We start from the raw sequence: 82632 nt of genomic DNA, 5'->3' as shown, positions 1-82632 counted from the left end.
AACGATGAATCGTCATGCTATCACTTCCTTGCACTGCCTATGATAGAATCCTTTTATGTCTTTTTCTTGTCTTTTTAACACTTTTTTGGGCGTTTTTGAGTTTTCAGATACACCCTAAGCGTTATCTCCTTTCTGAAGCTCGTTCAGCTGTTGGCTATGGTCATCCAGATATTCCCGATGTACAGGCGTGGATATGATCGAAGCACCTGGGAGCTACGTCCACCCGCCAATCTCCATGGCAATGCCAACGTCCAAATCTTCGCTGGTCGTGGTCTTTCCTGCACCTCCCTTCTGGTTGACAATGGCAATTACAGTTGCTTTTGGGGTCACATCGTCCTTCTTCTTTTTCATCTCTCATTTATAATCATCATTTCGATTGATGTGATGATGGATGTATGTTACAATAATGGTGTTCATTTTGCTTCTGTGGAGGTTCCATGCATGAAAAGCAAACAGCCACCCTTTGAAATCACACACCAGATCATTGACAGCGTGGCGCAGATTGCCGAGCTGGTGGGCCGGCTAACTGCTGTCAGCTCACTGCCTGCAAACCCCACTTTGCGCCGCTCCAATCGGATTCGGACCATTCACGGCTCTCTGGCCATCGAGCAGAACACGCTTTCTCTTGAGCAGGTCACGGCTGTGCTGGGCGGCAAACACGTTCTCGCGCCGCCCAAAGACATTGCCGAGGTCAAAAATGCCTATGAGATTTATGAACACCTGGACGAGCTGGACCCGTACTCGGTAGATGACCTGCTGATGGCCCACAGCATCATGATGCGCGGTTTGATAGAAGAAGCCGGGGTATTCCGTTCCCGGCCAGTGGGCGTGGTAGACAGCCAGGGGCGGGTGGTTCATTTTGGGACGCTGCCTCAGTATGTCCCTGGCCTGATTGCAAACCTGCTGGACTGGATCCGGAATAGTGATCTGCATATGCTGATCCGTAGTTGTGTCTTTCATTATGAGTTTGAACTGATCCACCCCTTTGCCGACGGCAACGGACGGGTGGGCCGACTGTGGCATACCTTGTTGCTCTCTCGGTGGAATCCGGCTTTTGCCTGGCTTCCGGTGGAATCCGTCATCCATGACCGCCAACCGGAGTATTATGAAGCAATCAACGCCTCCAACAATGCGGGAGAATCCACTGCGTTCATTGAGTTCATGCTGTCGGCCATTCAGGCAGCCCTCACCGAGGCCATCACCGCGGGTGATGGTATGAGCGATGAAGCACCCGACAAGGAGACTGCCCGTTGGCGTCAAATCGAGACGTATCTCAAGAGCTACGACTGCATCCGAAACGCCGATGTGCGGACGCTGTGCGGTGTGTCGGCTGCGACGGCCAACCGCATCCTTGCCGGTCTGGTTGCCAACGGGCACCTGGTGAAAGTCCATGCTGGCAAGTATTGGGCCTACCGGCTGCCTTGACCAATGGAATAATGCATTGCCAATTGATTACATCTATGGCATAATTCACCACAAATTATATTTGTCATTGTAAGGGGGTCTTTATATGACAAACATTCCAGTTGATTGGGACTGCTTTGCGTTTAAGTTCTCTCAAAATCCCAGAGCCGCCTTTGAAAACCTCGCTACAACGCTGTTCTGTTATGAGATGCATCTGCCGGGAGGCGTTTTTCGATATTTCAACCAGCCATACATCGAAACACAGCCCGTACAAGCTCCCGACGGGCTGCAGACTGGTTTTCAGGCCAAATATTACGATGCGGCCACCCCTCTTTCATCCAAGGAAAACGACCTAAAAAAGGTCATCACAGACGCAAAGAAGAAATATCCCGATCTCCAGCGAATTCTTTTCTATCTCAACAAGGAGATGTCGGCCAGCACCCTTGATGGAACCCAAAAGCCTGCCTATCAGCAGGCCATTGAACAGTGCGGAGAAGCGGAAGGCGTCCTCGTTGAATGGCGGGTTCCCAGCCATATGGAGCAAATCCTTTTGCATCTGCCTCTTGTGCGCGATCTGTATTTCAATCCCAATCCCGGGATGGCCCAGTGGATGGATTGGATCCAAAGCAGAAGCCAATCCATTTTCCATAACATCCAGTCTTCCATTCCGTATCAGGGCAGCCAGATCAAGGTCCAGCATGATATACAGGCGCTCAGCACACTTTGGCAGTCAGAGCACGCAGCCTGTGTTGTTTATGGCGATGCTGGTACCGGCAAATCCGGAATCGTGAAAGATCTCGTCCAGCATCAGGAAGCGCAAGGAGATCAAAGCGTTTGCCTTTTCTTTTCCTCTACTGATCTCGATGTTGAAGAAGAAAATCTATTTCTGAATAAATATGGGCCTTACCAGCTGGAAGATCTTTTTTCTGCCTATTGCCAGGAAAACCGGAAAGTTTGCATCATCGAATCCGCAGAGAAATTTTCTGCATTATCCTACCCGAAAGTCTTTGATTCCATTATTCAGCAGTTTATCAACCATGGATGGAAAATGATTTTCACCATTCGTACAATCTATAAAGACAGTTTTTGTAGGAATGTTCTCAAAGACGTCACCTATGATTTATTTCAAGTAAAACCTATCACCCACACCGAATTGCAAAATCTCTCGGCCCAATACCAGTTTCCACTGCCTCAGAACCAGAAACTTTGCAGCCTTTTGCAGGATCTCTTTTATTTGCAGTTGTACTTAAAGCTGGATCTCTTCAGTCTGGATCAGATCTCTTCCGAAGAAATGTTTCTGCGGCAGGTCTGGGACGGCGTCATCTGCAACATCCGGCACCGCGCCGGCGGTCTTCCCGTCCGGCGGGAAGAAATGGCTGAGCACATTGTCCTCTCTATGCTCCAGCGGGAGGCCAGCATTTACAGGAGCAGCGCAAAAGACGACCAGGACGCCCTGGCAGCCCTGGAGGAAAGCGGGATTATTGCCGTTTATGACAACTCCCCGAACCTCTGGATGATGGGCCATGATGTCTATGAAGAACTGATCGTAAAACACATCCTAGATCAGCGATATCAGGAAGAGACAGATGTCAAGCAGGTTTTGAATGGATTCGGTCTATCCCTCCGGGCCAGGAAACTATATCGTATTTGGTTGGAATCCATAATTGCCAACGGCGCGGACCACTGTCCCAGTTTTTTAATCTCTGTATTTCAAAGCGATCTGGATCAGACATGGAAGGATGAAACCATGATCGCTCTGATGCAGACCGAAGAAAACCATTGCTTCCAGGCAATTGACCCCGTACTCAGTCAAAATAAATACCAGTTATTTACCCGAATGGTTTTTCTACTGAACACCGCCTGCCGGGATAGTGATCAGGAACTATTCAAAGTTTTTCCTGAACTTGCAAATCAAAAATATCGTTATACCTGTCCTGCTGGACAAGCTTGGCATACCGTTTTTCAGTATATTTACAACAATCGCTCTTTGATCCCATGGACCAATCAAAATCTGGGCATTGTTTCCGACGCCTTAAAAACATGGACTACCAAATATAAAACAGGAGAGACCACACGTCTCGCCGGACAGATTGCAATGTACCTGCGGCATGCCATGTGGGGCACCGAGTCCCGGTATTCTTTGGAGCAGAATGCTTCTTTTATTGCTTTTACGGATGTCATGCTGGCTGCCGCGATGGAACTCAAACAGGAATTGGGCAGCATTTTTGATTCCGCGAAAGAGCCGCCGCTGGAGCGCGGCAGCGAATACTATCTCCTGATCCAGAAAAGTCTCTCCAATGCGTTCAGCTGTGGCAACATTGCCCTGGCAATCCCGGAAAAGCTGCTTTCCCTGGCCGAGAGCCATTGGTGCTACCTGTCCCGGCAGGAACACGATTCCGGTTTTGCTTTCCGCATAGAGCATGCTTTCGGCTTGTCTCTTGACACCCACACCGCCTATAGTCCGGAAAGCGCTCTGCAGACCCCCCTGTACTTGCTGCTGAACGCCACGCCCATGCCGACGGTGAATATGATCCTTCGGGTTATGAGTTACACTTCCAGGTGCTACAAAGATTCACACCTGGCTGAAAAGTATTCTGAATGCTATCTGATCCAGCTTCATTTCCCTGATGGAACCATTCAAAGCCAGGTATGCAGCAATCGGTTGTGGAATATGTACCGGGGCACTTCCGTCACCCCGGACCTGCTGAAAAGCATTTTGATGGCTCTGGAAAAATGGCTGCTACAGTTTGTTGAAAGCTCCGATGAGGAAACCAGCTGTCAGATTTGTGAATATCTGCTTCGGCATTCCTGGACAGCAGCCATCACTGCCGTCGTACTCAGCGCAGTCATTGCATATCCGGAAAAACTTTTTCCTATTAGCTGTATTTTATTGAAGACAAAAGAGATTTTTCTTCTTGATATTTCTCGTTGGACAGAAGAGCATAGCGCTAACTTTTTCAAAGGAATATCCCCCTTTGGCCGACAGTTTGACGAAGAAAGAATTGAGTCCAATAACCTTCCTTTCCGCAAAAAACGATTTGAGGAAATTCTATTGGGCTACCAGCTTGAGAAGGGTGCCCTTTCTGAAGAACAGTGGGAACAGCAACAATCACAGTTATATGCTGCGTTTGACGAGGCCACAAAAGACATCGCCTCCTGGGAGGAATCTTATCAATTTGCATACTATCGAAGTGATCTCAGAAAATGTCAGGTTCAGTGCCAGTCCATCGCACAGGATCGCGTGACCCTCTCCATCGCACCGGTTATGCCGGATCATCTCAAAAAACGCAGCGCCCAAACGCAACAGAACCAGAAAGAATTTATGCGGCACATGCCGCTAATGCTTTGGTCTGATGCAAAACTCCAGCATGACCCCAGTGCCAATGAAAAATATCCTCAATTTGATGACATCCAGTTGGTGATGAATGAAGTCCATCAAATTCTGGAAGAGGAAAAGAAAGATTTCTTTTTCAATATTTCTGCAGCCATAAACGCTTGTGCTGTTCTTGTACAAAACAACAAGGCCGCCTTGGGCCAAGAGGATTTTATCTTTTGCAAGGTTGTGCTTTTGACGGCCTGTTTCGAATCCGTGGTGGAGGACACCGATGCAGCAGCCTATAACCCGGACAAAGTTTTCCCTGCCCTGGCCAGTTTGGTGCCCGGCAGCACCTTCACTGCAGACTGGTCTTCTCCCTTTTTCATGCTACTTGTGCTCACCATCGTCAACAGCAGCCAGCGCGGATTGCTGCACAGCATTGCTTCCACCCTCTGGCAGACCTCCCCTGACGCAGTCTTGAAATTGATGTATGCATACGCAGTGTGGAGGCCGCAGTATGCTTCCTCCATTCCGCTTCGCCGCCGCGACATCACCACCCAAGCGTTCTTTGAATCACACAGCCAGGAACTCCAAAGCCTGTTTCAAAAGGATGGTTTCCGCTTGGAAGACATTCCTTTGGAGGGTCTGGGGATGGATCAGCTCATTGCTTTGCAGCAGATGATGCCCCCTGAACCTGTGGAAGGATCTTTGGATTTTGTTTTGAAGATTGGCCGGCAGGTCTGGAGCACATTGTTTGGATCCCAGCCTGCAAGCGAAAAAATCCATCGGGATTTTGAAGGTGAGCAAGGCTATATCCAATGGCTTAGCGATTACCTTTTGAATCTTTCTGAAGAACAACAGAGTCTCTTTTTGGAACATTTGATGCGTCATGTTCGATACGACAGAGAGTTTGCTCATCTTTTACAGAACATCATTGTATTAGAAGACACCTCTCCCCGTTATAACGCTTTCTGGAAACTATGGAATCTTTTAAAAAGTTATATCTTCTCAGCTTTTGAACTCCTATACCCCACTAACCAAGTAATAGGTCGAGAGCCCTCAATTGACTACGGCATGGGCAACGTCCTGACAGAATTCCTTTTAGCTGGACCTTTTTGGAAGGAAAAAATCACCTCCTGGCACTCTCTCAGAGAAGATTGTATACTTTTCTATAAAGCATCCGTAATCAGAATGGGTGCACATCCTGCAGTTTTGTATTCCATTGGCCGCATATTGAATGGCATTGGAGCTAAAGTATTCTTTGAAAGCGGCGTCGAGTGGCTGAGTGATATAATTTCCAACAACCCTCAACTGCGACAAGCTTCTCTCCCAATAAACACCGTCTATTATATCGAAGAGTATATGTATCGCTATGTTTATCAGCATCTGTACTCTTTCAAATCAAATCCTTTGCGCAAACGCGAAGTTCTGAACGTCCTGAATTTCTTTGTAGATGTCGGATCTTCCTTTGGCTTTTTGTTGCGAGAAGATATCATTTAATTTATAAAGAAGTATCCTCATCTGTTGAATCTAAAAACAAAAACATCTACTCTTATGCAGATTCCAAAACAAAAAGAAGCGTTAACGTTCATCTCTCTAGCATTCATGCTGTAAAAGAGCGAAACCATTTATTTATACTGGTTCTTGATATGTTAATAAGCAGAATATGGAAGCTATTTTGCCCTAGATACATTGTCGGCCTAATAAAAATATAATCCTAAACGGGTAAAATGTGCTTACGTAAATCTAACCTGTGTAAAAGCATTCATATGCGTAGCTATTCCAAAAAGTTCTGTTCTGAGACGCAACGACGCAACACGAGTTTTTGATTGAAATAGGCTGACGCATTCAGGAAATCTAATAGAGTTTACACTATTTTGGATTTTCTGTACTTTCTTTTTAGCTGGTTATATCTATCATGGCTGTTTTTCAGGGGCAAATCATCACCCTCTTTTTGACCGGTAGACATCAATTATTTTGCATTCAAATTGTGCTGTACCCGGGCAGTGTAGGAATTGTGCATGATTGCGTTTTGACGATTCAAAGATAAAATTTTTCACACAAATCAGGCTGGGTCTTCCGAGTCCCCGGCGTTTCCGTTCGATCAGACCGCAGCCTTCCAATTCCTTCATGAGCTTGGTGGCCTTGTTGTCCGCACAGTAGAAGGCCTTCATAATTTCATCCGTTGTGAAGATGATATACACTCGCCCCTGCTTATCCAGCCAACCGCTCTTAATGGACAGACTCATTCGATCCAGCAGGAGGCCATACAGAATCTTGGACTCTGCCGAAATTCCACGGAATCTGGTGTCCGCAAAGAGTGCTTTGGGTAATCTGTAGAAGGAAAAAAGATCGGCTTGTCCGCCGTAAAAGTAATCCAGCATATAGTCTCCTTTCTCCGATTGGGCACAAAAAAAGAACACTTTGGTTCCGACATGAATCAAGATGCTCTTTTCGTAGAAAAATCTTCTTTTTACTTTTTCTTACAGCCTATCAGGTTAAAAATGATTTTAAAAGAAATAATATTATTCGTATTATCGTATTTATTGCATCTTCCAAGCATCAATCACGGGGGTGTGTACACATACCGCTTGGCAGAGCGCTTGAATGGCATTCAAGAGGTCAGCGGTTCGATCCCGCTTATCTCCACCAAACGCGGAAAGCCTTGAAAACACTACGTTTTCAAGGCTTTTCTTTTTTCACAGGCGGCGCAAAGCAACGGGCATTTTTTATCTGCGCCCGAGCCAGCTATACCCCTTGCGATACTGATTTTGGCCAAAAGACCTGTGTTTTCGACTTGTTTTTGCTAAATGTGAGCCCGCTTTGTGTATGCCATTCAGCCGCCTGTATTCGCACCCAAGATACCCCAACACCATAAAACACCCCATTCGCAGCACAAGTACTTTGACTTGTTTGTTGCCAATGGGGTGCCTCTTTATATTATTCCAAGTTCTTACGATTTGTTGCAATCATTTCCATAGCACGGACCAGCTTCACATCGTGGTTGGTCTGACAAGGATGCGGCTGGCGAAAATGCGCCATACGGTTTCGGTCCTTTTCGGTTATTCCAGTTTGGCTGCGTATTTGCCGCTGTTTTGTTCGCGGACAAAATAAATGAAAAATCCCACATTCAAAAGGATTCCAACTGCGGTGGAGATCGGGGCGGAAAGGCCGATCCGGGTCAGGCTTGCGTTGGGCTGAATGCTCATGAAATACGCCATGGGAAGGCGGACAAGAAGGGTTTGAACCAATCCCTGAATCATGACCCAAAGCGTTCTCTGGTTTCCATTGAAGTAGCCCACCATACTAAACAGGATCGCGGTGGCGATGGTTTCCGGGGCAAATCCCTTTAAGTATTCAAAGCCCTTTTGGACGACCACTGCATCGGAGGAGAAGATGCCAGCCAGCACATCGCCCTTCAGCATAACCAGGGCAAAAACCACACAGCCAAAACCAAGTCCCACACCGATTCCGGTAAACATGGCTTGTTTTGCGCGCTTCGGGTTGCCTGCTCCCACATTCTGCGACACAAAGGACGCCATCGACTGCATGACCGCACTGGGAACCAGCATGGCAAAGTTGACGATCTTGCTGGCTACGCCATATCCGGAAGAAGCCTCCAGGCCCAGGCGATTTACAAAAGCGCACAGTGCCAGGAAGGACAGCTGCGTCAAGCATTCCTGCAAAGCCAGAGGCAATCCAATGGCCAGGAATTTGCGGCACTGCAGATTCAGCCGGATTTCTTTCGGACTGAAAGAGAACGGAAGCTCCTTCTTGATCAGCAATATCACTGCACAAACCACACTGACCGCCTGTGCAAATACTGTAGCGAGAGCCGCTCCGGCGGCATCCATCTGGAGCCCCGCCACCAGCAGCAGATCTCCCAGGATGTTGACCACGCAGGCCACTAGAACAAACAAAAGCGGAGAACGGCTGTCTCCCATTCCACGAAAGATGGCGGAGAGCACATTATAGGCAACGATAAAGAAAATACCGCTTCCGCAGATGCGCACATAGCTTACGGTCAGATCCAGAGACTCTGCCGGCGCCTGCATCAGCACAGAGATGGGCCTGGCAAACCCCACCAATACAACACACAAGCCCACCGAGATCAGCGCAAAAACAAGAATGGCTCCTCCCAGGACAGACCCAACCTGCTGCGGTCTTTTTTCGCCCAGATATCGTGCGATCAAGACCGTGATGCCCATGGCAAGCTGCGTCACAACAAATGTGACCAGATTCAGGATTTGACTCCCCGTGGAGACAGCCGAAAGCCCCGATGTGGACCCGAACCGCCCTACAACCAGCAAATCCACTGCACCATAGGCGGCCTGTAAAATCAGGGCTCCAAGAATGGGAACCATGAACCAGAGCAGCTTCTGGAGTATACTGCCCTGGGTAAAATCTGCACTTTTCTTATTCAACAGAAACGCCTCCTTCCGACATAACGCGATAGAATTTTTGAATTGTTTGAATGGTGCAGTCGGCCTCTTCCTCCGAAATTCCGCTCAAAAGCGGCGCCAAACGGGCGAAATACTGTTCATTGTAGATCCGGGACAGGTTCTTCCCCGCCTCAGTGACCGAAATGTAGGTAATCCGTCCATCCCGTGGAGAGGCGCTCTTATAGAGATAGCCTTTGGCCTCCATTTCCTTCACCGTGCGGGTCACGCCCGGCCGAGGAAGATTCAGCGCATCGCTGATATCCGAGATTTTGATTTGCCTGCCCTGTTGCTGCAGCGTTTGGATCACATCCAGATATGTGATGTATGCCGGCGCCACGCCTTCCGGCAGCGCCGGAAGCAAATCCCGGCAGCGCTTGGCCAAATAACAGGCATCCAGCAGTGCTTTGATGGTTTTCGGTTCCATTTTTGTCCTCCTCATATAGTTACCATTGGTAATTATATAGAAAACACCGTTTTTGTCAAGCCCCTTTTCCCCTGTTTCCGTCGAAAAACCGTGCGGCTCCACTGGTATCAGCGGACGGAGGCGGTCATATACCGATGCAAAGCGTCAAAGGCCATCTTTTAAAGCGGAGTAACAGCCATCCGCCTCGCCATGGCGGAATATTTCTTCGGCATCCTGAAAAACGAGGATGGATTCCATCTCCCAAGCACTGCTCGAGCGAGCGCTCCGCTGGCATGCAAACGGTCAGCGGTTCGATCCTGATTATCTCCACCAAACGAAATCCATTCCCGAAGCGAAGCGGATTTTTTGTTGTGTCCGGGCAGTTGCTCGGTTTTATTGGAGCCGGAATATTTCATCCCAACATTGCAAAGAAAGACCCGGAACCCAACGGTTCCGGGTCTTTCTGTGTACGTCCAGCCGGCCAAAACGTGCCGGCAGGCAGCTTCTCTTTCCGATTACAGGTTATAGAGCTGGGTGTACTTGCGGGTCAGGTAGTCCACGTAATACTGGGGATCGAAGGGGCCGCCGCAGAGGCTTTCCACCAGCCAGGAAGTCTCTTTCAGGTTGCCGTAGTGCCACAGGCGCCGGGCGAGGGCCTCCCGCAGGGGGGCCAGGTCGCCGGAGGCGTACATCCCGTCAAAGTCGATGGACCGTTCCAGATCGGCCATGGCCTGGGCCGCATAGGCGCTGCCCAGGGCATAGCTGGGGAAGTAACCAAAGCTGCCGCCGGCCCAATGGATGTCCTGCAGTACGCCGTGGGCGTCGTCGGGCACATCCAGGCCCAGATATTCCTTGTACTTTGCATTCCAGGCGGCGGGCAGGTCAGCCACTGCCAGCTCCCCATGGATCAGGGCCTTTTCCAGCTCATAGCGGACCATGATGTGCAGGCAGTAGGTCAGCTCGTCCGCCTCGGTGCGGATGAGGCCGGGCTCGGCCCGGTTGGCGGCGCGGTACAGTTCTTCTTCGGTCACGGCGGCCAGCTGGCCGCCGAACTGCTCCTGCATGGCCGACCACAGCAGATGGATGCATCCCCTGCTGCGGCCCACCATGTTCTCAAACAGGCGGCTCTGGCTCTCATGCAGGCTCATGGAAGCGCCGCCGGCCAGCACGGTGTAATCCAGTTTGGGGTCCACGTGCAGCTCATAGAGGGCGTGGCCGCCCTCATGGGCCACCGAATACAGGTTGGACAGCAGATCCCGGGGCATATAGTGGGTGGTGATCCGCACATCCCGGGTATTGAAGCCATCGGTGAAGGGGTGTTCGCTCTCGGCCAAAACGCAGCGCTGCGGATCCAGGCCCCACAGTTCCATTACCTTTTGGGAGAGGACACGCTGGCCGCTGACCGGCCACTCCTGATCCAGAAAATCGGTGCGGATGGCACTGCCCCGGGTCTGGATGGCCTCCAGCAGAGGCACAATGGCTCCCCGGACGGTAGCAAAGAACTGGTCGCACTTCTCGATGGTCAAGCCTTTTTCGTACTGGTCCAGCAGGGTTTCATAGGGGTCTTTGTCCGGGGCGATCTGCTGGGCCTGGCGGCGGCGGCCCGCCACCAGTTTTTCCAGGTACGGGGCAAAAACCGAGAATTCGCTGGCCTTTTTGGCCTTGGCCCAGGCGGCCGTCGCCTCCTGAGTCAGACGCTCAAAGGCAGCGTACTCCTCCGCCGGAATGGGCCGGATCTGGCTCAGGGTCCGGCGCAGTTCCCGCACCTCTGCGTGAACCTGTTCCCCGTCGGGGGCGGCGTCTGCGGCGGCGTCCGCCTGATCCAGCAGCTGATCCACCGACGGAGCCGTCAGCAGCTCAAACTGGGCGCGGCTCAGCACCTCGATGGCCTCAGCTCGGCCGTCGGCGCTGTCCGCCGGGGCGACGGTTTCGCCGTCAAAGTTGATGACGCTCTGTGCATAGCGGTAGGCGTAGTTCTGATGTTCCAGAACACGCAGTGCGGAGATGGCATCTTTCATAGACAATCCCTCTTTTCTCATGGGTTGAATGTAAGGCTATTATAGCACGCCGGGTTTCACCCGTCCATCCGGGGCCTGCAAACTTTCCCGCTGCATCCCGCCTCCGCAGACCAAAGGGCCTGCCGCCTGCAAGCAGCAGACAGCAAGCCCTCTTGTTTCAGTGAGGAAAGCTTTTTTACACCGGCACAAACAGCACCTTCATACTGCCGCCGCAGACCATATCCAGGCCGCCGGCTGCGCCGCCGTGGAGGATGTAGGTCTGGACATCGTATCCCCCATGGGCCCGGGCGTGGCAGATGGCGCGGTACTCCCCTTCTCCGCCGCCGATGCTGCCCAGGGTCTGGTCCGGGGTCACCAGCATCATGCTGCCCACCCCGCGGGGAACCGAGCCGTGTTTTTCCACCACGATGCACAGCACCCCCTGTTCCCGGGTTTCCAGCAGGCTCCGGTCCGCCGAAGCCATGTGGTTTTTGTTTTTCTGCTGGACGATCTGCGCTAGGATGCTGAGGGCGATTTCCGCCGGGGTCACCGCCCCGATTTCCAGGCCGACGGGAGCAAAAATGGTGTCAATCCGCTCCCGGGAAAATCCCTTTTGACGCAGCTGCTCCACGGTGGACTCCACCTTTCGCCGGCTGCCCATCATCCCCAGATAGGCATAGTCGGTGGGCAGGATGGTTTCCACACACTGCAAATCCGCCTTGTGGTTGGGGGTGACCACCACATAGCAGGCCCCGGGGTCCAGATGACGGGCCAGGTTGTCATAGGAATCGCAGATCAGCTCCTCCGCTGTGGGGAACCGCTCTCTGGTCAGCAGTTCGGGCCGCTCGTCGATCACCCGGGTGGTGAAGTCCAGCCGGGCGGCCAGAGCCGCCACTTCCCGGGACACATGGCCGCCGCCGCAGATGATCAGCCTGGGCTGAGGGCAGAACCATTCTTTTTGCAGGACCGACACATCCTGTTCCTGCACCAGCAGGCTGGCCACCGCCCGCTGGTACAGCGAGCCATCCGTCCGGGGCATCAGGGTGACCTTTTTGTCCGGGAAAGCCGCCCGCAGGGGGCGCAGATATCCCTCGGTCACCAGCCGCTGCACATGGGCGGGGGTGATGACGGCATTCTCCGGAATCCCCAGGCAGGCGGTCACCCGTTCCAGCCGGTGGCACACCTCCCGGGCGGGGCGGCCCAGAGCGTTCAGGCCGCAGACCACCCGGATTTCCTCTGCATTGTCCGGGATCACCGGCTCCTGGTCCGAGGGATATTTCAGGGGCAGCCCCCGGGAGCCGTCCGCCTCCACCAGCACCTCATCGGACCGGGCGCAGACCGCCGCATAGGTGGCCGGGGAAAGAGCCCGGATTTTCTCCCCTTCCGGAATCCCGGCCATGGCATAGCCGGTCTGTTCCAGCGCCCGGAGAATGGGTTCCGGGTCGTCGGTCAGCAGGGTGTCCGGCTCGGCCCGCATATGGGTGGTGGTGGTCACAAACACCTTTTTCCCCTGGGCGCGGTATTCCTCCGCCAGCCGGTGGATCAGGGTGGTCTTTCCGCCGGAGCCTACTACTGCTTGAATCATTGTCCGCGCTCCCCTTTCAAACACATCACGGCCTCCACAACGCCCCCTGCAATGCAGCGGGCCTTATCCGAGATGGTAAAGCAATTCTGATATTCCTCCGCCCGGGGGTCAATGTCGGCGATTTTGAACCCCTCTGTCACCGGGTAGCTGTCCCGGATCAGGCCCCGAAGCAATCCATCCAGAGTGGCCTTCACCGGCACATCTCCCGCCGGGGTTTCCACCACGGCGATCACCTGATCCCGCTGGACGGTGTCGGTGATTTTGCAGACATTGCGGAGCACGCCCGCCGCTGGGCTGTGGATCACCCGCTCCCTGCCGTAGCCGGCAATGATGCCGGGGACGCCGGTGTTGGGGGCGGCAGCCCCCTGCCACAGCACCCGGCCCAGATTGTGGCCCCGCTGGGTTTCCACCACCGCGTCCACATCCACGCCGGCCGTAAAGCCGGGCCCCAGAGCCACCGTGATGGGGGCCATCCCCCGATGGGTGCCCAGATTCCGCTTGGCCAGAATGGCGTCCACCACCGCCAGGGGCTTCAGCTGCCGGATGGCGTCCCCTGCCGGGTCCACCAGCAACGCCAGCTGATTTTGTTCCACAAGCCGCCGGGCTTCCTCCACGGTGCCGGCCAGATAACAGGTCATATCCTCCACCTGCTGGCTGCCCTGGTACACCGCCTCGCAAAAGGCCACGTTCCGCCGGATGGCGGAGGGGGAAGCAATCTCCAGCACCAGCACCGGAAATCCGCATTTCCGCAGCTTATAAATCGTTCCGGTGGCCAGGTCTCCCCCGCCCCGTACAATCACCAAATCCTTCATCGTTCACTCCAACTTGATTGCGCTCTCCTGCATTTCGGTCACATAGCCGATCCGGGCCGCCTGGGGAATCTTCTCCTGCAGCCGGGCCAGGCATTCCTCTGCCGCCCGGGCCGGCAGGGCGATCAGCAGCCCGCCGCTGGTCTGGGGGTCATACAGAATATCCTGCACCGCCAGGGGAATTTCCCCGCACAGCTTCACCCCCGGCTGGGCGTACTCCCGGTTCCGGTAGGCTCCCGCCGGGATCAGGCCCATTTCGGCCATTTCCAGGGCCTCAGGGTGATAGGGCACCCGGCCCGCCTCGATATGCAGGGTACAGCCGCTGCCCTGGGCCATCTCATAGCTGTGGCCCAGCAGGCCAAAGCCGGTGATGTCGGTGCAGCTGTGGACCGGATACTCCACCATGATATCCCGGGCAGTTCTGTTCAGGGTGGCCATCTGCTGATAAATGCGGTCCATCACCTCGCCCGGCACCATATCGGCCTTGGCGGCGGTGGTCAGGATGCCCACCCCCAGGGGCTTGGTCAAAAGCAGCACATCTCCCGGCCGGGCTCCCGAATTGGTCAGCACCTTGTCGGGGCGGACAAACCCCGACACCGCCAGTCCATAGATGGGCTCGGCCCCCTTGATGGTATGGCCGCCGGTGATGATGGCCCCCGCCTCATAGGCGGCATCGTAGCCGCCCCGCAGAATCTCCCGGATGGTCTCATCCTTCATGCTCTCCGCCGCACACAGGATATTCAGGGCCAGTTTGGGCTCGCCGCCCATGGCGTAGACGTCGCTCAGGGCGTTGGTGGCGGCAATCCGGCCATAGAGGTAGGGATCGTCCACAATGGGCGGGAAAAAGTCGGTGGTCTGAATCAGGGCCTGTTCCTCGCTGAGGACATAGACGCTGGCGTCGTCGCTCTTGTCGTACCCCACGATCAGGCGGGGGTCGGCATGGGTTTTGAATCCGTCCAGCATTTTGGCCAGGGTCCCGGCCCCCATCTTGGCCCCGCAGCCGGCGCAGGCCGCCAGTTTGGTCAGTTTGACCTGTGTTTCCATGGTTTTATCTCTCCTTCCGCCCGGCCGCTCATCCTTCTCTGCTTCCGATCCAGTAGCAGCCCGCGCCGATCACGGCGGTCAGCACTTTCAGCGCTTCCAGGTACATATCGTAGCTGCGCCAGCGGATAAGGGCCCCGGACAAAACATATACGCCAACAAACACGACGCCCGAAACAACCGCGCGCTTTCTTTCATGGTTCATCTCTTTTTCCTCCGCCGGGCTTTCCATTCGGGGCGTGTCACGGTTTGACGATGTGGCCGGCGGATTCCATCCGCTCCACAATCTCGTACATATTGGTGACGCCGCCCACCGCCAGCTTGTCCCGGATGCCGTAGAAGTCCAGGCAGGTACCGCAGGTCAAGACGGTGACCCCCTCCGACTCCAGCAGCTTCAGATCTTCCAGCACCTCCGAACCCTCACAGCTCAGGTAGGCGCCGGTGTTGTAGCAGAGAACCGTCTCGGGCAGCTGGTCCTGTTTGGTCAGGGCAAACACAAAAGCCTTCATCAGGGCGGCGCCCAGTTTGGGGTCGCCGGTGCCCATGGTATTGCCCGACAGCACCACCAGCATCCCCTTTTGGCGGGTATCCCGATGGCAGTCCACCTCCTCCGGCTGCGGGGCCGCACCCTCGCCGGTGATGGTCATGACCACGGCGTATTCCTTGTCGCCTTTCTTCTCTCCGGTGGAGACGTATCCCTTGTGGGAGGAGAAGCGCTGCAGGTTCTGCACCGCCACCTCATTGTCCACCAGAACCGTCAGCCGGTCCCCGGCGGCAAGTTCCTCGGCGGCTTTTTTTGCGTTGACCACGGGCAGAGGGCAGGCCATGCCCCGGCAGTCGATGATTTTTTCCATGATTTATTCCTCCTGTGCCAGTTCCCGCAGGGCGGAAACAGCGGTTTCAATTTCTTCTTCGGTGTTGTAGTGGGAAAAGCTGAACCGGACGGCGCCCTGTTCCACGGTGCCCAGAGCCTGATGCATCCGGGGCGCGCAGTGGGCGCCGGGGCGGGTGGCGATGCCGTACTGCGACGAGAGGGCGTCGCTCACCTCACTGGAATCATAATCCCGGACGTTGAGGGCCACAATGGGGCAGCGCATCCGCCGGGAAAAGTCCCCGTACACCGTCACTCCCGGGATGGCCGATACCTGCCGGTAAAAACGTTCCATCAGGTCCAGTTCCCTCTCCCGGATGGCATCCAGGCCGGCGGCCTGGAGATACCGCACCGCGGCCAGCAGTCCGGCGATGCCGTGGGCGTTGAGGGTGCCGGCCTCCAGAGCGGTGGGCATCTGGGGCGGATGGCGGCGCAGATAGGTCTGTACCCCGCTGCCGCCGCTGAGCAATGGCCGGACCTCCACCCCTTCCCGCACATAGAGGCCGCCGGTCCCCTGGGGGCCCAACAGGCTCTTGTGACCGGTGAAGCAGAGGATGTCAATCTGCATCTTCTGAACATCGATGGGAAAGACCCCCGCCGTCTGGGAGGCATCCGCCACCAACAGCAGGCCATGGCGCCGGGCGATCTGTCCCACCCGGCCGATGTCCACCAGGTTTCCGGTGAGGTTGGAGCCATGGGTGCAGACGATGGCCCGGGTATTTGCCCGGATGGCGGCCTCAAAATCCGCCTCCTTCAGCCGGCCCTGCCGGTCCGCCGGCAGGATGGTCAGCTCCACCCCCTTGTCCTCCATCTCATACAGAGGCCGCAATACCGAATTGTGTTCCAGGGCGGTGGTGATGACATGGTCGCCGGGGTTCAGGATGCCCTTGATGGCGATGTTGAGGGCCTCGGTGGCGTTGGCGGTAAAGGCGATCCGGTCGGGGCTCTCGGCCCCGAACAGTTCCGCCAGGGCCAGCCGCGCCTCAAACACGGTGCGGGAGGCGCTCAGCGCCCCGTCATGGGCGCTGCGGCCGGGGTTTCCCATGCTGCACAGGGCCCGGGTCACCGCCTCCACCACGCATTTGGGTTTGCGCAGGGTGGTGGCTGCGTTGTCCAGATAAATCATGCCGCGCCTCCTTTACACCAGGCAGCGGTACACCCCCTGGAACCGGATGCCTTCCGCTTCCATCAGGGCCCGCAGCGGTTTTTCGCTCTCGGGGGCCGCGCACCAGGCCAGACCGCAGCCGGCGGTGATGCTGCGGGGCACCGGAATAATCCGCCCGTCCGCCTGCCGCTCTCTGCACAGATGTTCCATAGCCATGGCATCGGTGGTGGTGAAAAAGGTAATCACCAGCCGGTCCTGTTTTCGTATCAACCCATATCCCCCTCCCGGCGCGGCGGCCGGGCCGCACCGTTGTATTTTTAAAACTACATCGATATTATAGCACAAGGACTGTTTGGGTTCAATCGGGGCGGGTATTTGCTGGATCCGGGCTTCCCAACCGGCTCCTTTGTCCCGAAGGTGCAAAAAAGCGCCCCGGGCGGTCTGCGTCCGGGGCGCGCTGGATTTTCAGGACAGGTCAGGTTGATTGGGGTTATGCCAGAGAGCCCATGGGGTCCCAGGGAGCCAGCTCGATGGGCTCGGCCTCCAGGGCCTGGCGCTGGGCGTCGGTGAGGAACCGGCGGTTCACCACGGCCTGATAGACAAATGCGTCAAACCAGGCGTCGCTGGCCACAAAGTAGCCCTTCCGGCCGGCGTCCTCGCCCCAGCTGTTCTCAATCTTCCAGCGGTTGGGCTTGCCGTCGGCGTCCAGGTTGACGCCGCAGAGGATCATGGCGTGGTTCATGGCGCTGTCGCGGTAGTCCAGGCGCTCCTCCTTGGTCATGTCCAGATCCATGCCGCCCAGAACGTCGCCGTAGATGAAGCAGTTGGGGTCCCAGATGCCGCCGTCACGGTTGCCGAACTTGCTGCAGTCGCTGCCGAACCACACCGGCTCGCCGGCCTTCAGCTGGGCGATCACCAGCTCCTTCACTTCCTCCATGGGGAGGTTCAGGTGGCGGACCGAGCCCTCTACCACGTTGCCCAGATACTTGACGGTATAGGTCTTGCCGAAGGGCTTGTCCTGGGTGGGAGCGTGGATGACGCTGACGTAGTCCTCCAGAGCCAGGCCGATGTACTTTTCATAGAAGGAAACCGGGGTCAGGCCGCGGTCCACATGGTACACGCCGTTCTTGTCGGTGTACTCAAAGTCGAACCGATCCACCGGGCGGCCAAAGCAGATGCACAGTGCCTTGAACAGCTCGGCCAGCATCTCATCCTTGCGGGCGGCGGTGTCGCCGCCGGCAGCGGCCAGGGCCCGCAGTTCCACGGCGTCCTTGCGCAGTTTGGTGTTCAGCAGCCGCATCAGCTCCATAGTGCCGCAGGACTGCTCGGTCTCGGGCATGACCGAAGCCGGCACGATGCCGTATTTCTTGATGATGCTGACCATCATATCCCACTGGCCGCCATCGTTGATGCCGTTCAGCACCCAGTCCAGGGTCCGGTCTGCCACCGGCAGGTCGGTGCAGTCCAGCACACTCTCCAGGAAGAAATTGATCTTCTCAAACTTGTCCCAGAAGCCCAGCCAGTTGCCGGACAGCTCGAACTTTTCCAGATTGCACTTTTCCGCCACGATTTCACGCATCACGTTCATGGATGCAAACAGCCAGCAGCGGCCGCTCTTTTTCTGTGCGGTGATGCCGCGGGTCTTTACCTCGATGGAGAAGCTGTTGTCCATCTTGGCGGCGGCCATCGGGTCGAGGGCCACCTTGCTCAGCGGATTGTGGGAAACCGCCGCAGTCAGCACACGGGCCGACTTGTCGGCGTCATAGCTCGCCTTAAAGGCGGCGATCATCTCCGATGTGATGGGTCTTGCATTTTTCATGTCCTGTTACCTCCTGGATCTTTTACTTCCTCTGCCCGGGCAAAAGCCGGGTCCTTCTCTCCCCTTCGGGAACAATGAGGTCAACCAACCGTAATACTACTCTTGTCCGCCGCGGTTGTCAATCGTCCCGCCCCGGGCAGCTTTTCAAACGGACGAGGTACAGCTCTTTTTATAAAAACGCCCCCGCCTCCCGGCCTCCAGGCCCGGCAAGCGAGGTCATCGATTCTCATTCAGGACCTGTGCTTCCGGGTCCAGCGGAAGGATCGGGCCATCTCCAGGGCGATGGGTTCCAGGCGGTCCGCATCCTGCATGGAAAAGGCAATATTGCCCATCAGGAGCCGGTTTTCAGCCGACGCAAAAAACAGGACATTCCCGCGCGCCCCACCGGCGGCGGGGGATGCAATGTACAAAACCGACACACTGCCCTCCTCTTTGGGGAAGGTCTCTTCCCTGAGGACGATGCTTTCGGGGAAAATGCGGGGCACGAGGGGCCGGACCACCTTTGTGATGTCCGCGATATTCTCGTTGGAAATCCGGTTGAACGTCCAGCTCAGCGCCAGGGTGAAATGCAGACGGCTGCTGGAAAACAGATGCTGGGGCTGGGTGCTGGCCCAAAAGAGCGGATTTCCTTCCTCCGGGGCGCGCTCTGCAAACTCTTTTGGCATACGGATGACGGCGTCGTTTTGAAAGATGGCCCGCTCCTCAAACACCACCCGCCGTCCCCACAGAAAAACCGCGGAGGCGCTTTTCTCACCCGTCCGCTTTCTCTGCGCCTTGCGCCACTGCTGTTTTGGATTGAGCAAACTGTTTTGAACCGGTTCCATGGCCGTACCACCCTATCTTGCGAATTCGCGACAAAAGAGGTCCTCTCTCATCGTTCTACCTATCATAACAGATTTCGGGGGCTTTTTTGGTTCTTTGCCGCAAGAGGCGGTTTTCATGCAGTGAATCAACAATAGCGTCTCCGTCAAAACCGCTTTTCCTGCCCGGCAGCCGCCGGAGCGCAGCATAAACCGCCGCAGAAAACACCCGTTTTTTCTCAAAACCAAAGCCAAAAACGACGGCGGAACCGGTGCAAATTCTGTCGAATAAAATCGAATGGTTTTTGGCTCATTCCATCCCCAAAAGCCACAGCGGAGAAACATTGAGGGTCTTTGCAAAAGCCCGAAGTTCATAGTCGGAAACAAAGCGGGTTCCGATCTCAATCCGGCTGATGGAATCCCGCTCCAGATCCACCCCTTCCAGCTTCAGACGCACCGCCAGATTGGTCTGGGAAAAACGGAGTTTTAAGCGCGCCTCCCGGATGCGTTCCCCGCAGATGTTCTTTTTCCCGTTGAAATCATATATTTTCATTCTGTCCACCTCACTTTGAGCGAATCATCAGAATTTTTCTTAACTTTAACGCGATTTCGGCGGCAATTTGCGTTAAAGATCAGCAGAATTGCAAAAATATTGACAAAACGAGGGTTTAAGCTGTATGTTAAATTGGGTTTTGAATTCCGTCGGGCCGCCCAAACAGCCCGTTCTTTTTCGCATGGCCGCATAAGCAGAACCGTCCCCGCGTGCAAGGGGCCTGCCCGCCGCGAAAAAGCACATTTTTATTTTGCCGGCGCTTCAAAACCAGACCGGTCCAGAATCAAAACAGAAAGGAAAGATCCACCATGAAAATCATAATTCTCGATGACGACGCCGTCTTTGCCGGAGAGCTGTACGACCAGATCAGCACAGGATGTGCCAGGCGGGACTGGCCCCTCAGCTGCCGGATTTTCTCCTCTCCCCAAATGGTGCTGAACGAGGATCTTTCCGACGTACAGGTGGCCTTTCTTGACATTGACATGCCCGAAATCAACGGCATCGAGGTGGCCTGCCAGCTCCGCCAGCGCTATCCCGACATCATCCTGGTTTTTGTCACCGCATACATCCAGTATGCGCCCACCGGCTACAAGGTCAATGCCTTCCGCTACATCATGAAAAACCAATACGTCAAAGAAATCGACGCCTGTCTGGACGCCATTCAGGACAAGCTGTTTGAGGACACCGAGACCCTTCTGGTGGAGCTGAAAGACTCCACCACCGAAATTGCTCTGAAGGATATTTTATACTTTGAGGGCACTTCCTACCGGCGGGTTCTGCTCCATCGGGTTTCGTCGCCGGGGCCCCATCTGGAGTGCCTCGGAAAGCTGGGCGACTATGAAAAGAAATTGCAGGACAAAGGGTTTGTCCGCCTGCACAAAAGCTTCTTGGTGAACATGTGCTACATCAGCCGGCTGGCCAATTATCAGGTCAAACTCCGCAACGGCGAAGTATTAAAAGTATCCGAAAGCAGCTACCGCGACATCTGCAGTCAATACCTCATGTGGAAGGGCAGTCGTCTATGAATGAGCTGATCTACAACCTGCTGAACATCTTCCTGATTTTCACCGAAAATATCTCTCTGGTATTTTTGTGCGAGATCTTTTTTACCAAGAAATTTCAGGGCGTTCCGTTCGTCCTTTCGGTTCTGTTTTTGGTGCTGCTCAACAGCATCGGCCTGGCCTTTTCGGACTGGAACACCTTTCTAAAAATATCCGTGCTGGCCTGCATAGATACCGTATGGATTTACAAGACGTTTTCCGCGTCGCTGGTCAAAAGCGCCGTAGCTTCCACCCTGTTTCTTTCCTTTATAACGGTGGCGGACAATCTGTTCATCCTTGGCCTCTCGTTTCTGTCGGGCGTCCATCTTCATCCCCAGTTCCAGGACCCCTACGCATACTATCTGTTCGGCTATTTCGCCAAACTGCTAGACCTGTTTGCCGTCATGGGGTTCCGGGTGTTTGTCCGGCGTCATTTCCAGTTTGACAACACCACCTGGCAAAACTGGCTGAAAATATTTATCTTCCCCGCCATGTCCCTGTCCATTGCCATTTTTCTGTGGCGCATTTACTGCACCGTCCCCTTTGTGGCCAAAGAGCTGCTGCTGTGCACCGTCGGGCTTCTGGCCATGAATCTGTTCGCCGTGGCCTTCCTGAGTCACCTGAACCAGCAGGAGCAGCTCCGCCAGGACAACATCATCTTACAGCACAACATCAAGGCCCAAAACGAAGTCATTGCGGCCTGGTCGGACGCATACCGGAGCCAGCGCAAGATGACCCACGACTTCCAGAATCAGCTGTCGGTGATCTGCGGCCTGGCGGAACACGAAGCCCCGGACAGCAAGCTGCTGTCCTACGTCCAGTCCCTCCTGCAGACCAGCACCAAAAGCCCCTTGATCGTGAAAACCGGCCGGCAGGTGGCGGATGTTCTGTTCAGCCAGAAATACAGTCTGGCCCGGGAGAAGGACATCGAATTTTCCATGCAGCTGGATGACCTGACCTGTTTTTCCCTGGACGACACCTATCTGGTGGTGCTCCTCTCCAATCTGATCGACAACGCCATCGAGGCCTGTGATAAAATCCCGGAGGGCCAGCCCCGGACCATCACCGTCAAAATGCAGGTCACCGAGGACGGCAGCTTTCTGTACATCGAAAACACCACCGCCGTTCCCGTCAAAATACTGGACAACCAGGTGGTGGTCTCTCCCTACCGCTCAAAGGAACACGGCTACGGCCTGCGGACGGTCATGAACATCCTGAACCAGTCGGGCGCGGTTTTCGCCTTTTCCTACCGGGAATCCGACCGGATGTTCTGCTTTTCCGCACAGATCCCCTGACTTTTCAGCTCATTTCTCCTGTTTCACTGCAAAAAACGCCTATCTCACTGCATAACTCACACCTCACGGAGAAAATATGGTAAATTTGTAAAAAAGAAAGAGGGCACCTTATGCTGCATACGATTTCATCCCGCATTACAGCGTATTTTGTAGCCCGCAACTGGGTGGAAGAAAGCAATGCTCCCTGGTGCCTGTATGTAGTGGAAAAGAAGCTGCTTCAGGTCTGTTTTCTTCTGATTCTTCTGGTTTGCTCTATTTTGTCCGGTCAGTTTGTGAACGTCTGGGTCTTTATGCTGCCCCTGTACCTACTGCGCAGCCGCATCGGCGGGTGGCATGCGCCCTATGCCTGGCTCTGTCTGTCCATGACCACAGCCATGACCCTGCTGGTCTTGTTTCTGCTGGGGCCCGCCCTGCTGCATGCGAGCCCATACGCCGTATGGGGTTTGGATCTGGCGGTGCTGGCCATCGCGTTCCTGCTCCCTCCGATTTATCCCCCGCAGCTGCATTTTGAGACGGAGGTAGTTCAGGCGAATATCCGGAAGAAAAACGGGATTCTCCTCGGCGTTTTGCTGGTGCAGGGCGTTACTTTCATTCTGGGAATACGGCAGGTCCTGGTTTTCAGCTTTTACAGCGTTTTAATCAGTGTGCTGCTTGTATGGATTGAACAACTCAAGCAAAAGATGTATGGAGGTTAAGTGTATGAATCACCTGGAAAATGCAGGCAAGAAATTGCTGTCCCAGTTCATCATTGAGGAGCGGTTTGGTTGGCCTCCCAGCTGTGCAGGCATCATCTATCAGCCCGAGCGTCCCGTCTGCGAGCATGCCGCAGAAGAAAAGCCCGTTGACAAGGACGAGCAGTAAGAACGACATCTTCTAAAGCTTCCAATATAGATTCTTTTGGTCTGTCCGAAAGGGCAGCAAGCAGGCGCCCTGCATCCGCACGGGCGCCTGCTTGCTGCCTTTTTTCGCGTCATTCGGCCAAAAGCAGGACCCTGGCACGCAAAGAGAGCCGCAGCGGCAAACGCTGCGGCTCTCGGTTTTTTCGTTCAGGCAAAGACCCCGGGTCAGACAAAGTCCTCCCGCATGGGGGTGAAGATATCCAGCAGGATGCCTGGCTCCAGGCAGACGCAGCCGTGGCGCACTCCGTCCTGTTTTAGCATGGTGTCGCCGGGGCCCACTTCCCGGGTGGTATCCCCGATGGTGAACCGGAAGCGGCCCGACACCACATAGGTGATCTGGGTGTGGGGGTGGCTGTGGAGTGCCCCCACTGCGCCCTCGGCAAAGGTGTTCTCCACACACATCAGCTCGGGGCCGTAGGCCAGCACGCGGCGGGTGACCCCCTCCCCTGCGGGTTCGGGCAGGGTTTCACTGTGGGGAACCCACACCTGGTTTTGATGCTGTTTTTCCATGGCAAAAGCCTCCTTTTCAGCGGGTTACGTGCAATTTTTCTGCGGGCAGATGTTCGCCCAGCAGAGTCCAGGCCGCGTCCGTCCCGCCGGGGATTTCCTCCGCCGGCAGCAGATAGGCATGGGTGGCGTTGATGTAAAGATAGACGGCCTGGGCGGTGCGCCAGGCGCCGTACACGCTCTCCCAGTCGTGGGAGGCAGCGGGCTGGGCCTTGTCCTGCTGGCCCGCCGGCCACATGCCGACGCCGTCGGGGCCCAGCTCCACACGGTACACCGACTTGGGGGTGGACAGGCCCATCTTTTTGGCCTGCAGGCTCACCGAGCGGAAGAACATCCCAAAATACACCAGCGGCAGGCCCAGAGCCACCGCCGTGAGGACGCCGCCCAGCAGGGCCGCGCCTTCCCGCACGCCCACCTGACTGAAGCAGATGGCCGCAAAAGCCAGCATAAGCACTGCAAAAAGCAGGGGCCGCTTCCACCGTTTCTGGCGCTGGAGCACATCGAACAAGGCGAAATCACGAAACATGCCCGTATCCAGCTGGACCGGGACCGACAGGACGGTATTTTTGCCAGACATAGGGTTACCTCCGGGGTCTTTGTTTTCTTTTATGATACCATTTCACCGGCCCGGCTGCAAGGCAGACCGGGCATTTTGATTGGGCTTGCAGATTTTTTGACGGTATTGTATAATAAAACATCATTTAACAAAGGAGGCGCCCCATGCACTGGTTCCAGCGGCACATCTCCCTGAAAGGGCGAATCCTGCTGTTCTTCGCGGCATTTTTCGCAGCGCTGCTGGTGCAGCTCTATGTCAATCACTATCAGTCCAACGTGATTCTGGACCAGCTGGACCGTCAGACCGGCAACTTCCATTCCATCAGCCAGTTTTCCAGCGGCATCGAGAGTCAGCTCACGGCGCTGGAGAGTTTCCGCTGGGAAAACGGCGACCTCACCGCCCTGGCCCAGGTGCTTCAGAGCGGCTCCACCACGGCGGACGCCTGGCTGCGGCACATCGACGGCGACCTGGCCGAGGTGGGCGAGGAACAATACCTTCTGGCCCAGGCGGTACGCACCACCTACGCCAACTACGATGTCCTGATGGACCGGATGGCCGCCCTGCTCAAGACCGGCGACGCCATCGCGGCGGCCAGCTTATATTACACCGAAATTGCAGTTTGCGGGCACTATCTGCAGCAGTACACCGGCCAGCTGCTCCAGACCGCCATCAGCGAGGGCCAGAGCACCTACACCCTTCTCTCGGCCCAAAACGAACAGATCAAGGCCATGCAGACGGTGGCTTCCCTGCTCTGCCTGGCCTTTGGCGCGCTGGTGGTGTATTCGGTGCTGCGGCTGCTGGACCCGGTCCAGCAGATGATTGTGGCCTCCCGGGCCATCGGCCAGGGCGACTTTGACACCCCCGACGTGGTGGTGGCCCAGGCGGGCGACGAGATCGGCCAGCTGGCCGGCGCGTTCAACTGGATGAAGCACTCCATGGACCGGCAGGTCAAGACCCTGCAGGAGAAAAACGAGATTGAGCGCCAGCTCCACCGCCGGGAAACCGAGGCCCTGGAGCTGCAGAACACAGTGGAGCGGGCCCGGCTGCAGCATCTGCGCAGCCAGATCGACCCGCATTTCCTGTTCAACACTTTGGGCGTCATTCTGCGGGTTTCGGACGAAGAAAAGGCCCCCCGCACCCGCACCCTGATCACTGCCCTGTCCCAGCTGCTGCGGTACAGTCTGGCCAGCAATGATTTGCAGGTTCCCCTCTCCCGCGAGGTGCGCATCATCGAGGAATTTTTCGCCATCTACCATGTGCGGTTCGGGGACCGGGTGCATCTGACCTGGCACATAGCCGACGACATCGACCTGACCGAAACCATGGTCCCGTCCTTCATTGTCCAGCCGCTGGTGGAAAACGCCTTCAAACACGGCATCATTCCGCGGGAAACCGGCGGCACGGTGCAAATCGTGATCCGGCGTCTGCCCCGGTACCGTCTGCTGTACATTGCGGTGCGGGACGACGGCGTGGGAATGGACCGCGCCGCCCTGCAGAAAGTGCGGGGCCGGCTGCACGAAGTGCCCGAGACGGGCGAGCACATCGGGTTGAGCAACGTGGCCGCCCGGCTGCGGCTGCTGGACCCGCCGGGCCGCCTGTACCTGCACACATCCCCCAGCCACGGCACCCGGGCGGTGCTGTTTTTGCCCTTGATCGAACCGGAGGAGGAGCGCGACGATGTATAAAATCCTGATCGCCGACGACGAGGCGATGGAGCGGGAAGTCCTGGCCGACCTGGTATCCCGCCGCTTTGAGCACGAGGTGGAAATCCACACCGCCGACAACGGCCGCCGGGCGGTGGACACAGCCCTGCTTCTGGGGGCTGAACTGATCCTGATGGACATTGAAATGCCGGGCGTCAACGGACTGGATGCGGCCCGGACCATTCTGGCCCGGCTGCCCGGGTGCAAAATCATTTTTGTGACGGCCTACGGCCTGTTCCAGTACGCCTACGAGGCCATGCGGCTGGGGGCCTGCGGCTACATCCTCAAGCCGGTGGTGCCCGACGAGGCCGAGGCCGCCATCCGGCGGGCTCTGTCCCAGATTGAGGTGGAGCGGCGGCTGACGGATCTGGCGCCGGCAGCGGTGGAACAGACCCCCGAGGACGAGGACAGCGACGTCCAGAACACCCAGATGGGCCAGCTGATGGCCCAGGTGAAGAAATACCTGCGGGAGAATTACATGTACGAGCTGTCCCTGGACAGCGTGGCCGACATCCTGTCCATCAGCCCGGCCTATCTGTCCACCCAGTTCAAAAAATATCAGCACATCGGCTTTCTGGATTACCTCACCGAGGTGCGCATCCAGGCGGCCTGTGAGCTGCTGACCGACCCGCTGCGCCCCACCGCCGAGGTGGCCGGCATGGTAGGCTATGAGGACGCCAGCTATTTTGCCCGGGCTTTCAAGAAAAAGACCGGCCTGACCCCCACCCAGTACCGGCGGGAGGCCGCCCGCCGCCACAAGGAGCAGGCTCCATGATGCGGCGGTGGCATTTGGCGCTGCTGGCCATTGCGGCGGTCCTTCTCTTTGGCCTGGTACTGGCCATCACCACGCCGGACCCTGCCGCCGACGCCAAGGACATGCCTGATCTGATCCTGCGCTACGCCGAAAACCAGCCCGAGGGCTACCCCACCACCGAGGCCGCCTACGCCTTTGCCGATCTGGTGGAGGAGAAAACCGGCGGCCGGGTCCAGATCCGGGTCTACAGCGACGGCGTTCTGGGCAGCGAGGACAGCGTGGTGGAGCAAATGGAATATGGCGGCATCGACTTTTCCCGCATTTCGGTCATGTCCCTGGGTGAATTCATGCCGGAACTGTACGTCCTGCAGCTCCCCTTCCTCTATAAGGACAGCGACCACATGTGGCGGGTGCTGGACGGCCCCATCGGGGAGACCTTTCTGGCCTCCATTCAGGACTCCATCGGCCTGACCGCCCTGACCTGGTTTGACGCGGGCATCCGGCATTTTTACACCAACGAGCCGGTGACCAGTCTGGACGACCTGAAGGGCCTGTACATCCGGGTGGCGGAATCCAGCCTGATGGAGGAGATCATCCAGGATCTGGGGGCGGTTCCGGTGCGTCTGGCCTACGACGACGTCTACAGCACCCTGGCCAAGGAGGACATCGACGGAGCCGAAAACAACTGGCCCAGCTACGACTATACCGGCCACTACGAGGTGGCCAAGTATATGCTGCTGGACGGCCACACCCGCATTCCCGAACTGATGCTGGCCAGCGCCGAGGCCATGAAGAAGCTGGCCGACCTGGACCCCTCCTACCCTTCCATTGTGGAGGACTGCGCCCGCCAGGCGGGGCTGCTGGAGCGGGAACTGTGGAAACAGGCCGAGGCCGAGTCGGAGGCCAAGATGCGGGAGGCCGGCGTGACGGTGACCTCTTTGTCCGACGCCGAACTGCGCCGCTTCCGGGAGGCGGTGGCCCCCATCTACGAGGAATACGCCGACCAGGAGAAGATCATCCGCAAGATTCAGGAGGCCGCCTGAGCGGTTCTTCCCGCATCGGAAAGCTGAAAAAGATTGTACCAGCCGGGCTGCCCAAGGGCAGCCCGGTTTTCCTGTTTTGTACAAAAAGTTGAGCCAAAAATAGAAAATAAGCACAAAAAGCATTCGCAATTCCTTTCAAAAACCAGTATATTTTTTCAAACCCCTTGCAGATTCATGAAGAAAATATTAAATTGAAGTCACTGACTGGATTGGCCGCCGCGTGCATCTGCGCGGTGATGGGAGCCGGCAAAACCTGTAAATGCCGTTCCCATCCTGAGAAGGAAACATAAAGGGAGGAAAACAACTATGAAATCCAATTTTGAGCATCGTGCCATCAGCCGCCGCTCCTTTCTGAAGGGTGCAGGCATCGTGGGCGCCGCCAGCGTTCTGGCTGCCTGCGGTTCTTCCAGCAGCTCCACCGCTGCATCCCAGGCCACCAGCACTGCTTCCTCGGCAGCTGCCGGCGACGCTGCTGCAGCCGCCAGCGATCCCGCTGTCACCCTGGTTTACGCTGAGGTCAACCCTCTGGACACCATCGTCGGCCAGACTGCTACCGCTTTCAAGGAGAAGGTTGAGGAGCTGTCCGGCGGGTCCATCACCATCGACCTGCAGGCTTCGGGCGTGCTCGGCTCGGAAAACGACGTCCTGGACAACATCCTGGCCGGCGGCGACACCATCGACCTGTCCCGTATCTCGGCTTTCGCGCTGACCAGCTACGGCTGCCAGAAGTCGATGCTGCTCAGCCTGCCTTATACCTTTGTCTCCCGCGAGCACTGGTGGAACTTCGCCAACTCCGACCTCGCCCCCGACTTCCTGAACGAGCCCCAGGAGCTGGGCCTGCCCGTCCGCGGCGTCTTCTACGGCGAGGAGGGCTTCCGCCACTTCTTCACCGTCGATCCGGTGGCCGGCATCGCCGACCTGGCCGGCATGAAGCTGCGCGTCTCCAATGACCCCGTCATGAACGGCCTGGTCGAGGGTCTGGGCGCCACCCCCACCGTCGTCTCCTTCAACGAGCTGTACTCCGCGCTGCAGACCGGCGTTGTGGACGGCGCCGAGCAGCCCATCGCCAACTACGCTTCCAACGCCTTCCCCGAAGTGGCCAACAACCTGATCCTGGACGGCCACACCCTGGGCGCCGTGCAGGTTGTCATCACCGATAACGCATGGGCCAAGCTGACCGCCAACCAGCAGGCCTGCATCACGGAGGCCGGCAAGTACGCTCAGGAGTTCAACGCCAGCCTGTCCGAGGACGAGGAGAACCGCGTCCTGGAAGAGCTGAAAGCCGAGGGCTGCAACGTGGTCGACGTCCCCGACAAGACCGAGTGGCAGGAAGCCTGCGCCCAGGTCATCACCGACAACACCAAGGGCCTGGAGGACCTGTATCAGCAGCTGGTCGACATGGCCTGACCGGAGCCTGCGCCCAAATGATGCGGGCGGGGCGGCCCGTTCAATGCCGCCCCGCGTATTTTGAGCAAAGGGGGAATCCTGATGAAAGCATTCTTTGCAGCCATGGATAAGCTGCGCCCGATCTACGACGTGACCGACAAGATCGTCATGACCATCTGCAAGCTGCTGCTGATCGCGGATATCATCATCACCGGCTATTCGGTGCTGGGCCGCTATATCCCGTTTATCACCTCGCCGTCCTGGACCGAAGAGGTCGTCCTGACCCTGATGAGCTACATGGCCGTTCTGTCGGCGGCCATCGCCATCCGCCATAAAGAGCACATCCGGATGGATGCGTTCGACCGCTATATTCCCAAGCCGATGCTCCACTTCCTGAACATCCTGGCCGACGTGGCCGTTCTGGTCCTGGGCATTGTCATGCTGGTGGTCGGCCTGCAGTACGCCACCACCATCGGCGCCCGCGGCACCTATGTCTCGATGCCCAACGTTTCCCGTTTCTGGATGTACTTCCCGGTGCCCCTGGCCGGCATCGCCATGATCGTCTTTGAGCTGGAGTGCATCTATGAGGAGATCCGCGGCATCTGCCTGAAGGAGGAAGTGTGATATGGCAGTTAACGTACCCGCTATTGCGATCCTACTGGTCTCGTTCCTGGTCATGATCCTGCTGCGCTTCCCGATCGCCTATTCGGTGGCGCTGTCCTCGATCTTCTGCCTGATGTATCAGGGCCTGAGTCTGGCCACCGTCTGCCAGCAGATGGTCAAGGGCATCAGCTCTTACAGCCTGATGGCCGTCCCCTTCTTTATCACCATGGGTATGCTGATGGGGTCGGGCGGCCTGTCCGATAAACTGGTCGCGCTGGCCAACGCCTGCGTCGGCTGGATGCGCGGCGGCCTGGGCATGGTCAACGTTCTGGACTCCTACTTCTTCGGCGGCATTTCGGGCTCGGCCGCGGCCGACACCGCCTCCCTCGGCGCCATCCTCATCCCCATGATGGTGGACCAGGGCTATGACGCCGACTTCTCCACCGCCATCACCATCACCTCGTCGGTCGAGGGCATTCTGGTGCCCCCGAGCCACAACATGGTCATCTACGCCACCACCGCCGGCGGCATCTCGGTCGGCAGCCTCTTCCTGGCCGGCTACCTTCCCGGCGGCGTCCTGGCCGTCAGCCTGATGGTGGGCGTCTACATCCTGTCCGTCAAAAACAACTATCCCCGCGGCGACAAGTTCAGCATCAAGAACCTGATCCGCCAGCTGGGCCAGTCCATCTGGGCGGCCGGCGCCATCATCATCGTCGTGGTCGGCGTGGCCGCCGGCTGGTTCACCGCCACCGAGTCCGCCGCCATCGCCGTCTTCTACTCCCTGTTCGTCGCCCTCTTTGTCTACAAGGGCCTCGACCTCAAGGGCGTCTGGAAAGAGCTGGACAGCGCCGTCCACACCCTGTCCATCGTCCTGATCCTGATCGCCACCTCCAACGTGTTCGGCTACTGCATGACCGCCCTGCATGTGCCCGATCTGGCGGCCAACGCCATCACCAGCGTGACCGATAACCCGATCCTGCTGGCCCTGCTCATCAACCTGATCCTGCTGTTCCTGGGCTGCATCATGGATATGGCCCCCATCATCCTGATCGCCACCCCCATCCTGCTGCCCATCGCCACCTCCATCGGCATCGACCCCATCCAGTTCGGCATCATCGTCATGCTCAACTGCGGCATCGGCCTGCTGACCCCGCCGGTCGGCTCGGTCCTGTTCATCGGTTCGGCGGTGGCCAAGCGCCCCATGGGCGCCGTCGTCAAGGCCACCCTGCCCTTCTATCTGTGCATGATCGTGGCCCTGCTGCTCATCACCTTCATCCCCGACATTAGCCTGTTCATTCCCAAGCTGTGCGGCTATGTTCCCACTGTGACTCCGGCCTGGTTCTGATGTTCCCGGCCGAACCCCATTGTTCTCAACTCTAAGCCAAAAGCCGAAGAGCGGTCCTTTCCAGGGCCGCCCTTCGGCTTTTCCTTTTTGTTGTGCTGCGGGGTTATTCCTGCGGGGGATTCCAGGTCATCCGATAAAAATCCCCTTCCATACCTTCTCCTTATCTGCACTGCTCCACAAAGGCGGCGAATAGCTTCTGGCTCTCCGGGCTGGTGGAGAAGATGCTCTCAGGGTGCCACTGAACACCCCAGACAAACCGTTTGCCCGGCATCCAGACCGCTTCCACCAGGCCGTCCGGCGAAGCGGCCATGGCCCGCAGGGGACCTGCCAGGTCTTTGATGGCCTGATGATGGCGGCTGGTGACGGCGATCTCACCCTCTCCCAGAAGGGCCGCCAGCGGGGTATCTGCCAGCACCGTCACAGCGTGGCAGGGCTGGTCATAGGGCTCCGGCTGGCTGTGGCCGATGGTCTCGCCGTACTGGCTGGGCAGATCCTGCCAGAGGGTGCCGCCCAGAGTCACATTGAGGACCTGAATTCCCCGGCAGATGCCCAGTACCGGCTTGTCCGCCGCCAGCGCCACCTGGAGCAGGGCATCCTCCATCGCGTCCCGCTCGGGGACAATCGTGCCGCAGGCGGGCAGCGTCTCCTCGCCATAGCGGGCAGGGTGGATATCCGGCCCGCCGGTGAACAGAATGCCATCGCACAGCTTCACCAGCTGGGCCAGGTCGTCCGAATCTGCCGTCAGCGGCAGCATCAGGGGCAGCCCTCCTGCCCCCTCCACCGCTTTGCAATAGGCCGGCGTCATCCCATAGCGGTTCTGCGCCGGGTCCACAATGGGCACAAGGCCAATGACGGGCTTTTTCATATCAGAACACCTTCCCTTTCCAATCAAAAAAGACAGCGCGCCGCAGGGGCCACGCTGTCCGCTGGGGACAGTATACCACCAAGCCTTTGGTCAGGCAAGACCCTGCCCTGGACCGGCCTTTTTGCCGGTTCCGGGAAGGGCACCGGAGGCCCGGGGAGAGCGCTCCGGCGCGCTCTCAAAAATTCACATAGTATCGTTGTGTACAAGACGCGCAGCTGGTGCAAACCGAAATTTTCACACAATTACCGGGAATTTTCGCAATTTCCGGGCTTCCTGCGTTTACGTCATTTCAAACTGCACAAAAACCATCTGCGCCATGGAATGATATTCACAAACTTTTCAGTGTGTTCTTGCATTTTTTGGGCATGTGTGCCATAATAAGTTTGTCGGTAACGTTTCCGTAAACGATCCCGCAAACAAAACCAACACCGACCGGAGGAAGGAGCTGCTGCACATGACGATCAAGGACATCGCCCGGATCAGCGGCTGCTCGGTCAGCACCATTTCCCGGGTCATCAACGACCGCCCCGACGTCCGCCCCGAAACCAAGGAGCACGTGCTGCGGATCATGCGGGAGGTGGGCTTTGTGCCCAACACCAACGCCCGCCAGCTGAAAATCCAGCAGTCCCGCAGCGTGGTCTTTGTGGTCAAGGGCACTCAGAACATGTTTTTTGCCGACTTTCTGGTCCACCTGCAGCAGGTGGTGGGGCTGTACGGCTACAGCGGCATCGTCTCCTATCTGGATGAAAACGCCAACGAGATGGAGGCCGCCGAGAAAATCCTCCGGGAAATCAAGCCCAAGGGCATGATTTTCCTGGGCGGCAACGTGGATAATTTCCGCCAGAGCTTTGATTCCATCACCATCCCGGCCGTTCTGGCCACAGTGGTGTCGGATGAGCTGAACTTCCCCAACCTGTCCATGGTGGGTGTGGACGACCAGGCGGCTGCCTATCAGGCCGTCACCTACCTCATCGCCCAGGGGCACCGGAAAATCTGCGTCATCGGCGGACCGGCTTCCAGCCATCCCAGCAAGATGCGCCGACTGGGCGCACAGCAGGCCATGGAGGACAACGGCCTCACCCTGGACCCCCGGCTGTACGGCCTGTCCAACTACAGCTTTGAGTCGGCCTACAACACCATGAACGGGCTGCTGGCCCGCCGGGCCCAGTTCACCGCCGTCTTTGCCATGAGCGACGTCATCGCCATCGGCGTCATCCGTGCTCTGGCCAGCGCCGGGTACAAGGTGCCCGACGACATCTCGGTGATCGGCTTCGACGGCATCTCCATGTCCCGGTACTGCGTGCCGGCTCTGGCCTCCATGGTGCAGCCCACCGGCGAGCTGGCACTGCGGTGCGTGGAGCTGCTGATCCGCCAGATCGAGCACGGCACCCCGGCCCAGACCGTGATTCTGGCCCCCACCATCCAGGAGGGCGAAAGCGTTCGCCCGCCCCGCGGCGGTTCCGCCGTATGATTTCGACTCTTTTCTGCCCGGGTTGGGCAGAACGGACATACACACCTTTCACACGATATGATGAAGGAGAAGAACTATGAAAAAGATGATTTCCCGCCGCAACTTCCTGAAGGCCGCCGGTGCTGTATCCGCTGCCGGTGTTCTGGCCGCCTGCGGTTCTTCCAGCAGTTCCACCGCCGCTTCCACCGGTTCCAGCACCGCTGGTTCCACCGCTCCTGCTGCCAGCGGCAAGGTCTACTATCTGAACTTCAAGCCCGAACAGGATGAGGCCTGGCAGAACCTGGCCGCCAAGTACACCGAGTCCACCGGCGTGCCCGTCACCGTCGTGACCGCCGCCGCCAACCAGTACGAGACCACCCTGATGAGCGAGATGGAGAAGAGCGAGGCTCCCACCCTGTTCCAGGTCAACGGCCCCGTGGGTCTGGCCAACTGGAAGGACTACTGCTACGATCTGTCCGGCTCGGCTCTGTACAGCGAGCTGACCAGCGATTCCTTCGCCCTGAAGGACGGCGACGCCGTGGCCGGCATCGCCTACGTCATCGAGACCTACGGCATCATCTACAACAAAGAGCTGCTGACCGCCGCCGGCTACACCCAGGACGACATCACCAGCTTTGACACCCTGAAGGCTGTGGCCGACGACATCCAGGCCCGCAAGGACGAGCTGGGCATCCAGGGCGCTTTCACCTCCGCCGGCATGGACGCTTCCTCTGACTGGCGCTACAAGACCCATCTGGCCAACCTGCCCATCTATTATGAGTACAAGGCCGACGGCATCTCCTCCACCGACGCCATCAAGGGCACCTATCTGGACAACTACAAGCAGATTTTCGATCTGTACATCACCGATTCCACCTGTGACCCCACCGTCCTGGCCAGCAAGACCGGCAACGACGCTGTGGCTGAGTTCGTCAACAAGCAGGCTGTCTTCTATCAGAACGGCACCTGGGCCTACACCGACATCAAGGATCTGGGCGACGACAATCTGGGCATGATCCCCATCTACATCGGCGCCGACGGCGAGGAGAACCAGGGCCTGTGCACCGGTTCGGAGAACTTCTGGTGCGTCAACAACAATTCCTCTGAGGAAGACATCCAGGCCACGCTGGACTTCATCCACTGGTGTGTCTCCAGCGAGGAAGGCACCGCCGCCATGGCCGACGACATGGGCTTTGTCATCCCCTTCAAGAGCGCAAAGGCTCCCACCAACCCCCTGAACGCCATCTCGGACGAATACGTCGCCGCTGGCAAGACCCCCGTTGACTGGTGCTTCTCCACCATGCCTTCCGAGGAGTGGAAGAACATGCTGGGCAGCGCTCTGACTGCCTATGCAGCCGGCACCGGCACCTGGGACGACGTGGTCAGCGCCTTCGTGGACAACTGGGCCACCGAGTATCAGCTGGCCAACGGCTGATCCTTCTCCGGCTGCCCGCTGTGACAGCAAGGACCATCGGCAGGGGCGGGCAGCAGCAGGCCCGCCCCTGCTTTTTGCGTCCCTGCACCCTTTCATCTGTATCAGGAGGTAGCATCCATGCAGAAAACCATCAGCAAATACTGGCCGGTTTTTGTCCTGCCCACCCTGCTGGCCTTTATCATCGGCTTTATCTGGCCGTTCATCTGGGGCATTTACCTTTCCTTCCAGCGGTTCACCACCGTGTCCAAGACCACCTTCGTGGGCTTCGACAACTACATCCAGGTCTTTAAGGACTCCACCTTCATCCACGCCTTCTGGTTCACCGCAGCTTTCACTGTGGTGTCCACCGTCCTCATCAACGTCTTTGCTTTCGCCATCGCTCTGGTCCTGACCCGGGGCATCCGCGGCACCAACCTGTTCCGCACCGTCTACTTCATGCCCAACCTGATCGGCGGCATCCTGCTGGGCTACATCTGGCAGATTCTGCTCAACGGCATCCTGGCCAACCTGGGCAAGCCCCTGCTGGCTCTGGACGAACACTACGGCTTCATTGGCCTGGTGATCCTGATGTGCTGGCAGCAGATCGGCTATATGATGATCATTTACATCGCCGGCCTCCAGAGCGTGCCCAACGACCTGATCGAGGCCGCCAAGATCGACGGTGCCACCGGCCGGGAAATCCTCTTTAAGATCAAGGTTCCCCTGGTGATGCCCAGCATCACCATCTGCACCTTCCTGACCCTCACCAACAGCTTCAAGCTGTTCGACCAGAACGTGGCATTGACCGGCGGCGAGCCCTCCAACCTGAGCGAGATGCTGGCCCTGAACATCTACTCCACCTTCTACGGCCGCAGCGGCGCCCAGTGGAAGGGCATCGGCCAGGCCAAGGCCGTGGTCTTCTTCCTGATCGTGGTGGCCATCTCCCTGATTCAGCTCCGCTTTACCCGTTCGAAGGAGGTGCAGTCCTGATGTCCAAGACCAAACGCCTGTCCAACAACATCCTGACGGCCATCATGGTGATCCTCTGCCTGCTGTGGGTCTATCCCATCGTCCTGATCTTCATCAACAGCCTGAAGGTGGAGGGCACCTTCACCACATCCACCGTCTTTGCCCTGCCCACCGCTGAGAACTTCGCCGGTCTGAGCAACTACATCTACGGCATCGTCAAGATGAACTTCCTGTCCAGCTTCCTGTACAGCCTGGTCATCACCGTCACCAGCGTCTTTCTGATCCTGCTGTGCTGCTCCATGTGCGGCTGGTATCTGACCCGCGTTCACAACGTCCTGTCCAAGGGCATGAACCTGCTGATCGTCTTTTCGATGGTGGTTCCCTTCCAGATGGTCATGTTCACCCTGTCCAAGACCGCCGACACCCTCAAGCTCAACACCCCCTGGAACATCTGCATCATCTATCTGGGCTTCGGCGCCGGCCTGGCGGTCTTTATGTTCACCGGCTTCATGAAGAGCGTTCCCATCGAGATCGAGGAATCGGCCATGATCGACGGCTGCAACCCCATCCAGCTGTTCTTTAAGATCGTGTTCCCCATCCTCAAGCCCACCATGATCTCCACCGCCATTCTGGAAACCATGTGGGTCTGGAACGACTACCTGCTGCCCACCCTGGTGCTGGACATCAAGAAATACCGCACCATCCCCATGGCCATCCAGTACTTCCGCGGCGGCTACGGCCGCGTGGAGCTGGCTCCCATGATGGCCTGCATCATCATCGCCATTGTCCCCATCATCATCCTGTATGTGGCCTGCCAGAAATACATCATCGAGGGCGTCATCGCCGGCGCCGTCAAGGGTTAAGGAGGAGTTTTCATGCGTGCAAGCGGCATCCTGATGCCGGTATTCAGTCTGCCCGGTCCCTATGGCATCGGCACGCTGGGCCATGAGGCTTACCGGTTCGTGGATTTCCTCGCCGAGGCAAAACAAACCTTTTGGCAGATTCTCCCCATCGGCCCCACCGGCTACGGGGACAGCCCGTACCAGAGTTTTTCCGCCTTTGCCGGGAACCCCTACTTCATCGACTTCGGCCTGCTGGCCCAGCAGGGGCTTCTGACCGCGGAAGAGCTTCCCCCCGCCGAGGAGGTGGGGCCCATCCAGTACGGGGCCCTGTACAACCAGCGTCCCCTCATTCTGGCCCGGGCCGCCCAGCGGCTCCTGGCTGCTCCCTCCCCTGCATACCAGCGTTTCTGTGAGGAACAGGCCTCCTGGCTGGAAGACTACGCCCTGTTCATGGCCATCAAAGAGGAACAGGGTCAGGCCGGTCTGGCCGACTGGCCCGATGATTTGCGGTGCCGCCAGCCCGACGCCATCGCCGCGGCCCAGGTCCGGCTGGCCGATCGCTGCGACTACTACAAGGCGGTTCAGTTCTTCTTCTATCACCAGTGGGGCGCCCTCAAGGCCTACGCCAACGGCAAGGGCATCCGGCTCATCGGAGATATCCCCATCTACGTCAGCCCCGATTCCAGCGACCTGTGGACCCGGCCCGAGCTGTTCCAGACCGACGGTCTGGTTCATTTGACCCGGGTGGCCGGCTGTCCCCCCGATTCCTTTGCGGCCGACGGCCAGCTGTGGGGCAATCCCCTCTACGACTGGCCACGCCACGCCGCCGAGGACTTCGCCTGGTGGAAGCGCCGGATGCGCCACGCCACCTCCATCTACGACCTGGTGCGGATCGACCACTTCCGCGGGTTTGAGAGCTACTTCTCCATTCCGGCGGGCAACACCACCGCCCACGGCGGCGAATGGGTCAAGGGCCCGGGCCTGGCTTTCATCGACGCCATGCACCAGGCCGTGGGCCGGGATGCCGTCATTGCCGAGGACCTGGGTTATCTGACCGACGAGGTGAAAGCCCTGCTGGCCGCCAGCGGCTGCCCCGGCATGAAGATCATGCAGTTTGCCTTTGACAGCCGGGAGCCGGGCAACTACCTCCCCTACACCTACACCGCCAACAGCGTGGTCTACACCGGCACCCACGACAACATCACCACCCAGGGCTGGCAGCAGTCCGCCAGCCCCGAGGACATCGACTACGCCTGCCGGTATCTGCGCTGCACCCCCGATGGCCTCACTGACGCCATGATCTGCGCCTGTCTGTCCAGCGTGTCGGCGCTGGCGGTCATCCCCATGGCCGACTGGCTCCATCTGGGCCCCGAGGCCCGCATCAACACCCCCAGCACCCAGGGCGGGAACTGGCAGTGGCGGCTGGATGCCGCCGTCCTGACCCAGGATCTGGCCCACACCATCGCCGGGCTCACCAGCCTGTATGACCGGGCTCCGGCTGCAACCTAACCTCCCCTGATTTCTTCTATTTCTTTCTCCTTATTTTGCGCATGTGAAACCGCCGCATGGTTCCTCCGGGAGCTGTGCGGCGGTTTCCGTCTGCAAAGGCAAAAATTGGTCTCGACCGCCAAAAAGCGCGTCCGGGCTGGCTCTTTTCTTTTTGTGCAAAAAGATTGCAAAGGAACATTTTTTCGCGGGTTGTTTTGGGCACATTTCGCAGTCGATGTTCGCAGGAACGTTGTTTTTGGCTTGTGTTTTTCACAACAACCTCACAAAGCCTGTCCAAACCAAGCTCTGCGATGCCTTGTTGTTTTTTGATGAATATGCTATAATTCAGGTAACTCAGTTCCCGCGAACCGCTGCGGGGGCCAACCTTGAAAGGAGCCCTACTTATGGAATATACAACTTCATCGGGTGTGATCGCCATGCCCGCCCACTATGCGCTTGTCCCGCAGGAAGAGATGGTCTATCTGGACGGTGGTGCACTCTTTAACATCACCCAGGAACAGCTGATTCAGTTCGGCGTCAATGTGCTGGTCAACGGCCTGATGTTCATCGGCGGCTCGTTCTTTACCGCCGGTGTCTCGATGGTGGCCAATGCCTTCGTCGGCACCACGACCACCACCGGCAACAAGCTCATGAAGGACTTCTTCTCCTCCCTGAATGGCTCTCAGTGGGCTTTTCTGGGCGTGGCCAGCCTGCTGGGCGGTATCTATGGTCTGAGCATGGCATCCTATTATTACACTGCTCTGATCGATCCCCTCATCAAGGCCTTCCAGGATGCGTTCTTTACTCCTGCCACCGCTGAGAGTCAGGGTGCTCTGCCCGCCGCAGCGTAATAACTGCCTCTAACCTTTAACCCATGGCAGGCGGTGCCTGCCACCCCATTCCAACAGAAAGGAGCTTTCCTATGCAGAATCTTCGCATGCCCGCACACTATGCAGAGATCACTCCGTCCGAGCAGCGTACGATCCAAGGCGGCGGCCCGGTTCGAGATGCACTTGTCGACTTCCTTGACAGCCTGCATCTGACCGACTTTTACCGTGGATCCTCGGTCTTTGCGATCTCCTTTACCTTTGTGCCCGCCCTGCTGTTCACCGCAGTGCGCGCTGTCTTCAATCTGAGCCAGGAACTGGTCGGCGGTATGTTCGATCTCTTCGAGCAGCTGTAACGCCTATTCGTTTTTGCGCTTGGACAAGCATTCCTTCTCTGGACAGTGAGTTTTTTCGCTGCCCTTGGTTGTGTATGCCTTTGTGCTGTATTTTCCTTTGCGCTCCAGGACCTTCGTGCGGCCCGGAGCGAAGCCGATTCTTTTCCCAATCCTTAAAACGGTTTGCTCCGCCGCGGCGCTCTGTGCGCTGCGGCGGATTTTTTGTTCCGCCGCTTTTCTCCATATAAAATATATCACCGTCCGGTCCCGGCCGCAGGGCTGTATCCAACACTGGGCCGTCCTGTCGCCGGCCGCATTTGACGAAGGCGCTAAAAGCTTTTTTGAGGTCCGGATTTTTTTGTGAAAACCTTCTCGAATGCCAGGACATGGTTTTTCTGCAACTTTTCATCAAAACGCAACAATAATACATGTTATTTTGTGTCTAAATTCTTTATTATTAAATTGTACGAAAACCGCCGGGGCCGCGGACAACAGGCCCCCTGCACTGTATAAGGAGGAAACGAGAATGAAGGATGTCCGTATTTGGAAGCAGGAGCTGGCGGACGGTGTCCACGCCGCCCGGCTGGCCTCCCTCTACTGCTGCGCGCCCAGTGAGACCGCGCCCCAGGCTGCCCGCTATGCCGCCGCCCTGGACGGTCTGGAGGCAGCGTTTGGTCCCCACAGCGCCGCAGCGCTGTTCAGTGCGCCGGGCCGCACCGAGATCGGCGGCAACCACACCGACCACCAGCACGGCCGTGTGCTGGCGGGCAGCGTCAACATCGACATGATCGCCGCCGCCGGCCCCAACGACCGGGGCGAACTGCGGGTCCAGAGCGAGGGCTATCCCCTGTGCACCATCGCCCTGAACGACCTGGAAGCCCGCAAGGAAGAGGAGAACACCAGCGCCGCCATCCTGCGGGGCGAGTGCGCTGCCTTTGCCCAGCGGGGCGCCAAGCTGTCGGGCCTGGACGTGTATGTCACCTCCAACGTGCCCAAGGGCAGCGGCGTTTCCTCCAGTGCCGCCTTTGAGGTGCTGATCGGCACCATCCTGAACGAGCTGTTCATGGAGGAGAAGGTCTCCCCCATCGCCATCGCCCAGATCGGCCAGTGGGCTGAGAACGTCTACTTCGGCAAGCCCTGCGGCCTGATGGACCAGATGGCTTCCAGCGTGGGCAACATCATCACCATCGACTTTGCCGATCCCGCCAACCCGGTGGTGGAGCCGGTGGACGTGGACTTCTCCAAGGCCGGCCTGGCTCTGTGCATCCTGGATTCGGGCGCCGACCACGCCGACCTGACCGACGAGTACGCCGCCATCCCCGCCGACTGCCGCGGCGTGGCCAAGGTCTGCGGCGGCGAAGTGCTGCGGGACGTCCCCTTTGAGACCTTCCTGGCCAACATTCCCGCCTGCCGCGCTGCCTGCGGCGACCGCGCCGTCCTGCGTGCCTTCCACATCTACGCCGACAACGACCGCGTGGCCCGTCAGGTGGCCGCCCTCCGGTCCGGTGACTTTGAGACCTTCCTGAGCCTGGTGAACGAGTCGGGCCGCAGCAGCTGGGAGTACCTGCAGAACGTCATCCCCGCAGGCTACACCGCCCACCAGGAGGTGGCCGTCACCATCGCCGCCGCCAAGCATCTGCTGGCCGGCGAGGGCGCCGTCCGTGTCCACGGCGGCGGATTCGCAGGCACCGTCCAGGCCTTTGTCCCCCTGGACAAACTGGACACCTTCAAAGCCGGCATCGAGGCCATCATCGGCCAGGGCCGCTGCCACGTTCTTTCCATCCGTCCTGAAGGAGGCGCTGTACTGTGATTTACAATGCAATTCAGCAGCTCGTCAATTACGGGCTGGACACCGGGCTGATCCTGCCCGACGACGAAATCTACATCCGCAACCAGCTCCTGATGACCATGCAGCTGGACAACTTTGAGGAGCCCGAGGGCGACTGCTACTACATCGATCTGGAGTCCATCCTCACCGCCCTGGTGGACGACGCGGTGGCCCGCGGCATCTGCGAGGACAACTCGGTGGCACGGGACCTGTTCGACACCAAGCTGATGGGCGTTCTGACCCCGCGGCCCAGCATTGTCCGGGCCAACTTCTGGGAGAAGTACGAGGAAGAAAGCCCCAAGGCTGCCACTGACTGGTTCTACGCCTTCAGCCAGGACACCGACTACATCCGCCGCTACCGCATCAAGAAGGACATGAAGTGGGTCACCAAGACCCCCTACGGCGACCTGGACATCACCATCAACCTGTCCAAGCCCGAAAAGGACCCCAAGGCCATCGCCGCCGCCAAGCTGGCCCCCCAGAGCGCCTACCCCAAGTGCCAGCTCTGCCGCGAAAACGAGGGTTATGCCGGCCGGATGAACCATCCCGCCCGTGAAAATCACCGCATCATCCCCATCACCATCAACGACAGCGACTGGAACCTGCAGTACAGCCCCTACGTCTACTACAACGAGCACTGCATCGTCTTCAACAGCGAGCACACCCCCATGAAGATCGAGCGGGCCACCTTCCGCAAGCTGCTGGACTTTGTGGCCCAGTTCCCCCATTACTTCGTGGGCAGCAACGCCGACCTGCCCATCGTGGGCGGCAGCATCCTGAGTCACGACCACTTCCAGGGCGGCTGCTATGAGTTCGCCATGGCCAAAGCTCCCATCGAAAAGACCTGGACCTTCCCCGGCTATGAGGACGTGGAGGCAGGCATTGTCCGCTGGCCCATGAGCTGCATCCGTCTGACCGGCGCCGACGACGAGAAGCTGGTGGATCTGGCCGACAAGATTCTGGCTGCATGGCGCGGCTACTCGGACGAGAGCTGCTTTGTCTTTGCCGAGACCGACGGCGAGCCCCACAACACCATCACCCCCATCGCCCGGATGCGGGACGGCAAGTTCCAGCTGGATCTGGTGCTGCGCAACAACATCACCACCCCCGAGCATCCTCTGGGTGTGTTCCATCCCCACGCCAAGCTCCACCACATCAAGAAGGAAAACATCGGCCTGATCGAGGTCATGGGCCTGGCCGTTCTGCCCAGCCGTCTGAAGGGTGAAATCGCCGAGCTGGAGACCGCTCTGGTCAACCGGACCCCGGTGGACCAGTACGGCGAAGCCATCCAGAAGCACGCCGAGTGGGCCGGTGAACTGCTGGTCAAGCACCCCGACCTGAACGCCGACAACGTCCACGCCATCGTGGAGGAGGAGATCGGCCATGTGTTCGCCGAGGTTCTGGCCGACGCCGGTGTCTACAAGCGGGATGAGGCTGGCCAGGCCGGCTTCGTGCGCTTCCTGGAGAGCGTCCGCTGAGTTTTCTGCCCCCTGAACAAGATTTGGCCCCGCCGGCTGCATATTCGGGCCGGCGGGCGCCTATCCTATCCCAAGGAGGACCCATATGTCCCGTAAAGTTCTGGAAATCTGTGTGGACAGCACCGCCAGCGCCCTGGCCGCCCGGGAGGGCGGAGCCGATCGCCTGGAACTCTGCGCCGACCTGTCCATCGGCGGCACCACCCCCAGTCTGGCCTTGGTGCGCCAGGTCAAGGCCGAGACCGGCCTGCCGGTGCGGGCCCTGCTGCGGCCCCGGGCCGGGGATTTCTGCTACGACGACTGGGAGCTGACCCAGATGGAAGAGCTGGCCGCCGATCTGGTTCAGGCCGGGGCGGACGGCATCGTCACCGGGGTGCTGACCCCCGAGGGCGCGCTGAATGTCCCCGCCATGGAGCGGATCTGTGCCGCCGCCCGCCGGGCCGCCGAGGGCCGGCCGGTGGCTCTGGCCCTGCACCGGGCCTTTGACGTCTGTCAGGACGCTTCGGCCTGCCTGGAAGCAGCCTGCGCCCTGGGCCTGGACACCATCCTCACCAGCGGCCAGGCCGCCGATGCCTATACCGGCCGGGCGCTTCTGGCCCGGATGCAGCAGCAGGCTGCCGGACGGATTGAGATTCTGGCCGGGTCGGGCGTCCACGCCGACAACATTCCCCTGCTGGCCCGGGAAACCGGCATCCTGTCCTACCATCTGTCGGGCAAAAAGACCATTCCCAGCCGGATGATCTTCCGGCGGCCAGGCGTGCCCATGGGCCTGCCGGGCTTTGAGGAATTCGAGCTGTGGCAGACCGACCCTGAAGCGGTCCGCCGCGCCCGTCAGGCTCTGGACAGCCTCTAAAACGTCATTTTCTTTCTCCTTATACAGCGAGCTGCCCCGCCCTTCCGGACTGGTTCCGGGAGAGCGGGGCAGCTTGTTTTTTCATGTATTGAAACCATTAACCCTCGGCGGTGCGCCGGCGCAGCAGGCTCATGGGAGGCAGCTCGGGGGTGGGGATGGTGTACTTTTCCATGGCGTGGGGGGTGGAGGCGACCTCCTCCCCTGCCTCGTTGCGAATCCAGGCGGGGGTCAGGGGGATGCTGGAACCGTCGGGCGTCAGGGCCTCGATGGTGTCACCCAGAGACCACTTGCCCCGCTGCTGGCAGGAGGCGACGCCGTTTTCCCAGCCGTCCACCGTGCCCACAAACTCCCATTCCCGGATGTAGGCGGCGCTGGACGTATTCTGATGGGCCTTGTCGGCGCCAAAGTAGAAGCCGGGAGAATAGGGCCGGTGACTGGTGCGGGTCAGCTCGGTGAACACCTCCGGGGCCAGGTCGAAGTCCTCGGCGAAGGGGTCGGCCAGATACTGGTCCAGCGCCCGCCGGTAGGCCGCCGTCACGCTGGCCACATAGTAGAAGGTCTTGGCCCGGCCCTCAATCTTGAGGCTGTCCACGCCGGCCTTGCAGATCAGATCCAGGAAGGGGGCGGTGCACAGGTCGTTGGCGTTCAGGATATAGCTGCCGCCCTCCCCTTCCCCGATTTCGTAGAGCTGGCCGGGGCGGGTTTCTTCGGTGAGGTAGTATTTCCAGCGGCAGGGCTGGGCGCACTGGCCCCGGTTGGCGTCCCGGCCGGTGAGGTAATTGGACAGCAGGCACCGGCCCGACACGCTCATGCACATGGCGCCGTGGACAAAGGCTTCCAGCTCCAGCTCGGGCGGGGTCTTGTCCCGGATGACGGCGATGTCGGTGAGGCTCAGCTCCCGGGCCAGCACCACCCGCTTGGCTCCCATCTTGTGACAGGCAATGGCCGAGGCATAGTTGGTGATGCCGGTCTGGGTGGACATATGGACGTCGATGTCGGGGGCGTAGGTCTTGCAGGCGTCCAGAACCCCCAGGTCCGCCACAATAAAGGCGTCCACGCCGGCGGCAGCCGCCTGGCGGATGGCGTCGGGGAGGCGGTCGGCCTCCTCATTGGTGGGCAGGGTGTTCAGGGTCAGATAGACCTTGCGGCCCCGGGCGTGGGCGTAAATCACGCCGTCGGCCAGCTCCTCGGGGGTAAAGTTGGCGGGTGCAGACCGCATCCCGAATTCGGGCAGGGCACAGTACACGGCGTCTGCTCCATAGCAGACCGCATAACGCAGCCGCTCTAGGTCCCCCGCAGGGGCCAGCAGCTCAGGAATCTCAAGCATAAAACGGTTCCTCTCTGATTGTTCCATCTCACAGGCCGGCGTTGACTTGGCGCGCGGTCTTGACGTTGGCCTGGTGTTCGGCCAGGGTTTTGGCGTAATAATAGTGACCGGTCAGGTCGGTGACAAAGAAATAGGCGTCTTGGGCCTCCTCATCCGGCTGGGGGTTCAGGGCAGCCCGGATGGCTTCCAGGCCGGGGTTGGACACCGGGCCCGCCGGCAGTCCGCTGCGGCTGTAGGTGTCGTAGGCGTCGATGATCTCCTGGGGAATGGCGTCCCAGCCCCCATACCAGGGGGCCACCCAGTTCCACAGGTAGTTGTTGTCCTCGTCGCTCTGGATATAGCTGGAGACGTTGCTCTCCAGCCGCGGATAGGGCGAGCCCTCCGCCAGGCGGTTGCGGAACACCTGGGCCACGTTGCTGTCCTGGTCGTTGCCGGCCTCCTCCTGGACGAAGGAGGCCAGGGTGACGAGCTGATGCAGGGTCATCCCCTGTTCCTCCAGGCTGGCGTAGATCTCGTCGGTGATCATCTGGTCAAACCGGGCGTAGAAGGTGGCCACATAGTCGTGGACGGTGCCGTCGTTGAGGAACTCATAGGTGTCGGGGAACAAATAGCCCTCGCACTTCATGAACCGGCCGGGGGCCTCCTCATCGCTGGGGACGTACTGCCAGAAGCGGTATTCACTGAAATCGCCCTCGTTGGCCTCGGTGAGAAATTCCTCCGCGGTGCACAGGCCCGCCTTTTCCATCTGCTGTGCGATGGCGATGGCGGTGGTACCCTCGGGGAAGGTCAGACGGGTGGACTCGGCGGCCGCGTACACCGACAGGGCCTGAATGAGTTCGTCGTAGGACGCGCCCTGCTCCAGCTCAAAGGTGCCGTACTGCAGTTTGGAGGCAGCGCCCTGCCGGCCCACATACCAGCGGAACAGCCGCGGAAAGCGGATGACGCCGGCCTGCTTCAGGTTGCGGGCAATGGCGGCCACACCGCTGCCCTGATCCACCGTGACGGTGACGGTCTGGCCGGAGGCTCCGCCGCCGGTGATTTCCCGGCGGAACAGCAGGGCCACCGCTCCCGCCGCCAGCACCAGAATCAGCAGCAGGGCCAGAATCACCCGGCGCAGGGTGTGCTTTTTGGGGTGCGGGGCAGAATGCTTGCTCGTTTTCGCGTCCTTCATACAACGTTTTTCCTTCCTTGTGCAGGTCCGGCCAGGCCGGAACCGGGCCCGAAGGGGCCCGCCTTACTTTTCCATCATCAGCCGCATATAGCTGCCGCTCACGTCAAAGGGGGCGCAGGCAAACCGGATCATGCCGTATTCCTGCCGTGTGCCCTCCCCCAGAAACAGGGGCTGGGCGGCGCCCACGGTAATCACCGCTTTTTCCACCACCACTTCCTTCTGGCGGGCGGCTTCCATCAGCACTTCGGCGGCGCGGTCATCGTCGGCCATCAGCTCCACAAAAAAGAGGGTGTCCTCCCTGCGGAAATACAGGCCATAGCCGTGGTCATTGGAGACGATGGTGATGCCGCGGGCATACAGTTCTCCCAGCACCACCGTCATCCGGGCGGGGTCCACTTCCACGCTGTCGGGGCAGTACTGCCGACGCAGCTCACAGAGCTTTTTGGCCGTGACGGCGTCAAAGTCCGCCTGGCTCCACAGATTGCGGCGGACCTCCCGGGTGAGGCAGCGCAGGCCAAAGGCCCAGCTGAAACCGCGGGCAGCATAAAAGGCCGAACGCTGGGGGCCCGAGGGCACCGTCACCACAAAGTCGGCGCCCTGCCGGCTTTTCTGGCTGAACACATAGTCCACCAGGCCGGCGGCGTCGTTGTCATCCCGGCTGCACAGGCCATAGAGGTAGCAGCCCCGCCGCCCCTGCAAAGTGACCGGGACTGCCAGGACCAGCGCCTGCAGCACACCGTTCTCCTCTGCCAGGTAGGTGTTCTCTTCCCCGGCAAACTGCCGGACTGCCTTTTCGGCCTGGTCGGCGGGCTCATCCCACTGGGCAGCCCAAAGCTCTTTCACAGCCGCCCAATCCAACGGCTCCATCAGCCGAAACATCTTTAAGATACCCCCTTTTTCTTGATTTTATTGCAAATTCTTCGGTTTTTCGTTTATTCCAGCACAGACTCCGCCAGGGCCAGAACCTGCCGGCCGATGTCCTCCACCGTCCGCATCCGGCCCGCCTCGGTGCACTCCACCGTCTGCCAGCCCAGCTTTTGGGCGCAGTATTCGGCGGCGCGGCGGCTCCGCTCCAGATATTCCAGGTCCCGTTCCTGAATGTCCTTTTTGCTCTCGTCGCCGTGGTAGCGGCTGGTCATCAGCTGCTGGCTGACCGCAGGGTCCACCCGCAGGTAAATCACCGCATCCGGCGCAGGCAGACCCAGAAGTTTGTATTCGTATGTAAACAGCCAGTCCAGGTAGGCGTCCCAGGCCTCGGGGGGCAGTTTGGAGCACTGATGGGCTCCGTTGGAGGTGGTATAACGGTCGGCAATGACGATGCCGCCCTCCTGATAAAACGTGCCCCAGTCGGTCTTATAGCTGGCGTAGCGGTCCACGGCGAAAAAACTGGAAGCGGCGTAGGCGTTGACGTCGTCGGGCTTGTCCCCGAACTGTCCCGCCAGGTACATCCGCACCAGGGCCGAGGAATCGCTGGCATAGTTGGGGAAACTGATCTGGCGTACCTGCCGCCCCTGGGCGGTCAGATGCTGGGCCAGCAGCCGGGCCTGGGTGGCCTTGCCGCTGCCGTCCAGGCCGTCAATCACCAGCAGGCGGCCCCGGGTTCCCTCTGTCGTCATACCTCTGCACCGCCTTCGCGCAGGGCCTGGTATTTATCCCGCACTGCGGCGGGATGGCCGCAGCACATCTTGCCCTCGGGACAGGGGCCTTCCAGGCAGCCGGGGCCGGCGGTGCGGAACAGATGGGGCGCCACCGGGTAGACCAGGCGCAGCATTTCATCGGCCAGCTGCCGGATTTCCCACTGGGCCCGCTCACAGCACCGCAGCCGGAAGAAATTCAGCAGGCTGCGGGCGTTCATGGTGACCACCATCTTGGTCTCACAGGCGTTGGGCAGCACAAAGCGGGCGTCCTCGTTGGCCATCTTTTCGGCCTTGCGGCGGGCCTCCTTTTCGGGCACACTTTCGGCCATCAGGCGGGCGGCATGGCCCTCTTCCAGCTTATGGGCCAGGTCCAGGTAGCGGCGGGCATCCTCCTCCATGCTGGCCAGGAAAGCCTCCTTGGCCTCGGGCACCGCCTCAATGGCGGGGGGCACCACATAGCGGAAGTCATCCAGCCGGACATACCGCTGGCTCTGGACGCTGAACGAAGCGATCCGGTGGCGGGTAATCTGGGCCAGCAGAGACCGGCTGACCCCCTCGATGCCAAAGGTAAAGCTGGCGTGCTCAATGGGGCTGGCGTGGCCCAGGTCGCTGAGCATATTCAGGAAGCGGGCGGTTTTCTCGTCGTCCAGGCCGTCCAGCAGGTCGGTGATGTGGCTGTCGGAATAGCACAGCTTGGCCGCCGCGGCCACCACCTTCTCGGGCTCCGGGGTATAGGCAATCAGTCGAACTGTCATCATGGGCGTTTAATCCTCCGTTCCTTTGGTCAGCGGGGCCAGGTTTGCCATCATCTTTTTGGTGCCGACCTTCTCAAAGCGAATCTCCACAATGCTGTCCCCTGCCGCCGGGGTCACGCGGGTGACCATGCCGCGGCCAAAGACCTTGTGGAACACCGTCTCCCCCGGCTCATAGTGCTTGGAGGGAGCGGACGGCCGGGGCGCCGCCGGGCGGGAAATGCCTGCCGCCGGCGCGCCCGGGAAGGCCACCTTGGCGCGGCCTGCGCCGGCGTTGTACTCCCGGTTGAGGTAGCCGCTGCTGCGGCTGCCGGAGGCGGTGCGGCCCCATCCGGACGGCCCGGAGTAACCCGAAGCGCCGCCGGGCACCCCATCCCCCATGCTGCCCCAGCTGCGTGCGGGGCGGTCCAGGGACGGGCTGCGGGTGGTTTCCAGGTATTCGGGCTCGATCTCGTTGAGGAAGCGGCTGGGCTCATTGCGGCAGGTGCGGCCGTAGAGCATCCGGGTGACGCTGTGGGAGATATACAGTTCCTTTTTGGCCCGGGTGATGCCCACGTAGGCCAGACGGCGCTCCTCCTCCAGGTCCTCCGGGGAGTAGCGGCTCATCTCGCTGGGGAACACGCTCTCCTCCATGCCCACCAGGAACACATAGGGGAACTCCAGGCCTTTGGCCGAGTGAATGGTCATCAGGACCACCTGGTCGGCGTCCTCGTTGTAGCTGTCAATGTCGCTGATGAGGGCGATTTCTTCCAGATAGCCCTCCAGGCTGGCGTCCACCCCGCGGGTGTCGCAATAGGCCTTGACGTTGTTGACCAGCTGGCCCAGGTTCTGCAGCCGGTCCTGGGCATCCTCATGGCCCTGGGCCGCCTGCTGTTCCAGCATCTGGCCGTAGCCGGTCAGGTCGATGACCTTCTGGGCAAACAGGTCCAGGGGGCAGGTGTCCAGCGCGTCCTGCAGCTGGCGGTAGATCTGCCAGAACTTGAACAGGGGCGCCACCGACCGGGACAGCTTGGCGTACTGGTCGGCGCGGCTGATGATATCCAGCATGCTGACCCCTTCCAGACCGGCCAGCTCGGCGATGGCATCCACCGTGGACGCGCCGATTTTCCGGGCCGGCTCGTTGATGATCCGGCGCAGGCGGACGTCGTCCTTGGGGTTGGCCACAATGGACATATAAGAGTGGATATCCTTGATTTCCTTGCGGTCATTGAACCGCTGGCCGCCCACAATCTTATGGGGAATGCCGGCCCGGGTGAAATAGTTTTCGATGGGGTTGGACTGGGCGTTCATCCGGTAGAGGATGGCGTGGTCGGACAGATGGCCCCCGGCCCGCAGGTGCTGGCCGATGATTTCAGCGATGTGGCTGGCCTCGTCCCGCTCGTCCTCCGCCTGGTAGACATGAACCGGCGCGCCCTCGCTGTTTTTGGTCCAGAGGGTCTTGCCCTTGCGCTCGGTGTTGTGGCTGATGACGCAGTTGGCGGCGTTCAGGATGTTGGAGGTGGAGCGGTAGTTCTCTTCCAGCCGGATGACCTTTGCCCCGGGGTAATACCGCTCAAAGTTCAGGATATTCTCAATGGTGGCGCCGCGGAACCGGTAGATGCTCTGGTCGTCGTCGCCCACCACACAGATGTTCTTTTCGGGGCCGGTCAGCAGGCTCACCAGGCGAAACTGGGCCACGCTGGTGTCCTGATACTCGTCCACCAGCAGGTACTGGTACTTGGTCTGGTAGTAATCCCGGACCTCGGCGTTCTCCTGCAGCAGGCGGACGGTGTAATAGATCAGGCCGTCAAAGTCAAAGGCGCCGGCCTCATGGAGGCGCTTTTCGTAGATGCCGTACAGCTTGGCGGCCAGCTCCAGCTTGGTCTTGCCCACGCTCTCCTTGGCGGCCTCGGCGGGGTCGATGAGCTGGTCTTTCCAGCGGCCGATCTGGTTCAGGGCCGCCTTGACCTGGAAGAACTTGTCATCCACGCTCTGTTCCTTGTAGATGGCCTTCATGACCCGCTGGGCGTCGTCGGTGTCGTAGATGGTGAAGCTGCGGGGCCAGCCGATTTCCTCGGCGTACCGGCGCAGAATCCGCACACAGGCCGAGTGGAAGGTGGAGGCAAAGACCTCTTTGCCCTCCTCGTCCCCCAGCATGGAGCACAGACGGTCTTTCAGCTCTCCGGCGGCCTTGTTGGTGAAGGTGATGGCCATAATGTTCCAGCTGCGGGTGGGGTTATAGCGCATCATATCGTCCAGCCAGGCCGGCACGTCGGTGCCGGTCATGATGGCGGTGCGCAGAGCCCGCAGGTCCTCATCCACCGCGGGACGGGGGGTCCAGCGGCTGCCATGGGCGCTGCCGAACCGGATCAGGTTGGCGATCCGGTTGACCAGGACGGTGGTCTTGCCGCTGCCGGCGCCGGCCAGAATCAGCAGCGGGCCGCTGGTGGTAAACACCGCCCGCCGCTGCATCTCGTTCAGGCGGCCAAACTGCTTTTCAATGTAGGTGTCCCGAAGGGAGCAAAATTCTGTCTGTAAATCGGTTGCCATTCCGTACTACTTCTCCTTGTATCGTAATATCCGCCCGTTCCTGCGGCCTCTGTGCCATCCCCCGGCACGAATCAGAAGAAGCCCGCTCCGGGCCAAAGTCTCTGGAGCGGGCGCTGTTGGTGCTGATTTCTTTCAGAAGGTTCAAAAGGGTGCGGTGACATCCACTGCGCCCGCACGGGCCCAGGTAGCCCGGCTGGCCCGGCGCACAGCCCGAAGGGTGTACTGGCCGCCGCTCATGGCGCAGACCGAAGCGGCGATGACGGCCACCACCTCAGGCGGGATGCCCGGCTCAATGCTGGGAGCCGCAGCCGCAGCGGGCTGGGCTTTCGGGGGCGCCGGCCGGGACGGCTTGGAAGAGATTTCAGGCGAGGGAATCTGGTTTTTGCCCCGCAGCAGCACATAGGCCAGAACCACGGCTCCCAAAACCACCACAAACATAATCAGACTGGAATCCATCCTTCATCCTCCTTTACTTGGTCCGGCGGACCGTTTGTTTTTTGCAAGCCGGGGACGCTCAGCGCCGGCCGATGCGGGGGGTTGCATCGGTGAAGCCCACTTCCAGCTTGTCGCCGATGCTCAGACTCATGGCGGTGCCCAGAGCCACGCAGTTGACCGGATCGGGCGAGACGTAGACGTCCACCTTCAGCTCCTGGCTCAGGTATTCGGGCAGGCCGTGGAGCTGGGCGCCGCCGCCAGTCAGCATGACGCCGTTCTTGTAGATATCGCCGGCCAGCTCGGGCGGGGTCTTCTCCAGCACCTGATGGGCGGCGGTGCCGATCTGTTCGCTCAGCATCATGACCGGCTCATACAGATCGCTGGTGGACACATTGACACGGACCGGCAGGCCGGTCAGCAGGCTGCGGCCCTTGATCTCCATGGTCTCGTCAAAATCGGTTTTCTGGGGGCAGCAGGCCACCCGCTTTTTCAGTTCCTCGGCGGTGCGCTGGCCGATGGCGATGTTAAACTTGGCCCGCACATGCTTGAGGATTTCGTCGTCGTAGTGGTTGCCTGCCACCCGGACGCTGGTGGCCTTGACCTTGCCGCCCAGGGACAGGACGGCGATATCGGTGGTGCCGCCGCCGATGTCAATGATCATCCGGCCGTCGGGCACCGTGATATCGATGCCCGAGCCCAGGGCCGCGGCGATGGGCTCGTCGATCAGGTAGACCTGACGGGCGCCGGCCGCCACCACGGCCTCCACCACGGCGTCGCTCTCGATGCCGGTGATGGCCGCCGGCACGCAGACCGCCACGCGGGGCTTGACCATGTGGGAGCTGTAGACCTGATTCACAAAGCGGCAGATCAGCTCACGGGTCATGGTGTGGTCGCTGATGACGCCATCCTTCAGGGGGAAGGTGGCCGAAATGTAGTTGGGGGTGCGGCCCACCATGGCCAGGGCCTTGTCGCCCACCTCCAGGACGGTATTTTTGCGGGTATCGATGGCCACAATGCTGGGCTGGTTCAGGACCACGCCCTTGCCCTCCTGTGCGATGATGATGGTGGTTGTACCAAGATCGATCCCGATATCATTCTGTGCCATAATCCAAACGTTCCTTTCTCTATCCACGAAACAGCCTATCTTGATGAAAGCTCAGGTTGCGCTGTAAAAATCCAGCTTTCAGTATACCATACTCAGGGCCAAAAGTATAGCAATTTCTCACCGGGGCGCAGCTCACGCCCCAGTTTTTGGCCCTGTTTCCAGCGCCTGCTGCTCGGGGGGCAGAGCCTCCCGCAGAAGGGCGGCCAGGCCCGAATACCGCAGGTTCTGGCGGACATTGGCCATCATGGCGGCCACCGTATCCCGCCGGCCCGCCGTCACGCAGAGTTTGCGGGCGCGGGTCACCCCGGTATAAAACAGGTTTCGGTAGCACAGCCGGGGCGGCACCTGGGCCGCCGGCAGCACCACCGCCGCAAACTCGCTGCCCTGGCTCTTGTGGATGGTGATGGCGTAGGCGGTTTCCAGCTCGCTGAGGTTCTCGGCGGGATAGATCAGGCGGCGGTCATCCATCCGCACCACCATGGAGCGGTCCCGGGTATTGATGGACTCCACAATGCCGATATCGCCGTTGTAGGCCCCTACCCCCTGTTCGCCGCCGTCCCGGTGCCAGATGATCTCGTAGTTGTTGCGGACCTGCATCACCTTGTCCCCCACCCGGAATACCCGGGAGGCGCTTTGCAGCTGAGGTTTGCCCGGGGCGGGCGGATTCAGCATATCCTGCAGCAGGCTGTTCAGGGCCTGGGTGCCGCAGGGGCCCATTTTGGTGGGACAAAGGACCTGGATGTCCCGCACCGGGTCAAAGCCATAGCTGCGGGGCAGACGGGTGGTCACCAGGTCACAGACCAGCTTCTGGCAGACCTCGCCGTCCGCTTCCAGAAAGAAGAAATCGTCCTCCTTGCCGCCCTTCTGCAGGGGGCGGCCGCTGACGATGTTGTGGGCGTTCTCCACAATCAGGCTGCGCTTGGCCTGGCGGAAAATCCGCTTCAGGCAGACGGTGGGCACCACCCCGGACCGGATGGCCTCACTGAGGATATTGCCGGGGCCCACGCTGGGCAGCTGGTCGGCGTCTCCCACCATAATGATCCGGCAGTTGGGCCGCAGGGCCGCCAGCAGGCTCTGGAACAGCTGGACATCCACCATACTCATCTCATCCAGAATCACCACATCGCACTTGAGCAGGTTCTTTTCGTTGTGGATGAAGCTGACCACGCCCCCCGAATAATCCACCTCCAGCAGGCGGTGAATGGTGGAGGCCTTGCGGCCGGTGAGCTCACTCAGACGCTTGGCGGCCCGGCCGGTGGGGGCGCAGAGGGCCACCCGCTCGGCCTGGCTCTCCAGAATATTCAGGATGGCGTTGACGGTGGTGGTCTTGCCGGTGCCGGGGCCGCCGGTCAGCACCAGGCAGTTCTCAGTGACGGCCCGGCAGATGGCCTCCTTTTGTTCCGGGGCATAGGCGAAGCCCTGGGACAGTTCCAGCACCCAGATGTCCCGCTCGATGTGGTGGGCCTTTTGGGGCTCCCGGCGGACCAGGGACGCCAGCCGGTCGGCAATGGCCTCCTCCGCAGCCAGCAGGTCGGGCAGGCAGATGTATTCCCCGCCGTTCCAGGTTCGGGAGGCCAGTTCCCCGCTGGCCAGACAGCTTTCCAGGGCGTCGGTCAGCTTTTCGGGGGGCTGATGGATAAAGGAAGAGGCGGTGGCCACCAGGCGCTCCCGGGGCAGGCAGGTGTGTCCGTTGCCGGCGTTGTGGCGCAGGGTCCGCAGCAGGGCGGCTTCCAGACGCTGGGCGCAGTCCCCTTCCATCTGATAGTATTGGGCGATGCTGTCGGCGTGGCGGAAATCCAGCTGCAGCGGCTCGCCGCACAGCAGATAGGGATTGGCCGCGATGGCCTGAGCCGCCCCCGGCCCAAAGGTGCGGAATACCTCCATGGCCCGCCGGGGCCCGATCTCAAACTGGGCCAGGTAGGCAATCAGTTCCCGCATGCCGAACATCCGCTTGAATTCCTGCTGGATGCGGTCGGCCTTGTCGGCCGAAATGCCCTTGATTTCGGTGAGGCGGGCGGGCTCGTTGGCGATGACGTCCAGAGAGGCGGCGCCGAACTTCTCGATGATCTTCTGGGCGGTGGCGGGGCCCACATAGGGCAGGGACCGGCTGGCCAGGAACGCATAGACGGCGTCCAGATCCTTGGGCATATCGGTGATGCACTCGACGGCGTGGAACTGGCGGCCATAGGTGGCGTGGGTCTCGTACTTGCCGCGGCACACCACGCTCTGGCCCACGTGCAGTTCCCCCAGCGTACCGCAGACCACCGTCAGGGTGCCCCCGCCCGACAGCTCAAACACCACATATCCGCTGTCGCTGTTCTCAAAAATAATGTCCTCAATGGTTCCTTCCAGCTGTTCCAGCTGCTGGTCTTCCATGGGCGGACGCCCCCTTCCCCTGATAAGCTCATAATAAATAAGTATACCCTTTCGGGCGGATTTTGTAAATTGGGACCAGTATAAAAAATCCGCCCCGGCACCAGCCGGAGCGGACGGACTCTGTATCACTTTCAGGCCTTGCGCAGGCGAACGCCGGCATGCCCGGTAGCGGACTGGCTGCCGCCGCGGTTTTTGTCCAGGCGGCGGATCACCACCTGGTAGGCCGGGATCAGGAAGAAGCAGGCCGCAAACCAGGCCACCGGGCTGGCAATGCAGCCGGCCCAATAGCCGAATACCGGCACCATCCAGAAGCCCACCAGCGCCCGGGCGAACATCTCAAACACGCCGGCAAACATGGCCAAGCCGGAATAGCCCAAACCCTGGATGGAATAGCGGTAGATAATCAGGACCGCCAGGGGGATATAGAATACGCTGTTCCAGAACAGGAACTCCTGGGCGTTGGACATAATGGTCCCGCCGGCGGCCTGGGCGCTGTCCAGGAACAGGCCGATCAGCAGGGTATCCGAGAAGTGCAGGATGACAAAGGAGGCGATGCTGTAGAGAATGCTGATGCCCAGCGCCGTCCGCACCCCCTGCTTGACCCGGGGCAGGCTGCCTGCGCCCAGGTTCTGGCTGGTGTAGGTGGTCATGGCGGTGCCGATGCTCTCCAGGGGCACCGACAGAATCTGTCCCGCCTTGCTGCCGGCGGTCATGGCGGCCACAATCGAGCTGCCCAGACCATTGACGGCCGTCTGCAGAACGATATTGCCCACCGCCGTGATGCTGCACTGGAGACCCATGGGCAGGCCCATCATGCACAGCTTGGCGCAGTGGCCGGTGCTGAAGCGGCCTTCCTCCCGGGACCAGCCCAGCATCCGGAAGTTTTTGACCATGTACGCCAGGCTCCACAGACCGGCCACCGCCTGGCTGATGACGGTGGCCAAAGCGGCGCCAAAGACCCCCGCGTGGAAGAACAGAACAAAGACGATGTCCAGCACAACGTTCAGGGCGCTGGCCACCAGCAGGAAGTACAGGGGGCGGCGGCTGTCCCCCAGCGCCCGCATGAAGGCGCTGGTGACGTTGTACAGCAGGGTGAAGGGAATCCCGGCGAAGATGGTGCGGATATACACATCCGCCAGGTCGATGATGTCGGCTGGGGTGTTGGTGAGAACCAGAATGGGGCGGGTCAGAGCCACCGTCACCACCGTCAGCACAGCGGCAAAAATCAGGGACAGCCAAACGGAATTGGCGGTATAGCGGCGCATTTCGGTGTCGTCCTTGGCGCCAAAGCAGCGGGCCAGCGGGATGGCAAAGCCGCAGGCGATGCCGTTCACAAAGCCCAGCACCAGATAGCTCAGGCCGCCGACGCTGCCCACGGCGGCCAGGGCGTCCACGCCCACAAACCGGCCCACAATGATGGTATCGGCCATGTTGTAGAACTGCTGGAACAGGCTGCCCAGCATCATGGGCACCGCAAACAGCAGGATCAGCCGCAGGGGCTGGCCCTGGGTCATGTCTTTTGTCATAGATACATCCTCCTTAGCCCTTCCGCCGTCGCGGAAGGCCCCGCCCCTTTGGCGGGTGCATCCAATCGTTTTTCCAAAAAATCCCCACGAAAAGCGCCCTGCTCCAAAACGGGGCAGGACGTTTCATGCCACAGAAAAATCCAGACCGGATGACATGCGCGTACGGTCTGGATACCGCCAGGGAAATTTTGAGCCAAATTGTGTGCGTAGCCGAAGGCCTAGTGCGCGATTTGGCTCGAAATTTTGTCCCCAGGGGGATACCAGGGGGAAGGAATTTCTGACCTGCGTATGCAGGCAGAAATGGGTTCCCCCTGGAGCGTGTCTCTGACACGCTGAAGCGCCCTGCTCCAAAACGGGGCAGGACGCTGTGTGATTGGTTGCTATTATAGTGCAGGCTGCTAAAATTAGCAAGCGTCTTTTTGGACAATCTACGCGTTTATTTCGGGCGGAAAAATATCTATTTTTACCTCCCCGCCGAGGCCGCTGTCCGGTCAGCTCCGCAGGGTGTCCATGGCCCGCAGCGCGGCCTTCTGCAGGTCGGTGATGTCGATGGTGCACATGGACGCCAGGTCCGCATCGCTGCCGTCGTCGGGGATCTTCTCAATCTCCTCGGCGGTCTTGCCCTTCAGGTATCCGGCAAAGCCGTCGCTGTGTTCATACCACTCCTTGCCCAGGGCCGAAGCCTTGCGCATGCCGTAGTCATCCCCCAGCACGTGCTTGCTCTTGACCTCGCCGTCCCCTGACACCATGCCCTTGGCGTCCACCTTCAAGGAAGGTTCCGCCATATCGCAGACGGCGCTGGTGACCCGGCCCGAGCCGTTGACAGTCAGGGCGGCGGCGGTCACGTCCAGCTGAGGCATGGCGTTTTTGTCCGAAGTGGCCTGGAGGGTAGTGCTGGCGTCGGTGGTCTCAATGCCCAGCGCCAGGCTGTCCCCCTCGGCGGCGCCCATGGCCTGAGCCTGGGCGCAGGCTGCTTCCACCGCCTCGCGGTAGCCGTCCACCTTGATGGTGCAGCCCGACAGCAGGTCTGCATCCTTGGCGTAGCCGTCCGCATCGGTGGACAGGCGGCTGACTTCATCGGCGGTCATCCCCATCAGGTATTCACCAAAGGCGTCCGCCTGTTCGGCCCAGCTCTTGCCGATGGAGGACACCGCCGACAGGGGGTAATCCTCATCCCCCTTCTGCCGCTTGGTCCGCAGGTCCTCGGCCACCGTCACAGCGCCGGCCTCGGTGGTGCTGATTTTGCCTTCCAGCTCATCCAGCACCACCTGGACAATCCGTCCATCCTCATCCAGCAGAACCGCCGCTGCAATGGAGTGGATTTTGCCGGATTTATCCCCTGCCTCGGTCTCGGTCCGGATGGCCAGACCGGTTTTCCATGCGTCATCCTTCTGCCCGGAGGCCGACCCGCTGCCCGGCTTGCTTCCCGACGAACTGCTGGACGAGCTGTCGTCCATTTTCCCGCAGGCGGTCAGCAGCAGGGCCGCCGCGGCCAGCGCTGCCAGATATTGATTTGCTCTCATTCTTTCGCTCCCTTTGCTGATTGCTGACGCCCCGGCTGGGGCTCTTTTGCGGGTAGTCTGCCCGGCCGGCGCCGGTTTTATACACACCCGCCGCGCAAAAAGCGCCCTTTCCGAAGAAAGGGCGCAGGGAGCAAACCATTTTTTACATCATGGGGCTGATAAGCCGGAGCACATCGTCCAGCAGGGTGCCCATGAGGCTGGTGCGGCAGTCGTCCATGGTGATCCGGCGGCTCTGGGCAAAGGTCTTTTCGGCGTCGGCCCGCACCGCCGCCACCTGGCTGTTGTTCATCAGCAGGGTGCCGCACTCAAAGTGCAGATACAGGCTGCGGTAGTCCATATTGATGCTGCCCACCACCGCCACCCGGTCGTCGCTGACATAGCATTTCGAGTGGATGAAACCGGGGGTAAACTCATAGATCTTGACCCCCGCCCGCAGCAGCGGCAGATAATAGGACCGGCTGAGCCGGAAAACAATCTTTTTGTCCGGGATGGCCGGCAGCACCAGCCGCACATCCACCCCGCGCTTGGCGGCCAGCTTGAGGGAGTTCATCAGGTCCTCTCCGATGGCCAGGTAGGGGGTGAAGATATAGACATAGTCCCGGGACTGGTCGATGATATCCCGATAGACGCTCTCGGCCAGGCGCTCCTCGTCCAGGGGGCTGTCCGCATAGGGCTGGATCACGCCGTCGGGCCGGGCCTGCACGGTGGGCCGGAAGGCGCTGTAGTCCTCCTCCATGGGGCGGAAGGAATTCCAGAAATTCAGGAACATGAGGGTGAAGTTCCAGACGGCGCTGCCCTCCAGCCGGACGGCGGCGTCCTTCCAGTAGCCGAACCGCTCCTCGGCGTTGATATACTCGTCGGCAAAGTTGGTGCCGCCGTTGTAGGCGATATTGCCATCGATGGAGACAATTTTGCGGTGATCCCGGTGGTTCATCACCAAAGACACCAGAGGAACCACCGGGTTAAAGGGGATGCAGCGGATATGGGCCCGTTCCAGCCGGACCACAAAGCCGGAAGGCGCAGTGGTCAGACAGCCCATATCGTCGTAAATCACCCGGACGTCCACGCCGGCGGCGGCTTTTTCCTTCAGGATGTCCTCCACGGCGTTCCACATGACCCCCGGGCGGATGATGAAGGTCTCCAGGAAAATGAACTTTTTAGCGTTTCTCAGGTCCTCCAGCAGGTGGGGGAACATCTCCTCACCGCTGGAAAAATAGCGGGCCGAGGTGCCTTTCCATCCCGGCCAGGGGCCGTATTTGGCAATGTAGCCGCTCAGCTCCCGCATCCGCGGGTCCAGCTCCCCCACCTGGTCCGGGTGCTGGGCCACCAGGCCCCGATGGCGGCGGTCCACCGCCTCCATCCGGCGCCGCATCCGGCGGGAGGGCCGTTTGTTGCCCCAGAACAGGTACATCAACCCGCCAAACACCGGCATAATGCCGATCAGCGCCATCCAGGCGATGGTATAGGCCGGGTTTTCATCCTTGCGCACCAGGAACAGGATAATCAGCACGCTGATCACCACCATGACGCTGTTCAGCCAGGCGGCGTACTCGGTGAGGCGGAGGTACAGCGAGGCAATCCACGCCACCTGAACCAGAATCAGCAGCAGCGTAATGGTGATCCGGTTGATAAACCGGCTGAAAAATTTTACGATGGGCAGTCGAAACATAGCTTTCCCCCTCTCTGACGGCAGGCCTGTGCCTCCAGGCCCGCACAGGCTGTGTTGGGAACATCGTATTCCCTGTCAGTATACCGCCCCGGGTCGCTTTTTGCAAGCCGGAGGCAAAAAAGAGGCAAAACCGCCCCCGCCGGGGGGCAGCTTTGCCTCTAGGATTCCTCGTTTTACTCAACCGGTGCCGGATCAGATGGCCGGAGCCTCTGCATCCTCATAGCCCACCAGCAGGCCGCCCAGCTCTGCATAGAAGCTGCACAGCGCGCCGCAGCACACCAGCTCCACCTTGGCGGCAGGCCAGATGGCCTCGATCATCAGCTTGAGACGGCGGGCCGCCTTCTCATTGTCGCAGTGGGCGATCTCCACCGGGCCGCCTGCAAAGCCCTTGTCCCGCATTTCCAGGACCAGGCGCTCCAGGGCGCCGTGCTCGCCGCGGGTCTTGCAAATGATGCCCAGGTCGCCCTGAGGGCTGGCCTGACCCACCACCCGGATGCCCAGGGCGCGGGCCACCATGGCCGCCGTCAGCTTGACGCGGCCGTTCCGGGCCAGATTGTTCAGCGACTCCAGCGAGAACAGCAGGTGGGTGTGATGGCTGTACTCCTCCACCGCCGCGCAGATCTCCTCAAAGGTGGCGTCGGTCTGGGCCAGAGCAGCCATCCGCGCTGCGATCAGAGACATTTCGGGGCCGGTGGACAGACTGTCCAGCACATAAACTTTGGTGCCGGGGTTGATGTCCTGATATTCTTCGGCCGCCATCCGGGCTGCATTGTTGCAGCCGGACAGAGTGCCGGTGATGGTCACAACAAAAATTTCGTCCGCACCCTGATACGCCGCCAGGAAGTCCCCCACGTTGGGGCAGGAGGTCGAGCTCTTCCCCTTGTAGCTGCGCATGGCCGAGGCCATGGCGAACGCGTCAATGTCGGGGGTATCCACATACTCCTGCTCATCGGTGATGATCTTCAGCGGCACACAGGCAAAATCAACCCCCGGCAGCTGGCATAGATTCGATGACGAATCCACAACGATTTTCCGTTTCATACAATACATCTCTCCATTCCTGCAGCCGGCAAGCGCCAACCGTAGCTTTCAGCACTCGTTCGTGGTTGAACAAGTTGTGCTTTCTGCACCCATCATATCAGTTTTCAGATAACTTGTCAACAATATCTAAGAATCTTAATAAAAGGTTTTTATTTTCAATTTCTGTTGACTTTTCAATGAATCGCTGTATACTAAAAACATGAACACTGAAACGAAACGCCGCATTGCGGCTTCGGCTGCGGGCTTTGCCCTGCCCCGGTACGATGAACTTCCCGGCATGGGGCTGTACCTGGACCAGACCGTTCAATATGTCAATCTCCATTTCCGCACGTTTCCGGGGATTGAGCTGACGGGCTCGATGGTCAGCAACTATGTCAAAAAAGGGCTTATCCCCCATCCGGTGCGCAAAAAATACACCCGGGATCAGATTGGCTATCTGATGTACATTATCGCGGTCAAGAACGTGCTTTCCATGGAGAACATCCAGCTTCTGTTCTCCATCCAGCAGGAATACTGCACCCCCGCGACCGCCTACAACACCTTCTGCGCCGAGCTGGAGGCCGCCGTGGGATCTGTGTTCGGGCTGCGCAGCTTTGACCGCCCCCCGGACAACGAACTGAACGACGAGCAGTTCCTGCTCCGGCGCACCATCATCCCGGCCGCCCACAAGCTGTATCTGGACTGCTGCTTCGACGCACTGCGCCAGGAAAAGGCCCTCTGGCCGGATATCCTGGACGATCTGAATTAACCCAGCGCAGGTCTGCCGCCTGCGCTTTTTTCCTGCTTTCCGGCCCCAAAAGGCGGAATTTCCGCCCTGTCAGCGCCGGTTGACAAATTGCCAAGGATGGTTGCTTGCCAAACCGCTCCCCTTCTGGTATCCTGAACTTGCGGCCGCACCCAAGTTTGAACCCCCAAGCGGAAGGAGCATCCTATGAATTTCAACGAAAAACTCATCAGCCTGCGCAAGTCGATGGGGCTCTCCCAGGAAGAACTGGGCGCCGAGCTCCATGTCTCCCGGCAGACCATCTCAAAGTGGGAGTCGGCCCAGTCCTACCCCGATTTCCAGCGGCTGGTCCTGCTCAGCGACTACTTTGGCCTGACCCTCGACGAGCTGGTCCGGGACGTGGACGTCGCCGACGTGCGGAGCCGGAACCTGAACAGCGAAAAGCTGGACTCCCTCTACAACGACGTCGGCACCGCCAAAAAGTTCATCAAGTGGTATCTCATCCTCGCCGGCGGCGCCGGCATCCTCGCCCTTGCCGCCATGCTGTACTTCGCCATCCACGCCGTCTACGTCTGGTAAATCCGGACAGACAAAAAGCCGGACCCTTGCGGGTCCGGCTTTTACAGTGTGCATTTTTACCGCGCGATGAGCTCGCTGACCAGCGCGTCCATCGGCGCTTCGTCGCAGGGGTGGGCTGCGCCGCGGATGCTGACGGTGTGCTCGCAGACGGTGATGTTCTTCATCCCGGCCAGGGCGGCGCCCATCAGCTTGCCCGCCATCGGGGCCCACATCCCGTTTTCCAGCAGGCCGGCGGTGCGGTTCTGGAAGTTCTTGGTCTTGAGGTGGGTCAGGAAGGCCTCCATCGGCGGGAAGAGGAAGCCGTCGTAGGTAGCGCAGGCCAGCACCATCTTGCCGCAGCGGAAGGCCTCGGCCACCGCGTAGGAGACGTCGGTGCGGGTCAGGTCCATCTCGGTGACGGATGCGCCGGCGGCCCGCAGCTTTTCGGCCATCCGGTGGGCCGCCTCACGGGTGTGGCCGTGGATGGAGGCCGAAGCCACCAGAATGGCGGCGGGGTCCTCGGGCTTGTAGCTGGACCAGGTGTCGTAGAGGCTGAGGTAGGGCGCAAGGTCCCCGGTCAGGACCGGGCCGTGCAGGGGGCAGATCCGGCTGATCTCCAGCCCGGCGGCCTTTTTGAGCAGGGCCTGCACCTGAGCGCCATACTTGCCCACAATGTTCAGGAAGTACCGGCGGGAATCGTCGACCCAGTTGGCGAAGCTGTCGCCGTCGGCCACCACGCCGAACCGGCCAAAGCCGTCGGCCGAGAACAGCAGCTTTTCGCTGGACTCATAGCTGACCATGACCTCGGGCCAGTGGACCATGGGGGCAAAGACAAAGGTCAGGGTGTGAGCGCCCAGGTTCAGCTGGTCGCCGTCCTTCACCACCACCTGACGGTCTGCCGGAATGGCGCCGGGGAAGAAGTTGGCCAGGAAGGCAAAGGTCTTGGCGTTGCCCACCACCTTCATCTCGGGGTACTTGGCAGCCAGGCGGGCCACATTGGCCGAGTGGTCGGGCTCCACATGGGACACCACCAGGTAATCGGGAGCGGTGCCGGCCAGCTCGGCCTCCAGGGTCTCCATCCACAGGTCGGTGGCGCGGGCGTCCACCGTATCCATGACGGCGGTCTTCTCATCCCGGATCAGGTAGCAGTTGTAGCTCACACCGCCCGGCACAGGGTACTGGCTCTCGAACAGGTCCAGGGTGGTATCATTGAGGCTGATGCCCAGGACAGAATCGGTAATCTTTGTCTTATGTACGTTCATCGCAAGTCGTCCTTTCCGTTGTTTTTAAGCCCATTTTAAAAGGGAGACCAGCTTTTGGCTGCCGCCCTGTATTCGTTTCACAAGCCCGGGTTTCCACCGGGCCGACTTATCATACCATACTTGTAGGGAAAAAGCAATGGCTGATCTTCTCATTGGCTGAAAAATTTGCTCATGCATCGTCGCCATCGGTCAGGCTGGCCCGGGGCGGCTGACCCGGGGCGGCGTCCAGTTCCAGCAGGACGGCGGCGCTGGCATCGTCCAGAGACTGGACCGAGCGCAGTTTCCGGTTGATGGCACGGGTGCGGGTGCCGATCAGGTCGTCCAGCTCCCGGTCGGACTGGCGCAGCCGCTCCTGCAGCTTGGACAGGCCCTTGTCGAACTTTTCAAACTCGGTCTTGACGGCGCCCAGCACCTGCCAGACCTCATTGGAACGCTTCTGGATGGCCAGCGTCTTGAAGCCCATCTGCAGGCTGTTCAGCAGAGCAGCCATGGTGCTGGGGCCGGCCACGTTGACCTGATAGTCCCGCTGGAGGCTCTCCACCATGCCCTGGTTCACCACCTCGGCATACAGGCCCTCAAAGGGCAGGAACAGGATGCCGAAATTGGTGGTATAGGGGGGCTCCACATACTTGGTGCGGATGTCCTTGGCCTCGGCCCGGATCACCTGTTCCAGAGCGCGGCGGGCCGCCTCCACGGCCTGGGGATCTCCGGCGGCGTAGGCGTCCTGCAGGTGGGCGTAGGTGTCGCCGGGGAACTTGGAGTCAATGGGCAGCCAGACATTCTGGCCGTCGGCGCCGGGCAGCTTGACCGCAAATTCCACCCGCTGGGTGGAACCCGGTATGGTGGCCACGTTGGTGGCGTACTGCTCGGGGGCCAGAATCTCCTCCAGAATGGCCCCCAGCTGGATCTCGCCCAGAATGCCGCGGGTCTTGACGCCCGACAGCACCTGTTTCAGGCCGCCCACGTCGGCGGCCAGGGTCTGCATCTCGCCCAGGCCCTTGTACACCTGTTCCAGCTGGTCGCTCACCGTCTTGAAGCTCTCGCTCACCCGCTTCTGCAGGGTGTCCTGAAGCTGCTCGTCCACCGTGTGGCGGATTTCATCCAGCTTTTTGGCGTTCTCGGCCCGGACGGCGTCCATTCCCTCGGTGAGGGTGCGGCGCATGTCCCCCAGCTTCTGCTCGTTGGACAGTTCCAGGGTCCGCAGGCGGCTCTCCAGGGTCCGCTCCATGGTCTGGAACCGGCCCTCCAGGTTTTTCTGCTGGACGGCCTGGCTGTTGGTCAGCTGGGCCCCCATCCCCTCCACGGCGTTCTGGACGCCCCGGATGGCGGCATAGTTCTGGTCGGCCAGGGCGGCCTGGCTGTCCCGCAGGCGCTTGTTGAAGGCATCCTCCTGGGCGGCCAGCCGCTGTTCCAGCCAGTCCTCCAGCTCCTGGACCTGGTCCTGGTCATCGGGGCGGCGGCTGCGCATCAGCAGCACCACCAGCAAAACATCCCCCGCCAGCAACAGCAGCAGGCAGAGTGCAGCAACAATTACTTCCATGGTTTCTCCTTATTTTTCCTCGTAGCGGAGGGTTTCTTTGGCGGTGACCACGTCGTCCCCATACAGTCCCACGCCGTCGGCCTCGATTTCGCCGCACTGGTTGTCGTAGGGGTCGGCCCGGAAGCCGGTCATGGGCGGATCAAAGGGCGCTTCAAAGGCCCGGTTGGCCACCATCCGGCCGGGGTCCAGATTGCCAAAATAATGCCGGCGCAGTTCCTCCTCCCCGGCCCGGGCCATCGATCCGCCATAAGAGCAGTCGGCGTACATCCAGCCCTTGGGGGCAATGTAGAACATGGCCCAGTCGTGGCAGCCGCACTTGTCCGGCCCCACCGCCAGACCGCTCTGCCACCGGGCAGGAATCCCGGCGATGCGGCAGAGGGTGATGAAGGTCAGGGCCATGATGCCGCAGTCTCCCCGCCGGTCGGCGGCGCAGCGGGTGGGGATATCCTCCAGCACAAAGTAGGCCGGCTGGTAGTGATAGCGGACATTCAGGGTGATGTAATCGTAAAAGCGCCGGGCCTTTTCCGCCGGGCTGGTGACTCCCTCGGTCAGCTGGGCCGCCAGGGCCCGCAGATAGGGGGTAAAGACAATGTGGGGCGCCTCCTCGCCGGTATCAAAATCGGGCTGAACCGGGTCGGGTTCAAAGCTCAACGGGTCGGCATAGCGAGCGGTCTGGGTGTAGCTGTACCGCAGGGTGAAGGAGCGGTTTTGGGTCAGGTCGGCCTCCCAGAACACAGTGCGCTGGGGCGCATCCGCAGGGGCCACATGGGCCGGCTGCTCCGAGGCGAAGTCGATGGAGAGATCGCTCTGGGCGTCGCAGGCAGCTGCCACCGGCAGCCAGGCCCGGACATGGACGCTGTCCCGTCCCTGGGCTTTGGCCCGGGCCAGAGCGGCGTCAAAGGCTGCGTTGCTCATGCCGATGCTGGATTCCACCGTAATTCGGGCCGAGGCACTGCCGGTGCGGACCATCTGTTCATGGACGGCGCGGCGGCGGGCACGGGCCGCGCTGCCGTCGGGGCCGGGGTCCAGCCGCCGGGCCCCATAGGCGGGGTCGGTGTCCAGCAGGGTCTCGGCAAAGCGCTTCTGATAGTGCTTTACTCCCTCCACAAACCGCCAGTCCACCCGGCCGGCCCGGTCCAGCGCCCGGAACTCTTCCGGGGTGAAGTCCCGCACCAGAGACTGCATCCGGGCCACGGCCTGGGCCTCGGTGTAGGGATATTCCCGGGGCAGACGGCACATCATCTCCCGCTGGGCCAGCAGGGCCATCCGCTGGGCGTCCACCCCCTGCGGGGTGGGGTTGGCGGCCCGGTTGGGGCCGTTCTGGGTGGAGGTCCAGTCCTCCGCCAGGCGGGCGTCAATCCGGGCGATGGCCTCGTCGTAATATCCCGCTGCCTTCAGCCGGGCCACATCGTCCGGCAGACCGGCATTCAGGCTGCGAAAGGTTTCGTTGCAATCCAAAGGCATAGGTTTTCTCTCCCCTCTCTTATTCCGCTTGTGCGGCCACGGCTTCCTCCCAGAAGTCCGCCGCATCATACAGCCAGCCTTCGGCGTCGGTGCCGGTGCCCACTCCGACGCCATGGGGCGCATTTTCGTAGACCACCATCTGGTGCATCACGCCATTGCGCTCCAGGGCCCGGTCCAGGGCCGGACTCTGCAGGGGCTGGAAGATCAGACCCAATGTTTTATCGTTCCGCCCGTACCAGTGATAGGTGGGCGGGAAATTGGCCGTCACCTCGGCGGCCAGCTCAACATTGTAATAGTAATCCCCCGGCGCCAGGTAGTCGCCCGCCTCGGCGCCGTCGTACACATAGAAAAAGCAGGGTTTGCTGTACATATAATTGACGATGGGGTAAGCCAGCAGCAGGGCGCCTGGTTTGGGCAGGCCGTAATTGCTGTAGCCCATCCGGTCGGTGCCAAAGATGCCGCACAGCTGACCGCCGGCGGAATGTCCCACTAAGGCGTAGTCCTCGGCCTGAACCCCCAGTTCGTCGGCGTGGTCGGTGATGAACTGAACCGCCCGGACCAAGTCCTCATAGTTGGCGTTGTCCTTCAGGTCATGGCCGGTGCGGTAGCGCAGGATAAAGGCTGCATACCCCATATCATGGAGCTGGCTCACCGCGCCGCAGCACTCCTTCACCCGGCTTGTCCGTTCCAGCATATTTCCCGACAGGACCAGGGCGTACTTGGTCCCCGGCTCCTCGGCGGGAAAATAATACAGCTGCGCTTCCGCCCGGGAAGGGTCCTGGGCGATCTCCTCCTCGCTGTAGAGCTGATAGGTCACCTGAACCCCCTGATTGTAGTTGTCCACCACCAGGTTCAGCCCGGCCACCGCCGTGTCCACCGGGGGTCCTATATAGCGGCGCAGAGACCAGTGGGCATACTCCCAGGGCTGCTCGGGCAGCAGCCCTCCGCGGTCCCATGTATCGAAGCCGGCCCCCACGATTCCCGGGTTGAAATGCAACTCGGCCACGGTGGAGTCCGGGGTGAGATAGGGCGCCAGGACTGCCTGGGCGGGGACGGCCATCCATTCGGACAGCAGCACCACCGCTGCGGTACTATAGACGATGGATCGGATTTTTTCGGGTATTCGCATCTGTTGTTCACCTGAGCTTTCCTGCTTTGTTGGGGGAAGCGGAGCCGGTCAGGCCGCAGGATGGGCCTCCACCGCCGCCTCCCAGAAGGATGCCGCATCGTATAACCAGCCGGCGGCGTCGGTACCGGCGCCGTTGCCGCTGCCATGGGGTGCATGGTCATAGATCACCAGCTGGTACATAACACCCGATTCCTCCAAAGCTTCCTCCAGAGCCAAACTCTGCAGGGACGGGAACATCCCTTTCAGGCTGCTGTCATCCCGACCGAACCAATGGAACGTGGGGGGATAATTGGCCGTCACCTCGGCGGGCACTTCAATATTATAGAAGTAGTCCCCCGGGGCCAGATGGTCCCCCGGCCGGCCGCCGTCGTACATATAGAACAGCAGCGGCTTGCCATAGACATAGTTCAGGATGGGATAAGCCAGCAGCAGCGCGCCCGGCTTGGGCAGGCCGTAATTGCTGTAGCCCATCCGGTCGGTGCCGAAGATACCGCACAGTTGTCCGCCCGACGAAAAGCCCACCAGGGCGTAGTCCTCCGCCTGGACCCCCAGTTCCCCGGCGTGTTCCGTGATGAACTGAACCGCCCGGACCAGGTCCTCATAGTTGGCGTTGTCCTTCAGGTCATGGCCGGTGCGGTAGCGCAGGATAAAGGCTGCATACCCCATCTCGTGAAGCTGACTCACCGCGCCGCAGCACTCATCCACCCGGGCGCTGCGCTCCATCATATTTCCCGACAGCAGCAGGGCATATTTTGCCCCCGGCTCCTTGGCGGGAAAATAATACAGCTGCGCTTCCGCCCGGGAAGGGTCCTGGGCGATCTCCTCCTCGCTGTAGAGCTGATAGGTCACCTGAACCCCCTGATTGTAGTTGTCCACCACCAGGTTCAGCCCCGCCACCGCCGTGTCCACCGTAGGCCCTATATAGCGGCGCAGAGACCAGTGGGCATACTCCCAGGGCTGCTCGGGCAGCAGCCCTCCGCGGTCCCATGTATCGAAGCCGGCCCCCACGATTCCCGGGTTGAAATGCAACTTGGCCACGGTGGAGTCCGGGGTGAGATAGGGCGCCTGGGCCTGGGCGGGCGAGGCCAGCAGCGCGCCCAGCATCAGCGCCGCCGCGCCGATGCACAGTTTTTTCTTGGTTTTGAACATATTCATGATTCCTTTCCGTCCTGCCGGCCCCGCCTTGTCTGCCGGTGCAGGGGGCGGGCGGCCGGCGTACCCAACCCTATTGTAACCGTCCGGGGCCATCTTGTCAAAACCTTTGCGCAGGGCGCAGCATTGTGCTTTGGGGCAAAATCTGCTATACTGTGAATACCTCTTGCCAAAACGATTTGTTTTCTTTCGATAAGGAGGTCCTTATTTATGTGGACACGCGCCCTTTTAAAAGCCAATGCAAAAACGGTGCTGCGGCGCAGCTACTGGAATGTCTTTTTGATGTGTCTGATCGCCTCGATCCTCACCGGCAGCGTGGATCTCAACATCAACTTCAGCGGAAACAGCGGGGGCAGCTCCTCCGGCGCCGTGGAACAGGCTTCCCGCCTGCTGGGCGGCAATCCCATCACCGCCATCCTCAGTACGGCCTTTCTGATGCTGGGCATTCTGGCCCTGGTTCTGGCTCTGGTGGTCGTCCTGTGCTGGGGCATCCTGTTCACCCCCATCATTCGGGTGGGACAGTGCCGTTACATGATGGAAAACCGCTCCCGGGAGACCAGCCTGAAAGTCCTGTTCTCGGGCTTCACCACCAACTACTGGGGCCTGGTCAGCGGGATGTTCTACGTCAACCTGCGGATTTTCCTCTACACCCTGCTGCTGGTGATCCCGGGCGTCATCAAGAGCTATCAGTACACCTTTGTGCCCTATCTGCTGGCCGAAAACCCCAATCTGGAGGCCGCCCGCGCCGCTGAGATCAGCACCATCATGACCGACGGGGAAAAGTGGAACATCTTTGTGCTGGACCTGTCCTTCTTTGGGTGGAACGTGCTGGGCTATCTGCTGTTCGGCCTGGGCATTCTGTTTGTCAATCCCTATTATGAGGCAACCAAGGCCGAGCTGTATGCGGCCATGCGGGCCAAGGTAGTGGCCTCCGGATATGTATCCGAGGCAGAGCTGTCTGGCCAGATATTCTGATACGAAAGAACGGACGAACAATTTACATGGATGAATCAATGTTGATCCGGCCCATGCGGCCCGACGACTGGCCTGCGGTCGCCGCAATCTACCAGGAGGGAATCGCCACCGAGCACGCCACCTTTCAAACCGCCTGCCCGCCTTACAGTGCCTGGGACGCCTCCCACATCAAGGAATGCAGGCTGGTGATTCTGGCGCCGGATGGCCAGATTGCGGGCTGGGCTGTGCTCTCCCGGGTGAATATGCGCTGGTGTTACCGGGGCGTCGCCGAGGTGAGCATCTATGTGGGGGAGCGGTACCGGGGCCGGGGCTACGGCTATCACCTGCTGACCGCCCTGTGTCGGGAGGCCGAGCAGGCCGGATACTGGACGTTGCAGTCCGCCGTCCTGCAGGACAACGAGGCCAGCCATCGCCTCCACACCAAATGCGGTTTCCGGGAGGTGGGCCGCCGGGAGCGGATTGCCCGGGACTGCCACGGCCGCTGGCTGGACACCTGGCTGATGGAGCGCCGCTGCCCCGCCGACGAGCCCCCCGGCTACAAAAAACTGTAATTCAAACAAAAAATCCCGCTGTCCGATGACAGTGGGATTTTCTTGTGTTTTGGATGTATTCTCCGGGGAGATCAGACGCAGATGGCCTTCTGGCGGTTGCGGTACATGGCCTCAATCACAGCGCAGTACTTGTCGGCAATGCAGACAATCACGGCCTCGCGGCAGGACGGCGCATGGAACAGCGTCAGGGGCCACATATGGCTGCGGATGATGTTCTTCTCCTTGGCGGTCAGGCCAAAGCAGCGGTCTGCGTTGTCCCGGGCCAGCAGCGGATGGATGAAGCCGTGCATCTTGAAGATGGTGCGCAGGCCGCTGCAATTCTGGAAGCGGCCCTCCACGTGCCAGTCGTACAGGTAGAAGTCGTGGAGCAGGGCGCCCACGGCCAGCGCGGTTTCGTCCGCGCCCAGATGAAAGCGTCGGTTGATCCAGAAGCTCACCCGGGCCACATTCCGGCAGTGTTCAAAGGTGGTCACGCAGCCGTGCTGGATGTACTGATCCATTTTCTGCACCCGCGGGTCCTCCTCATATTTCTGCAGGATGGCCTGGAGATGTACGCGTTCTGTTTCAGACAGACCCATAGAGTTCCTCCTTGTATCATCGCCTGCCCCGGCTGCCTCCTGCTCTCAGGAGCGCAGCTGCACCGGGGATGAATCCCCAAAATTTTCGGCATCCGAGGGGTTGGCGCGTCGCAGGGTCAGGTCCACAATGTACTGGACCCCGTCCCCCAGAGCTTCCAGGTCGGCCAGCTTGGCCTTGGCTGCGGCCTCGTCCGGGTACCACTGGAGGAGGAAGAAGTTCTCCGCCTCCACGCCGTAGTAAAGCCAGACGCCGTCGGCCCGCAGCAGATCATCCAGATGATCCACTTCGTCGCCGTCCAGCAGGCCCAGGCCCTCCTCGGCATAAATGCTCTCGGGCTCCACCTGCATAGTCTCGATCACGCGGATTGAGCTGTCGACGTATTCGTCCTGGGAAATGCTCTTGTCGGACCGCTCCCACCCGGTCAGAAATGCCTGCATCAGCAGGCCCTTCACCGAAATTCTGGGCTGGTTGTCATGGAATGGCATACAGATCGCTCTCCTTTTTCCGGAGCGGATGCCCTCCGCTCCATAGTATACAAAATCGGTTTGTCTATGTCAACCGTTTTCCACAATTTTTTCTTCGTATTTACGCAAAACACGCATCAAACATGGTAGCCGAACTGTTCCCCCAGCCACTCGGCCGCCAGCTCGAACCACCGGCCGGGATGGGGCATCTCGTTGCCCACCTCGGCGGTGCAGACGCTCAGGCCATGTTTGCCGCGGGGGAACAGGTGGGCCTCACAGGGCACGCCGGCCCGGTGCAGGGCCGACACCAGCATCAGGGTGTTTTCCACCGGGACGGTGGCGTCCTCCATGGTGTGCCAGACAAAGACCGGCGGCACCGCCGGGGTGATCTTGTCCTCCAGGCCAAAGGCGCGGTGGGCCTCCAGATCCTCGGTGCCGGACAGGCGGACAAAGCTGCCCCGATGGGCATAGGGGCCCGCCGTCACCACCGGATAGCTGAGGATCAAAGCGTCGGGCCGCTGCTGGTCCGCCGGACGGCCGGGCAGGTCCAGCACCGCCGAGGACAAGGCCAGATGTCCTCCCGCCGAGAATCCGCACACCGCAATCTGATGGGGCCGGATGCCCCATTCCTCTGCCCGGGCCCGCAGCAGGGCCAGGGATTCGCTCAGCTCCGAAAGAGGCCGGTAGTCCCGGGCCCCATCCTCCACGCTGTACCGCAGCACGGCGGCATGATATCCCGCCGCCAGAAACCGCAGGGCCACCGGGTCGCTCTCCCGCTGGCTGACGTGTTCATAGCCGCCCCCCGGCACCACCAGCACCAGAGGCCGGGTGGCGGTCAGGGGCATCACGGCCGCCGGTTCCCACAGGTACACCGTCAGCTCGGCGGCGCCTGCTTTCAGCTTTTCAACTCTCATTGCGTTCTCCTCCCGGGCGGCGGCTGTTCCTTTGCCGGGCGCGGCCGCCCGACTCCTATTGTACCGCAGAGGGCCCCGGCTGGAAAGAGGATTTTTAAACTTTTTATGAAGGAACCCCCGCAGGGCTTGATTTTCGGGCTGAAACGGTGTATATTAGCACTCAGAACATTTGAGTGCTAAGTTATACTGGCACTGGTTGAGAGAAGAAAAGAGGTTTTTGCTATGGCAATGCAGCCGTTCCAGGCCGAAAGCAAAAAGCTGATGGACCTGATGATCAATTCGATCTATACCAATAAAGAAATCTTCCTGCGGGAGCTGATCTCCAACGCCTCCGACGCCATCGACAAGCTCTATTTCAAGAGCCTGACCGACACCTCGGTGGGGATGAACCGGGAGGATTTCCGCATCCTGCTCACCCTGGACAAGGAAAACCGGATGCTGACCGTCTCGGACAACGGCATCGGCATGACCCGGGAGGAGCTGGAGCAGAACCTGGGCACCATCGCCCACTCGGGCAGCCAGGACTTCAAGACCGAAAACACCGATGAAAACATCGACATCATCGGCCAGTTCGGCGTGGGCTTCTACTCTGCCTTTATGGTGGCGGACCATGTCACCGTCATCACCCGGGCCCACGGCAGCGACCAGGCCTGGCAGTGGGAGTCCAGCGGCGTGGAGGGCTATGAAATCACCCCCGCCGAGAAGGAAACCGCCGGCACCGACATCATCCTGCACATCAAGGACAACACCGACACCGAAAACTACGACAACTACGTCTCGGAGTACGGCGTGTCGGCCATTGTGAAGAAGTACAGCGACTACATCCGCTACCCCATCCAGATGGAGCGGACCAAGAGCCGCCAGAAGCCCGAACCCGATCCCAAGCCCGAGAACTACACCCCTGAGTGGGAGGAGTACACCGAGCTGGAGACCCTGAACAGCATGGTGCCCATCTGGAAAAAGCAGAAGAGCGAGGTCACCGACGAGGAGTACAACGCCTTCTACAAGAACCACTTCGGCGACTATGCTGATCCCGCCCGGGTGATTGTCAGCCGGACCGAGGGCACTGCCAACTACAACGCCCTGCTGTTCGTCCCCTCTCACCGCCCCTACGACTACTACACCAAGGAGTACGAGAAGGGCCTGGCCCTGTACGCCTCGGGCGTCCTCATCATGGACAAGTGCGCCGACCTGCTGCCCGATTACTTCAGCTTTGTGAAGGGCATCGTGGACAGCCAGGATCTGAGCCTGAACATCAGCCGTGAGACCCTCCAGAAGGACAGCCAGCTCAAGCTGATCCACAACGCCCTGGAGAAGAAGATCAAGAACGAGCTGAACGCCATGCTGGTCAACGACCGGGACAAGTACGAGGCCTTCTGGAAGGAGTTCGGCCGTCAGATCAAGTTCGGCGCCTACTCCGACTACGGCATGCACGCCGAGCTGCTGCGGGGCCTGCTGCTGTTCTACTCCGCCAAGGAGCAGAAGATGGTGACCCTGGAGGAGTACGTGGAGAAGATGCCCGCCGAGCAGAAGTACATCTACTTCGCCGCCGGCGACTCTGCCGACCGTCTGGCCAAGCTGCCCACCGCATCCCTGGTGCTGGACAAGGGCTATGACCTGCTGCTCCTGACCGAGGACGTGGATGAGTTCTGCTTCCAGATCATGCACAGCTTCCCCCGCAAGGACGCCGAGGGCAAGGACGGTACCGTTGAGTTCAAGAACATCAACAGCAACGACCTGGGCCTGGAGTCCGAGGAGGAGAAGAAGGCCGCCGAGGAGGCCACTGCCGAGAACAAGTCCCTGTTTGACGCCATGAAGACCGCCCTGGAGGGCAAGATCAAGGAAGTGCGGGTTTCCACCCGTTTGAAGGATCACCCCGTCTGCCTGTCGGCCGACGGCCCCCTGTCCATCGAGATGGAGAAGGTGCTGTCCCGCCAGCCCGGCAGCGAGGACGTCAAGAGCGACAAGGTGCTGGAAATCAACGCCTCTCACCCGGTCTTTGCCGTTCTGAAGGCCGCTCAGGAGGCCGGCGACACCGACAAGGTGGCCCAGTACAGCCAGATCCTCTACGCACAGGCCCAGCTGATTGAGGGCCTGCCGGTGGACGATCCCGTCGCCTACGCCGACGCTGTCTGCGCCCTGATGAAGTAAGGGCCGCTCCCCCTCTCAAAAATCAATCTTAACAAACGAGCCGTGTTCCATTATAATAGAAGGAGCACGGCTCGTTTTGTCGTCTTAGCTTGGGAGGTCATCATCTTATGCAACCGCAACGCAGACACTATTTCGCGCATATTCCCACCATTGCCCTGCTGATTCTGCTGGGCCTGGCGCCCTGGCTGTCGGTGATTCTGTTCATCGTCCGAGCCATCGACCGGGACAGCGAAAAGAAAGAGCTCCGGGCCGCCCGGGAGCGGCAGGAATACGCTGCCGACTTCCGTCCCCAGGACACCCGCCAGGCCAACTCCCAAAACGAGCCCTACAACTACAGTGCCCACTACACAGCCAATCACGACCACCCCACTCTGGAACAGCAGCGATCCAAGCGCCATCAGCAGAAAATCACCCAGCTGTGCACCATAGCGGGAGCCATCCTGCTGGTGACCGGCGTAGTCGGTATGGGCGATTGGATAGGCAGCAGCAACTGGAACGCCCTTTTCACCTATCTGTGCATGATTGTGGGCGGCGGCGGAGCCCTGGCCTTCAGTCTGATGCTCAAGCGGGTCAGCAAACTGGAGCGCCAGCTGGACAAGGTGGTGGGCGACCAGGACAACATCCCTCTGCAGGAACTGTTTGCAGCCGCCGGCATCCCCGCCGACAAGGGCCGCAAAATCCTGGAAAGCGCCATTGACCACGGCTATTTCGGCCCCGATGCCTACATCGACAACCGCACCGACTTTCTGGTGGTGCGGGGCGCCGCACCCATCCCTGCCCCGCCGGCCCCCGAACCGGACCCCACCGACGAGACCCAGTACGAGAAATTGCTGCGGCAGCTCCATCAGGCAGGCAGCGCCCTGTCCGATCCCGTCATGCAGGAAAAGGCCGCCCGGCTGGAACAGATTTCCGCCCGGATTTTCGCCCTGGCGGAGAAAGACGCCTCCAAACAGGAGCAGCTGCGGAAATTCATCAGCTATTACCTGCCCACCTCCCTCAAGCTGCTGAACACCTATGCCCAGCTGGACAGCCAGGGGGTGGCTGGCGAAAACATCACCCGCACCAAGCAGAGCATCCAGCGGTCTCTGGACCTGCTGGTCACCGCCTTTGAGAACCAGCTGGACAAGCTGTTCCAGTCCGACGCGCTGGACGTGTCGGCGGACATTGCCGCCCTGGAAGGGATGCTGAATCTGGACGGCCTGTCGGGGGACAGCGGATTCTCGGTCCAGCCGTGACACGCCATCATCCTGTCATCAAGGAGAAATCATGCCGAATATCATTGAAATCACCGATCTGAACAACCCCGCCCTGGACGTGTTTGCCCGGCTGACCGAAAATCAGCTGCGGAACCGTCTGGAGCCCGAGAAAGGGGTTTTCATTGCCGAGAGCCCCAAGGTCATCGCTCGGGCCCTGGACGCAGGGTATCAGCCCCTGTCCTTTTTGATGGAGCGCCGGAAAATCGACGGCCCCGCCCATGAGGTGTTGGCCCGGTGCGGCGACGTCCCCGTCTACACCGCCGACCGGGAGATTCTCACCGCCCTCACCGGCTACCAGCTGACCCGGGGTGTGCTGGCCGCCTTTCACCGGCCGGCCCTGCCCCCGGTGGAAGCCCTCTGCCAGGGAGCCTGCCGGGTAGCGGTACTGGAAAACATTGTGGACTCCACCAACGTGGGAGCTATTTTCCGCTCGGCGGCGGCCCTCCACATTGACGCCGTCCTGGTGACCCCCTCCTGCTGCGATCCCCTCTGCCGCCGGGCGGTGCGGGTCAGCATGGGGACGGTGTTCCAGGTGCCCTGGACCCAGATTGGCGCTTTGCCCGCCGACTGGCCGGGGGCAGGTCTGGCTCAGCTTCACGAGCTGGGGTTCAAGACCGCCGCCCTGGCCCTCAGCGACCGGTCGGTGTCCATCGACGACCCGGCCCTGATGGCCGAGGACCGTCTGGCCCTGATTCTGGGCACCGAGGGGGACGGACTCTCTGCCGAGACCATCGCCCAGTGCGACTACACCGTCAAGATCCCCATGTCCCACGGGGTGGACTCTCTCAACGTGGCCGCGGCCAGCGCGGTGGCCTTCTGGCAGCTGCGGGCCCGGGACTGATCCGGAGGTAAGGCAATATGGACTGTCCTTTCTGCCACACTCCCATGCACGAAGGTTATCTGACCATCGGCGGGCCGGCTCTGTGGACCGCCCAGAGCCATCCCCTCACCCTTTTACCCTATCCCGATGAAACCTACGCGCTGCAGCTGGGGCAATGCTGGTTCGGCCCCCACCGGATCGCGAGTTTCTGCTGTCCCCAGTGCAAGCGGATCATTCTGGACGCCAGCCCCTACCCCAACAAGAACCTGTAACAAAACACCGCGCGCCTCCGGCCCACAAAGAGCCAAAGACGCGCGGTGTTTTTATGTACGCGGTTTAAATCAGGCCCAGCTCCGCGAAGGCGCGGGCGATGCCGTCCTCCTTCACCGAGGGGCAGACCTGGTCACAGCGGGCCTTCAGAGCCTCGGCACCGTTGGCCATGCAATAGCTGATGCCGGCCACATCGGTCATTTCCAGGTCGTTCTCGCTGTCGCCAAAGGCGATCACCGACGCAGTCGGAACGTCCAGGTATTCACAGATGCGGCGGATGCCCTCGCCCTTGTTGAACTTGCGGTTGATGAGCTCGCCATTGATGCAGCCGGGACCGTGGTTGAAGGTGCTCTGCTCGCAGAACACAAACTGATCCCTAAAGGCCGCCTTGGCCGGGGCCAGCGCCTCGGCCCGGTCGGCGATGTAGCAGATTTTATAGATGGGCTCCCCCTGATACTCGGTCAGGGGCCGGATCAGCATTCCATCGGCAAAGGCCTGCCGCCAACGCTCCAGCTCGCTGTTCAGGGAACCGGGGCGGGACTTCTGGTAGGAGGACAGACGTTCCATCATCTGGGTCCCGCCAAAGGTGGCGTCCCGAGCCTCCAGGGTGCATTCCACCCCGTTGGCCTCCAGAATGGCCCGCAGGCCGTCGCTCTGGGCCTTGTCCATAGGGCAGTCAAAGAGGACCTTGTCCCCGCAGACCACATACCCGCCGGCGCTGGACACATAGCCGTCAAAGCCATAGTGGAGCACCGGAGAGGTCATTTTATAGTTGCGGCCGGTGCACAGGAACACCTTATGGCCGTTGGCCCGGGCCTTTTCCACCGCCTCTACGGCGCTGGCCGGCGGCTCCATCCGGCCCGGCTCGATCAGGGTGCCGTCGATATCCAGAAAAATCAGTCGCTTTTCCATCCTGTTCCTCCCCATCTTGTCTCAGAAAATCCACAATCCCATGCCGGCGGCCCGCATCAGCAGGCCGATGACCAGCGCCGCCACCGCCAAAAACAGGGCGGCCTGGCTGCCGGTGTCCTTCTCCTTTTTGGCGCGGCCGGCGGGCCGTCCCCGGCCTTTGGAGCTGCTGCGGGTGCTGCTCTGCCCTATCTTGCGGGACGTGCTCCCCGACCCGGTTTTGCCGGAGGAGCTGCCCCGGGAACCGGACGCGCCGGTTTTGGAGTCCTTCTCCCTGGTTCCGGAGCGGGTCCCCGCGCGGGCGGCAGAGGTGTTCTTCTCCCGGGCTGCAGCGGCCTTCTGGCGGGCCGCACCGGTGGGATACACGTTGACCTCGGGAGCAGACTGCCCGGCCTCGGGGGCCTCTTGTTGGGGCGGAGGGGCGTTTTTGCCCCCGACGCCGCACCGGCGAAGGTATTCGCTGGAGAGCTCATAGTATTTGGCCAGCTCCCGCTCGCTGAAAGCCGTCCCGGCGTAGGCCTCCTCGATGCACTCCACCGCCTCGTCAAAGAGAATGGCCGCACGGCCGCCGCTGGAGCGGTCCGCCGCATGGGCGGCCTCGTTGCGGGCCATCCGCACTGCGTTGCAGGCACGGCGGGCGGACCCGGGGTGGGCGGTACTGCCCAGCAGGTCCAGCGGCTGGGAGGCATCGTTTTCGGGGTCCAGCAGGACCCGCATGCAGAGGGTGGTATCCAGCTGCTGCCAGCTGGTCTTTCGCCCGATGTCGGGCATATGGCCGTAATAGGCCGGGCTCTCCTCCTGGCGGCGTTCCAGATGTTCCAGCAGGGACTCAAAACTGTGGGCGCCGGGCTTGTTCTCCCAGTGCCAGCGCAGAATCCGCCGGCTGATCTCGTCGCAGGAAGCCTTGATCTCAAAGGCGGCCTGCAGGTATTCCTCGGGCATCTTCTCCCCCCTTTCTCAACTCAAAACAGGGGGAGCGGCCCAAACGCGCTCCCCCCTGCGGGTGTTACATAAAGAACTGATAGTACACAAAGCCGTACAGCGCAATGCCCGCGCAGATGAGAGCGGTCACCGGCGGCACCCAGCGGACGATATTCTCGGCCACCGGGTCGCGGTCATCTTCCTCATCCTCGTCGTCCTCCACCGGGGCGGCGCGATTGTAGCGGGTGGGCTGGTCCTTCCAGCGGTCCGCCGCACGGACGGTGCGGGTAGCGCCGGCCTCTTCCTCGTCCTCCAGGTCATCGTCCCGGCGGCGGGAGGTGAGGGGCGGCTGGCTGGGCTGGGTGAACAGCCGGGTTTCCTGGCTGACCCGGGGGGTGGACTCCCGCCGGGAGGGCTGCACCGGCTCAAAGGCACGGGTGCCGCCGGTCTCCACCGGCCCGCCCACAATGCGGGTGGGCTCCACATCCTCCTGCTCGGCCGGGGCGGGCGCGGGGGCGGTCACCTCCGCCGTATCGCCGCCCTGGGGAGGCAGGTCCTCGGAATCGGTGTCCTGCTCGGGCTGCATCAGGGTATTCAGGGCGTTCTGCAGCAGGATACGGTCAGAGCCGCACTCACTGCAATAGACGGTGTCCTCTTCCTTGGGGTGGAAGGCACCGCAGGCACAATACCAGCCGCAGTCCAGCACCTGGGGCGCATAGCGCATCCCCTTGCGGCCCATCCGCTCCTCCAGGGCAGCGGCCAGGTCGTCGGGCAGGGTGCGGGGCGCCGGCAGCCGGACTCGCTTGATGTTGTCCAGCTTGACCACCCGCTTGCCGTTGTAGACGTTGCAGAGAACCACGTCCACGCTGACAATGGGTTTCTGGGTGATAAAGACCGCATCGTCCATGCCGAACAGTTCCCCGGGCTTGACGTCCAGGTCCCGGTATTCGAATTCGTCCTCACAGAGGACCTCGCCGCCGGTGGTTTTGCACTTGAAGCGGATCTCCAGGGCGGTCAGATTCACCCGGGAAATATTTTTGAAGGTCAGGCAGACGGCGCGGTCTCCGCTGACGCTGCCTTTGAGCAGCTCCACGCGAACAAACTGGACCGGGCTGCCCGGGGTATAATAGTTGGCTCTGGTTTGAGCAATCGGGTCAAAACTTTCCTCCACTGCACTCACTCCTTTGCTGTCTGCTGAGGCGGCTGGTTACGGCTGTTCCGGCTTGTGGTCCGGATTGGTTTCGTCCTGGGCGGCGGGCTGGGCCGGGGTCTCTTCCACCGGCAGCTCCGCTGCATCGCCGACAGGGGCCGCATCCTCTGCGGCCGGGGCGGCAGGGGCCTCAGGGGCCGGCGCCGGAGTCTCCTGAACCGGAGCTGCGGGGGCAGCCGGCTGGACCGGGGCGTCCTCATCCTTCCGCGGCGGCAGCTTCTCGCCCCGCATGATGGCGTTGAACTCGGCCTCGTTCAGCTTCTCGCGCTCGATCAGGGCCTGGGCCAGGGCGTGCAGCTGATCGATGTGCTCGGTCAGGGTGCGGCGGCAGGTCTCATAGGCCTCGTCGATGATATCGCGGATTTCGCTGTCGATCTCGGCAGCGGTGGTCTCACTGTAGCCCTTGCCCTGGGCAAAGTCGCGACCCAGGAAGGTCTCTTCCTGCGAAGTGCCATAGACCACGGGGCCCAGACGCTCCGAGAAGCCGTAGCGGGTGATCATCTGGCGGGCGATGTTGGTGGCCTGCTGCAGGTCGTTGGAGGCACCGGTGGAGATGTCGTCCAGGATCAGCTGCTCGGCCACACGGCCGCCCAGGCTGGACACGATGTCCTCGAACATCTCGCCGCGGGTCACGTAGGAGCGATCCTTTTCCGGCAGGTACATGGTATAGCCGCCAGCCTGGCCGCGGGGAATGATGGTGATTTCGTGGACGCGGGGGTGGTGCTTGCAGTAGAAGCCCGCCACAGCGTGGCCCGCCTCGTGATAGGCGGTGAGCTTCTTCTCCTCGGGGGTGACCACGCGGCTCTTCTTCTCGGGGCCGGCCATCACCTTCATGGAAGCTTCCTCGATGTCCTCCATGGTGATGGCTTTGCGGTTGCGGCGGGCCGCCAGCAGGGCGGCCTCGTTGACCAGGTTCTCCAGGTCGGCGCCGGCAAAGCCTGCGGTGCGCTGGGCAATCACCTTGAGGGAGACGTCGGGAGCCAGAGGCTTCTTGCGGGTGTGAACCTTGAGGATTTCCTCACGGCCCTTGACATCGGGCAGGCCCACATAGACCTGGCGGTCAAAACGGCCGGGGCGCAGCAGCGCCTTATCCAGAATATCGGCGCGGTTGGTGGCAGCCATGACGATGATGCCGTCGTTGGCCTCAAAGCCGTCCATCTCCACCAGCAGCTGGTTCAGAGTCTGCTCGCGCTCGTCGTGGCCGCCGCCCAGGCCGGCGCCGCGCTGGCGGCCCACGGCGTCGATCTCATCGATGAAGATGATGCAGGGCATGGTCTTTTTGGCCTTGTCGAACAGGTCGCGGACACGGGATGCGCCGACACCGACGTACATTTCCACGAAGTCCGAACCGGAAATCGAATAGAAGGGCACGCCTGCCTCGCCGGCGCAGGCACGGGCCAGCAGGGTTTTACCGGTGCCCGGAGGGCCTACCAGCAGGACGCCGTGGGGAATCCGGGCGCCCAGAGAGTTGAACTTGTCGGGGCTCTTGAGGAACTCCACGACCTCCTTCAGCTCTTCCTTCTCCTCGTCCTCGCCGGCCACGTCGGCAAAGGTGGCGGTTTTCTGGTTGGTGGACTCATCCTTGACACGGGCGCGGCCCACGTTCATGACGTTGCCGCCGCCAGCGCCGCCCCGCAGCATCGAGAACAGAATGAACCCGGTGCAGCCCAGCATGGCCAGGTAGAAGAAAATCTCCATCCAGGGCACCGACTCCCGCAGGGCGGTGTAGTCGTACTCCATGGGGGCGTCGGGGTTGGCGGCGTCGTAGGCCTCAATATAGGTCTGAACCTCATTGATGAACAGGCCAGCGTAGGGCAGCTGGTAGCGGACGGTCACAGTACCGTCCGGATTCTGCTGCACCGAGTCGCCGGAGGTGCTGCCCGAGCCGAACAGGCCCGAAACCAGGCCGCCGGAGGGCACCGAAGCGGTGTCATCGGTGGCGCCGGGCAGGGGCAGGTCGCCCTCCTTGATGGTCATGGTGATGACGCTGGTGTTCCGGTCCAGGGTGAAGGATGTCACCTGCAAATGTTCAAAGTAATGCACCACCGTGGAATAGCTCATGGTGGAGCCGGTCGTGCTGTTGGAGGTGGTGAACACCGACCAGATCATCAGCACGGCGGCCAGCGCCAGCGCCAGGATCAGCGGGTTCAGGTGCGGTCTTTTCTGCTGCAAAAACAATCAACTCCCATTCTGAAATTATTGGGTGGTTTGTGCCGGCCGCCCGGGGTTATTCCCCCTCGTAGATCTCCGGCTTGAGTACGCCCACATAGGGCAGGTTGCGGTATTTTTCATCGTAGTCCAGGCCATAGCCCACCACAAAGGCGTCCGGCACCTCAAAGCCGCGGTAATCGGCGGTGATGTCGGTCTTGCGGCGGGCGGGCTTGTCAAGGATGGCACAGATCCGGACCGAATTGGGGTTGCGCATCTTGAGCATCGGCACCAGGTGGGACAGGGTAACGCCGGTGTCCAGCACGTCCTCCACGATCAGAACGTCCCGGCCGGTGAGGTCGGCGTCCAGGTCCTTGACAATCTTGACAAGGCCGGTGGTCTGGGTATTGGTGCCGCCGTAGCTGGACACCACCATGAAATCAATGCTGCAGTGGATGGTGACCGCCCGCATCAGGTCGGCCATAAAGACCACAGCACCCTTTAAAATCGAGACCAGCAGCAGGTCCTTGCCTGCGTAGTCCCGGCTGATCTGAGCACCCAGCTCAGCCACCTTGGCTTTCAGCTGTTCTTCGGTGACCAGAACCGTTTGAATGTCGTCGCGCATATCCATGACTCAACGTCCTCTCTCTTCTCCCTTTCGGGTTTGTATCTCCAGGTACAGGGTCAGGCCGTCGTCCCCCGGATGAGGGGCCAGGCCTTCCGCAAAGCCTGCACCGCAGACCCATACCACCTCGCTGCCGTCTGCCAGCACCGGCAGGCTGTCCCTCACCTGGGGAGGGATGGCCTGTTCGTTCATCCATTTGCGCAGGGGCTTGGTGACGCTGCGGCCGGCGGGCCGGTACAGGTCCCCCGGCAGGCGGCTGCGCAGGGTAAGGGCAGGATGCAACATGGTTATTCTAGC

The 82632-nt window shown here is 60.3% G+C and carries 73 protein-coding genes, 1 tRNA gene and 2 pseudogenes (1 of these 76 running past the window's edge); 31 read left to right on the top strand and 45 right to left on the bottom strand.

Annotated elements, in window-relative coordinates; genetic code table 11:
• Positions 1 to 231: 231 nt before the first annotated feature.
• Positions 232 to 351, bottom strand: a pseudogene (locus B5E67_RS15390) (AAA family ATPase); the annotation flags it as partial.
• 90 nt (positions 352 to 441) lie between these two features.
• Between B5E67_RS15390 and B5E67_RS03325 the strand changes: the two are divergent.
• Together B5E67_RS03325 and B5E67_RS03320 are read left to right on the top strand one after the other, a co-directional pair.
• Positions 442 to 1425, top strand: coding sequence for a Fic family protein (locus B5E67_RS03325; protein ID WP_087382851.1), 984 nt, complete (start codon positions 442 to 444; stop codon positions 1423 to 1425).
• An 85-nt stretch (positions 1426 to 1510) separates the two neighbouring features.
• The gene (locus tag B5E67_RS03320; RefSeq protein WP_087382848.1) at positions 1511 to 6220 is read left to right on the top strand and encodes a hypothetical protein; all 4710 of its coding nucleotides are present in this window, start codon (positions 1511 to 1513) and stop codon (positions 6218 to 6220) included.
• A 530-nt stretch (positions 6221 to 6750) separates the two neighbouring features.
• Here B5E67_RS03320 and B5E67_RS03315 read toward each other — a convergent pair.
• Positions 6751 to 7104, bottom strand: a pseudogene (locus B5E67_RS03315) (replication initiator protein A); the annotation flags it as partial.
• A 186-nt stretch (positions 7105 to 7290) separates the two neighbouring features.
• On the opposite strand from B5E67_RS03315, the gene B5E67_RS03310 reads away from it, so the two are divergent.
• Positions 7291 to 7372, top strand: a tRNA-Ala gene (locus B5E67_RS03310).
• 410 nt (positions 7373 to 7782) lie between these two features.
• Here the strand turns inward: B5E67_RS03310 and B5E67_RS03305 are convergent.
• The 13 genes from B5E67_RS03305 to B5E67_RS03245 all read right to left on the bottom strand — a co-directional run bounded on the left by B5E67_RS03305 (position 7783) and on the right by B5E67_RS03245 (position 20145).
• Positions 7783 to 9144, bottom strand: a complete 1362-nt coding sequence (locus tag B5E67_RS03305; RefSeq protein ID WP_087382842.1) for an MATE family efflux transporter — start codon at positions 9142 to 9144, stop codon at positions 7783 to 7785.
• Positions 9137 to 9586 carry a MarR family transcriptional regulator gene (locus B5E67_RS03300; protein ID WP_087382839.1) on the bottom strand — a complete coding sequence of 150 codons (450 nt, stop codon included), beginning with the start codon at positions 9584 to 9586 and terminating at the stop codon, positions 9137 to 9139. The genes B5E67_RS03305 and B5E67_RS03300 overlap by 8 nt, the downstream gene beginning before the upstream one ends.
• Positions 9587 to 10080: 494 nt before the next feature.
• On the bottom strand, positions 10081 to 11583 hold the full coding sequence (locus tag B5E67_RS03295; RefSeq protein ID WP_158098843.1) for a carboxypeptidase M32: 1503 nt from the start codon (positions 11581 to 11583) through the stop codon (positions 10081 to 10083).
• 175 nt (positions 11584 to 11758) lie between these two features.
• On the bottom strand, positions 11759 to 13147 hold the full coding sequence (yqeC, locus tag B5E67_RS03290) for a selenium cofactor biosynthesis protein YqeC (RefSeq protein WP_087382833.1): 1389 nt from the start codon (positions 13145 to 13147) through the stop codon (positions 11759 to 11761).
• Positions 13144 to 13959, bottom strand: coding sequence for a selenium-dependent molybdenum cofactor biosynthesis protein YqeB (yqeB, locus tag B5E67_RS03285; protein WP_087382830.1), 816 nt, complete (start codon positions 13957 to 13959; stop codon positions 13144 to 13146). Before yqeB ends, yqeC begins: the two co-directional genes overlap by 4 nt.
• 3 nt (positions 13960 to 13962) lie before the next feature.
• A complete protein-coding gene (gene selD / locus B5E67_RS03280) occupies positions 13963 to 15000 on the bottom strand; it encodes a selenide, water dikinase SelD (RefSeq protein WP_087382827.1) in 1038 nt (345 codons plus the stop codon).
• A gap of 28 nt (positions 15001 to 15028) precedes the next feature.
• Positions 15029 to 15202 carry a hypothetical protein gene (locus tag B5E67_RS03275; protein WP_242956743.1) on the bottom strand — a complete coding sequence of 58 codons (174 nt, stop codon included), beginning with the start codon at positions 15200 to 15202 and terminating at the stop codon, positions 15029 to 15031.
• Positions 15203 to 15239: 37 nt separating this feature from the next.
• A complete protein-coding gene (gene yedF / locus B5E67_RS03270) occupies positions 15240 to 15851 on the bottom strand; it encodes a sulfurtransferase-like selenium metabolism protein YedF (RefSeq protein ID WP_204228826.1) in 612 nt (203 codons plus the stop codon).
• Positions 15852 to 15854: 3 nt separating this feature from the next.
• A complete protein-coding gene (locus tag B5E67_RS03265; RefSeq protein ID WP_087382824.1) occupies positions 15855 to 16994 on the bottom strand; it encodes an aminotransferase class V-fold PLP-dependent enzyme in 1140 nt (379 codons plus the stop codon).
• Between the two features lie 12 nt (positions 16995 to 17006).
• Complete coding sequence (locus tag B5E67_RS03260) at positions 17007 to 17243, bottom strand: DUF3343 domain-containing protein (RefSeq protein ID WP_087247148.1); 237 nt, start codon at positions 17241 to 17243, stop codon at positions 17007 to 17009.
• Positions 17244 to 17463: 220 nt separating this feature from the next.
• Entirely contained in the window at positions 17464 to 18792 is a 1329-nt protein-coding gene (locus B5E67_RS03255) for a C1 family peptidase (RefSeq protein ID WP_087382821.1), read from the bottom strand.
• A gap of 230 nt (positions 18793 to 19022) precedes the next feature.
• Positions 19023 to 19616, bottom strand: a complete 594-nt coding sequence (locus B5E67_RS03250; protein WP_143405376.1) for a hypothetical protein — start codon at positions 19614 to 19616, stop codon at positions 19023 to 19025.
• A 286-nt stretch (positions 19617 to 19902) separates the two neighbouring features.
• A complete protein-coding gene (locus B5E67_RS03245) occupies positions 19903 to 20145 on the bottom strand; it encodes a helix-turn-helix transcriptional regulator (RefSeq protein WP_087382816.1) in 243 nt (80 codons plus the stop codon).
• Between the two features lie 308 nt (positions 20146 to 20453).
• Between B5E67_RS03245 and B5E67_RS03240 the strand changes: the two genes are divergently transcribed.
• The 4 genes from B5E67_RS03240 to B5E67_RS15570 all read left to right on the top strand — a co-directional run bounded on the left by B5E67_RS03240 (position 20454) and on the right by B5E67_RS15570 (position 23341).
• Positions 20454 to 21170 (top strand): LytTR family DNA-binding domain-containing protein, encoded by a 717-nt coding sequence (locus B5E67_RS03240; protein WP_087382813.1) that lies wholly within the window; start codon positions 20454 to 20456, stop codon positions 21168 to 21170.
• On the top strand, positions 21167 to 22480 hold the full coding sequence (locus B5E67_RS03235) for a GHKL domain-containing protein (RefSeq protein ID WP_087382810.1): 1314 nt from the start codon (positions 21167 to 21169) through the stop codon (positions 22478 to 22480). The genes B5E67_RS03240 and B5E67_RS03235 overlap by 4 nt, the downstream gene beginning before the upstream one ends.
• Before the next feature lie 110 nt (positions 22481 to 22590).
• The gene (locus B5E67_RS03230) at positions 22591 to 23175 is read left to right on the top strand and encodes an accessory gene regulator B family protein (protein ID WP_087382807.1); all 585 of its coding nucleotides are present in this window, start codon (positions 22591 to 22593) and stop codon (positions 23173 to 23175) included.
• A 4-nt stretch (positions 23176 to 23179) separates the two neighbouring features.
• Positions 23180 to 23341 (top strand): hypothetical protein, encoded by a 162-nt coding sequence (locus B5E67_RS15570; protein WP_158098842.1) that lies wholly within the window; start codon positions 23180 to 23182, stop codon positions 23339 to 23341.
• A 203-nt stretch (positions 23342 to 23544) separates the two neighbouring features.
• On the opposite strand, the gene B5E67_RS03225 is transcribed toward B5E67_RS15570, so the two are convergent.
• Both B5E67_RS03225 and B5E67_RS03220 read right to left on the bottom strand, forming a co-directional pair.
• Positions 23545 to 23889 (bottom strand): cupin domain-containing protein, encoded by a 345-nt coding sequence (locus B5E67_RS03225; RefSeq protein ID WP_087364207.1) that lies wholly within the window; start codon positions 23887 to 23889, stop codon positions 23545 to 23547.
• Between the two features lie 16 nt (positions 23890 to 23905).
• Positions 23906 to 24463 carry a hypothetical protein gene (locus tag B5E67_RS03220; protein WP_087382804.1) on the bottom strand — a complete coding sequence of 186 codons (558 nt, stop codon included), beginning with the start codon at positions 24461 to 24463 and terminating at the stop codon, positions 23906 to 23908.
• A gap of 143 nt (positions 24464 to 24606) precedes the next feature.
• Here B5E67_RS03220 and B5E67_RS03215 point away from each other — a divergent pair, with 143 nt between their 5' ends.
• The 6 genes from B5E67_RS03215 (at position 24607) to B5E67_RS03190 (ending at position 31276) form a co-directional block, all read left to right on the top strand.
• Complete coding sequence (locus B5E67_RS03215; protein WP_087382801.1) at positions 24607 to 26127, top strand: histidine kinase; 1521 nt, start codon at positions 24607 to 24609, stop codon at positions 26125 to 26127.
• Positions 26120 to 26920 carry a helix-turn-helix domain-containing protein gene (locus tag B5E67_RS03210; RefSeq protein WP_087247168.1) on the top strand — a complete coding sequence of 267 codons (801 nt, stop codon included), beginning with the start codon at positions 26120 to 26122 and terminating at the stop codon, positions 26918 to 26920. Before B5E67_RS03215 ends, B5E67_RS03210 begins: the two co-directional genes overlap by 8 nt.
• Positions 26917 to 27942, top strand: coding sequence for a TRAP transporter substrate-binding protein (locus tag B5E67_RS03205; protein ID WP_242956741.1), 1026 nt, complete (start codon positions 26917 to 26919; stop codon positions 27940 to 27942). Before B5E67_RS03210 ends, B5E67_RS03205 begins: the two co-directional genes overlap by 4 nt.
• A gap of 306 nt (positions 27943 to 28248) precedes the next feature.
• On the top strand, positions 28249 to 29349 hold the full coding sequence (dctP, locus tag B5E67_RS03200; protein ID WP_087382798.1) for a TRAP transporter substrate-binding protein DctP: 1101 nt from the start codon (positions 28249 to 28251) through the stop codon (positions 29347 to 29349).
• Positions 29350 to 29430: 81 nt separating this feature from the next.
• On the top strand, positions 29431 to 29952 hold the full coding sequence (locus B5E67_RS03195; RefSeq protein ID WP_087247172.1) for a TRAP transporter small permease: 522 nt from the start codon (positions 29431 to 29433) through the stop codon (positions 29950 to 29952).
• 1 nt (position 29953) lies between these two features.
• A complete protein-coding gene (locus B5E67_RS03190; protein WP_087382794.1) occupies positions 29954 to 31276 on the top strand; it encodes a TRAP transporter large permease in 1323 nt (440 codons plus the stop codon).
• Positions 31277 to 31436: 160 nt separating this feature from the next.
• Here B5E67_RS03190 and B5E67_RS03185 read toward each other — a convergent pair whose 3' ends face one another.
• Positions 31437 to 32141 carry a gamma-glutamyl-gamma-aminobutyrate hydrolase family protein gene (locus tag B5E67_RS03185; protein WP_087382790.1) on the bottom strand — a complete coding sequence of 235 codons (705 nt, stop codon included), beginning with the start codon at positions 32139 to 32141 and terminating at the stop codon, positions 31437 to 31439.
• A 454-nt stretch (positions 32142 to 32595) separates the two neighbouring features.
• Here B5E67_RS03185 and B5E67_RS03180 point away from each other — a divergent pair, with 454 nt between their 5' ends.
• From B5E67_RS03180 to B5E67_RS03135, 10 genes are all read left to right on the top strand, one after another.
• Entirely contained in the window at positions 32596 to 33612 is a 1017-nt protein-coding gene (locus B5E67_RS03180; RefSeq protein ID WP_204246516.1) for a LacI family DNA-binding transcriptional regulator, read from the top strand.
• Between the two features lie 76 nt (positions 33613 to 33688).
• Positions 33689 to 35026, top strand: coding sequence for an ABC transporter substrate-binding protein (locus B5E67_RS03175; RefSeq protein WP_087382789.1), 1338 nt, complete (start codon positions 33689 to 33691; stop codon positions 35024 to 35026).
• Positions 35027 to 35143: 117 nt separating this feature from the next.
• On the top strand, positions 35144 to 35995 hold the full coding sequence (locus tag B5E67_RS03170) for a sugar ABC transporter permease (protein ID WP_087364222.1): 852 nt from the start codon (positions 35144 to 35146) through the stop codon (positions 35993 to 35995).
• Positions 35995 to 36837 carry a carbohydrate ABC transporter permease gene (locus B5E67_RS03165; RefSeq protein WP_087382786.1) on the top strand — a complete coding sequence of 281 codons (843 nt, stop codon included), beginning with the start codon at positions 35995 to 35997 and terminating at the stop codon, positions 36835 to 36837. The genes B5E67_RS03170 and B5E67_RS03165 overlap by 1 nt, the downstream gene beginning before the upstream one ends.
• 12 nt (positions 36838 to 36849) lie before the next feature.
• Entirely contained in the window at positions 36850 to 38325 is a 1476-nt protein-coding gene (malQ, locus tag B5E67_RS03160; RefSeq protein WP_087382783.1) for a 4-alpha-glucanotransferase, read from the top strand.
• Between the two features lie 383 nt (positions 38326 to 38708).
• Positions 38709 to 39155, top strand: a complete 447-nt coding sequence (locus tag B5E67_RS03155; protein ID WP_143405375.1) for a hypothetical protein — start codon at positions 38709 to 38711, stop codon at positions 39153 to 39155.
• A gap of 71 nt (positions 39156 to 39226) precedes the next feature.
• Entirely contained in the window at positions 39227 to 39487 is a 261-nt protein-coding gene (locus B5E67_RS03150) for a hypothetical protein (RefSeq protein ID WP_087247191.1), read from the top strand.
• Positions 39488 to 39992: 505 nt separating this feature from the next.
• Positions 39993 to 41276 (top strand): galactokinase family protein, encoded by a 1284-nt coding sequence (locus tag B5E67_RS03145; protein ID WP_087247193.1) that lies wholly within the window; start codon positions 39993 to 39995, stop codon positions 41274 to 41276.
• On the top strand, positions 41273 to 42772 hold the full coding sequence (gene galT, locus B5E67_RS03140; RefSeq protein WP_087382780.1) for a UDP-glucose--hexose-1-phosphate uridylyltransferase: 1500 nt from the start codon (positions 41273 to 41275) through the stop codon (positions 42770 to 42772). Before B5E67_RS03145 ends, galT begins: the two co-directional genes overlap by 4 nt.
• Before the next feature lie 85 nt (positions 42773 to 42857).
• Entirely contained in the window at positions 42858 to 43622 is a 765-nt protein-coding gene (locus B5E67_RS03135; protein WP_087382778.1) for a copper homeostasis protein CutC, read from the top strand.
• 97 nt (positions 43623 to 43719) lie between these two features.
• Here B5E67_RS03135 and B5E67_RS03130 read toward each other — a convergent pair whose 3' ends face one another.
• The 13 genes from B5E67_RS03130 to B5E67_RS03070 form a co-directional block, all read right to left on the bottom strand.
• Positions 43720 to 44949 carry a U32 family peptidase gene (locus B5E67_RS03130; RefSeq protein WP_087382776.1) on the bottom strand — a complete coding sequence of 410 codons (1230 nt, stop codon included), beginning with the start codon at positions 44947 to 44949 and terminating at the stop codon, positions 43720 to 43722.
• A gap of 28 nt (positions 44950 to 44977) precedes the next feature.
• Positions 44978 to 46120, bottom strand: coding sequence for an endolytic transglycosylase MltG (gene mltG, locus B5E67_RS03125; protein WP_087382774.1), 1143 nt, complete (start codon positions 46118 to 46120; stop codon positions 44978 to 44980).
• A 63-nt stretch (positions 46121 to 46183) separates the two neighbouring features.
• Complete coding sequence (locus B5E67_RS03120) at positions 46184 to 46999, bottom strand: hypothetical protein (RefSeq protein ID WP_087382772.1); 816 nt, start codon at positions 46997 to 46999, stop codon at positions 46184 to 46186.
• Between the two features lie 53 nt (positions 47000 to 47052).
• Positions 47053 to 47736 carry a deoxynucleoside kinase gene (locus B5E67_RS03115; RefSeq protein WP_087382769.1) on the bottom strand — a complete coding sequence of 228 codons (684 nt, stop codon included), beginning with the start codon at positions 47734 to 47736 and terminating at the stop codon, positions 47053 to 47055.
• Positions 47733 to 48515, bottom strand: a complete 783-nt coding sequence (gene thyX, locus B5E67_RS03110; RefSeq protein ID WP_087382766.1) for an FAD-dependent thymidylate synthase — start codon at positions 48513 to 48515, stop codon at positions 47733 to 47735. Before thyX ends, B5E67_RS03115 begins: the two co-directional genes overlap by 4 nt.
• A 6-nt stretch (positions 48516 to 48521) precedes the next feature.
• Positions 48522 to 51038, bottom strand: a complete 2517-nt coding sequence (locus B5E67_RS03105) for a UvrD-helicase domain-containing protein (protein WP_087382763.1) — start codon at positions 51036 to 51038, stop codon at positions 48522 to 48524.
• Positions 51039 to 51179: 141 nt separating this feature from the next.
• Complete coding sequence (locus tag B5E67_RS03100; protein WP_087382760.1) at positions 51180 to 51494, bottom strand: hypothetical protein; 315 nt, start codon at positions 51492 to 51494, stop codon at positions 51180 to 51182.
• A 58-nt stretch (positions 51495 to 51552) separates the two neighbouring features.
• Positions 51553 to 52578: a rod shape-determining protein gene (locus B5E67_RS03095; protein WP_087247213.1), complete on the bottom strand. Its 1026-nt coding sequence runs from the start codon at positions 52576 to 52578 to the stop codon at positions 51553 to 51555.
• 132 nt (positions 52579 to 52710) lie between these two features.
• On the bottom strand, positions 52711 to 54954 hold the full coding sequence (locus B5E67_RS03090; RefSeq protein ID WP_087382758.1) for an ATP-dependent RecD-like DNA helicase: 2244 nt from the start codon (positions 54952 to 54954) through the stop codon (positions 52711 to 52713).
• Positions 54955 to 55085: 131 nt separating this feature from the next.
• Entirely contained in the window at positions 55086 to 56480 is a 1395-nt protein-coding gene (locus B5E67_RS03085; RefSeq protein WP_087382756.1) for an MATE family efflux transporter, read from the bottom strand.
• A 491-nt stretch (positions 56481 to 56971) separates the two neighbouring features.
• Positions 56972 to 58003, bottom strand: coding sequence for a hypothetical protein (locus B5E67_RS03080; protein ID WP_087247218.1), 1032 nt, complete (start codon positions 58001 to 58003; stop codon positions 56972 to 56974).
• Positions 58004 to 58145: 142 nt separating this feature from the next.
• Positions 58146 to 59672, bottom strand: a complete 1527-nt coding sequence (cls, locus tag B5E67_RS03075; protein WP_087382753.1) for a cardiolipin synthase — start codon at positions 59670 to 59672, stop codon at positions 58146 to 58148.
• Positions 59673 to 59864: 192 nt separating this feature from the next.
• Positions 59865 to 60713: a DegV family protein gene (locus tag B5E67_RS03070; protein ID WP_087364249.1), complete on the bottom strand. Its 849-nt coding sequence runs from the start codon at positions 60711 to 60713 to the stop codon at positions 59865 to 59867.
• 199 nt (positions 60714 to 60912) lie between these two features.
• Between B5E67_RS03070 and B5E67_RS03065 the strand changes: the two genes are divergently transcribed.
• The gene (locus tag B5E67_RS03065) at positions 60913 to 61461 is read left to right on the top strand and encodes a DUF1836 domain-containing protein (protein WP_087382750.1); all 549 of its coding nucleotides are present in this window, start codon (positions 60913 to 60915) and stop codon (positions 61459 to 61461) included.
• Between the two features lie 183 nt (positions 61462 to 61644).
• Complete coding sequence (locus B5E67_RS03060; RefSeq protein WP_087382748.1) at positions 61645 to 62016, top strand: helix-turn-helix transcriptional regulator; 372 nt, start codon at positions 61645 to 61647, stop codon at positions 62014 to 62016.
• Between the two features lie 56 nt (positions 62017 to 62072).
• Here the strand turns inward: B5E67_RS03060 and B5E67_RS03055 are convergent, their stop codons facing one another.
• The 5 genes from B5E67_RS03055 to B5E67_RS03035 all read right to left on the bottom strand — a co-directional run bounded on the left by B5E67_RS03055 (position 62073) and on the right by B5E67_RS03035 (position 68545).
• Positions 62073 to 63257, bottom strand: coding sequence for an MBL fold metallo-hydrolase (locus B5E67_RS03055; RefSeq protein WP_087382745.1), 1185 nt, complete (start codon positions 63255 to 63257; stop codon positions 62073 to 62075).
• A 169-nt stretch (positions 63258 to 63426) separates the two neighbouring features.
• Entirely contained in the window at positions 63427 to 64797 is a 1371-nt protein-coding gene (gene rmuC / locus B5E67_RS03050; RefSeq protein ID WP_087382743.1) for a DNA recombination protein RmuC, read from the bottom strand.
• Between the two features lie 9 nt (positions 64798 to 64806).
• Positions 64807 to 66261, bottom strand: coding sequence for a transglutaminase-like domain-containing protein (locus B5E67_RS03045; protein ID WP_087382740.1), 1455 nt, complete (start codon positions 66259 to 66261; stop codon positions 64807 to 64809).
• A gap of 19 nt (positions 66262 to 66280) precedes the next feature.
• Positions 66281 to 67390, bottom strand: a complete 1110-nt coding sequence (locus B5E67_RS03040; RefSeq protein ID WP_087382737.1) for an alpha/beta hydrolase — start codon at positions 67388 to 67390, stop codon at positions 66281 to 66283.
• A 48-nt stretch (positions 67391 to 67438) separates the two neighbouring features.
• A complete protein-coding gene (locus B5E67_RS03035; RefSeq protein ID WP_158098841.1) occupies positions 67439 to 68545 on the bottom strand; it encodes an alpha/beta hydrolase in 1107 nt (368 codons plus the stop codon).
• 207 nt (positions 68546 to 68752) lie between these two features.
• Here B5E67_RS03035 and B5E67_RS03030 point away from each other — a divergent pair, with 207 nt between their 5' ends.
• On the top strand, positions 68753 to 69517 hold the full coding sequence (locus B5E67_RS03030) for a DUF975 family protein (RefSeq protein ID WP_087382731.1): 765 nt from the start codon (positions 68753 to 68755) through the stop codon (positions 69515 to 69517).
• Between the two features lie 26 nt (positions 69518 to 69543).
• Positions 69544 to 70068, top strand: a complete 525-nt coding sequence (locus B5E67_RS03025; protein ID WP_087382728.1) for a GNAT family N-acetyltransferase — start codon at positions 69544 to 69546, stop codon at positions 70066 to 70068.
• A 71-nt stretch (positions 70069 to 70139) separates the two neighbouring features.
• Here the strand turns inward: B5E67_RS03025 and B5E67_RS03020 are convergent, their stop codons facing one another.
• From B5E67_RS03020 to B5E67_RS03010, 3 genes are all read right to left on the bottom strand, one after another.
• Complete coding sequence (locus tag B5E67_RS03020; protein ID WP_087382725.1) at positions 70140 to 70646, bottom strand: HD domain-containing protein; 507 nt, start codon at positions 70644 to 70646, stop codon at positions 70140 to 70142.
• 45 nt (positions 70647 to 70691) lie between these two features.
• A complete protein-coding gene (locus B5E67_RS03015; protein ID WP_087364267.1) occupies positions 70692 to 71132 on the bottom strand; it encodes a hypothetical protein in 441 nt (146 codons plus the stop codon).
• A 116-nt stretch (positions 71133 to 71248) separates the two neighbouring features.
• The gene (locus B5E67_RS03010; protein ID WP_087382722.1) at positions 71249 to 72025 is read right to left on the bottom strand and encodes an alpha/beta hydrolase; all 777 of its coding nucleotides are present in this window, start codon (positions 72023 to 72025) and stop codon (positions 71249 to 71251) included.
• 222 nt (positions 72026 to 72247) lie between these two features.
• On the opposite strand from B5E67_RS03010, the gene htpG reads away from it, so the two are divergent.
• The 4 genes from htpG to B5E67_RS02990 all read left to right on the top strand — a co-directional run bounded on the left by htpG (position 72248) and on the right by B5E67_RS02990 (position 76524).
• Positions 72248 to 74176: a molecular chaperone HtpG gene (htpG, locus tag B5E67_RS03005; RefSeq protein WP_087382719.1), complete on the top strand. Its 1929-nt coding sequence runs from the start codon at positions 72248 to 72250 to the stop codon at positions 74174 to 74176.
• Positions 74177 to 74283: 107 nt separating this feature from the next.
• Positions 74284 to 75411: a 5-bromo-4-chloroindolyl phosphate hydrolysis family protein gene (locus B5E67_RS03000; protein WP_087382717.1), complete on the top strand. Its 1128-nt coding sequence runs from the start codon at positions 74284 to 74286 to the stop codon at positions 75409 to 75411.
• A 31-nt stretch (positions 75412 to 75442) separates the two neighbouring features.
• Positions 75443 to 76273, top strand: coding sequence for an RNA methyltransferase (locus B5E67_RS02995; protein ID WP_087382711.1), 831 nt, complete (start codon positions 75443 to 75445; stop codon positions 76271 to 76273).
• A 17-nt stretch (positions 76274 to 76290) separates the two neighbouring features.
• Positions 76291 to 76524, top strand: a complete 234-nt coding sequence (locus tag B5E67_RS02990; RefSeq protein ID WP_087382708.1) for a PF20097 family protein — start codon at positions 76291 to 76293, stop codon at positions 76522 to 76524.
• A gap of 64 nt (positions 76525 to 76588) precedes the next feature.
• On the opposite strand, the gene B5E67_RS02985 is transcribed toward B5E67_RS02990, so the two are convergent.
• From B5E67_RS02985 to tilS, 6 genes are all read right to left on the bottom strand, one after another.
• The gene (locus tag B5E67_RS02985) at positions 76589 to 77434 is read right to left on the bottom strand and encodes a Cof-type HAD-IIB family hydrolase (protein WP_087382705.1); all 846 of its coding nucleotides are present in this window, start codon (positions 77432 to 77434) and stop codon (positions 76589 to 76591) included.
• 21 nt (positions 77435 to 77455) lie between these two features.
• A complete protein-coding gene (locus B5E67_RS02980; RefSeq protein ID WP_087382701.1) occupies positions 77456 to 78373 on the bottom strand; it encodes a hypothetical protein in 918 nt (305 codons plus the stop codon).
• 64 nt (positions 78374 to 78437) lie between these two features.
• Positions 78438 to 79523, bottom strand: a complete 1086-nt coding sequence (locus B5E67_RS02975; RefSeq protein WP_087245522.1) for a hypothetical protein — start codon at positions 79521 to 79523, stop codon at positions 78438 to 78440.
• Positions 79524 to 79559: 36 nt separating this feature from the next.
• Positions 79560 to 81671, bottom strand: a complete 2112-nt coding sequence (gene ftsH / locus B5E67_RS02970) for an ATP-dependent zinc metalloprotease FtsH (RefSeq protein ID WP_204246518.1) — start codon at positions 81669 to 81671, stop codon at positions 79560 to 79562.
• 118 nt (positions 81672 to 81789) lie between these two features.
• Complete coding sequence (hpt, locus tag B5E67_RS02965) at positions 81790 to 82341, bottom strand: hypoxanthine phosphoribosyltransferase (RefSeq protein ID WP_087382693.1); 552 nt, start codon at positions 82339 to 82341, stop codon at positions 81790 to 81792.
• 3 nt (positions 82342 to 82344) lie between these two features.
• Positions 82345 to 82632: the 3' end of a tRNA lysidine(34) synthetase TilS gene (tilS, locus tag B5E67_RS16020; RefSeq protein ID WP_087382690.1), read on the bottom strand. The gene runs 1185 nt beyond the window's last position; 288 of the gene's 1473 nt are visible here — the last part of the coding sequence; its start codon lies beyond the right edge, outside the window; its stop codon occupies positions 82345 to 82347.

Origin of the sequence: Faecalibacterium sp. An122 (assembly GCF_002160895.1) — a bacterium.
In the GTDB taxonomy this organism is placed as follows: Bacteria; Bacillota; Clostridia; order Oscillospirales; family Ruminococcaceae; genus Faecalibacterium.
This window is presented reverse-complemented; position numbering and strand designations above follow the sequence as displayed.

What these genes read in the sequence shown, in the direction of transcription:
- B5E67_RS03325 (WP_087382851.1), top strand. Translation starts at nt 442, where the DNA reads ATGAAAAGCAAACAGCCACCCTTTGAAATCACACACCAGATCATTGAC.
- B5E67_RS03320 (WP_087382848.1), top strand. Translation starts at nt 1,511, where the DNA reads ATGACAAACATTCCAGTTGATTGGGACTGCTTTGCGTTTAAGTTCTCT.
- B5E67_RS03300 (WP_087382839.1), bottom strand. Translation starts at nt 9,586, where the DNA reads ATGGAACCGAAAACCATCAAAGCACTGCTGGATGCCTGTTATTTGGCC.
- B5E67_RS03295 (WP_158098843.1), bottom strand. Translation starts at nt 11,583, where the DNA reads ATGAAAGATGCCATCTCCGCACTGCGTGTTCTGGAACATCAGAACTAC.
- yqeC (WP_087382833.1), bottom strand. Translation starts at nt 13,147, where the DNA reads ATGATTCAAGCAGTAGTAGGCTCCGGCGGAAAGACCACCCTGATCCAC.
- yqeB (WP_087382830.1), bottom strand. Translation starts at nt 13,959, where the DNA reads ATGAAGGATTTGGTGATTGTACGGGGCGGGGGAGACCTGGCCACCGGA.
- selD (WP_087382827.1), bottom strand. Translation starts at nt 15,000, where the DNA reads ATGGAAACACAGGTCAAACTGACCAAACTGGCGGCCTGCGCCGGCTGC.
- B5E67_RS03275 (WP_242956743.1), bottom strand. Translation starts at nt 15,202, where the DNA reads ATGAACCATGAAAGAAAGCGCGCGGTTGTTTCGGGCGTCGTGTTTGTT.
- yedF (WP_204228826.1), bottom strand. Translation starts at nt 15,851, where the DNA reads ATGGAAAAAATCATCGACTGCCGGGGCATGGCCTGCCCTCTGCCCGTG.
- B5E67_RS03265 (WP_087382824.1), bottom strand. Translation starts at nt 16,994, where the DNA reads ATGATTTATCTGGACAACGCAGCCACCACCCTGCGCAAACCCAAATGC.
- B5E67_RS03255 (WP_087382821.1), bottom strand. Translation starts at nt 18,792, where the DNA reads ATGAAAAATGCAAGACCCATCACATCGGAGATGATCGCCGCCTTTAAG.
- B5E67_RS03250 (WP_143405376.1), bottom strand. Translation starts at nt 19,616, where the DNA reads ATGGAACCGGTTCAAAACAGTTTGCTCAATCCAAAACAGCAGTGGCGC.
- B5E67_RS03245 (WP_087382816.1), bottom strand. Translation starts at nt 20,145, where the DNA reads ATGAAAATATATGATTTCAACGGGAAAAAGAACATCTGCGGGGAACGC.
- B5E67_RS03240 (WP_087382813.1), top strand. Translation starts at nt 20,454, where the DNA reads ATGAAAATCATAATTCTCGATGACGACGCCGTCTTTGCCGGAGAGCTG.
- B5E67_RS03235 (WP_087382810.1), top strand. Translation starts at nt 21,167, where the DNA reads ATGAATGAGCTGATCTACAACCTGCTGAACATCTTCCTGATTTTCACC.
- B5E67_RS03230 (WP_087382807.1), top strand. Translation starts at nt 22,591, where the DNA reads ATGCTGCATACGATTTCATCCCGCATTACAGCGTATTTTGTAGCCCGC.
- B5E67_RS15570 (WP_158098842.1), top strand. Translation starts at nt 23,180, where the DNA reads ATGAATCACCTGGAAAATGCAGGCAAGAAATTGCTGTCCCAGTTCATC.
- B5E67_RS03225 (WP_087364207.1), bottom strand. Translation starts at nt 23,889, where the DNA reads ATGGAAAAACAGCATCAAAACCAGGTGTGGGTTCCCCACAGTGAAACC.
- B5E67_RS03220 (WP_087382804.1), bottom strand. Translation starts at nt 24,463, where the DNA reads ATGTCTGGCAAAAATACCGTCCTGTCGGTCCCGGTCCAGCTGGATACG.
- B5E67_RS03215 (WP_087382801.1), top strand. Translation starts at nt 24,607, where the DNA reads ATGCACTGGTTCCAGCGGCACATCTCCCTGAAAGGGCGAATCCTGCTG.
- B5E67_RS03210 (WP_087247168.1), top strand. Translation starts at nt 26,120, where the DNA reads ATGTATAAAATCCTGATCGCCGACGACGAGGCGATGGAGCGGGAAGTC.
- B5E67_RS03205 (WP_242956741.1), top strand. Translation starts at nt 26,917, where the DNA reads ATGATGCGGCGGTGGCATTTGGCGCTGCTGGCCATTGCGGCGGTCCTT.
- dctP (WP_087382798.1), top strand. Translation starts at nt 28,249, where the DNA reads ATGAAATCCAATTTTGAGCATCGTGCCATCAGCCGCCGCTCCTTTCTG.
- B5E67_RS03195 (WP_087247172.1), top strand. Translation starts at nt 29,431, where the DNA reads ATGAAAGCATTCTTTGCAGCCATGGATAAGCTGCGCCCGATCTACGAC.
- B5E67_RS03190 (WP_087382794.1), top strand. Translation starts at nt 29,954, where the DNA reads ATGGCAGTTAACGTACCCGCTATTGCGATCCTACTGGTCTCGTTCCTG.
- B5E67_RS03185 (WP_087382790.1), bottom strand. Translation starts at nt 32,141, where the DNA reads ATGAAAAAGCCCGTCATTGGCCTTGTGCCCATTGTGGACCCGGCGCAG.
- B5E67_RS03180 (WP_204246516.1), top strand. Translation starts at nt 32,596, where the DNA reads ATGACGATCAAGGACATCGCCCGGATCAGCGGCTGCTCGGTCAGCACC.
- B5E67_RS03175 (WP_087382789.1), top strand. Translation starts at nt 33,689, where the DNA reads ATGAAAAAGATGATTTCCCGCCGCAACTTCCTGAAGGCCGCCGGTGCT.
- B5E67_RS03170 (WP_087364222.1), top strand. Translation starts at nt 35,144, where the DNA reads ATGCAGAAAACCATCAGCAAATACTGGCCGGTTTTTGTCCTGCCCACC.
- B5E67_RS03165 (WP_087382786.1), top strand. Translation starts at nt 35,995, where the DNA reads ATGTCCAAGACCAAACGCCTGTCCAACAACATCCTGACGGCCATCATG.
- malQ (WP_087382783.1), top strand. Translation starts at nt 36,850, where the DNA reads ATGCGTGCAAGCGGCATCCTGATGCCGGTATTCAGTCTGCCCGGTCCC.
- B5E67_RS03155 (WP_143405375.1), top strand. Translation starts at nt 38,709, where the DNA reads ATGGAATATACAACTTCATCGGGTGTGATCGCCATGCCCGCCCACTAT.
- B5E67_RS03150 (WP_087247191.1), top strand. Translation starts at nt 39,227, where the DNA reads ATGCAGAATCTTCGCATGCCCGCACACTATGCAGAGATCACTCCGTCC.
- B5E67_RS03145 (WP_087247193.1), top strand. Translation starts at nt 39,993, where the DNA reads ATGAAGGATGTCCGTATTTGGAAGCAGGAGCTGGCGGACGGTGTCCAC.
- B5E67_RS03135 (WP_087382778.1), top strand. Translation starts at nt 42,858, where the DNA reads ATGTCCCGTAAAGTTCTGGAAATCTGTGTGGACAGCACCGCCAGCGCC.
- B5E67_RS03130 (WP_087382776.1), bottom strand. Translation starts at nt 44,949, where the DNA reads ATGCTTGAGATTCCTGAGCTGCTGGCCCCTGCGGGGGACCTAGAGCGG.
- mltG (WP_087382774.1), bottom strand. Translation starts at nt 46,120, where the DNA reads ATGAAGGACGCGAAAACGAGCAAGCATTCTGCCCCGCACCCCAAAAAG.
- B5E67_RS03120 (WP_087382772.1), bottom strand. Translation starts at nt 46,999, where the DNA reads ATGTTTCGGCTGATGGAGCCGTTGGATTGGGCGGCTGTGAAAGAGCTT.
- B5E67_RS03115 (WP_087382769.1), bottom strand. Translation starts at nt 47,736, where the DNA reads ATGACGACAGAGGGAACCCGGGGCCGCCTGCTGGTGATTGACGGCCTG.
- thyX (WP_087382766.1), bottom strand. Translation starts at nt 48,515, where the DNA reads ATGATGACAGTTCGACTGATTGCCTATACCCCGGAGCCCGAGAAGGTG.
- B5E67_RS03105 (WP_087382763.1), bottom strand. Translation starts at nt 51,038, where the DNA reads ATGGCAACCGATTTACAGACAGAATTTTGCTCCCTTCGGGACACCTAC.
- B5E67_RS03100 (WP_087382760.1), bottom strand. Translation starts at nt 51,494, where the DNA reads ATGGATTCCAGTCTGATTATGTTTGTGGTGGTTTTGGGAGCCGTGGTT.
- B5E67_RS03095 (WP_087247213.1), bottom strand. Translation starts at nt 52,578, where the DNA reads ATGGCACAGAATGATATCGGGATCGATCTTGGTACAACCACCATCATC.
- B5E67_RS03090 (WP_087382758.1), bottom strand. Translation starts at nt 54,954, where the DNA reads ATGGAAGACCAGCAGCTGGAACAGCTGGAAGGAACCATTGAGGACATT.
- B5E67_RS03085 (WP_087382756.1), bottom strand. Translation starts at nt 56,480, where the DNA reads ATGACAAAAGACATGACCCAGGGCCAGCCCCTGCGGCTGATCCTGCTG.
- B5E67_RS03080 (WP_087247218.1), bottom strand. Translation starts at nt 58,003, where the DNA reads ATGAGAGCAAATCAATATCTGGCAGCGCTGGCCGCGGCGGCCCTGCTG.
- cls (WP_087382753.1), bottom strand. Translation starts at nt 59,672, where the DNA reads ATGTTTCGACTGCCCATCGTAAAATTTTTCAGCCGGTTTATCAACCGG.
- B5E67_RS03070 (WP_087364249.1), bottom strand. Translation starts at nt 60,713, where the DNA reads ATGAAACGGAAAATCGTTGTGGATTCGTCATCGAATCTATGCCAGCTG.
- B5E67_RS03065 (WP_087382750.1), top strand. Translation starts at nt 60,913, where the DNA reads ATGAACACTGAAACGAAACGCCGCATTGCGGCTTCGGCTGCGGGCTTT.
- B5E67_RS03060 (WP_087382748.1), top strand. Translation starts at nt 61,645, where the DNA reads ATGAATTTCAACGAAAAACTCATCAGCCTGCGCAAGTCGATGGGGCTC.
- B5E67_RS03055 (WP_087382745.1), bottom strand. Translation starts at nt 63,257, where the DNA reads ATGAACGTACATAAGACAAAGATTACCGATTCTGTCCTGGGCATCAGC.
- rmuC (WP_087382743.1), bottom strand. Translation starts at nt 64,797, where the DNA reads ATGGAAGTAATTGTTGCTGCACTCTGCCTGCTGCTGTTGCTGGCGGGG.
- B5E67_RS03045 (WP_087382740.1), bottom strand. Translation starts at nt 66,261, where the DNA reads ATGCCTTTGGATTGCAACGAAACCTTTCGCAGCCTGAATGCCGGTCTG.
- B5E67_RS03040 (WP_087382737.1), bottom strand. Translation starts at nt 67,390, where the DNA reads ATGCGAATACCCGAAAAAATCCGATCCATCGTCTATAGTACCGCAGCG.
- B5E67_RS03035 (WP_158098841.1), bottom strand. Translation starts at nt 68,545, where the DNA reads ATGAATATGTTCAAAACCAAGAAAAAACTGTGCATCGGCGCGGCGGCG.
- B5E67_RS03030 (WP_087382731.1), top strand. Translation starts at nt 68,753, where the DNA reads ATGTGGACACGCGCCCTTTTAAAAGCCAATGCAAAAACGGTGCTGCGG.
- B5E67_RS03025 (WP_087382728.1), top strand. Translation starts at nt 69,544, where the DNA reads ATGGATGAATCAATGTTGATCCGGCCCATGCGGCCCGACGACTGGCCT.
- B5E67_RS03020 (WP_087382725.1), bottom strand. Translation starts at nt 70,646, where the DNA reads ATGGGTCTGTCTGAAACAGAACGCGTACATCTCCAGGCCATCCTGCAG.
- B5E67_RS03015 (WP_087364267.1), bottom strand. Translation starts at nt 71,132, where the DNA reads ATGCCATTCCATGACAACCAGCCCAGAATTTCGGTGAAGGGCCTGCTG.
- B5E67_RS03010 (WP_087382722.1), bottom strand. Translation starts at nt 72,025, where the DNA reads ATGAGAGTTGAAAAGCTGAAAGCAGGCGCCGCCGAGCTGACGGTGTAC.
- htpG (WP_087382719.1), top strand. Translation starts at nt 72,248, where the DNA reads ATGGCAATGCAGCCGTTCCAGGCCGAAAGCAAAAAGCTGATGGACCTG.
- B5E67_RS03000 (WP_087382717.1), top strand. Translation starts at nt 74,284, where the DNA reads ATGCAACCGCAACGCAGACACTATTTCGCGCATATTCCCACCATTGCC.
- B5E67_RS02995 (WP_087382711.1), top strand. Translation starts at nt 75,443, where the DNA reads ATGCCGAATATCATTGAAATCACCGATCTGAACAACCCCGCCCTGGAC.
- B5E67_RS02990 (WP_087382708.1), top strand. Translation starts at nt 76,291, where the DNA reads ATGGACTGTCCTTTCTGCCACACTCCCATGCACGAAGGTTATCTGACC.
- B5E67_RS02985 (WP_087382705.1), bottom strand. Translation starts at nt 77,434, where the DNA reads ATGGAAAAGCGACTGATTTTTCTGGATATCGACGGCACCCTGATCGAG.
- B5E67_RS02980 (WP_087382701.1), bottom strand. Translation starts at nt 78,373, where the DNA reads ATGCCCGAGGAATACCTGCAGGCCGCCTTTGAGATCAAGGCTTCCTGC.
- ftsH (WP_204246518.1), bottom strand. Translation starts at nt 81,671, where the DNA reads ATGATCTGGTCGGTGTTCACCACCTCCAACAGCACGACCGGCTCCACC.
- hpt (WP_087382693.1), bottom strand. Translation starts at nt 82,341, where the DNA reads ATGGATATGCGCGACGACATTCAAACGGTTCTGGTCACCGAAGAACAG.